This window comes from Prevotella sp. AGR2160 (assembly GCF_000424185.1).
Taxonomy (GTDB): domain Bacteria; phylum Bacteroidota; class Bacteroidia; order Bacteroidales; family Bacteroidaceae; genus Prevotella.
In genome coordinates this window covers 115,343-197,522 of record NZ_AUJK01000004.1, presented here as the reverse complement: position 1 = coordinate 197,522, position 82,180 = coordinate 115,343, and the positions used below count along the sequence as shown (strand labels likewise).

The 82,180-nt window shown below is 50.8% G+C and carries 88 protein-coding genes and 5 tRNA genes (1 of these 93 only partly in view); 76 read left to right on the top strand and 17 right to left on the bottom strand.

The window, feature by feature from the left end:
* A partial coding sequence (locus G604_RS0104805; RefSeq protein ID WP_028909565.1) for an IS30 family transposase occupies window positions 1–315 on the top strand: 315 nt, incomplete at its 5' end.
* 21 nt (window positions 316–336) lie between these two features.
* Here G604_RS0104805 and G604_RS14975 read toward each other — a convergent pair.
* The 4 genes from G604_RS14975 to gltX all read right to left on the bottom strand — a co-directional run bounded on the left by G604_RS14975 (window position 337) and on the right by gltX (window position 4,338).
* Window positions 337–876 (bottom strand): TonB-dependent receptor plug domain-containing protein, encoded by a 540-nt coding sequence (locus G604_RS14975; RefSeq protein ID WP_155941855.1) that lies wholly within the window; start codon window positions 874–876, stop codon window positions 337–339.
* 122 nt (window positions 877–998) lie between these two features.
* Window positions 999–1,226: a hypothetical protein gene (locus tag G604_RS15165; protein WP_155941854.1), complete on the bottom strand. Its 228-nt coding sequence runs from the start codon at window positions 1,224–1,226 to the stop codon at window positions 999–1,001.
* A gap of 355 nt (window positions 1,227–1,581) precedes the next feature.
* Window positions 1,582–2,817: a 3-deoxy-D-manno-octulosonic acid transferase gene (locus G604_RS0104790; protein ID WP_028909562.1), complete on the bottom strand. Its 1,236-nt coding sequence runs from the start codon at window positions 2,815–2,817 to the stop codon at window positions 1,582–1,584.
* Between the two features lie 3 nt (window positions 2,818–2,820).
* Window positions 2,821–4,338 carry a glutamate--tRNA ligase gene (gltX, locus tag G604_RS0104785; protein ID WP_028909561.1) on the bottom strand — a complete coding sequence of 506 codons (1,518 nt, stop codon included), beginning with the start codon at window positions 4,336–4,338 and terminating at the stop codon, window positions 2,821–2,823.
* Between the two features lie 110 nt (window positions 4,339–4,448).
* On the opposite strand from gltX, the gene G604_RS0104780 reads away from it, so the two are divergent.
* A complete protein-coding gene (locus tag G604_RS0104780; protein WP_028909560.1) occupies window positions 4,449–6,500 on the top strand; it encodes an HD family phosphohydrolase in 2,052 nt (683 codons plus the stop codon).
* Window positions 6,501–6,590: 90 nt separating this feature from the next.
* Here G604_RS0104780 and G604_RS0104775 read toward each other — a convergent pair whose 3' ends face one another.
* From G604_RS0104775 to G604_RS0104760, 4 genes are all read right to left on the bottom strand, one after another.
* Window positions 6,591–7,115 (bottom strand): nitroreductase, encoded by a 525-nt coding sequence (locus G604_RS0104775; protein WP_028909559.1) that lies wholly within the window; start codon window positions 7,113–7,115, stop codon window positions 6,591–6,593.
* 102 nt (window positions 7,116–7,217) lie between these two features.
* Window positions 7,218–8,417 (bottom strand): MalY/PatB family protein, encoded by a 1,200-nt coding sequence (locus tag G604_RS0104770; RefSeq protein ID WP_028909558.1) that lies wholly within the window; start codon window positions 8,415–8,417, stop codon window positions 7,218–7,220.
* A gap of 10 nt (window positions 8,418–8,427) precedes the next feature.
* Window positions 8,428–9,276 (bottom strand): DUF3737 family protein, encoded by an 849-nt coding sequence (locus G604_RS0104765; protein ID WP_028909557.1) that lies wholly within the window; start codon window positions 9,274–9,276, stop codon window positions 8,428–8,430.
* A gap of 195 nt (window positions 9,277–9,471) precedes the next feature.
* Complete coding sequence (locus tag G604_RS0104760; protein WP_028909556.1) at window positions 9,472–10,506, bottom strand: malate dehydrogenase; 1,035 nt, start codon at window positions 10,504–10,506, stop codon at window positions 9,472–9,474.
* A 217-nt stretch (window positions 10,507–10,723) separates the two neighbouring features.
* On the opposite strand from G604_RS0104760, the gene G604_RS0104755 reads away from it, so the two are divergent.
* The 24 genes from G604_RS0104755 to G604_RS0104625 all read left to right on the top strand — a co-directional run bounded on the left by G604_RS0104755 (window position 10,724) and on the right by G604_RS0104625 (window position 36,681).
* Window positions 10,724–12,520, top strand: coding sequence for an aminopeptidase P family protein (locus G604_RS0104755; protein WP_028909555.1), 1,797 nt, complete (start codon window positions 10,724–10,726; stop codon window positions 12,518–12,520).
* 298 nt (window positions 12,521–12,818) lie between these two features.
* Window positions 12,819–13,010 (top strand): 30S ribosomal protein S21, encoded by a 192-nt coding sequence (gene rpsU / locus G604_RS0104750; protein ID WP_028909554.1) that lies wholly within the window; start codon window positions 12,819–12,821, stop codon window positions 13,008–13,010.
* Window positions 13,011–13,103: 93 nt separating this feature from the next.
* Entirely contained in the window at window positions 13,104–13,985 is an 882-nt protein-coding gene (locus tag G604_RS0104745) for a tyrosine-type recombinase/integrase (protein WP_028909553.1), read from the top strand.
* Between the two features lie 26 nt (window positions 13,986–14,011).
* The gene (gene hpf / locus G604_RS0104740) at window positions 14,012–14,311 is read left to right on the top strand and encodes a ribosome hibernation-promoting factor, HPF/YfiA family (protein ID WP_028909552.1); all 300 of its coding nucleotides are present in this window, start codon (window positions 14,012–14,014) and stop codon (window positions 14,309–14,311) included.
* Between the two features lie 104 nt (window positions 14,312–14,415).
* Window positions 14,416–14,489, top strand: a tRNA-Thr gene (locus tag G604_RS0104735).
* 90 nt (window positions 14,490–14,579) lie between these two features.
* Window positions 14,580–14,664, top strand: a tRNA-Tyr gene (locus G604_RS0104730).
* 17 nt (window positions 14,665–14,681) lie between these two features.
* Window positions 14,682–14,754, top strand: a tRNA-Gly gene (locus G604_RS0104725).
* 13 nt (window positions 14,755–14,767) lie between these two features.
* Window positions 14,768–14,842 (top strand) — tRNA-Thr (locus G604_RS0104720).
* 96 nt (window positions 14,843–14,938) lie between these two features.
* Window positions 14,939–16,159: an elongation factor Tu gene (tuf, locus tag G604_RS0104715; RefSeq protein WP_028909551.1), complete on the top strand. Its 1,221-nt coding sequence runs from the start codon at window positions 14,939–14,941 to the stop codon at window positions 16,157–16,159.
* Window positions 16,160–16,213: 54 nt separating this feature from the next.
* Window positions 16,214–16,286, top strand: a tRNA-Trp gene (locus G604_RS0104710).
* Window positions 16,287–16,301: 15 nt separating this feature from the next.
* Window positions 16,302–16,502, top strand: a complete 201-nt coding sequence (gene secE, locus G604_RS13560; protein WP_036904594.1) for a preprotein translocase subunit SecE — start codon at window positions 16,302–16,304, stop codon at window positions 16,500–16,502.
* A gap of 11 nt (window positions 16,503–16,513) precedes the next feature.
* Entirely contained in the window at window positions 16,514–17,065 is a 552-nt protein-coding gene (gene nusG / locus G604_RS0104705) for a transcription termination/antitermination protein NusG (RefSeq protein ID WP_028909550.1), read from the top strand.
* A gap of 94 nt (window positions 17,066–17,159) precedes the next feature.
* A complete protein-coding gene (gene rplK / locus G604_RS0104700) occupies window positions 17,160–17,600 on the top strand; it encodes a 50S ribosomal protein L11 (protein WP_028909549.1) in 441 nt (146 codons plus the stop codon).
* 20 nt (window positions 17,601–17,620) lie between these two features.
* On the top strand, window positions 17,621–18,319 hold the full coding sequence (rplA, locus tag G604_RS0104695) for a 50S ribosomal protein L1 (protein WP_028909548.1): 699 nt from the start codon (window positions 17,621–17,623) through the stop codon (window positions 18,317–18,319).
* A gap of 12 nt (window positions 18,320–18,331) precedes the next feature.
* Complete coding sequence (rplJ, locus tag G604_RS0104690) at window positions 18,332–18,850, top strand: 50S ribosomal protein L10 (RefSeq protein WP_028909547.1); 519 nt, start codon at window positions 18,332–18,334, stop codon at window positions 18,848–18,850.
* A gap of 54 nt (window positions 18,851–18,904) precedes the next feature.
* Entirely contained in the window at window positions 18,905–19,282 is a 378-nt protein-coding gene (gene rplL / locus G604_RS0104685; protein WP_028909546.1) for a 50S ribosomal protein L7/L12, read from the top strand.
* A 142-nt stretch (window positions 19,283–19,424) separates the two neighbouring features.
* Window positions 19,425–23,234, top strand: a complete 3,810-nt coding sequence (gene rpoB / locus G604_RS0104680; protein ID WP_028909545.1) for a DNA-directed RNA polymerase subunit beta — start codon at window positions 19,425–19,427, stop codon at window positions 23,232–23,234.
* Between the two features lie 31 nt (window positions 23,235–23,265).
* The gene (gene rpoC / locus G604_RS0104675) at window positions 23,266–27,621 is read left to right on the top strand and encodes a DNA-directed RNA polymerase subunit beta' (protein ID WP_028909544.1); all 4,356 of its coding nucleotides are present in this window, start codon (window positions 23,266–23,268) and stop codon (window positions 27,619–27,621) included.
* Between the two features lie 144 nt (window positions 27,622–27,765).
* Window positions 27,766–29,352, top strand: a complete 1,587-nt coding sequence (locus G604_RS0104670) for an ATP-binding protein (protein WP_028909543.1) — start codon at window positions 27,766–27,768, stop codon at window positions 29,350–29,352.
* A 980-nt stretch (window positions 29,353–30,332) separates the two neighbouring features.
* On the top strand, window positions 30,333–31,388 hold the full coding sequence (locus tag G604_RS0104655; RefSeq protein WP_028909541.1) for an acyltransferase family protein: 1,056 nt from the start codon (window positions 30,333–30,335) through the stop codon (window positions 31,386–31,388).
* Between the two features lie 477 nt (window positions 31,389–31,865).
* Window positions 31,866–32,117, top strand: coding sequence for a hypothetical protein (locus tag G604_RS0104645; protein ID WP_028909540.1), 252 nt, complete (start codon window positions 31,866–31,868; stop codon window positions 32,115–32,117).
* Window positions 32,107–32,466, top strand: a complete 360-nt coding sequence (locus tag G604_RS0104640; RefSeq protein WP_028909539.1) for a type II toxin-antitoxin system RelE family toxin — start codon at window positions 32,107–32,109, stop codon at window positions 32,464–32,466. Before G604_RS0104645 ends, G604_RS0104640 begins: the two co-directional genes overlap by 11 nt.
* A 1,449-nt stretch (window positions 32,467–33,915) precedes the next feature.
* Entirely contained in the window at window positions 33,916–36,231 is a 2,316-nt protein-coding gene (locus G604_RS13555; protein WP_231376041.1) for a DUF3987 domain-containing protein, read from the top strand.
* A 111-nt stretch (window positions 36,232–36,342) separates the two neighbouring features.
* The gene (locus G604_RS0104625; RefSeq protein ID WP_028909538.1) at window positions 36,343–36,681 is read left to right on the top strand and encodes a DUF3467 domain-containing protein; all 339 of its coding nucleotides are present in this window, start codon (window positions 36,343–36,345) and stop codon (window positions 36,679–36,681) included.
* Between the two features lie 146 nt (window positions 36,682–36,827).
* Here G604_RS0104625 and G604_RS0104620 read toward each other — a convergent pair whose 3' ends face one another.
* Window positions 36,828–37,139: an MGMT family protein gene (locus tag G604_RS0104620; RefSeq protein ID WP_028909537.1), complete on the bottom strand. Its 312-nt coding sequence runs from the start codon at window positions 37,137–37,139 to the stop codon at window positions 36,828–36,830.
* A 245-nt stretch (window positions 37,140–37,384) separates the two neighbouring features.
* On the opposite strand from G604_RS0104620, the gene rpsL reads away from it, so the two are divergent.
* From rpsL to G604_RS0104455, 34 genes are all read left to right on the top strand, one after another.
* On the top strand, window positions 37,385–37,762 hold the full coding sequence (gene rpsL, locus G604_RS0104615; RefSeq protein ID WP_028909536.1) for a 30S ribosomal protein S12: 378 nt from the start codon (window positions 37,385–37,387) through the stop codon (window positions 37,760–37,762).
* Between the two features lie 211 nt (window positions 37,763–37,973).
* Complete coding sequence (gene rpsG / locus G604_RS0104610; protein ID WP_028909535.1) at window positions 37,974–38,450, top strand: 30S ribosomal protein S7; 477 nt, start codon at window positions 37,974–37,976, stop codon at window positions 38,448–38,450.
* Between the two features lie 25 nt (window positions 38,451–38,475).
* Window positions 38,476–40,590: an elongation factor G gene (gene fusA, locus G604_RS0104605; protein WP_028909534.1), complete on the top strand. Its 2,115-nt coding sequence runs from the start codon at window positions 38,476–38,478 to the stop codon at window positions 40,588–40,590.
* Window positions 40,591–40,702: 112 nt separating this feature from the next.
* A complete protein-coding gene (gene rpsJ / locus G604_RS0104600) occupies window positions 40,703–41,008 on the top strand; it encodes a 30S ribosomal protein S10 (protein ID WP_028909533.1) in 306 nt (101 codons plus the stop codon).
* A gap of 55 nt (window positions 41,009–41,063) precedes the next feature.
* A complete protein-coding gene (gene rplC / locus G604_RS0104595; protein WP_028909532.1) occupies window positions 41,064–41,678 on the top strand; it encodes a 50S ribosomal protein L3 in 615 nt (204 codons plus the stop codon).
* A complete protein-coding gene (gene rplD / locus G604_RS0104590) occupies window positions 41,678–42,307 on the top strand; it encodes a 50S ribosomal protein L4 (RefSeq protein ID WP_028909531.1) in 630 nt (209 codons plus the stop codon). The genes rplC and rplD overlap by 1 nt, the downstream gene beginning before the upstream one ends.
* 15 nt (window positions 42,308–42,322) lie before the next feature.
* Window positions 42,323–42,616: a 50S ribosomal protein L23 gene (gene rplW, locus G604_RS0104585; RefSeq protein ID WP_028909530.1), complete on the top strand. Its 294-nt coding sequence runs from the start codon at window positions 42,323–42,325 to the stop codon at window positions 42,614–42,616.
* 7 nt (window positions 42,617–42,623) lie between these two features.
* Window positions 42,624–43,451 carry a 50S ribosomal protein L2 gene (gene rplB / locus G604_RS0104580; RefSeq protein WP_028909529.1) on the top strand — a complete coding sequence of 276 codons (828 nt, stop codon included), beginning with the start codon at window positions 42,624–42,626 and terminating at the stop codon, window positions 43,449–43,451.
* Window positions 43,452–43,461: 10 nt separating this feature from the next.
* Window positions 43,462–43,731 carry a 30S ribosomal protein S19 gene (gene rpsS / locus G604_RS0104575; RefSeq protein ID WP_028909528.1) on the top strand — a complete coding sequence of 90 codons (270 nt, stop codon included), beginning with the start codon at window positions 43,462–43,464 and terminating at the stop codon, window positions 43,729–43,731.
* Between the two features lie 33 nt (window positions 43,732–43,764).
* Window positions 43,765–44,169 carry a 50S ribosomal protein L22 gene (rplV, locus tag G604_RS0104570; protein ID WP_028909527.1) on the top strand — a complete coding sequence of 135 codons (405 nt, stop codon included), beginning with the start codon at window positions 43,765–43,767 and terminating at the stop codon, window positions 44,167–44,169.
* An 8-nt stretch (window positions 44,170–44,177) separates the two neighbouring features.
* A complete protein-coding gene (gene rpsC / locus G604_RS0104565; protein WP_028909526.1) occupies window positions 44,178–44,903 on the top strand; it encodes a 30S ribosomal protein S3 in 726 nt (241 codons plus the stop codon).
* A 16-nt stretch (window positions 44,904–44,919) separates the two neighbouring features.
* A complete protein-coding gene (rplP, locus tag G604_RS0104560; protein ID WP_028909525.1) occupies window positions 44,920–45,348 on the top strand; it encodes a 50S ribosomal protein L16 in 429 nt (142 codons plus the stop codon).
* A gap of 3 nt (window positions 45,349–45,351) precedes the next feature.
* On the top strand, window positions 45,352–45,546 hold the full coding sequence (gene rpmC / locus G604_RS0104555; protein ID WP_028909524.1) for a 50S ribosomal protein L29: 195 nt from the start codon (window positions 45,352–45,354) through the stop codon (window positions 45,544–45,546).
* Window positions 45,547–45,548: 2 nt separating this feature from the next.
* Window positions 45,549–45,815 (top strand): 30S ribosomal protein S17, encoded by a 267-nt coding sequence (gene rpsQ, locus G604_RS0104550; protein WP_081657651.1) that lies wholly within the window; start codon window positions 45,549–45,551, stop codon window positions 45,813–45,815.
* A 3-nt stretch (window positions 45,816–45,818) separates the two neighbouring features.
* Complete coding sequence (gene rplN, locus G604_RS0104545) at window positions 45,819–46,184, top strand: 50S ribosomal protein L14 (RefSeq protein WP_028909522.1); 366 nt, start codon at window positions 45,819–45,821, stop codon at window positions 46,182–46,184.
* 20 nt (window positions 46,185–46,204) lie between these two features.
* A complete protein-coding gene (gene rplX / locus G604_RS0104540) occupies window positions 46,205–46,522 on the top strand; it encodes a 50S ribosomal protein L24 (RefSeq protein WP_028909521.1) in 318 nt (105 codons plus the stop codon).
* The gene (gene rplE, locus G604_RS0104535; RefSeq protein ID WP_028909520.1) at window positions 46,522–47,076 is read left to right on the top strand and encodes a 50S ribosomal protein L5; all 555 of its coding nucleotides are present in this window, start codon (window positions 46,522–46,524) and stop codon (window positions 47,074–47,076) included. The genes rplX and rplE overlap by 1 nt, the downstream gene beginning before the upstream one ends.
* Before the next feature lie 6 nt (window positions 47,077–47,082).
* Entirely contained in the window at window positions 47,083–47,385 is a 303-nt protein-coding gene (gene rpsN / locus G604_RS0104530; RefSeq protein WP_028909519.1) for a 30S ribosomal protein S14, read from the top strand.
* Window positions 47,386–47,536: 151 nt separating this feature from the next.
* A complete protein-coding gene (rpsH, locus tag G604_RS0104525) occupies window positions 47,537–47,932 on the top strand; it encodes a 30S ribosomal protein S8 (RefSeq protein ID WP_028909518.1) in 396 nt (131 codons plus the stop codon).
* Window positions 47,933–47,946: 14 nt separating this feature from the next.
* Window positions 47,947–48,519 carry a 50S ribosomal protein L6 gene (gene rplF, locus G604_RS0104520; RefSeq protein WP_028909517.1) on the top strand — a complete coding sequence of 191 codons (573 nt, stop codon included), beginning with the start codon at window positions 47,947–47,949 and terminating at the stop codon, window positions 48,517–48,519.
* A 24-nt stretch (window positions 48,520–48,543) separates the two neighbouring features.
* Window positions 48,544–48,888: a 50S ribosomal protein L18 gene (gene rplR, locus G604_RS0104515; RefSeq protein ID WP_028909516.1), complete on the top strand. Its 345-nt coding sequence runs from the start codon at window positions 48,544–48,546 to the stop codon at window positions 48,886–48,888.
* A gap of 6 nt (window positions 48,889–48,894) precedes the next feature.
* Window positions 48,895–49,407 (top strand): 30S ribosomal protein S5, encoded by a 513-nt coding sequence (gene rpsE, locus G604_RS0104510; RefSeq protein ID WP_028909515.1) that lies wholly within the window; start codon window positions 48,895–48,897, stop codon window positions 49,405–49,407.
* Between the two features lie 21 nt (window positions 49,408–49,428).
* A complete protein-coding gene (gene rpmD / locus G604_RS0104505; protein ID WP_028909514.1) occupies window positions 49,429–49,605 on the top strand; it encodes a 50S ribosomal protein L30 in 177 nt (58 codons plus the stop codon).
* Window positions 49,606–49,628: 23 nt separating this feature from the next.
* Complete coding sequence (gene rplO / locus G604_RS0104500) at window positions 49,629–50,075, top strand: 50S ribosomal protein L15 (RefSeq protein ID WP_028909513.1); 447 nt, start codon at window positions 49,629–49,631, stop codon at window positions 50,073–50,075.
* 3 nt (window positions 50,076–50,078) lie between these two features.
* Window positions 50,079–51,416: a preprotein translocase subunit SecY gene (gene secY / locus G604_RS0104495; protein ID WP_028909512.1), complete on the top strand. Its 1,338-nt coding sequence runs from the start codon at window positions 50,079–50,081 to the stop codon at window positions 51,414–51,416.
* 11 nt (window positions 51,417–51,427) lie between these two features.
* The gene (gene map / locus G604_RS0104490) at window positions 51,428–52,237 is read left to right on the top strand and encodes a type I methionyl aminopeptidase (RefSeq protein WP_028909511.1); all 810 of its coding nucleotides are present in this window, start codon (window positions 51,428–51,430) and stop codon (window positions 52,235–52,237) included.
* A gap of 28 nt (window positions 52,238–52,265) precedes the next feature.
* Window positions 52,266–52,484, top strand: a complete 219-nt coding sequence (gene infA / locus G604_RS0104485; protein WP_028909510.1) for a translation initiation factor IF-1 — start codon at window positions 52,266–52,268, stop codon at window positions 52,482–52,484.
* Window positions 52,485–52,497: 13 nt separating this feature from the next.
* Window positions 52,498–52,614 carry a type B 50S ribosomal protein L36 gene (ykgO, locus tag G604_RS13550; protein ID WP_007899708.1) on the top strand — a complete coding sequence of 39 codons (117 nt, stop codon included), beginning with the start codon at window positions 52,498–52,500 and terminating at the stop codon, window positions 52,612–52,614.
* A 97-nt stretch (window positions 52,615–52,711) separates the two neighbouring features.
* The gene (gene rpsM / locus G604_RS0104480; RefSeq protein WP_028909509.1) at window positions 52,712–53,092 is read left to right on the top strand and encodes a 30S ribosomal protein S13; all 381 of its coding nucleotides are present in this window, start codon (window positions 52,712–52,714) and stop codon (window positions 53,090–53,092) included.
* Window positions 53,093–53,110: 18 nt separating this feature from the next.
* Window positions 53,111–53,500: a 30S ribosomal protein S11 gene (gene rpsK, locus G604_RS0104475; protein ID WP_028909508.1), complete on the top strand. Its 390-nt coding sequence runs from the start codon at window positions 53,111–53,113 to the stop codon at window positions 53,498–53,500.
* Window positions 53,501–53,540: 40 nt separating this feature from the next.
* Entirely contained in the window at window positions 53,541–54,149 is a 609-nt protein-coding gene (gene rpsD / locus G604_RS0104470) for a 30S ribosomal protein S4 (protein ID WP_028909507.1), read from the top strand.
* A gap of 14 nt (window positions 54,150–54,163) precedes the next feature.
* Complete coding sequence (locus G604_RS0104465; RefSeq protein WP_028909506.1) at window positions 54,164–55,156, top strand: DNA-directed RNA polymerase subunit alpha; 993 nt, start codon at window positions 54,164–54,166, stop codon at window positions 55,154–55,156.
* A 101-nt stretch (window positions 55,157–55,257) separates the two neighbouring features.
* Window positions 55,258–55,782 carry a 50S ribosomal protein L17 gene (gene rplQ / locus G604_RS0104460; protein ID WP_028909505.1) on the top strand — a complete coding sequence of 175 codons (525 nt, stop codon included), beginning with the start codon at window positions 55,258–55,260 and terminating at the stop codon, window positions 55,780–55,782.
* A gap of 242 nt (window positions 55,783–56,024) precedes the next feature.
* Window positions 56,025–56,882, top strand: coding sequence for a hypothetical protein (locus G604_RS0104455; RefSeq protein WP_028909504.1), 858 nt, complete (start codon window positions 56,025–56,027; stop codon window positions 56,880–56,882).
* 2 nt (window positions 56,883–56,884) lie between these two features.
* Here the strand turns inward: G604_RS0104455 and G604_RS13545 are convergent, their stop codons facing one another.
* From G604_RS13545 to G604_RS0104435, 4 genes are all read right to left on the bottom strand, one after another.
* Complete coding sequence (locus G604_RS13545) at window positions 56,885–57,361, bottom strand: septal ring lytic transglycosylase RlpA family protein (protein ID WP_051220225.1); 477 nt, start codon at window positions 57,359–57,361, stop codon at window positions 56,885–56,887.
* A 56-nt stretch (window positions 57,362–57,417) separates the two neighbouring features.
* Entirely contained in the window at window positions 57,418–58,755 is a 1,338-nt protein-coding gene (gene gdhA, locus G604_RS0104445; protein ID WP_028909503.1) for an NADP-specific glutamate dehydrogenase, read from the bottom strand.
* 135 nt (window positions 58,756–58,890) lie between these two features.
* Complete coding sequence (locus G604_RS13540) at window positions 58,891–59,523, bottom strand: phosphatase PAP2 family protein (RefSeq protein WP_051220224.1); 633 nt, start codon at window positions 59,521–59,523, stop codon at window positions 58,891–58,893.
* Window positions 59,524–59,559: 36 nt separating this feature from the next.
* Window positions 59,560–61,479, bottom strand: coding sequence for an LTA synthase family protein (locus tag G604_RS0104435; protein WP_028909502.1), 1,920 nt, complete (start codon window positions 61,477–61,479; stop codon window positions 59,560–59,562).
* Window positions 61,480–61,585: 106 nt separating this feature from the next.
* On the opposite strand from G604_RS0104435, the gene G604_RS0104430 reads away from it, so the two are divergent.
* The 10 genes from G604_RS0104430 to G604_RS0104385 all read left to right on the top strand — a co-directional run bounded on the left by G604_RS0104430 (window position 61,586) and on the right by G604_RS0104385 (window position 74,881).
* Window positions 61,586–64,600: a PEP/pyruvate-binding domain-containing protein gene (locus G604_RS0104430; RefSeq protein WP_028909501.1), complete on the top strand. Its 3,015-nt coding sequence runs from the start codon at window positions 61,586–61,588 to the stop codon at window positions 64,598–64,600.
* 110 nt (window positions 64,601–64,710) lie between these two features.
* The gene (locus tag G604_RS0104425) at window positions 64,711–66,630 is read left to right on the top strand and encodes an LptF/LptG family permease (RefSeq protein ID WP_028909500.1); all 1,920 of its coding nucleotides are present in this window, start codon (window positions 64,711–64,713) and stop codon (window positions 66,628–66,630) included.
* A 54-nt stretch (window positions 66,631–66,684) separates the two neighbouring features.
* Window positions 66,685–67,896: a bifunctional 3,4-dihydroxy-2-butanone-4-phosphate synthase/GTP cyclohydrolase II gene (locus tag G604_RS0104420; RefSeq protein ID WP_028909499.1), complete on the top strand. Its 1,212-nt coding sequence runs from the start codon at window positions 66,685–66,687 to the stop codon at window positions 67,894–67,896.
* A 109-nt stretch (window positions 67,897–68,005) separates the two neighbouring features.
* Window positions 68,006–69,199 (top strand): pyridoxal phosphate-dependent aminotransferase, encoded by a 1,194-nt coding sequence (locus G604_RS0104415; protein ID WP_028909498.1) that lies wholly within the window; start codon window positions 68,006–68,008, stop codon window positions 69,197–69,199.
* Between the two features lie 155 nt (window positions 69,200–69,354).
* Entirely contained in the window at window positions 69,355–70,200 is an 846-nt protein-coding gene (locus G604_RS0104410; protein ID WP_028909497.1) for a MotA/TolQ/ExbB proton channel family protein, read from the top strand.
* Between the two features lie 30 nt (window positions 70,201–70,230).
* The gene (locus G604_RS0104405) at window positions 70,231–70,851 is read left to right on the top strand and encodes an ExbD/TolR family protein (RefSeq protein ID WP_028909496.1); all 621 of its coding nucleotides are present in this window, start codon (window positions 70,231–70,233) and stop codon (window positions 70,849–70,851) included.
* A 3-nt stretch (window positions 70,852–70,854) separates the two neighbouring features.
* Window positions 70,855–71,508: an ExbD/TolR family protein gene (locus G604_RS0104400; RefSeq protein WP_028909495.1), complete on the top strand. Its 654-nt coding sequence runs from the start codon at window positions 70,855–70,857 to the stop codon at window positions 71,506–71,508.
* A gap of 39 nt (window positions 71,509–71,547) precedes the next feature.
* A complete protein-coding gene (locus G604_RS0104395) occupies window positions 71,548–72,396 on the top strand; it encodes an energy transducer TonB (protein WP_028909494.1) in 849 nt (282 codons plus the stop codon).
* 10 nt (window positions 72,397–72,406) lie between these two features.
* Window positions 72,407–73,378: a PstS family phosphate ABC transporter substrate-binding protein gene (locus G604_RS0104390; RefSeq protein ID WP_028909493.1), complete on the top strand. Its 972-nt coding sequence runs from the start codon at window positions 72,407–72,409 to the stop codon at window positions 73,376–73,378.
* Between the two features lie 87 nt (window positions 73,379–73,465).
* Window positions 73,466–74,881 carry a tetratricopeptide repeat protein gene (locus G604_RS0104385; RefSeq protein WP_028909492.1) on the top strand — a complete coding sequence of 472 codons (1,416 nt, stop codon included), beginning with the start codon at window positions 73,466–73,468 and terminating at the stop codon, window positions 74,879–74,881.
* 205 nt (window positions 74,882–75,086) lie between these two features.
* On the opposite strand, the gene G604_RS13535 is transcribed toward G604_RS0104385, so the two are convergent.
* Window positions 75,087–75,257: a 4Fe-4S binding protein gene (locus tag G604_RS13535; RefSeq protein WP_036904583.1), complete on the bottom strand. Its 171-nt coding sequence runs from the start codon at window positions 75,255–75,257 to the stop codon at window positions 75,087–75,089.
* A 186-nt stretch (window positions 75,258–75,443) separates the two neighbouring features.
* Between G604_RS13535 and G604_RS0104375 the strand changes: the two genes are divergently transcribed.
* A complete protein-coding gene (locus G604_RS0104375) occupies window positions 75,444–76,187 on the top strand; it encodes a porin family protein (RefSeq protein ID WP_028909491.1) in 744 nt (247 codons plus the stop codon).
* Here G604_RS0104375 and G604_RS0104370 read toward each other — a convergent pair.
* The gene (locus tag G604_RS0104370) at window positions 76,175–77,014 is read right to left on the bottom strand and encodes a bifunctional metallophosphatase/5'-nucleotidase (protein ID WP_028909490.1); all 840 of its coding nucleotides are present in this window, start codon (window positions 77,012–77,014) and stop codon (window positions 76,175–76,177) included. The genes G604_RS0104375 and G604_RS0104370 overlap by 13 nt on opposite strands.
* Window positions 77,015–77,058: 44 nt before the next feature.
* On the bottom strand, window positions 77,059–77,853 hold the full coding sequence (locus G604_RS0104365) for a 5'-nucleotidase C-terminal domain-containing protein (RefSeq protein ID WP_028909489.1): 795 nt from the start codon (window positions 77,851–77,853) through the stop codon (window positions 77,059–77,061).
* Between the two features lie 214 nt (window positions 77,854–78,067).
* Between G604_RS0104365 and rplS the strand changes: the two genes are divergently transcribed.
* Both rplS and G604_RS13530 read left to right on the top strand, forming a co-directional pair.
* The gene (gene rplS / locus G604_RS0104360) at window positions 78,068–78,433 is read left to right on the top strand and encodes a 50S ribosomal protein L19 (protein ID WP_028909488.1); all 366 of its coding nucleotides are present in this window, start codon (window positions 78,068–78,070) and stop codon (window positions 78,431–78,433) included.
* A 70-nt stretch (window positions 78,434–78,503) separates the two neighbouring features.
* Window positions 78,504–79,145, top strand: a complete 642-nt coding sequence (locus G604_RS13530; RefSeq protein ID WP_051220223.1) for an AzlC family ABC transporter permease — start codon at window positions 78,504–78,506, stop codon at window positions 79,143–79,145.
* Here G604_RS13530 and G604_RS0104350 read toward each other — a convergent pair.
* Entirely contained in the window at window positions 79,142–79,381 is a 240-nt protein-coding gene (locus G604_RS0104350; protein ID WP_028909487.1) for a hypothetical protein, read from the bottom strand. The genes G604_RS13530 and G604_RS0104350 overlap by 4 nt on opposite strands.
* 118 nt (window positions 79,382–79,499) lie before the next feature.
* Between G604_RS0104350 and G604_RS0104345 the strand changes: the two genes are divergently transcribed.
* The 3 genes from G604_RS0104345 to G604_RS0104335 all read left to right on the top strand — a co-directional run.
* Window positions 79,500–80,681 (top strand): phosphoribosylaminoimidazolecarboxamide formyltransferase, encoded by a 1,182-nt coding sequence (locus tag G604_RS0104345; protein ID WP_028909486.1) that lies wholly within the window; start codon window positions 79,500–79,502, stop codon window positions 80,679–80,681.
* A 34-nt stretch (window positions 80,682–80,715) separates the two neighbouring features.
* Window positions 80,716–80,913 (top strand): hypothetical protein, encoded by a 198-nt coding sequence (locus G604_RS0104340; protein ID WP_028909485.1) that lies wholly within the window; start codon window positions 80,716–80,718, stop codon window positions 80,911–80,913.
* Between the two features lie 795 nt (window positions 80,914–81,708).
* Window positions 81,709–82,180: the 5' portion of a hypothetical protein gene (locus G604_RS0104335; protein WP_155941853.1), read on the top strand. 149 nt of this gene lie beyond the right edge of the window; only the first 472 of its 621 coding nucleotides appear in the window; the start codon lies at window positions 81,709–81,711; its stop codon lies beyond the right edge, outside the window.

Genomic DNA, 82,180 nt, shown 5'->3' with positions numbered 1-82,180 from the left:
GTACACCTGCTTGAACCCTATAAATATTTGATCAAAACCATTACCACTGATAATGGCTCAGAGTTCTTCTGTCATGAGTATATTACCAAGAAACTTGGTGCCAAGGTATACTTCGCTGATCCTCATGCTCCATGGCAAAAGGGACTCATTGAAAACACAAACGGACTCATCAGACAGTATATCCCCAAGGGGACCGATTTTGACAATGTCAGCCAACAAAAAATCAAGGAAATACAACGGCAAATTAACACAAGACCAAGAGCTAAATTGAAATTTCTCTCGCCTGATGAAGCCTTTGTCAAAAATATTGCTTAAATTTGCACTTGCTAGTTGAATTCACCTGATACCTATGCGGGTATAAGGGTTAACGTTTGTGAAATACTGATTTTCATCCGTTGTTTGTTTCCATGTATCCGCCAGATAGGAATACTGATTGATCTGTTTGTTGTCCGGTGTATGCGTATAGTCTCCATACAGGAAGCCGTTAATATCCAGGCCGCCCTTACGATAGTTACCTTGAAAGGATTCATAGGAGCTCAGACGCCCATCCTCATTGACACAGAAAGAAGTGTTGTTATCAAAGCTGAAGCCTTCGCCCTGTATTTTTTTTGTGGTGATGCGGATGACGCTCTTCACGCTGGCATCATAACGGGCACCGGGATTAGTAATGACCTCGATCTTCTGAATATCACTTGGCTGTAGGCGTTCCAACTCCATATTGTCCTGCATCTTGCGTCCATTAATGTAAATAACGGGTGTGCCTCTTCCAAAGACTTCTATCTGTCCGTCTTGGGCAGACACTGCGGGGATACGAGAAAGCAACTGCCCCATGTTGGCAGTCTTCTCCAGTATACTGCCGGCCACAATCGTTGACATTCCTTCTCCATTCAGCCTTGTTTGCGGTAAGTGGCTTTTGACATATTTCACTTAGATATTTTCAGAAAACATATCCGGGCTTCGGCGGAGCATGATGAATCATGTCCCAACAGCAATTCTGTTTAAAAGCGGATACCAAACACGCCCGTTATTCCACGATAGTCCGGGATACCGGAAGTATGCGAATTACTATATTCATACCCCAGGCCGAGATACGGGACAATGCGGTGGTTGGGCTTGTTCTGCGAGAGGATCAAGTCGGTGTCGTAGGTCGTGTTTTTCCAGTCAGCATGGCCTACACTGTTGGTAACCCGTCTCCCAACCTTTGTTCTTTGTTGTTGCCATACCACCTATAGATAACACGTAATTGTTTTTAAACGACTTGCTCTCCAGACTGGTGTTCTGGGAGAAAGCGGGCATTGATAAAGTCAATGCCAGCGCAAACAGTACCAACTTACTTTTCATACCTTTTCCTTTAAAAGTTAGATGAATACTGCAAAGGTATATAAAAATTACGAAATAGGAGTAAACTGTCCAAAAAAACGAAATTTCTTCGAAAATTGGCGATTGTATTGACAAAATTAGAAGAAAAAGACAGAGTAACAGATCAGACATATATTTAGCGCAGTATATGTAAAATCTGTTACTCTGTCTTTATTGCGGTTAGGACGGCCACAAGGGCCGCCCCTACGGTGAATCATGCGATTAGAATTTTACGTTGTCGAGCACCCGTTGTGTCGCGCCGCAGAGGCTGGCCACAAAAGTGCCGGCTTTCTTTCCGGCCTGTTCCGCCTGAACAGGATCAGCGATGAAAGCATCCATGATGCGGGAGAAATCGGCATCGTTTTGTATCTCGAAGCCGCCGCCACTCTTCAGCAGTCCCTGTGCTTCCTGGAACCGCTTGTTGTTAGGACCGAAGATCACGGGGATGTCCCATACGGCAGCCTCGAGGGTGTTGTGGATACCCACGCCGAAACCACCGCCGACATAACTCACGGTGCCATAGTTGTAGACACTGCTGAGCAGACCGAAGCAGTCGATGATGAGACAGTCGGCTGCAGCGGCCTCCTCCGGTGTCGTCTGCGTATAGCGTACGACCTTTCTGTCCAGTAAGGCGAGAATCTGTTTCAGGTGATCCTCACCGATGACATGGGGCGCGATGATCAGTTTCCAGTCCTTATGACGATTGAAATACTTGATGAAGATCTCCTCATCGGGCGGCCACGAGCTGCCGGCGACAAAGACGGGCGGTTGTTCCTTGGTTCCCTTTCCTACGAAAGCCTCTACGATCGGCAACTGTTTCGCTGCCGCCTTGATCTGCATGACACGGTCGAAGCGTGTGTCGCCGACGACCTCCGCATTTGTGATACCGATAGAGGCCAGCAACTGGCGGCTCTCCTCGTTCTGCACGAAGAACTCCGTGAAGCATTTTAACACACGGCCGTAGCCGAGCTTGCCATACCATTTGAAGAACACCTGTTCGGGCCGGAAGATACTGCTCACGCTGTAGGTCGGCACGCCGCGGTGCTTGAGAATATGCAGGTAGTTGTACCAGAACTCATACTTGATGAAGAAGGCCATGACGGGCCGCACGAGGCGCAGGAAGCGGATGGCGTTCAGGCGCGTGTCGATGGGCATATAGCAGATGATGTCGGCACCCTGATAGTTCTTCCTCACCTCATAGCCGGAGGGAGAGAAGAAAGTCAGGAGAATCTTGTATTCCGGATGGTCCCGACGGATCTGTTCCATCAGCGGGCGTCCTTGCTCAAACTCTCCCAGCGAGGCGGCGTGAAACCAGATGTAACGGGCGTGGGGATCGACCTTCTTCTTCAGTACACGGAAGGCGTCGCGCTCGCCCCGCCACATCAGCCTGACCTTCTTGCTGAAGAGGCTCGCCACGGCGACGCCCATCAGCATGAAATAGGTGATCAGATCGTACATAGCCTATCCTAATACGTCTATAGCCCGCTGGAGGCGCTTCAGCGTCTCCTCCTTGCCGAGGAACGCGGAGATGTCAAACATGCCAGGGCCTTTGCCGATACCGACGAGGGCGAGACGGAAGGCGTTCATCACGTCGCCGAGCTTATAGCCTTTATCCTCCACCCATTTCATCACGACGGGCTCCTGGCCTTCCACAGTAAAGTCATCGATGCCTTCAAGGACGGTCTTCAGCTCCGTCATCTGTTGCTTGCTGTAGTCTTTCCAGCGTTTCTTCACCGTCTTCTCGTCATACTCCGTAGGCGCGATGAAGAAGAAGGAGCAGAGGGGCCAGAGCTCCTTGACGAAGTTCACGCGGTCCTTCATCATGTGGACGACCTCAGTGATGCGCTCCATAGACGCATCAACACCATTATTGGCGACAATGGGGGCAAAGAGCTTAGCAATCTCCTCGTCGCTCTTGCGGAGAATATACTCGTGGTTGAACCAGATGCCTTTCTTATAGTCGAACTTCGCACCGCTCTTCGAACACTTTGTGATGTCGAAAGCCTTCACGAGCTCGTCGAGGCTGAAGATCTCTTGGTCGGTACCTGGGTTCCAGCCGAGCAGGGCGAGGAAGTTGATGACGGCCTCGGGGAAATAGCCGCTCTCACGGTAGCCCGTAGAGACCTCGCCGGTCTTCGGATCATGCCATTCCAGGGGGAAGACAGGGAAGCCGAGACGGTCACCGTCACGCTTGCTGAGCTTGCCCTTGCCTTCCGGCTTCAGCAACAACGGAAGATGGGCGAAGCGCGGCATCGTATCCTCCCAGCCGAAAGCACGGTAGAGGAGAACATGCAGCGGAGCACTCGGCAGCCACTCCTCACCACGGATGACGTGGGTGACTTCCATGAGGTGATCGTCGACGATGTTGGCCAAATGATAGGTTGGCAGCTCGTCAGCACTCTTGTAGAGGACTTTATCATCGATGATGTCACTCTTGATCTTGACATCACCGCGGATCATATCGTGGACATGGACTTCCTCTCCGGGCTCGATCTTAAAGCGGACGGTATACTGCTTGCCGTCATTGATCAGTTGTTCAACCTCTTCCTTCGGCAGGGTCAGTGAGTTGCGCATCTGCATACGCGTGTGGGCGTCATACTGGAAGTTCTTGATCTCCTCGTGCTTCTTTTCCAGCTCCTCAGGAGTATCGAAGGCGATATAGGCCTTGCCGGCATCAAGGAGCTGCTTGACATATTTCTTATAGATGTCACGGCGCTCGCTCTGGCGGTAGGGACCATGGTCACCGCCAATGCCGACACCCTCATCGAACTTGATGCCGAGCCATTTGAATGACTCGATGATATAGTCTTCGGCGCCGGGGACGAAACGGTGACTGTCGGTATCCTCGATACGGAAGATCAGATCACCGCCATGCTGACGGGCAAAGAGATAATTATACAATGCTGTACGGACGCCGCCGATATGCAGAGCACCCGTAGGACTTGGCGCAAAACGCACCCTAACTTTTCTTTCTGACATAGCTTATATAAATAGCTTAAATATAATTTTCTGCAAAATTAATCCTTTTTTTCGAGTTTTGGATATTTTTTTTGTACTTTCGCAACATCAAATGTAGAATAGGACGTTTTATGAATATTTTCAAGCACCAGAAGTCCTTCTCGTGGCAGAATTTCTTCTCCCGCATCGGACTCGTCTTCGTCACCGTCGCTGTCATTGTATGGTTCCTGCCCCGCAACGAGGGCCGGCAGTTCCGCTATGATATCGGCAAGCCGTGGATGTATAACTCCTTCATCGCTAAGTTTGATTTCCCCGTCTACAAGACTGATGAGGCCATCAAGCATGAGCGTGACTCCATCCTGCAGACCTTTCAGCCTTATTTCAACTATGACCCGAGAGTGGAGCAGCAGCAGATCAGCCGATTCCTCAATGACTATAAGGATGGTGTCGCCGGACTGCCCGACGGTTATATGAATGCGATCGTCGACCGTCTCCACCGTCTCTATCAGGCTGGTATCATGAGTACGCCGGAGTATAATATGAATTTTCGAGATACGATGAGCATGATCCGTATCGTTGTGGGCAATAAGGCTCAGCCGACGATGGTGAGCTGCGTCTATTCCACCCTCAACGCCTACGAGAAACTCTACCGCGATGAGTTACTGTCGAAAGAGCGGCCCATCATCCAGCGCATGAATCTCAATGATTATCTCCAGCCGAACCTGATCTTCGACCAGAAACGAAGTGACACGGAGCGGAATGATTTGTTGAGTTCCATACCGATCGCTTCGGGAATGGTGCTGAGCGGTCAGAAGATTATCGACCGTGGTGAGATCGTCAACGATTATGATTACCGTGTCCTCAATTCTTTTGAGAAGGAGATGAAGCGGCGCAGCGCTACGAAACCCGAGATTACATCGACGGTCATCGGCCAGTGTCTCTTTGTGGCAATGCTCGTCATCCTCCTTACGGCCTATCTCGCCCTCTTTCGGAAGGACTATTTTGAGAAGTCAAGGAAAATCGCCATGCTCTATCTGCTTATCACGATCTTCCCGATCTGTGTGTCGCTGATGATGTCTCATAACTTCTTCAGTGTCTATATTCTTCCCTTTGCTATGGCACCGATGTTCATCCGTATCTTTATGGATTCCCGTACGGCTTTTATCGGACACGTCACGATGGTCCTCATCTGTGCCGCTGCCGTAAAATACCAGTATGAGTTCATTATCGTACAGCTCGTTGCCGGTCTCGTGGCCATCTACTCCTTGAGGGAACTCACAAACCGAGCGCAGGTCTTCAAGACGGCGATCTGGGTGACCATCGCCAGTGCTGCCGTCTATTTCGCTATGCAGCTGATGCAGAACAGCAATATGATTCTCTTGGACAGTAACATGTATGTTCACTTCCTTGTCAATGGCGTGTTCCTGCTCCTCTCCTACCCGTTGATGTACCTTATCGAAAAGGTCTTCGGCTTCACCTCTTCCGTGACCTATTTCGAGTTGTCTAATACGAATCGCGGTGTGCTGCGCAGTCTCTCGGAGATTGCTCCGGGAACTTTCCAGCATTCTGTTACCGTTGGTAACCTTGCTGCCGAAGTGGCCAGTCGTATCGGGGCCAAGAGTCTTCTCGTTCGTACCGGTGCCCTTTATCATGATATCGGTAAGATGATTAATCCGGTCTATTTCACGGAGAATCAGGCAGGTGTTAACCCTCATGATAACCTGACGTGTCTGCAGAGTGCAAAGATCATTATCAGTCATGTCACGGAAGGCGTGAAACTCGCAGATCAATATAATATTCCAACTATCATCAAGGACTTTATCCTCACCCACCATGGCAAGGGCGTCTGCAAGTATTTCTATATAAAATATAAAAATGAGCATCCTGATGAGGAGGTTGATCCCACACCGTTTACCTATCCTGGCCCGAACCCGTCAACGAAGGAACAGGCTATTCTGATGATGGCAGATGCGGTGGAAGCCTCCTCTCGTTCCCTTTCCGAATATACGGAGGAGAGCATCAGCAGTCTTGTCAACAAGATTATTGATGGCCAGGTCGCCGACGGTTTCTTCCGTGAGGCCCCCATCACTTTCCGTGATATCGCCATGGCAAAGGAGGTGCTTATCGAGCGCCTTAAAGCTATCTATCACACACGAATTCAGTACCCGGAATTAAAGAAATGACTTCAAAAAAATAGGGGCGACCAAAATGGCCGCCCCTATCTGTAGCGTGTGATGATCCTATCTCGTTGCGGATCATGATGAATCATGTCCCTACTTGATGATGCGGTAATAGTCCTCTTTGCGCGGCTTGACGGTGTGGGGGTGTGAGGATGCATAGCCGAGGGCGAGGCTTCCGACACCGATGAGGCCGTCGGGAAGTCCCCACTGTTTCATGAACTGCTGCATCTCTGGGTAGTTGACCATTTGGTCGACGCGGTTGATCCAGCAGGAGGCGAGGCCCGTGGCATGAGCGGCGAGCATCATCGTCCCGAGGATGAGACTACCATCCTTGACATTGTTGTCACAGTCTTTCTCGGCGAAGACATAGACTTGTGTCGGTGCGCCATAGAAAGGATCAGAGGTGACACCCATGATCTCGGCATTAATCTTCGAGAGGGTAGCACGCTGGTCGGCATTCTGTACGGCGACGATAAATGGTTCCTGGGAGCCATGGCCTGTGGGAGCCCATGTACCGGCCTCAAGGATAGTCTTCAGTTCTTCGTCCGTGATCTGCTCGGGTTTGAAGCGCCGGATGGAGCGGCGCTCACGGATGGCTTTTAATACTTCGTTTTCCATATTGTTCGTTTCTTTTTGCGTTCATACTGGGGGAACTTGCGCTTGCAAAGCGCAAGCACATGACGGCATGCCCATTGTGGCGGAACATGATGAATCAAGTCCCTACATGGGGCAGCCGAGGTCTTCCTGATCCTGAGAATATTGGCTGAGGATACGGCCCATGCGGATGAGGCCTTTCTTCAGCGTCTCGCGCGGACAGGCGAGATTGATGCGCAGATAGCCCTCGCCACTCTTGCGGCCGTAGAGGGTGCCACTGCTGAGGAATACCTTTCCGTCGTGGAGGAGTTTCTCGTAGGCCTCGTCACTCGTGAGCTCATAGCCCATGATGTCGAGCCAGGCGAGATAGGTGCCTTCGAGGCGTACGACTTCTATCTGTGGCAGTTCCTCATAGATGAATTTCTTCAGATACTGGTAGTTCTCCCAGATATACTCGTTGAGCTGGTCGAGCCACTCGTCACCATTATTGTAGGCGGCCTGTAGGGCAATGACGCCGAAGGGGTTGACATCGCAGACTTCATAGATATTGATGACGCGGTCGATGCGGCGACGAATATCCCGGTCCTTGCAGATGATGTTGGCAATCTGCAGTCCGGCGATGTTGAAGGCCTTCGACGGGGAGTTGAGAATAATGGCCTCGTCCTGCGCTTCCTTGCTGATGGTGGCGAAGGGTGTGAAATGGTTGCCGGGCATGATGATCTCGCCGTGAATCTCATCACTGATCACCCTCACGTGGTGCTTGCGGCAGATATTGAACATCCATGTCAGTTCTTCCTGTGTCCAAACGCGGCCGCAAGGGTTGTGAGGGTTACAGAGCAGAAAGACGGTGACCTTGTCATCAGCTGCCTTCCGCTCGAAGTCCTCAAAGTCAATCTTATAGGTGTCACCATCACGTTTCAGCTCGTTCTCTACGACCTCACAGCCTTGGTTGCGGATACTGGAGAAGAAACAGTTGTAGGCAGGAGTCTGCAACAGAACTTTCTCGCCGGGGAGGGTGAGGGCCTTGATGGCGCAACTCACGGCGGGGACGACACCGGAGGTATAGAGAATCCAGTCGCGCTGGACCTTCCAGTCATGGCGCCGTTTAAACCACGCGATGACCGACTCGTAGTAGCTGTCGGGCACGAGGGTATATCCGAAGACGGGGTGGTCGATGCGGGCGCGGAGGGCCTCGGTGATGGCGGGACATACCTCAAAGTCCATGTCGGCGACCCAGAGGGGGATGACATCGTCGTCTTTTGCCAAATCCCATTTGTAGGAGTTGGTGCCCCGGCGGTTGATGATCTTATCGAAGTTATATTTCATTTTTACTTCTTTACTTTTTTACTTCTTCTATCTTGCAGTCGTGACCTTTGGCGAACTCGGTGTAGGTGACGCTGCCGATATGGTCGGCGACGATACGGCCGCTGATGGGGTTCTTGATATTCGTGATGGAGCCCTTGATCTGCGCGTCGATGTTCGAGCAGTCCTCAAAGGCGCGGTCACAGGCCTCGTCAAACGTGCAGTCTACGAGGGTGACATGATCCATATAACATAATGGCTGCTCACCGGAGATATGGCAGCGTACGAACTTGATGTTCTTGCTGTGCCAGGCGAGGTACTCACCGTTGAGCTCCGAGTCGTAGACAACGACATTGTCACACTCCCAGAAACTGTCCTTCGTGGTGATCTTCGCGTGGTGCACCTCGACATTCTGGCAGTACTGGAAGACGTACTTGGCATCGCTCTTCAGTCCGTCGACATAGATGTTCTTACTGAACATGAAAGGGTATGTGCCCTGATGGAGCTCTACATTCTTAATCTTCAGTCCGTCGACACGCCAGAATGTCTCATCGGCGTCATTGATCTTGACATTCTCCAGAGCGAGGTTCTTCATCTCGCGGAAGAATTTCGGTCCGTCGATGACAGAGTCCTTCATTACCATGTCATTGCTGTACCAGATGGCAGAGCGTGACTCCGGCGCAAAATAACAGTTGGAGATTCGACTGCGGTCAACATGCCACCATGGATATTTGCCGTAGAATTTAGAGTCCTCGCATTCGAGGTCGTGACAACATTTAATACCCGACTCACCATCGGTGATCGTGATATTTCTCAGTTTGAGATCGTGGGCGCCGAAGAGAGGGCGCTCACCGCCATAAGTTTTTCCTTGAATAGTTTCCATTGTCAAATATGTAAAATTACGGCTGCAAAGGTACAAACATTATGCCAAAGGGACAAACCCGAGTTGCGGATTGATTTACCCGAATTGAGAGAAATAGAAAACCCCTCTGTCGCAATACTTGTCATATTGATGACAGCCTCGCAAACAGAGGGGATAAGTGTTATTCAGACAACCCCTTACGGGGCAGGAATCTCATTACAGGTTCTTGTTGTCCTCACCCCACTTGTCTACCGGGGGAACGATGCCGAGGTCGATGACTTCCTGACGCATGTCGCAGAGGTGCTTGTAAGACTTCTGCAGGTCAGCCATCTCCTCTTCAGTACCTGTCGGCGTAGTGTAGTGAACACCCGTCTTGTCGATCGTTGTAGGCAGAGCCATCATGACATTCTTGATGCCGAGCTCAGGCAGGTTGGCATAGCAGCCAGCGGGGAGTGTGAAGGGCTCGCCACCCATAGCAGCCTCGATCATCTTCACAGCGTTGTAAGCCGGGCTCTGGAAAGAGCTACGGCCACGGAGTTTGATGATACGGCTACCACCCTGTGTGGTGATCTGCTTGATCTCTTCCCAGCGGTCCTTGCTCAGACCCATCTCAGACAGCGGCTTGCCGTCGATCTTTACCTGAGAAGCGAAGACAGCCATCTGCTCGCCGTGGCCACCATAGGTGTGAGCGCCGGTGACCTTGTCCTGCTGAACGCCGAACTCGTGAGCCAGGGCCTGCTGCAGACGAGTAGAGTCGAGGGCAGCGAGAGAGGTCAGCTGGTTGGGCTTCAGACCGGAGTGAATCAGTGTTGTCAGAGCGGTGACATCAGCAGGGTTGAAGATGACAACGACGTGCTCAACATCGGGGCAGTACTTCTTGATGTTCTCACCGAAGTCAGCAGCGATCTTGCAGTTACCCTTGAGGAGGTCCTCACGGGTCATGCCAGCCTTACGGGGAGCACCACCAGAAGAGATGATGTACTTAGCGCCGGTGAAGGCCTTCTTGGCAGCTTCTGCCACCTTCTCGGGGTTGTTCATATCCTCCACGGCAGGAGCATAGTAAGAGAGGTTAGCGCCAGGGAAAGCGCACTGCTCCATCTCGTCGAAGACACCGTGTACACCCGGCTCATAGATATCATAGAGGCAGATGTTCGGAGTCAGACCGAGCGTAAGGGCTGTCTGTACCATGTTGGAACCAATCATACCGCCGGCACCGACGATAAGGAGCTTGTCATTTGTTAACCATTTCATAACTACGTATATTTTAAAATTGTGAATAACTTCCTTTTCAAACGCACCGCAAAGTTAGCAAAAAGTTTTTGCTTTTCATCTTAATAATGTTCAATGTAATGTTATTTTTTCTGAAAAATCCCGTTGTTTGATAGATACAGATGACAAAAGCTGAGGTCCGATTTGCTTGTTTCATTTTTATTGATTACTTTCGTTTCGAAAATAAAGCGAATAGCAGATGAAAGAGATACAAGAAAGACTTGAAAAGTTACGTGAGGTGATGCGTCGTGAAGGTCTCTTTGCCTTTATCTTCCCGAGTACGGACCCGCATCGGAGTGAGTATGTCGCCGACCGTTGGAAGGGCCGTGAGTGGATCAGTGGTTTCGATGGCAGTGCCGGTACGGCTGTCGTGACCCTTCACCATGCCGCCGTGTGGACAGACTCCCGCTATTTCCTCGCTGCCGCTGAGGAGTTGAAGGATACGGAATATGAGTTGATGAAGCTGAAGGTTGTCGGCACGCCGACGATTGCGGAGTGGCTTGGCCGGATGGCTCAAGAGGAGAATGCGGGCACGGAGGTTGCTATCGACGGCCGTTGTGCTTCGGAGCGTCTTGTGGAAGGACTGACGAAAGACCTGCGCGCCCATGGCGGTCTGACCCTTCGGTTGAACCTCGATCCTTTGGAACAGATCTGGACGGATCGTCCTGCCGTACCCCGTGAACCAGTATCCATTCATCCATTGCGATATGCTGGTGAAAGCACGGCTGATAAGCTCCGGCGTATCCGCCAGGCCCTTCGTGAGCAACATTGTGACGGTATGCTGATGTCGGCTCTCGATGATATCGCATGGACGTTGAATCTCCGTGGGCATGATGTCCATTGCAATCCTGTCTTCATCGCTTATCTCATCGTTGAACCTGATTCTACCACCTTATTTATATATAAGGACAAGATCACGGAGGAAGTGAGTCGATATCTGAAGGAGCAGCAGATCACGGTACGAGATTATGATGCGGTAGGTGATTATCTTCGGAAAGATTACTTTCATTATAATATTCTTATGGATCCGGATGAGACCAACAGCTATCTCGTTGCTGCCACGAGGAAGGGCAGGGCAGAAGTAGAACTGTTGCCGTCTCCCGTCCCGGCAATGAAGGCCGTGAAAAATGCCACGGAGATAGAAGGCTATCATCAGGCCATGCTCCGTGATGGTGTTGCCATGGTACAATTCCTCCGTTGGCTCCGTCCCGCTGTCGCCAAAGGAGATCAGACCGAGCTGTCCGTGAGTCGGAAACTTGATAGTCTTCGTGCCCGTCAGGATCTGTATCAGGATATCTCTTTCGATACCATTGCCGGCTATGCTGCCCATGGCGCGATTGTCCATTATGAGCCGACGGAGGAGAGTGATGTTGCTCTGAAACCGAAAGGCTTTCTGCTCCTTGACAGTGGCGCGCAGTATCTTGACGGAACAACGGATATCACGAGAACGATACCCCTTGGACCATTGACCGATGAGGAGCGCCGTGTCTATACCTATGTATTAAAGGCACATATCCAACTCGAACTTGCCGTCTTCCCCGACGGAGCCTGTGGTACGCAGATTGATGCCCTTGCCCGTGAGCCGCTGTGGCGTGTGGGACTGAACTTCCTCCATGGAACGGGCCATGGTGTCGGCAGTTATCTTAATGTTCATGAAGGTCCTCATCAGATCCGTATGGAATATATGCCCGCTCCGCTCCATGCCGGTATGACCGTCACTGACGAGCCCGGTATCTATGTCGACGGACAGTTCGGCGTGCGTATAGAGAACACGTTGCTCATCGTCCCCGATAAGACGACGGCCTTCGGCAGTTTCCTGAAGATGGAACCGCTGACGCTCTGTCCCATCGATACAGAGCCTGTTATCCTCACTTTGCTCACGGAGGAGGAGCGGATGTGGCTCAACGCTTATCATCGACTGGTCCTTGAGGTGCTGGCGCCATACGTGGAGGGAGAAGATCTGCAGTGGCTGAAGACTGCGACGAGGGAGATCTGAACGGCGTCTGGTGCTTCCTTGCGCTTGCAAAGCGCAAGCACATGACGGCAAGCCGTGATGAGCGGCGGCCTGCCGCTAGGACGGCCACAAGGGCCGCCCCTACGAGTGGAGACGGGGAAATTTGCTCAAAAAAGATAAAAAACGGCGTAAAAAGTTGGTAGTTTGACAAATAAGTCGTAATTTTGCAACCCAAATCGGAGTGTGCCCATACGTGAGCGGTCTCACTGATCGTGATAAACCCACAAAAAGGAAGACTCCGAGGAATGTTTAACAATTAAAAAATAAAAAACAAAAAGCAATGATTATTGTACCTGTAAAAGATGGTGAGAACATCGAGAGAGCTCTCAAGAAGTTCAAGAGAAAATTCGAGAAGACTGGTGTCGTGAAGGAGCTTCGCGCTCGTCAGCAGTTCGACAAGCCGTCTGTCAAGAAGCGTCTCAAGATGGAGCATGCTGTCTATGTACAGAAGCTGCGCGCTGAGGAAGAGTAAAAAAACTCGTTAAAAATTTGGTAGTTCCAAATAATTTCCGTATTTTCGTACCCGAAAACAAGTAGTACAGTTTAAAACCTTTCGGTACGCATGATGCAGACAGACGATTTTCTGAAGTATCTTCAGTATGAGCGGAACCGCAGTCCGAGAACGATCACGTCCTATGGAGATGCCCTTCACGCCTTTGAGAAGTATTTCCGGAATCTCGATGCCGGGCTTACCTGGGAAACGGTAGACAGCGATATCATCCGCGACTGGATGGAGAGTCTGATGGATGGCGGCATGAAAGCCTCGTCGGTCAACCAACGAATGAGTGCCGTGCGGTCCTTCTATCGTTACGCGTTATCACATGGCTTGGTGGAGCATGATCCCTCCTATGCCGTGAAAGGCCCAAAGAAACAGCGTCCGCTACCACAGTTCTTAAAAGAGAACGAGATGGACCGTCTTCTCAATCCAAAGATGTGGGGAGACAGTTATCAGGATCTGTTGGAGCGTACGATCATCATGACGTTCTACGAGACGGGGATCCGCCGCAGTGAGTTGCTCTCGCTGACCTTGGAGCGGGTGGACTTCAATCATCATGCGTTGAAGATCCACGGCAAGCGCGACAAGGAACGTATCATTCCGATGGGAGAAGAACTGGAGGCTCAGCTTTCCCGCTATGTGACGGAGAGAGACAAACTGGAAGAGCACAGCTCGGACAGTTTCTTTCTTACTTCAAAAGGACGCCCGGTATCCAGTCCGGAAGTCTATATCTGGGTAAAGAAAAATCTCTCGAAGGTATGCACGCTGAAGAAGCGCTCGCCGCATGTATTGCGACATACGTTTGCCACAGCGATGCTGAATCACAATGCGGACCTGGAAAGTGTAAAGCAGCTGTTGGGGCATGTATCCCTGTCAACGACGGAGATCTACACGCATACAACCTTTGAGCAGCTGAAACGTGAATACATTGAAGCCCATCCAAGGGCATAACCTTTAAACTAAAACAGGAGGTCATTATGGAAATTATGATCAAGTCGATTCATTTCGACGCTACCGAGCAGTTACAGGCGTTCATCGAGAAGAAAGTCGCCAAGTTGGAGAAAACTTACGAAGATATTCAGAAAGTAGAGGTGCAACTGAAGGTCGTCAAGCCTGCCACCGTCCAGAATAAGGAGGTGGACCTGAACGTGAGTGTTCCGGGTCAGGTGCTCCACGCAGAGAAAGTGTGCAACTCCTTTGAGGAGGCCACAGATCTGAGTGTGGACACGATGCGGGTACAGCTGACCAAATACAAAGAAAAATTGCGTAACAGATAAAAAAAACGCCTAAAAGTTTTGGCGTTTCAAAAAATAGTCGTATCTTTGCAGCCGTTTTACGACAAGTCCTCGAAACGATGGTCTGTAAAGGGCTGTGAGGATACGCCTCTTTAGCTCAGTTGGCCAGAGCACGTGATTTGTAATCTCGGGGTCGTTGGTTCGAATCCGACAAGAGGCTCGTCTGAGCATGGAGTTGAGAGATAGGAGTGAGGAGTTCTCCATCTCGTCCATCAACTTCTATCTCCTAACTGATAACTCCTAATTATATGGGTGGTTTCCAGAGTGGCCAAATGGGGCAGACTGTAAATCTGCTGCTTCTAGCTTCGGTGGTTCGAATCCATCACCACCCACCACTTCAATAAGAAGTCCTGCGGAAATAGCTCAGTTGATAGAGCACTAGCCTTCCAAGCTGGGGGTCGCGGGTTTGAGCCCCGTTTTCCGCTCAAAAGTTCTTATGCTGTAATAGCTCAGTGGTAGAGCACTTCCTTGGTAAGGAAGAGGTCCTGAGTTCAACTCTCAGTTACAGCTCCATTCTCGGTCAGGACATTCATGGTTCGGACAGGATAGGAAAACAAGACTTAAACAAAACGTTAGATTATTCATTTATATAAATAAAAAAACAAAGCTATGGCTAAGGAAGAATTCGTACGTACCAAACCGCACGTAAATATTGGTACAATCGGTCACGTAGACCACGGTAAGACTACTCTGACAGCTGCCATCTCCAAGGTGCTCCACGATGAGGGCTTCGGTAAGGAAGATGTCAAGTCTTTCGATCAGATTGATAATGCTCCTGAGGAGAAAGAGCGTGGTATTACCATTAACTCCGCTCATATCGAGTATGAGACCGCTAAGCGTCACTACGCTCACGTCGACTGCCCGGGACACGCCGATTATGTGAAGAACATGGTAACTGGTGCTGCTCAGATGGATGGTGCCATCCTGGTAGTTGCTGCTACTGATGGTCCTATGCCTCAGACACGTGAGCACGTCCTTCTGGCTCGTCAGGTCAACGTTCCCCGTCTGGTCGTATTCCTGAACAAGTGCGATATGGTCGACGATGAGGAGATGCTCGAACTCGTTGAGATGGAGGTTCGTGAGATCCTCGAGCAGTACGGCTATGAGGAGGATACTCCTATCATCCGCGGTTCTGCTCTCGGTGCCCTGAATGGCGTTGAGAAGTGGGTTGACTCTGTTAAGAAGCTCATGGACACTGTCGATGAGTGGATCCAGGAGCCTGTCCGTGAGGTTGATAAGCCGTTCTTGATGCCTGTAGAGGATGTCTTCTCTATCACTGGTCGTGGTACTGTTGCTACTGGTCGTATCGAGACTGGTAAGTGCAAGGTCGGTGATGAGGTTCAGCTCCTCGGTCTTGGTGAGGACAAGAAGTCTACCATCACTGGTGTTGAGATGTTCCGTAAGACCCTGGCTGAGGGTGAGGCTGGTGATAACGTCGGTCTGCTCCTCCGTGGTATCGATAAGGACGAAGTTAAGCGTGGTATGGTAGTTGTCCATCCGGGTGCTATCACTCCTCACGATCACTTCAAGGCTTCCATCTACGTTTTGAAGAAGGAAGAGGGTGGCCGTCACACTCCGTTCGGTAACAAGTATCGTCCTCAGTTCTATCTCCGTACGATGGACTGCACGGGTGAGATCAAACTCCCCGAGGGTGTTGAGATGGTAATGCCTGGTGATAACGTAGAGATCGAGGTTAACCTGATCTACCGCGTCGCTCTGAACGTCGGTCTGCGTTTCGCTATCCGTGAAGGTGGCCGTACCGTTGGTTCTGGCCAGATCACTGAGATCCTTGAGGACCTCCCCGAGGGTTGGCAGCAGGAGAAGAAGTAATATTCTATCCGATATAATAAAAGTCTCCGCGTCTGCGGATGCGGAGACTTATTTACGGGTTTAGCTCAGTTGGTAGAGCACTGGTCTCCAAAACCAGGTGTCGGGAGTTCGAGCCTTCCAACCCGTGCTAATTAAAGAAGTAATGAATCAATTTATCCACAAGGCAATCAATTATTGCAAGGCATGTTATGATGAGCTTGCGCATAAGACGACATGGCCGTCGGCAGGAGAACTGACGCACAGTGCTATGGTTGTCCTTTCTGCGTCTCTTGTCATCGCATTGATTGTGTTCGCAATGGACTCTTTGTTTAGTTGGATCATGGGTGTTATTTATCCCGGTTAAAGGTGAAGAAAATGGCTGAGACAAATAATTACAAATGGTACGTGATGAAGGCCGTCAGCGGCAAGGAGATGAAAGTAAAGGAGTACATTGAAGCTGAGATGAAGCACAATGAGCTCCTTTCGCGTCATGTCTCCCAGATTCTCATTCCTATGGAGAAGCATGCCGTGATGCATGGCAATAAACGAGTGATCAAGGAGAAGGTTGCTCTTCCCGGATATGTCTTTGTAGAGGCTAACCTCGGTAACGGCGATATTGCTTCGAAGTTACGCTTCATGCCTAATGTGCTGGGATTCTTAGGAGGTCTTGTTGATCCTACACCCGTTCCGCAGAGCGAGATTAATCGTATGCTCGGACAGGCTACGGAATCTGAGATTGATGAGACCGTTGAGATTCCTTATGTTGTTGATGAAACGGTGAAAGTTACGGATGGTCCGTTCAGCGGATTTACCGGTGTCATCGAGGACGTCAATGAAGAGAAGCACAAGTTGAAGGTGATGGTCAAGATCTTTGGCCGCAAGACCCCGCTGGAGCTCAATTATAATCAAGTAGAAAAAGAAGGATAATTCTTATATGTTACGGTAAGTTTATCCGCAATATGGTTGTAGAGGCTTCCACTCTTACGACTTATATTCACAACAATTCAATTATTCACAAACAATGGCAAAAGAAGTTGCTGGATTAATCAAGTTACAGATTAAGGGAGGCGCTGCGAATCCTTCACCACCCGTTGGTCCTGCTTTGGGTTCCAAGGGTATCAATATCATGGGATTCTGCAAAGCATTCAATGCCCGTACCCAGGATAAGGCAGGTAAGGTATTACCGGTCGTTATCACTTACTACACTGATAAGTCCTTTGATTTCGTCATCAAGACTCCGCCTGCAGCCGTACAGCTGAAGGAGGCCGCCAAGGTTAAGAGTGGTTCCGGTCAGCCCAACCGTCAGAAGGTTGCTTCTGTCACGTGGGATCAGATCAAGGTTATCGCAGAAGATAAGCTGAAGGATCTGAACTGCTTCACTGTTGAGTCTGCGATGCGTCTGATCGCTGGTACTGCACGTAGTATGGGTATTACCGTCAAAGGGGACTTCCCTGAAAAATAATTTTAACTTCAATTAGAAAAATGAGTAAACTGACAAAAAATCAAAAATCAGTAGCTGATAAGGTTGAAGCAGGGAAGGCATACACATTGAAGGAGGCATCTGAGCTCGTTAAGGAGATTACCACGACGAAGTTCGACGCATCTCTGGATATTGATGTACGCTTAGGCGTGGATCCTCGTAAGGCAAACCAGATGGTCCGTGGCGTTGTGTCACTGCCTAATGGTACCGGTAAGGTAACACGTGTCCTCGCTCTCTGCACACCCGATCAGGAAGAGGCTGCGAAGGCCGCTGGCGCTGATTATGTTGGTCTCGATGAATATATCGACAAGATCAAGGGTGGTTGGACGGATGTTGACGTCATCATCACCATGCCCTCTTGCATGGGTAAAGTAGGTCCTCTGGGTCGTGTTCTCGGTCCCCGTGGTTTGATGCCTAACCCAAAGAGTGGTACTGTCACTATGGATGTAGCAAAAGCAGTCAAGGAAGTCAAGCAGGGTAAGATTGACTTCAAGGTTGACAAGGCCGGCATTATCCACACCTCTATCGGCAAGATCTCTATGACTGCCGATCAGATCTATGGTAATGCGAAGGAGTTTATCTCCACGGTCATCAAGCTGAAGCCCGCTGCTGCTAAGGGTACGTATATCAAGAGTATCTTCCTTTCTAGCACTATGAGTAAGGGTATCAAGATTGATCCTAAATCAGTTGAATCACTCTAAAAGTAAAGTACAATGAAGAAAGAAGTAAAAGATACTATTATCGCCGATCTTGGCAAGAAGCTGTCTGAGTATCCTCATTTCTATCTCGTCGATGTGACGGGTCTGGATGCAGAGAAGACTTCCGACCTTCGTCGTAAGTGCTTCAAGAATGAGATCAAGATGGTCGTTGTGAAGAACACGCTTCTTCACAAGGCTTTTGAGGCTTCTGATGTTGACTTCACTCCTGTTTATGAGTCTCTGAAGGGTACTACCGCCGTGATGTTCACTTCTACGGCAAATGTCCCGGCAAAGATGCTGAAGGAGTACAAGAAGGAAGGCATCCCCGCTCTGAAGGCTGCTTATGCAGAAGAGAGTTTCTACGTAGGCGCTGACAAGTTGGACGAGCTGGCAGCATTGAAGAGCAAGAACGAGGTTATCGCCGAGATCGTTGCCCTGCTGCAGTCTCCCGCACAGAACGTTGTATCTGCCCTCCAGTCTGGTGGTCAGACCATCCATGGTGTGCTTAAGACCCTGGGTGAGCGTGCTGAGTAATCAAACAATTAAGCATTCATACAAAAGTATAAACAAATTAAATTAAGAATAAAAATGGCAGACGTTAAAGCTATTGCAGAAGAGTTAGTAAATCTTACTGTAAAGGAAGTAAATGAGTTGGCACAGGTCCTGAAGGACGAGTATGGTATTGAGCCCGCAGCAGCCGCTGTTGCAGTTGCAGCAGGTCCCGCAGCTGGTGGTGCAGCAGCCGCAGAGGAGAAGACATCTTTCGATGTTGTCCTCGCTGAGGTTGGCGCAAGCAAGCTGAAGGTCGTCAAGGCTGTCAAGGAGGCTTGTGGTCTTGGTCTGAAAGAGGCTAAGGATCTCGTAGACGCTGCTCCTTCTACGCTGAAGGAGGGTGTTGCCAAGGACGAGGCTGAGAACCTGAAGAAGGCTATCGAGGCTGAGGGTGCTAAGGTTGAGCTGAAGTAATCCTGAGATTACCATCTTCCGCACAGCCAAGGGGGTGAGGCTCATGAGTCCATCCCCCTGCTAAAACTCAAAAATATTTGGTTAGGATTTACCCAGTCGGTAAGTCCTAACCTTTTTGTGTCTTTTTATTCATCATTATTCAATGACAAAAGTTATCAACAACAGAATCAACTTCGCCAGCGTGCACAATCCGTATCCCTATCCGGATTTCCTTGACGTTCAGTTGAAGTCATTCAAGGATTTCCTGCAGTTGGATACCCCTCCCGAGGAGCGCAAGAACGATGGTCTGTACAAGGTGTTTTCGGAGAACTTCCCGATCACGGACACCCGTAACAACTTCGTGCTGGAATTCCTCGACTACTATATCGATCCGCCCCGTTACTCCATCGATGAGTGCTTGGAGCGTGGCCTGACCTATTCGGTGCCTTTGAAGGCGAAGATGAAGCTCTATTGCACCGATCCCGATCATGAGGACTTCGGCACGTTCATTCAGGATGTCTTCCTGGGTACGATTCCTTACATGACGGCCAATGGTACTTTTGTCATCAATGGCGCCGAGCGTGTCGTCGTAGCCCAGTTGCACCGTTCTCCGGGCGTGTTCTTCGGTCAGGGTGTTCATGCCAATGGTACCGTACTCTATTCAGCTCGTATCATCCCCTTCAAGGGTAGTTGGATAGAGTTCGCTACTGACATCAATAATGTCATGTACGCCTACATCGACCGTAAGAAGAAGTTACCCGTCACTACGATGCTTCGTGCCATCGGTTACGAGACAGATAAGGACATCCTTCAGATCTTCGACCTCGCTGAGGAGGTGAAGGTCAACAAGAAGAACCTCCACGACGCCATCGGCCGCAAGCTCGCTGCCCGTGTCCTGAAGAGCTGGAATGAGGACTTCGTCGATGAGGATACCGGTGAGGTTGTATCCATCGAGCGTAACGAGGTCATCATGGAGCGTGAGACGGAGCTGACGGAGGAAAACATCGAGGACATCCTCGACTCCGGCGCTCAGACGATCCTGCTCCACAAGGATGAGGAGGCTGCCAACAAGTATGCCATCATCTTCAACACGTTGGCCAAGGACCCGAGCAACAGTGAGAAAGAGGCTGTCAACTATATTTACCGTCAGCTGCGCAACGCAGACCCTGCTGATGATGCCAGTGCTCATGAGGTGTTCCAGAACCTCTTCTTCTCCGACAAGCGTTATGACCTCGGAGAAGTCGGCCGTTACCGTATCAACAAGAAGCTCGGTCTCGACATCGACATGGATACGCGTGTGCTGACGAAGGAGGATATCATCGCCATCATCAAGTATCTCATCCAGCTCATCAACAGCAATGCCACGGTGGATGATATCGACCACCTGAGCAACCGTCGTGTACGTACCGTCGGTGAGCAGCTGGCCAACCAGTTCTCCATCGGTCTGGCCCGTATGAGCCGTACCATCCGTGAGCGTATGAATGTCCGCGACAATGAGGTCTTCACGCCGACGGACCTGATCAACGCCAAGACGATCTCCTCGGTCATCAACTCCTTCTTCGGTACTAACCCGTTGAGTCAGTTTATGGATCAGACGAACCCGCTGGCCGAGGTCACCCACAAGCGTCGTCTCTCCGCCCTCGGTCCTGGCGGTCTGAGTCGTGAGCGTGCCGGTTTCGAGGTCCGTGATGTCCACTATACCCATTACGGCCGTCTCTGTCCTATTGAGTCGCCTGAAGGTCCTAACATCGGTCTGATCTCCTCACTGTGCGTCTTCGCCACCATCAACGAGCTCGGATTCATCGAGACTCCTTACCGTGTCGTGAAGGATGGTAAGGTCGATATGAACAACGACGATGTCGTCTACCTCACCGCCGAGGCAGAGGAGGACAAGCTCATCGCCCAGGGTAATGCCCCGCTGACCGAGGATGGCGACTTCATCAAGGATACCGTCCACTGCCGTGAGGATGCCGACTTCCCTGTTGTCACACCGGATCAGGTGGACTACATGGATGTCTCTCCGCAGCAGATTGCCTCTGTCAGTGCCTGTCTCATTCCTTTCTTGGAGCATGATGATGGTCACCGTGCCCTGATGGGTTGTAACATGATGCGCCAGGCCGTACCTCTGCTTCATAATGACGCGCCGATCGTCGGCACAGGCCTTGAGAAGCAGGTCTGTGAGGACTCCCGAACGATGATCACCGCCGAAGGTCCCGGTGTCATCGAGTATGTCGACGCCACGACCATTCGAATTCTTTATGACCGTACGGAAGAGGAGGAGTTTGTCTCCTTCGAGCCGGCACTGAAGGAATACCGCATTCCGAAGTTCCGCCGTACGAACCAGAATATGACTATCGACCTGCGCCCGATCTGCAATAAGGGTCAGCGCGTGAAGAAGGGCGATATCCTCACCGAGGGCTATGCCACGGAGAATGGTGAGCTCGCCCTGGGCCGTAACCTCCTCGTCGCTTACATTCCTTGGAAGGGTTACAACTATGAGGATGCCGTCGTGATCTCCGAGCGTATGGTCCGTGAGGATATCCTCACCTCCGTACATGTCGATGAGTACTCCCTCGATGTCCGTGAGACGAAGCGTGGCGTAGAGGAGTTCACCGCTGATATCCCCAATGTCTCCGAGGAGGCTACGAAGGATCTCGACGACAACGGCATCATCCGTGTCGGTGCCCGTGTGGAGCCCGGTGACATCATGATCGGTAAGATCAGTCCTAAGGGCGAGAGCGATCCCTCACCTGAGGAGAAGTTGCTGCGCGCCATCTTCGGTGACAAGGCCGGTGACGTGAAGGACTCTTCCCTGAAGGCCAACCCGAGCTTGAGTGGTGTCGTCATCGACAAGAAGCTCTTCGCCCGTGCCGTCAAGACCCGTGAGTCGAAGAAGCAGGATAAGATCACGCTGCAGAAGATCGATGAGGAGTATGAGGCTAAGGACAACGACCTGAAGGATATCCTCGTCGACAAGCTCCTCACGCTCACCGAGGGCAAGACTTGCCAGGGCGTGAAGGACTACAGTGGTGCTGAGATCATCACTAAGGGCTCCAAGTTCACCGTCGCCGCCCTGAAGAACCTCGACTACGAGAGCATTCAGAGCAACGCGTGGACGGACGATGAGCATGCCAACAAGCTCATCCAGAAGCTCATCATGAACTATATCCGCAAGTACAAGCAGCTCGATGCCCAGCTGAAGCGCCGCAAGTTCGCCATCACCATCGGTGATGAGCTGCCGAGTGGCATTCTGCAGATGGCCAAGGTCTACATCGCCAAGAAGCGTAAGATCCAGGTGGGTGATAAGCTCGCCGGTCGCCATGGTAACAAGGGTATCGTCTCCAAGGTTGTCCGTATGGAGGATATGCCGTTCCTCGAGGACGGTCGTCCCGTAGACCTCGTGCTGAACCCGATGGGTGTGCCTTCCCGTATGAACCTCGGACAGATCTTCGAGGCCATCCTCGGTCTCGCCGGCAGCAAGCTCGGCGTTAAGTTCGCTACGCCGATCTTCGATGGTGCCAAGCTCGACGACCTCTCCGAGTGGACCGACAAGGCCGGTCTGCCGCGCCTCTGCTCCACCTATATCTATGATGGTGAGACGGGTGAGAAGTTCGACCAGCCGGCTACGATCGGTATGACCTACTTCCTCAAGCTCGGCCACATGGTGGAGGACAAGATGCACGCCCGTTCCATCGGCCCGTACTCCCTCATCACGCAGCAGCCGCTCGGTGGTAAGGCCCAGTTCGGTGGCCAGCGTTTCGGAGAGATGGAGGTCTGGGCCCTTGAGGGCTTTGGTGCCGCCCATGTCCTTCAGGAGGTGCTGACGATCAAGAGTGATGATGTCACGGGCCGTTCTAAGGCTTACGAGGCCATCGTCAAGGGTGATCCGATGCCTACGCCGGGTATCCCCGAGTCGCTGAACGTGCTGCTCCATGAGCTCCGCGGTCTTGGTCTGAGCATTAAACTGGAATAATAATAAACACTCCTAAAGTACAAGATACAACATGGCTTTTAAGAAAGATACAAAGGTAAAGAACAATTTTACGAAGATTACCATCGGTCTCGCTTCTCCAGAGGAGATCCTGGAAAATTCGTATGGTGAGGTGACAAAGCCGGAAACCATCAACTACCGTACCTACAAGCCGGAGCGTGACGGTCTCTTCTGCGAGCGTATCTTCGGTCCTACGAAGGACTATGAGTGCGCCTGCGGAAAGTACAAGCGCATCCGTTACAAGGGTATCGTCTGCGACCGTTGTGGTGTGGAGGTGACGGAGAAGAAGGTACGTCGTGAGCGTGCCGGACATATCGAGCTCGTCGTCCCCGTGGCTCATATCTGGTATTTCCGTTCTCTGCCGAACAAGATCGGTTATCTTCTCGGTCTGCCGACGAAGAAGCTCGACCAGGTGATCTATTATGAGAAATATATCGTCGTCAAGCCGGGTGCCCTCGAGGGCCGCAAGGATGCCGACGGTATGGAGCTCAACGGCTCCCATAAGCTCGACCTGTTGAGTGAGGAAGAGTATATCGACATCATTGACAACAAGCTCGACGAGAACAACGACCGTCTGGACGACAGCGATCCCAACAAGTTCATCGCCAAGATGGGTGCTGAGGGTATCTACGACCTCCTCTGCGAGCTCTCCGTCGTCGACGAGCACGGCCAGAGCGGCCTTGACAAGCTCTCCTACGAGCTCCGCGACCGCGCCAACAACGACTCCAGCCAGCAGCGCAAGACAGAGGCGCTGAAGCGTCTGCAGGTCGTCGAGGCCTTCCGCAGCTCCAAGGGCGTGAACCGTCCGGAGTGGATGATCATGAAGATCATTCCCGTCATCCCGCCTGAGCTCCGTCCCCTCGTGCCGTTGGATGGTGGCCGTTTCGCCACGTCCGACCTCAATGACCTCTACCGCCGCGTCATCATTCGTAACAACCGTCTGAAGCGCCTCGTAGAGATCAAGGCTCCTGAGGTTATCCTCCGCAACGAGAAGCGTATGCTCCAGGAGGCTGTCGACTCCCTCTTCGACAACAGCCGTAAGTCGTCTGCCGTGAAGAGCGAGAGCAACCGTCCGCTGAAGTCCCTCTCCGACTCCCTGAAGGGTAAGCAGGGCCGCTTCCGTCAGAACCTCCTCGGTAAGCGTGTCGACTATTCCGCTCGTTCCGTCATCGTCGTCGGTCCTGAGCTGAAGATGGGTGAGTGCGGTCTGCCGAAGCTCATGGCTGCCGAGCTCTATAAGCCGTTCATCATCCGCAAGCTCATCGAGCGCGGCATCGTGAAGACGGTGAAGAGTGCCAAGCGTATCGTCGACCGTCGTGAGCCCGTCATCTGGGATATCCTGGAGAATGTCATGAAGGGTCATCCCGTACTGCTGAACCGTGCCCCGACGCTCCACCGTCTCGGTATCCAGGCTTTCCAGCCGAAGATGATCGAGGGAAAGGCTATCCAGCTGCACCCGTTGGCATGTACGGCCTTCAACGCCGACTTCGATGGTGACCAGATGGCTGTCCACCTCCCGCTGAGCAATGAGGCCGTCCTCGAGGCGCAGATCCTCATGCTCGAGAGCCACAACATCCTCAACCCGGCCAACGGCGCTCCTATCACCGTGCCGTCACAGGATATGGTGCTCGGTCTTTACTATATCACGAAATATCGTCCCGGTGCCAAGGGTGAGGGCCTGACCTTCTACGGTCCTGAAGAGGCCATCATCGCCCACAACGAGGGCCGCTGCGATCTCCACGCCATGGTGAAGGTCGTCGTGAAGGACCTCGATGAGAAGGGTCAGTATATCCACCACCTTGTGGAGACCTCTGTCGGTCGTGTCATCGTCAACCAGATCATTCCGGATGAGGTCGGTTACTTCAACGATATCATCTCGAAGAAGACGCTGCGTGGCATCATCGCCGACGTGATCAAGGCCGTTGGTATGGCGCGTGCCTGCTCCTTCCTCGACGGTATCAAGAACTTGGGTTACCACATGTCGTATGTGGCCGGTCTGTCCTTCAACCTTGATGATATCATCGTTCCTGACGAGAAGAAAGAGATCGTCCAGAAGGGCCAGGATGACGTCGACGACATCACGGCAAACTATGATAACGGTTTGATCACCGACAAGGAGCGTTACAACCAGGTTATCGATGCCTGGACGCATGTCAACGCCAATCTGAAGAAGGCCGTCATGAAGCACATGACGGAGGCCGACCAGGGCTTCAACGCCGTCTTCATGATGCTTGACTCCGGTGCCCGTGGTTCTGCCGACCAGATTGCCCAGCTCGCCGGTATGCGTGGTCTGATGGCCAAGCCGCAGAAGGCTGGTGCCGAGGGCGCGCAGATCATTGAGAACCCGATTATCTCCAACTTCAAGGAGGGTATGTCGGTGCAGGAGTACTTCATCGCTTCCCACGGTGCCCGTAAGGGTCTTGCCGATACGGCTATGAAGACGGCCGATGCCGGATACCTGACGCGTCGACTCGTCGATGTCAGCCATGACGTCATCATCACCGAGGAAGACTGTGGTACCCTCCGTGGCCTTGAGTGCCGTGCACTGAAGAATGGTGATGAGGTCATCGCCACCCTTTATGAGCGTATCCTCGGCCGTGTGTCCGTACATGATGTCATCGATCCGCGTACCGGTGAGATCATCGTTAAGGCCGGTGAGGAGATCAACGAGGCCAAGGCCCAGGCCATTGAGGATAGCCCGATCGACATGGTCGAGATCCGCAGTGTGCTGACCTGTGAGAGCAAGCACGGCGTCTGCCGTAAGTGCTACGGCCGCAACCTTGCCACGGCCCGTATGGTCCAGATCGGTGAGGCTGTCGGTGTCATCGCCGCCCAGGCTATTGGTGAGCCGGGTACACAGCTGACGCTCCGTACGTTCCACGCCGGTGGTGTCGCCGGTAACGCTGCCGCCAATGCCGGTATCACGGCGAAGAACGACGCCAAGCTGCAGTTCGACGAGCTCCGTACCGTTCCTTTCGAGGAACAGGATGAGGAGGGCAATACGGTGAAGTGTCAGATGGTCGTCAGCCGTCTGGCCGAGGTCCGTTTCGTCGATCCGAATACCGATATCGTATTGAGTAATATCCAGCTGCCTTACGGCTCCTCCCTGTATTTCAAGGAGGGTGACATGGTGAAGAAGGGCGACCGCATCGCCCGTTGGGACCCGTTCAATGCCGTCATCGTCAGTGAGTATGCCGGTACGCTTCAGTTCCACGATGTCATCGAGGGTGTCACCTACCATGGTGAGACCGATGAGACGACGGGTATGACGGAGCGTATCATCACGGAGTCAAAGGATAAGAGTAAGGTGCCGACCGTCGATGTCATCGGCGACAATGGTGAGATCCTCGGAAGCTACAACTTCCCGGTGGGTGGTCACCTGGCTGTCGAGGACGGCGACAAGATCACGACGGGTACGACACTCGTGAAGATCCCGCGTGCCGTCGGTGGTGCCGGTGATATCACCGGTGGTCTGCCGCGTGTCACGGAGCTCTTCGAGGCCCGCAACCCGTCCAACCCCGCTGTCGTCTCCGAGATCGATGGTGAGGTCACCATGGGTAAGGTCAAGCGTGGTAACCGTGAGATCATCATCACCTCGAAGACCGGCGACCAGAAGAAGTATCTCGTATCGCTGTCGAAGCAGATCCTCGTTCAGGAGCATGATGCCGTGCGTGCCGGTACGCCGCTGTCTGACGGTTCCATCACGCCGAGCGATATCCTGGCCATCAAGGGTCCCACGGCCGTACAGGAATATATCGTCAATGAGGTTCAGGATGTGTACCGTCTGCAGGGTGTGAAGATCAACGACAAGCACTTCGAGATCATCGTCCGTCAGATGATGCGCAAGGTCCGCATCGACGATCCGGGTGACACGACGTTCCTGGAGCAGGAGCTCGTCGACAAGCTCGACTTCGCCGCTGAGAACGACCGTATCTGGGGAAAGAAGGTCGTCACCGATGCCGGTGACTCCGAGAACTTCAAGAAGGGTCAGATCATCACGCTGCGCAAGCTCCGTGACGAGAACTCGAGCCTGAAGCGCCATGACCTCAAGCCCGTCGTTGTCCGCGATGCCATCCCCGCAACGTCTACGCAGATCCTGCAGGGTATCACGCGTGCCGCCCTCGGTACGAAGAGCTTCATGAGTGCCGCCTCCTTCCAGGAGACCACGAAGGTCCTCAACGAGGCTGCCATCCGTGGTAAGACGGACTACCTCGAGGGTATGAAGGAGAACGTGATTTGTGGTCACCTCATCCCCGCCGGTACCGGTCTGCGCCAGTGGCAGAAGATCATCGTCGGCAGCCGTGAGGAGTACGACCGCATGCAGGCAAACAAGAAGAACGTCATCGACTACGCGGAGAAAGAACAGTAATATGTAGGGACATGATTCATCATGTTCCGCCAATATAACAAAAGACAGAGTAACAGATGATCCAGATGATCTGTTGCTCTGTTTTTTTTGTATATTCCAAAATAAAACCGTATATTTGCAACACGAATTATTGAATAAACGACTATGGAACAGCAAGTAAGGAGATATCCCGTTGGCATACAGACTTTTTCGCGGATCATCCGGGAGGGATATGTTTATGTGGACAAGACAGACCTTGTCTGGCAACTGGCCCATTTCACTACATTTGTCTTTCTGAGCCGTCCCCGTCGTTTTGGCAAGTCATTGCTCACCTCTACCCTTGATGCTTATTGGAGAGGGGAGAAGGATCTTTTTCAGGGATTAAAGATGATGGACCTTGAGACAACTTGGGCACAGTATCCCGTGATTCATCTCGATCTCAGCATCGTCAAGGGGAAGACGGATGCTGACGATCTCCAAAGGGGATTACTATGGCTGTTGACCAATATGGACGGTTACGAGCCCGAGGAGTTGCAGGAGACTCCGGGAGAAATCCTTAACGGCATGATCAACCGGCTTTATAAGCGGACAGGGAAACAGGTCGTCGTCATTATCGATGAGTATGATGCCCCGCTCCTCGATGTCCTCCACAAACCGGAGGCGCTGGACGGAATGCGTGCCGTCATGCAGGAGTTCTATCTGCCGTTGAAATTCAATGAGCCGCTGATCAAGTTCTGTTTCATTACGGGTATCACCAAGTTCTCCCAACTGAGTATCTTCTCTACGCTCAACAATCTGACGAATGTCACCCTCGATCCGCGCTTCTCAGCGATCTGTGGCATCACGGAGGAGGAGTTGGCTTCCACGTTGAAGCAGGATGTTGAGTCGCTTGCCGGTGTGTATGGCATTACTCCGGATGAGATGCATCGGCGTTTGAAAACGCGTTATGATGGCTATCATTTCTCGGAGAACTCCCCCGAGGTGTATAACCCTTTCAGTCTGCTGAAAGCTTTTCTTCGCCGGAAGGTCGCCAACTACTGGTTTGAGAGTGGCACACCGACGTTTCTTATCCGTCAACTTCAGCATTTCCATACCGATATTACGGCTCTGGACCGTTTGGAAGTCCCCGCTTCGTCTTTTGACCAGCCGACGGAGAATATGCATGATGCCCTTCCGCTACTATATCAAACGGGTTATTTGACGATCAAGGATTATGACCCCGAGGGTGAGCTCTATACCCTCTCCATCCCTAACCAGGAAGTTCGTATCGGCTATACGGAGGGACTGCTGCCGGCATTCACGGGTTTGAACAGTGGGGATGTACAGGCAGGGTTCGCCCTGAGGTTTTGGCGGGCTTTAAAAGAGGGTGATATTGATTTGGCATTGCGTCACATGCAGGCTTACCTGGCTGGACTGCCCTATGTGGAGGGCTTCAAAAAGAAGCTGCAAGAGGCGGCCACGGCAGAGGGGTTCTACGAGTATACATTTTATCTCATCTTCTCTATGCTTAACGTCTATGTCCGCACGCAGGTGAAGGTCGCTCAAGGTCGAGCGGATGTGGTTGTTTTCATGTCTGATGCCATTTATGTCTTTGAATTAAAGGTTGTCGGTAGTGCCGAGATGGCTCTCTCGCAGATCAACGCCCGTGGCTATGCCGATCCTTACCGGACCGATGGCCGTCGGGTGGTGAAGGTCGGGGTGAAGATCAACAAGGAAACACGGACGATAGAGGATTGGGCGGTGGAGGCTTGATTTGGATCCACTGTTGGAATTGTAGGTGGCCGCCATGTTGCGGCCACGCACCCGCATTATTCGGAACAAATGTAATTATACCCCATCTTCCTTGCGTGGCCGCAACATGGCGGCCACCTGCAATTGGATCTGTGAATAATTCAGGTTTGGGCTCCATCAATCATCATCAATATTTCATCAATATCATCAGCGCAGAAAAGATATTCATCTATGGATGCCAAGGCATCACATCAATATTCATCAATATTCCCCATCCGTCTGATGTGTTCATCCGCTTCATGTCTTCGTTTCTGTTTCTCGTCTCCATTAATGGTCATTAATGGTTCATTAATGGAGATTAATTTTATGTTGTAATTGCGGTAAACCATTAATAATCAATCGAGAAGCCCATTACGGGCCTCCCGAAGAAATATTCTGGTCTCTTGCAGTGTGAGGGTCCTTGTGGCCGCCGCCATCCCTCCGTAGGGTGCGGCCCTTGTGGCCGTCCGCCGAGCAACGGTCGGATATATAGAGTTACATTATCAGGTTTTTATATATCCTCTTATAAAAAATGATATACAAATTTTCAAATTCGCCATAATTTTCGTAATTTTTCATCGTCTCCTCATGAGGATTTGCTTCGGTACTTCCTCTGTAATGGAGATACATATATGATAAGGCGTTTACTAACGCTTTGTTCTTGACGCTTCGAAACTTCGCAAATTTCAATCACGGTCAAGAATAGAGTGACGGTAGATGCCCACTAGTGTGTATGCATAGAACCGATGTATGCCCGGATAGGGTATGCACCGACGATATCTACATATCTTGCGTGGGCTTCTGCGTTACTCATTCTTACCGTGATGGGCAATGCGAAGGCCTCGAAGCGTGGGAATGAGCTAATGTCAGTCGCCCACGCTTTTTCGTATGATGTTATACCACAGAGTTAATAGTCCCTGTTGGAGCGGCTGCAGGTTTGAATATTAACTAGTGTTGGAGTAATGGTGAAGAAAGAGAGAGCCGTCTATTTGGATACGATTTGTGGTATCCTCATCATCCACATGATTTATACTTGTCATTTGCCAAGTTTTGCAGCGGGGTTGGATACGGCAAGACAATGGCCGATTTTTATCATTCCGGGTTTGGTCTTGGGCTTTTTTATGAGTTGGTTCTTTTTCAAAAGCGGGATGTTCTACAAAGAAAAGCCTTTCAGAGAAGTGCTTAGAAGTAGTGCAAAGCGCTTACTCGTTCCCTACATTGTATTCACTATTATTGGTGCTATCTGCGAAATTCTATTTAGAATAGGAGACCCTTCATTGTCGACTTTTGGACTTATAACAAGACCATTGTATGAAACTTTGTACGATGAGTCACCATCGTGGAGCTTGGCAAACTGGTTCCTGCTATCTTTGTTTATAGTAAGGATAGCCTTTGCAGCCTTGAAGAAAATGAAGGTTAATACGATAGTGATCTTTACAGTATCATTACTCTTAGCATACGCAGTAAACAAGTTGTATTACGTTATCCAGCCGGCACCCTATGTTATCATGATAGGGGGCAAACATCTATTGTTATACATTCCGTATTATTGGGGAAACATTTTCTATGGCTTGGTCTTTTATAGCTTAGGCCTTTTGCTTAAAGATCTTCAGTTCAACAAATATGCTTTCGTGATAGCTGCTGCATTATACATCATTCATTTCTTTTATAAGAGTGGGATTGATGTTAGGGCAGATGATGTTCACGGGATGTTTCCGGCATATCCTCTTGCCGTTGTATATAGCATTGCTGGTATCATCGTGTTCAACAACATATTCAAGCGATTTATCAACAAGAAAATTCCGTTGCTAACCTATGTTGGTAAGAATTCGATGATCTATTATGTTACGCATTATATCACTCTTTCAGTAATGTTTAATGTTTTTGTAGGTGATGTGTCAAAGAGAACAGACAAGCCCCTGCTTTATATAGAGGGTGCAATCATATTGACGATTGCCTTGTTTATATATGACCGGATCTTTACAAAGACAAAAGCGAAACGGATTATACAAGGTTAGCAATACTACTGATTTGTCAGAAAATAGCCTTGCAACCCCGTATTCCCATTGTTAATCAGCCATCGTGTCCATTTCATACACGCTGGTAATGTCGGCATTTCTCTCGGCGTTCCCGAAATGGGAACGCCGAGGATTCTCCCAGGTACCTGTTTTGAGTACCTGGGGTGTAAGGTCAGTCGGGAAGGCCGTACCCACTACGTGCCGCCGTAAGTTTCGTCTCCATTCATGTTTCATTAATGATCATTCATGGAGACGATTCCGGGATGGGAATATTGATGATAATTGATGTGATGCCTTGGCATCAATGGATGGGTATCGTGGCGGCAATGGATTGATGAAAGGATTGATGATGATTGATGGGGCAAATGGGGGTGGATCATGATGAATCATGTCCCTATGGTAAAAATTGGTTACCATTTTGGTTGCGAAAATGAAAAATAATGCTTATCTTTGCAGCGAAACAAATAGAAAACGACTATGATGATTGTAAGTACAAGAGATTTCAGAACCAATCAGACAAAATATCTGAATATGGCAAAAGCCGGTGTTGACGTGATACTGCGTTCCAGGGCCGGGAGTTTTAAGATTAGTCCTGTAACGGAAGACGACCATCTTGCTAACAAGGCAGAATTTAAGTCTCAACTCCATCATGCTTTGCAGGAGGTTATTGATGCTCGTAAAGGGAATGTGCAACTTCAATCGGCAGAGGATTTGATCAATGAGTTATAAGGTTGTTGTTACTTCTGACTTTAAAAGGGCTGCCAAACGTTTGAATAAGAAATATCCCAGTTTTAAACAAGATTTCAGTGATTTTATTAAATCCTTGGAGGAAAATCCTCTTCAGGGCGCCGAACTTTATCCTGGTATTCGGAAAATAAGGATGCGGGTTAAATCAAAGGGAAAGGGTAGTTCTGGTGGCGCTAGAATCATTACTTATAATGTTTTGGTTAACGAAGAAGAAGGCGAGATTTACCTGATCATGGTTTATGACAAGGAAGATTTTTCTTCTGTTGAAACTAAAATTATTCGTGAGATGATCCATGAAATGGGGTTTGATGGGGGTGATCCGGTTATTTGATGGTAGAGACTTGATAATCAAACGTAAGTGCCAAATCGGCACTCTCGGAGGGATTTGAAAAACAGCCGAGAGTAGGTGGCCGTCCTAATGGGGAAAGATCCTCTTGTAGGTGGCCGCAATAGGACGATACCTACAAAGGAATCTATAAATAGGACGTAACCCATTGATAATCAATGACCGTTCCCAAAACGGGAACGGTCAGGGTAGCGTAATTTATTGATATTCAATGTTGAGTCCCAATTTGGGATTCAACTGAGGAGGCGTAAAGTGTTGATAATGAATGTTGATACCTAAAATGAGTATCAACAGAGATTCGCTTTGTTCTTCCGCTTTTCAGGTTGGTAAACTTTTTGAAATGGCGTAATGCCTCCATCAATCATCATCAATATTTCATCAATATCATCAGCGCCTCAAAAAGATTACTCATCCATGGATGGCAAGCCATCGCGTCAATTGACATCAATTGTGGCAGTTTTGATGTCTCCATTAATGATCATTAATGGAGACGATTCCGGGATGGGAATATTGATGATAATTGACGCGATGCCTTGGCATCAATGGATGGGTATCGTGGTGGCAATGGATTGATGAAATATTGATGATGATTGAAGGGGCGGCCCTTTCACTGAAAAATATCGGATGTGTGTTGTTAATCCATTGAAAAGCAGTTCTCTTTCCCAAATTGGGAAGATGGTGGTATCAATCATTCCTGGTCGTTCCCGTTTTGAGAACGACCAGCCCATCCCATGTGTGGTTAGGACGGCCACAAGGCTGCGCCCTACGAGCGGCAGAGCGTATCCATTTTGGATACTATAATTGATTTTCAGCGGCTTATCAATCTATGTGAGATAATTTTCTGTGCTTCGGAGATAAAAAATTATCTTTGTTGTTTATCCGGTTGAAATGTGATCGATAGGCTTCCGTCGCAAGTCGCAAATCGCAATTTCAACCATTCCGTTGTGCTGTGGGGGGATGCGGAACATGATGAATCAAAAACCAGTGTTATGGCGGAATATGATGAATCATGTCCCTACAAGATTATGATAAATAGATTATATATTATATTATATTATATTATTAATAATATAATATATCCCTATAGGATGGGGGAGTGATAACATTGAAATTGCGATTTGCGATTTGCGACTTGCGACGGATGATGTCGATTGACGGCATATTAGGGGGTGATTTAAGCTTCTGTAATACAGTTGCTTATAAAGATATTAAGATTCTTTAACTAAAATACGTGCGTAAAATGAGGAGTTATGGAGTGCCAAGATTTGGAAGCTATGGAATAATTTACTAACTTTGCGGTCGAATTCATCGAAAATTCTATTCGGAACCTTTTGCCAAAAGAATAGAAAAGCAGATCGAAATCAAAATCGGAATTACAATCGGGAATACAGTCGGATAACGATCGTAATTATCAACACTAAATTCTTTTAGCTTATGCATTTAATAGCATTCAATCCCCAGCGGTCCGGTAACATGGGCCGCATCTCAACCCTCACGCTCGCAGACTATGACCGACTGATCCGCGAGAACTGGCTTCGAGAACTGGTCTCGGAGATCCGACAGGGCAACAAACTCCTGAAGAAGCAGTTGCCCTTCCGTTCACCTCATTACTACGCCTTCAAGGATGGCCGCCGCTGCCAGTCGGCCATTTTGACCGAGTCGTTCCTCTTTCAGACCTGTGTGGACATTGATGATGCCGGCAAAGTCCCCGCAGCCATTGACCGGGCGCGGGAACTCAATGAGCAGCCGGGTAAATGGCGCGACAAACTCCTCCACATGGAGTATAGCGCCTCGAAGAAACTGCACATCGACCTCCGCCTTCCCTTGGGAATGAACATCGAACAGACCCAGAAAGAGTACAGCGAGCTCATGGGCATTGACTATGACCACAGCTGTATCACTCCCGAGCGCATCATCTTCATCACGCCGATAGAGGACGAGATTTATCGTTCCGAGCATTGGTACGAAAAGATGAGTGACGATGATCTTCAGATGTACCGCGATGCTTTCCCCTCATCAGAACAGCATCCCGTCTTTTCCTTTGCTCCTGCAGCAGCTAAGGTTGCAGACAAGGCTCCTGCAGAGGTGTCGGAGAAGGCTGCGGTAACCGAAAAGGTTCCGGAGCAATATCCGGACCGTTGTATGCGCAAGGATCTCCTGATCTTCGATCTTTGTCGCCAGGAAGCCGGGTTGGAGCATGTGGATATCAATGCCATTGGTTCCCGACATACCTGTCTGCAGTCCATCATGAGTGTCGGTGCCGCCCGTCTGATGTCGTGTCAGGAGTTGGAGGCTGTCGTGGCCAAGAAGATGCCGGAGTATTACGCTCAGGATGATGATTGCCGGAGATTGATCAAGGACTTCTACAATCGTTATCACGACGAGAGTAAGTTGATGTCAACGGCTTGTCAGCGCATGCTGGCCCTTGCGGAACAGAAAGTCAGTGACAATGGTCAACTCTCAGAAAGTCAGCAAACTGCGTCGAAACCGGCGAAGAAGGCCTGGGAGAAAATCAATGCCCGCCGACTGCCGATGGGGTTGAAGGAAAGTCTGGTGGGTGTCCCTGAGAACATGTATATGCCCGTCCTTTGCAGCGTCCTCACGATCGCGGGGGCCCTTGCCGACCAGGTCGAGGTGAAATATTGCAATGGCAACTACCAGCGCCTGGGACTGATGTCGATCATCGTCGGTGAACAGGCCAGTGGCAAGAGCGTCTGTAAGGAAGTCATTGATGTCTGGAAGAAACCGCTCGAGGACGAGGATGCCGCCAACCGCAAGATTGAGGAAGACTGGCGGCATAAGAAATACGGTAGAAAAGCCAGTGAGCGTGCCCCTGAGGATCCCAAGACCATCATCCGCATCGTTCCCCCGACCGTCAGTAACTCTACTCTCCTGAGGCGTCTGAAGAACTCACAGGGACATTGCCTCTATTCTTTTGGTGAGGAGCTCGACACGTTGCGCAAGAGCAATGGCGCCGGCAGCTGGTCCAACAAATACGATATCTATCGTGTGGCCTTCGACAATGGCGAGTGGGGCCAGGACTATAATGGTGAGATGGCGGAGAGCGGTGTCGTCAAAGTGGCGTACAACTGGACGATGCTCGGAACCTATGGGGCCTTGCGGAAATGTTTCAGGATAGATAATGTGGAGAACGGCCTCTCATCCCGAATGATCATCGCTGAGATGCCCAACAATGATTTTGCCAAGATGCCGGTCTATGGCCATCGGAGCGAGGCCGACAACAAGAATATCCTCACTGCCGTGGCCAAGCTGAGGGCTCAGTCGGGCTACCTCGATACGCCTCGCCTACGGAAGGCCATCGCTAAATGGGTGGAAGGGAAGCGCATCCAGGCCATGAAGAATGATGACAAGGTGATGGATGTCTATCGTAAGCGTTCCGCCGTCATCGGATTCCGCGCCGGATGTATTTACCGCCTGCTCAACGATAAGGAGGACAAGAAGTGCATCGATTTCGCCTTGATGATGGCCGAGTATGTGCTGTATGAGCAGATGAGAATCTTTGGTAACCTCCTTCAGCAGAGTTGGGATGATTTCACGCCGACTACCGGAATCTACAAGTCGGCCAACAACCGTCTCTTCGACCAGTTGCCGATGACTTTCACCTTGGACGATGTGATGAGGCTGAAAGGAGAGGGATGCAAGGAGCACAGCGTCCGTACCGTCATCAGCCGATGGAAGCGCAACAAACTCATTAACCCTGATGGGAAAGATTCCTGGGTGAAAATCTAACGGATATACATCGTAACAGAAAAATAATCCCCCAACTGCTTGGTCAGTTGGGGGGATTTTATTACCTTTGCAAGAGTTAAACTAAAAAGAAACAATTAAAAACAAGCTAAAATGGCAGACAACAACAACAATCAGCCGGAGAACCAGCTCCAGATTGAGCTCTCTCCCGAAGTAGCCAAGGGCGTTTACGCTAACCTGGCCATCATCACACACTCCTCCAGTGACTTCATCCTCGACTTCTGCACCGTTCTTCCGGGCATGCCGAAGTCTCCCGTCTCCAGCCGTATCGTCATGGCTCCCGAGCACGCTAAGCGCCTGCTCCAGGCTCTCCAGGGCAACGTCATGAAGTATGAGCAGGAGTTTGGCAAGATCAAGCTCCCCGAGGAGGCTCAGCAGGGTCCCCGTACCATCGCTCCCTTCGGCACGGGCGTCAACAATAAGGAAAACTAATCCCGCAGGGACATGATTGATCATGTTCCGCCCAAGATAAGACAGAGTAACAGATGAAAACAAAATCATTTGTTACTCTGTTTTTTTATGTCTGTAGGTGGCCGCCATGTTGCGGCCACGCATCCGTATTGGCGGACCATGATAAATCATGTCCCTACGATGTCCCACAGGTATTTCTTCATGTCCACGCAGCCATTGGCCTTGAACCGCACGCCCTCAGCCTCAAGGAGCGCCCGCTGTTCGGGAAAGGTAGGGGAGGGACGGCCGTTGGCGGCAAGGACGCGGTGACAGGGTATTTCGGCGGAGGAGGCTCCCTTCATGATCCGCCCAACGAGCCGGGCATGATTCGGCCAACCGGCCAAGCGGGCAATCTGTCCGTAGGTCAGCACACGGCCCGTCGGAATGGCGCGGACAATCTCATATACATCTTTAATAAGGAGTTCTTGAGTCGGTCTCATAGCAATCTCGGAACATGATGAATCATGTCCCTACAACGTTGCCTGATGGACGCTTATTGCCATCAATGGAATTTAAAACGTTAATAAAATATAAATCTTTCTTTTCGACTGAAAATTGTCACGGCAACAGAAAGATATTCCAAAAAAAGTCCGTACCTTTGCACCCCGAAACGGGCATGCTATACCCGTTTGCATAAACTGTTGATAATAAATAAAATAAATATATAAATTAAAAAAATCAAATCATGCCTACTATTTCACAGTTAGTAAGAAAAGGCAGAAAGGTGATTGTAGACAAGAGTAAGTCACCGGCTCTGGACAACTGTCCGCAGCGTCGTGGTGTCTGCGTCCGTGTCTATACAACCACTCCGAAGAAGCCTAACTCCGCCATGCGTAAGGTGGCTCGTGTGCGTCTGACGAACCAGAAGGAGGTCAACTCCTACATCCCCGGTGAGGGTCACAACCTTCAGGAGCACAGCATCGTCCTCGTCCGTGGCGGTCGTGTGAAGGACCTTCCTGGTGTACGTTATCACATCGTTCGTGGTACCCTTGATACCGCCGGTGTTGCCAACCGTACCCAGCGCCGTTCCAAATACGGAGCTAAGCGTCCTAAGAAGAAGTAATCCGAAACAGGACATTCATGCCGAGGGCTCACAGGCGGAGATGCCTGAGAGCCTGAGGCTTCACCCCCTCCCCTAAACAAGGAATTTTATTTTTAAAACAACAGTTTTGCTGGAGTAAGACTAATCAGGTTGAGTAAATGCCCGGGTGCGGGCGTTGAAGACAAATAATGAAAAAGTACAACCTCCGCAGAATGATATTTTTAAATAAACAATGAGAAAAGCAAAACCCAAGAAGCGCGTGATCATTCCGGATCCCGTCTTCAATGACCAGATGGTCGCCAAGTTCGTTAATCACTTGATGTATGATGGTAAGAAGAATACTTCCTACCGTATTTTCTATTCCGCTTTGGATACTGTCAAGGCTAAGGCTCAGAACGAGGAGAAGAGTCCTCTGGAGATCTGGAAGCAGGCCCTCGACAACATCACTCCTCAGGTAGAGGTTAAGAGCCGCCGTATCGGTGGTGCTACCTTCCAGGTACCTACGGAGATCCGTGCTGACCGCAAGATGAGTATCGCTATGAAAAACCTCATCGCCTTCGCACGCAAGCGTAGCGGTAAGTCCATGGCTGAGAAGCTCGCCGCAGAGATCCTCGATGCCTTCAACAACCAGGGTGGTGCCTTCAAGCGTAAGGAGGATATGCACCGTATGGCTGAGGCTAACCGTGCTTTCGCTCACTTCAGATTCTAATCAATATTTTCAGGATTAAAAAACAATGGCTAATCGCGATTTACATTTGACTCGTAATATCGGTATCATGGCCCACATCGATGCCGGTAAGACAACAACGTCTGAGCGTATCCTGTACTACACAGGTAAGACGCACAAGATCGGTGAGGTTCATGATGGTGCCGCTACCATGGACTGGATGGCTCAGGAGCAGGAGCGTGGTATCACCATCACCTCTGCTGCTACCACCTGTAACTGGGAGTACGCTGGCAAGAAGTACAAGATCAACCTGATCGATACTCCGGGACACGTCGACTTCACCGCTGAGGTTGAGCGTTCCCTCCGCGTCCTCGATGGCGCTATCGCTACCTATTCCGCTGCCGACGGTGTTCAGCCGCAGAGCGAGACGGTATGGCGTCAGGCTGACAAGTACAACGTTCCCCGTATCGGTTATGTCAACAAGATGGACCGTTCCGGCGCTGACTTCTTCGAGACTGTTCAGCAGATGAAGGACATCCTGGGCGCTAACCCGATCCCCGTACAGATTCCTATCGGCGCTGAGGAGAACTTCAAGGGTGTCGTAGACCTCATCAAGATGAAGGCTATCCTGTGGCACGATGAGACGATGGGCGCTGAGTATGAGGTTGACGATATCCCCGCTGATCTCGTTGACGAGGCAAACGAATGGCGTGACAAGATGCTCGAGGGCGCTGCCAACTACGATGATGAGCTCATGGAGCTCTACCTCGATGGCAAGGACATCCCCGAGGATATGATTATCCGCGCACTGCGCAAGGGCTGTGTCTCCATGGAGTGCTGCCCGATGACCCTCGGTTCTTCTTATAAGAACAAGGGTGTACAGCCGCTGCTCGACTATACCTGTGCTTTCCTGCCCTCTCCGCTTGATACCCCGAACATCAAGGGTACGAACCCCGAGACCGGTGAGGAAGAGGACCGCAAGCCGGACGAGAACGAGCCGACAGCCGCTCTGGCCTTCAAGATCGCTACCGATCCGTTCATGGGCCGTTTGGTATTCTTCCGCGTTTACTCCGGTAAGGTTGCCGCTGGTTCTTATGTCTACAACCCCCGTTCCGGTAAGAAGGAGCGTATCAGCCGTCTGTTCCAGATGAACTCCAACAAGGAGATTCCTATGGAGACCATCGACGCCGGTGATATCGGCGCAGGTGTCGGCTTCAAGGATATCCGTACCGGTGATACTCTCTGTGATGAGGATCACCCCATTGTACTCGAGTCCATGACCTTCCCTGATCCTGTGATCTCTGTTGCCGTTGAGCCGAAGAGCCAGGCTGACGTTGCCAAGATGGACAACGGTCTCGCTAAGCTCGCTGAGGAGGATCCTACGTTCACCGTTCGTACCGACGAGCAGAGTGGCCAGACCATTATCTCCGGTATGGGTGAGCTTCACCTCGACATCATCATCGACCGTCTGAAGCGTGAGTTCAAGGTTGAGTGTAACGAGGGTAAGCCTCAGGTGAACTACAAGGAGGCTATCACCAAGAGCGCTCAGAGCCGTGAGACCTATAAGAAGCAGTCTGGTGGTCGTGGTAAGTTCGCTTGCATCGACGTCACCATCGCTCCTAAGGATGAGGACTACGAGGAGGGCGACCTGCAGTTCATCAATAATGTCAAGGGTGGTAACGTGCCTAAGGAGTTCATTCCTTCCGTAGAGAAGGGATTCAAGGACTGCCTCTCCAGTGGTGTCCTCGGCGGATTCCCGATGACCGGCCTGAAGGTTACCCTCAACGATGGTAGCTTCCACCCCGTCGACTCCGATCAGCTCTCCTTCGAGCTCGTCGCTCACCAGGCTTTCAAGGTGCTCTGCCCGAAGGCAGGCCCCGTGCTCATGGAGCCGATCATGAAGGTCGAGGTCGTTACGCCGGAAGAGAACATGGGTGATGTCATCGGCGACTTGAACAAGCGTCGTGGCTTGGTCCAGGGTATGGACGAGGCTCGCAGTGGCGCCCGTATCGTCAAGGCTATGGTTCCGCTGGCAGAGATGTTCGGTTATGTCACCGCTCTGCGTACCATCACCTCCGGTCGTGCTACCTCTTCTATGGAGTATGATCACCACGCTCCTGTCTCCACCAGCATCGCCAAGGCTGTGCTCGAGGAGGTTCACGGACACGCTGAGCTGCTGTAATACTGCACCAACGCAAAAATAAATATGGTCCGGGGCGCTGCCCTTAGCAAATGACTCTTAAGGGTCGGCGTCACCGGTACCACTTTCAATAATCAATAATCAAAACAAAACAATGAGTCAGAAAATCAGAATTAAGCTGAAGTCTTACGACCACCAGTTGGTTGATAAGTCAGCCGAGAAGATTGTGAAGGCTGTCAAGGCTACAGGCGCTATCGTCAGCGGTCCTATTCCATTGCCTACTCACAAGCGTATCTACACCGTCAACCGCTCTACCTTCGTCAACAAGAAGGCTCGTGAGCAGTTCCAGTTGAGCGACTACAAGCGTCTCATCGACATCTACTCCTCTACCGCAAAGACCGTGGATGCCCTCATGAAGCTCGAGCTCCCCTCTGGTGTGGAAGTAGAGATCAAGGTCTAATCAGACATTCAGCTGAAAATTCAAAAAGTTTTATCTATCAAACATTTTATTTGAAATGCCAGGATTATTAGGAAAGAAAATCGGAATGACATCCGTTTTCAGTGCCGACGGTAAGAATATTCCGTGCACTGTTATCGAAGCTGGTCCTTGTGTTGTAACGCAGGTCAAGACTGTTGAGACCGACGGTTACAAAGCCTATCAGTTGGCTTTCGGCGAGGCTAAGGAGAGCAGAACCTCCAAGCCTATGCAGGGAGTCTTCAAGAAGGCAGGCACAACACCGAAGAAGCACTTGGCCGAGTTCAAGTTTGACGAGGAGTATAACCTCGGTGACACGATTACAGTAGACATCTTCAACGACACAAAGTATGTTGATATCGTCGGTACCTCCAAGGGCCACGGTTTCCAGGGTGTCGTGAAGCGTCACGGTTTCGGTGGTGTCGGCCAGAGCACTCACGGTCAGGACGACCGCGCTCGTAAGCCGGGATCTATCGGTGCTTGTTCTTACCCCGCTATTGTCTTCAAGGGCATGCGCATGGGTGGCCAGATGGGTGGTGACCGGGTGACAACCCAGAACCTCCAGGTATTAAAGGTTATCCCCGAGCAGAACCTCCTCGTTGTGAAGGGCTCTGTCGCAGGATGCAAAGGTTCAACTGTAATCATAGAAAAGTAATGGAAGTAAGTGTTTTAAATATCAACGGTCAGGACACCGGCAAGAAGGTTACCCTGAACGACAGCGTTTTCGGCATTGAGCCTAACGAGCACGTACTTTGGCTTTCTGTCAAGGCTTACCTCGCCGCACAGCGTCAGGGCACAGCCAAGTCTAAGGAGAGAAGTGAGCACGCCGGTTCTACCCGCAAGCTCATCCGCCAGAAGGGCGGCGGCGGTGCACGTCGTGGTGATATCAACTCTCCGGTCCTCGTCGGTGGTGGTCGCGTCTTCGGTCCGAAGCCCCGCGATTATCAGCAGAAGATCAACAAGAAGACCAACGTCCTCGCCCGCAAGTCTGCCCTCTCTCAGGCAGCCAAGAACGGTGAGATCATTGTCGTCGAAGACTTCGCTTTGGACGCTCCTAAGACAAAAGATTTCGTAAACATTGTTAAAAATCTGAAAGTTGAGGGCCAAAAAGCACTCGTCGTTTTGCCGGAAGCAAATAAAAACGTATATTTGTCCGCTCGAAACCTGCCGAAGGCAGATGTCATCGAGGCTCGCAACATCAATACCTACAAGGTGCTGAATGCTGACAAGCTCGTCATGACGGAGTCTGCTCTGAAGGCTATTGAGGAGCTCTTAACAAAATAATTGGAGATATTAGATATGGCATTTGTTATTAAACCATTGGTAACTGAGAAGTTCACCAAGATCACAGAGAAGTTCCCTAACCGCTTCGCTTTCGTCGTGAAGCCGGAGGCTAATAAGCTCCAGATTAAGAACGAGATCGAGAAGCTCTACAATGTCACTGTAGAGGACGTCAACACGGTCCGCTATGCCGGCAAGCGCTCCTCCCGTTACACCAAGGCAGGTCTCGTGAAGGGACAGAAGAATGCTTATAAGAAAGCAATCGTCACTCTCAAAGAGGGCGACACAATTGATTTTTACAGCAATATTTAAATAAAAAATGGCAGTACGTAAGTTAAACCCGGTTACTCCGGGACAAAGACACAAGGTTATTGGCACGTTCGAGGATATTACTGCATCCGTGCCAGAGAAGTCTCTCGTTTACGGTAAGCGTTCTACCGGTGGTCGAAACAACACCGGTAAGATGACCGTACGCTACAAGGGCGGTGGCCACAAGCGTAAATTTCGTCTCATCGACTTCAAGCGAGAGAAAGATGGTGTGCCTGCTGTCGTAAAGAGCATCGAGTACGATCCGAACCGCAGCGCTCGCATCGCTCTGCTCTACTACGCAGATGGTGAAAAACGTTACATTATTGCTCCTAATGGATTGGAGGTAGGCGCTCAGCTCATGAGTGGTGCAGAGGCTGCACCTGAGGTCGGTAACGCGCTTCCTCTGGCAAACATTCCTGTGGGTACGGTGATTCACAACATTGAGTTGCGTCCCGGTCAGGGTGCTCTGCTCGTCCGTTCGGCTGGTAACTTCGCTCAGTTGACTTCTCGTGAGGGCAGTTATTGTGTGATTAAGCTCCCTTCTGGTGAAACACGCCAGATTCTGAGTGCTTGCAAAGCTACTATCGGTTCCGTCGGTAACTCCGACCACGCTCTCGAACAGTCTGGTAAGGCTGGTCGCAGCCGCTGGCTCGGTCGTCGTCCGCACAACCGTGGTGTCGTTATGAACCCTGTTGATCACCCGATGGGTGGTGGTGAAGGCCGTCAGAGTGGTGGTCATCCGCGCTCTCGTAAGGGTCTCTACGCTAAGGGTCTGAAGACACGCGCACCGAAGAAGCTTTCCAACAAGTACATTATCGAAAGAGCTAACAATAAATAAAGAGTAAGTTATGAGTCGTTCACTTAAGAAAGGTCCTTATATCAACGTATCACTCGAGAAGAAAATTCTCGCTATGAACGAGAGTGGTAAGAAGAATGTCGTCAAGACATGGGCCAGGGCTTGCATGATCTCTCCTGACTTTGTAGGTCACACGATCGCAGTCCACAACGGTAACAAATTCATTCCTGTTTACGTGACAGAGAATATGGTTGGTCATAAGCTCGGTGAGTTCGCGCTTACCCGTCGCTTCGGTGGCCACTCTGGCAACAACAAGAAGTAATCAGGTTCAATCCATTAAAAATAGACAATAATAATGGGAGCAAGAAAACATATTGCAGCTGAACAGCTGAAAGAAGCTCGTAAAAATCTGTTCTTCGCCAAGCTCAAGGGTTGTCCCTCCTCTCCCCGCAAAATGCGTTATGTCGTTGACATGATCCGCGGTATGGAAGTCAACCGTGCACTCGGCGTACTGAAGTTCTCCAACAAGCAGGCTGCCAAGGACGTAGAGAAACTGCTGCGTTCCGCTATTGCCAACTGGGAACAGAAAAACGACCGCAAGGCCGAGGACGGTGAGCTCTACGTGAGCCGCGTCTTCGTTGACCCGGGCGTAACAATGAAACGTATGAGACCGGCACCGCAGGGCCGTGGCTACCGCATTCGCAAGCGCAGCAATCACGTGACCCTCTTTGTTGATGCAAAAAACAATGACGAAAAATAATAGATAGAATGGGACAGAAAGTTAATCCAATTAGCAACCGTTTAGGTATTATCCGTGGTTGGGATTCCAATTGGTTCGGTGGTAAGGACTTCGGTGACAACCTCGTAGAGGACCAGAAAATCCGTAAGTACCTCAACGAGCGCCTGGCTAAGGCCAGTGTTTCTCGCATCGTCATCGAGCGTACGCTGAAACTCATCACTATTACCATCTGCACGGCTCGTCCGGGTATCGTCATTGGTAAAGGTGGACAGGATGTTGACAAGCTCAAGGAAGAGCTGAAGAACATCTTCCACAAGGACATCCAGATCAACATCTTCGAGGTGAAGAAGCCGGACCTCGATGCTACGATCGTTGCCAACAATATCGCTCGCCAGGTAGAGGGCAAGATCGCTTACCGCCGCGCCATCAAGATGGCTATCGCCAACACCATGCGCGCCGGTGCTGAGGGCATCAAGGTACAGGTCACCGGTCGTCTCAACGGTGCAGAAATGGCCCGTAAGGAAATGCTCAAGGAGGGTCGTACTCCCCTGCATACCTTCCGTGCCGATATCGACTACTGCTCTGCTACCGCTATCACGAAGGTGGGTACCATCGGCGTGAAGGTGTGGATCTGCCGCGGTGAGGTTTACGGCAAGCGCGAGCTCGCTCCGAACTTCCAGCAGGAGAAGCAGAACAACGGACGTGGCGATCGTCGCAACGGCCGTCGCGGTGGTAAGAGAAATAATAACCGTTAAAAAGTAGAAAGCTATCATGTTACAGCCAAAAAGAGTAAAATATAGAAGACCGCAGGACGGACGTGGTAATAAGGGTAACGCCCACCGCGGTACGACACTGGCATTCGGTACCTTTGGCATCAAGACCCTTGAGGCCAAATGGCTCGACAGCCGTCAGATTGAGGCCGCTCGTGTAGCCCTGAACCGCTACATGAACCGTGAGGGCCAGGTCTGGATCCGTATCTTCCCTGATAAGCCTATCACCCGCAAGCCTGCCGATGTCCGAATGGGTAAAGGTAAAGGTGATCCCGCAGGATGGGTTGCTCCCGTTACACCGGGACGTATCCTCTTCGAGGTAGAGGGTGTCAGCTTCGACACTGCTAAGGAGGCCCTCCGCCTCGCTGCGCAGAAGCTGCCCGTAAAGACGAAGTTTGTTGTACGTCGTGATTACGATAAAAACGCTTAAACTATGAAGCAGAAAGAAGTAAAGGCGCTTGAGACCAAGGAATTGGCCGAAAAGCTGGAGGCTACAAAGGCTTCCCTTCATCAGATGAAGATCAACCATCAGGTTACTCCTCTGGAGAATCCATCACAGATTAAGAGTACTCGTCGTGACATCGCACGTATGGAGACTGAGCTCCGCCAGAGAGAACTTAACAAATAATAATGGTCCAGATGGAAACAAGAAATTTAAGAAAGGTAAGACAGGGTGTTGTCATCAGCAACAAAATGGATAAAACCATTGTTATTGCCGCTAAGTTCAAGGAGAAGCACCCTATTTACGGTAAGTTTGTCCAGAAGACAAAGAAGTACCACGTCCATGACGAGAACAATGAGGCACAGGTCGGTGATACCGTCCAGATCATGGAGACTCGTCCTCTGTCGAAGACTAAGCGATGGAGATTAGTACAAATCATTGAAAAGGCTAAGTAAAAAATGATACAAGTAGAATCAAGACTGACCGTAGCTGACAACAGCGGTGCCCGTGAGGCCAAGTGCATTCGTGTGCTCGGTGGTACCGGCCGTCGTTATGCCAGCGTGGGCGACGTTATCGTCGTAGCCGTTCAGAATGTCATTCCTTCCAGTGATCTGAAGAAGGGTGCAGTGAGCAAGGCCCTTGTGGTCCGTACGAAGAAGGAGATCCGTCGTGCTGACGGTTCCTATATCCGTTTCGACGACAACGCCTGTGTATTGTTGAACAACGCCGGTGAGCTCCGCGGCAGCCGTATCTTCGGCCCCGTAGCCCGTGAGCTCCGTGCCGTCAACATGAAGGTGGTGTCTCTCGCACCTGAGGTTCTCTAATCAATAAACAGAAAAGTAGAATGGCAAAATTTCATATTAAGAAAGACGACCAGGTCATTGTCCTCGCCGGTGCCGACAAGGGCAAGACTGGTAAGGTGCTGCAGGTGCTCCGTGATAAGGAGCGCGTGCTGGTAGAGGGTATCAACATGGTATCCAAGAGCACCAAGCCTTCGGCTAAGAATCCTCAGGGAGGCATCGTCAAGCAGGAGGCTCCTATTCATATTTCTAACGTAAGTCTGATCGATCCGAAGAGCGGTAAGGCTACGCGCATCAAGATTGAGCGCGAGGGCAAGACCGTGAAGCGTATCGCCAAAAAATCCGGGGAGGAAATCAAGTAATGGATACAGCACAGTTAAAGAAAGAGTATAAGGAGAAGATTGCTCCGGCTCTGCAGAAGCAGTTCAACTATTCTTCCTCTATGCAGATCCCTGTACTGAAGAAGATTGTTATCAACCAGGGTCTCGGCGATGCTACTCAGGACAAGAAGATCATCGACGTCGCTATCAACGAGCTCACCGCTATCACCGGTCAGAAGGCCGTAGCCACTTATTCCAAGAAGGATATCGCCAACTTCAAGCTTCGTAAGAAGATGCCGATTGGCGTGATGGTTACCCTCCGCCGTGAGCGCATGTATGAGTTCCTGGAGCGTCTCGTCCGCGTCGCCCTTCCTCGTATCCGTGACTTCAAGGGTATCGAGAGCAAGCTCGACGGCCGTGGCAACTATACCCTCGGCGTAACGGAGCAGATCATCTTCCCGGAGATCAACATCGACCAGATCGACCGCATCCAGGGTATGAACATCACCTTCGTCACCTCCGCCAAGACGGACGAGGAGGGCTATGCTCTGCTCAAGGCCTTCGGTCTTCCTTTCAAGAACGCTAAAAACGATTAAAGAGATATGGCAAAAGAATCAATGAAGGCACGCGAGGTAAAGCGTGCTAAGCTTGTAGCCCGCTATGCTGAGAAGCGCGCCGCACTGAAGAAGATCATTGCAACGACTCAGGATCCCGCCGAGGCTTACGAGGCTGCCCGCAAGCTCCAGAGCATTCCTAAGAACGCCAATCCTATCCGTCTTCACAACCGCTGCAAGATCACGGGTCGTCCCAAGGGCTATATGCGCCAGTTCGGTCTCTCCCGTATCCAGTTCCGTGAGATGGCCTCTCAGGGTCTCATCCCCGGCGTGAAGAAAGCAAGCTGGTAATAGTTAGTAATTAGGAGATAGAAGTTAGAAGTTATAAGAGCTGAATGAAGACTCAGAAACTCCTATCTTCTAACTCCTAACTCCTAACTCAAGAAACGACTCATATTTAATATTGTCGGGGGAGTCCCGATTAATTAAACATTTATATTTTATGACAGATCCAATAGCAGATTATCTGACTCGACTCAGAAACGCGATCATGGCTCATCACCGTGTTGTCGAAGTTCCTGCGTCCAACATGAAGAAGTCTATCACTCAGATTCTCTTCGAAAAGGGCTACATCCTGAACTACAAGTTCATCGAGGATGGTCCCCAGGGCACGATCAAAGTTGCTCTGAAGTATGATCCTAAGACCAAGCAGAGCGCTATCAAGAAACTTGAGCGCGTCTCTACCCCGGGTCTTCGCCGCTATACCGGCTATAAGGACATGCCGCGCGTGATCAACGGATTGGGTATCGCTATCTTATCCACATCCAAAGGTGTAATGACAAACAAAGAGGCTTCCGACCTCAAAATCGGTGGTGAAGTGCTCTGCTACGTTTATTAATTGGAGGATTGAATATGTCAAGAATAGGAAAATTGCCAATTAGCATCCCCGCCGGAGTAACGGTTACTTTCGACGAGAAGACAAATGTAGTCAATGTCAAGGGCCCCAAGGGTGAACTCTCCCAGTGGATTGATCCCTCCATCAAGGTCGCTATCGCTGACGGTCAGGTTGAATTTACTGTTGATGAGAATAATGCCACGGACGAGAAGCAGAAGCATGCTTTCCACGGCCTCTATCGCGCTCTGGTCAACAACATGGTTGTTGGTGTCAGCGAGGGTTATAAGAAGGTTATGGAGCTCGTCGGTGTCGGTTATCGTGTAAGCAACCAGGGCAACCTCATTGAGTTCTCCCTCGGTTACACGCACCCCATCTTTATCCAGCTTCCTAAGGAAGTGAAGGTAGAGACTAAGTCTGAGCGTAACCAGAACCCCGTCATCACCCTCGAGAGCTGTGATAAGCAGCTGCTGGGTATGATCTGCGCTAAGATTCGTTCTTTCCGTATGCCTGAGCCTTATAAGGGTAAGGGTATCCTCTTCAAGGGTGAGGTCATCCGCCGCAAGTCTGGTAAGACCGCTGCAGCTAAGTAATTTTAATTTTTAAAACTTACGATTATGACAGTTAAGAAAGTAGAAAGACGAATCAAGATAAAATTCCGTATCCGCAAGAGCGTGAACGGTACTGCTGAGCGCCCCCGTCTGACGGTGTTCCGCTCCAATAAGCAGATTTATGCACAGGTGATCAATGACCTTGAGGGCAAGACCCTCGCCAGCGCTTCTTCACTCGGCTTGGAGAAACTGCCGAAGATGGAGCAGGCCAAGAAGGTCGGCGCACTCGTCGCTGAGAAGGCCAAGGCCGCAGGCGTGGAGTCTGTTGTCTTCGACCGTAATGGTTATCTCTATCATGGCCGTGTACAGGCACTTGCTGATGCAGCACGTGAGGGCGGTCTCAAATTCTAAACGATTATGGCAATGAATAAAGTTAAAGCAAATACTGAAACAGAACTGAAGGATCGCCTGGTTGCCATCAACCGCGTAACGAAGGTTACAAAGGGTGGTCGTACTTTCACATTCGCTGCTATCGTCGTTGTTGGTGACGGCAAGGGCGTGATCGGCTATGGCCTCGGTAAGGCCGGTGAGGTCACCGCAGCTATCGCCAAGGGTACTGAGGCAGCTAAGAAGAATCTGGTGAAGGTTCCCGTGCTCAAAGGCACTGTTCCTCACGAGGTAGAGGTGAAATTCGGCGGCGCCCGCGTGCTCCTCAAGCCGGCTGCAGCCGGTACCGGTCTGAAGGCCGGTGGTGCTATGCGTGCCGTCCTCGAGAGCGCAGGCATCAAGGATGTCATCGCCAAGTCTAAGGGTTCTTCCAACCCCCACTCTCTGGTGAAGGCTACTGTAGAGGCTCTCTCTGAGATGCGTGATGCTTACCAGGTTGCTGGTGAGCGTGGCATCGCTATGGACAAAGTGTTTAACGGTTAATATAATAGGAGAATAATCACAATGGCAACAATTAAGGTCAAGCAAATCAAGAGCCGCATCGGCGCTCCTGTCGATCAGAAGAAGACGCTCATCGCTCTTGGTCTTCACAAGATTTCACAGGTTGTTGAAGTTGAAGACACTCCTAGCAACCTGGGTATGATCCGCAAGGTTCATCACCTCGTTGAAGTAATCAAATAACAACTTTAAAAAGTCAACGCAAGATGAAATTAAATAATTTGAAGCCTGCTGAGGGCGCTACCCATTCCCGTCGTCGTATCGGCCGTGGTCCTGGTTCGGGCCTCGGTGGTACTTCTACCCGTGGTCATAAGGGTGCCAAAGCCCGCTCTGGCTACAAGCGTAAGATTGGTTTCGAAGGTGGTCAGATGCCTCTGCAGCGTCGTGTGCCGAAGTTCGGCTTCCAGAATATCAATCATAAGGAATATTTCGCAGTAAACCTCTCTACTCTTCAGTCCCTTGCTGAGAGTAAGAACCTGGAGAAGATCACCATCGCTGATCTCGTTGCCGCTGGTCTGACCAATGGCAAGAAGCTTGTGAAGATTCTCGGTAACGGTGAACTGAAAGCAAAAGTTGAAGTAGAAGCAAATGCCTTCTCCAAGACTGCTGAGGAAGCTATCGTCGCAGCAGGTGGCAAGGCAACCAAAATCTAAGGGATGAAAAAGTTTATTGAGACACTAAAGAACTGTTGGAAACTCGAGGACCTGCGTCAGCGCCTCCTCATCACGTTTCTATTTGTGGCTATCTATCGTTTCGGATCTTACGTTGTCCTCCCGGGCATCGATCCGACACAGTTGGCAAAACTTCAGTCACAGACCGCCGGTGGCCTGATGTCACTCTTGGACATGTTCTCTGGTGGAGCATTTTCCAATGCGTCTATCTTCGCACTCGGTATCATGCCCTATATCTCAGCTTCCATCGTCATGCAGCTCCTCGCCGTCGCTGTACCTTACTTTCAGAAGATGCAGCGCGAGGGCGAGAGTGGTCGTAAGAAGATCAACTGGTACACTCGCTGGCTCACGGTAGCTATCCTGCTGTTCCAGGCTCCGTCCTACCTCATCAACCTGAAGATGCAGGCCTCTCAGGCCCTCGCTTCAGGTATTGACTGGACGGCCTTCATGATCCCCGCTACGATTATCCTTGCTGCAGGTTCGATGTTCATCCTTTGGCTTGGTGAGCGTATCACGGATAAAGGCGTCGGCAATGGTATCTCCCTGATCATTATGATCGGTATCATCGCCCGCCTTCCGCAGGCTTTCATTCAGGAGCTCTCCTCCCGTCTGACAGCCGTCACCGGTGGTGGTCTGATGATGTTCATCGTTGAGCTCATCGTCCTCTATGCCGTCGTGCTGGCTTCCATCCTGCTCGTTCAGGGCACGCGCAAGGTCCCCGTACAGTATGCCAAGCGCGTGGTCGGCAACAAGCAGTTCGGTGGTGCCCGTCAGTACATCCCGTTGAAGCTCTTCGCTGCCAACGTGATGCCGATCATCTTTGCTCAGGCATTGATGTTCATTCCGCTGGCGATCGTGCGCTACAACTCTGAGACGGCTGCTTGGTGGGTCCGTGATCTTATGGACAACCGTTCTGTGCTGTATAATGTCATCTATGTGATTCTCGTGATTGCATTTACGTACTTCTATACAGCTATCACGCTGAACCCGACGCAGATGGCAGAGGATATGAAGCGTAACAACGGTTTCATCCCCGGTGTCAAGCCTGGTAAGGAAACAGCTGAGTATATTGATACAGTCATGTCTCGTATTACTTTCCCTGGTTCTCTTTTCATCGCTTTCATCGCTATCATGCCGGCACTTACAGGATTCCTCAACGTTCAGCAGGGCTTCGCCCAGTTCTTCGGAGGAACTTCACTGCTGATCCTTGTTGGTGTGGTCATCGACACTCTTCAGCAGATTGAGAGCCATCTGATGATGCGTCATTACGACGGTCTTCTCAATGCCGGTCACACTCGTCAGGGTGGCGTATCCGCATACTAAGTCTACAGCGAATGAAGATTTTTCTGAAGACGGAAGATGAAATAGACCTGATGCGCAAGGCCAACCGCCTCGTCGGCGCTACCCTTGCGGAATTGGGAAAACATATCCAAGCAGGTGTTACGACCCTCCAATTGGACAAAATAGCTGAGGAGTTCATCCGAGACCATGGGGCTGTCCCCACGTTCAAGAACTTCCCCAATCCATTTGGAGGGCCTTTCCCAGCTTCAATCTGTACCTCTGTCAATGATGTCGTCGTCCACGGAATACCGTCGGATAAGCAGGTTCTCAAGGATGGTGACATCATTAGCATTGACTGCGGGACGCTCCTCGACGGATTCAACGGTGACAGTTGTTATACGTTTTGTGTCGGTGAGGTCCGCCCCGAGGTCATGAAACTCCTCCGTACAACGCGGGCTTCTCTTTACAAGGGTATAGCCGAAGCAGTTGCTGGCAATCATCTCGGTGATATCGGCAATGCCGTACAAGCTACCGCCGAGGCTGAAGGTTATGGAGTGGTCCGAGAGCTCACTGGGCATGGCATTGGCAAGGAGATGCATGAGGCGCCACAGGTACCCAACTATGGAAGCCGTGGCAACGGCGTGATGCTGAAAGCCGGCATGTGTATCGCTATCGAGCCGATGATCACGATGGGAGACCGCAAGATCTGGCTGCTCCCCGACAAGTGGGGCATCATCACCCGCGATCACCTGCCCGCCGCTCATTTCGAGCACACCATCGCTATCCGCAGGGGAAAGGCAGAGATTTTATCTACGTTCGAAGATATCGATCAAGAGCGCTATTACAATCAGACAGTTAATTGATTAAATAAGAAAGGTTAATTTAAGATTTATGGCAAAACAGTCCGCTATAGAACAAGACGGAACCATCACTGAAAGTCTCTCCAACGCTATGTTCCGTGTAGAGCTGGAGAACGGCGTGCAGATCATTGCCCATATTTCCGGCAAGATGCGCATGCACTATATCAAGATTCTGCCCGGTGACAAGGTCAAGGTGGAGATGAGTCCCTATGACCTGACAAAGGGAAGAATCGTATTCCGATACAAATAATTCATCAACTGATATGAAGACAAGAGCATCATTAAAGAAACGTACGCCCGACTGCAAGATCGTTCGCAGAAAGGGTCGTCTGTTCGTTATCAACAAGAAGAACCCGAAGTTCAAAATGCGTCAGGGTTAATGTTAAAGATTTGTAAATGTGCGGCTATTTGAAAAAATAGTCGTAATTTTGCACGCTCTTTAGCAAGAAAAAGTATTTATCACATTATTATCAAACAATGGCAATAAGAATTGTTGGAGTAGATTTGCCCCAGAATAAGGCAGGCGAAATCGCATTGACCTATATCTATGGTATTGGTCGAAGTAGTTCAGCAAAGATATTGGATAAGGCAGGCGTAGACCGCAGCCTGAAGGTCAGCGAATGGTCTGACGAGCAGGCAGCCGCTATCCGTCAAATTATCGGCGCTGAGTTCAAGGTAGAAGGTGATCTCCGTAGTGAGATCCAGATGAACATCAAGCGCTTGATGGACATCGGTTGCTACCGTGGTGTCAGACATCGTAATGGTCTTCCCGTTCGTGGTCAGAGTACAAAGAACAATGCTCGTACTCGCAAGGGAAAGAAGAAGACTGTTGCTAACAAGAAGAAGGCTACTAAGTAATTGAAAGGACAGTAAATTATGGCAAAGACAAAAGCAACAAGCAGAAAGAGAAATGTTCGCGTTGACGCTGTTGGTCAGCTTCACGTTCACAGTTCTTTCAACAACATCATCGTATCTCTTGCAAACTCTGAGGGTCAGGTTATCTCCTGGTCTTCCGCTGGTAAGATGGGTTTCCGTGGCAGTAAGAAGAACACGCCGTACGCAGCGCAGATGGCTGCTGAGGATTGCGCAAAGATCGCTTACGACCTCGGTCTCCGTAAGGTAAAGGCTTATGTGAAGGGTCCGGGTAATGGTCGTGAGAGCGCTATCCGTGCCGTCCATGGCGCAGGTATCGAGGTAACTGAGATTATCGACGTCACTCCGCTGCCGCACAATGGCTGCCGTCCTCCTAAGCGTCGTCGTGTATAATCACATCTTATCAACTATATAAAAAAGCATATTATTCATTATGGCAAGATACATAGGTCCTAAATCAAGAATTGCACGCCGTTTCGGAGAGGCTATCTTCGGCGCTGATAAGGTACTCGCTAAGCGCAACTATGCTCCTGGACAGCACGGTAACAACCGTCGTCGTAAGGTGTCTGAGTATGGTGCTCAGCTTGCTGAGAAGCAGAAGGCAAAGTATACTTATGGCGTTCTCGAGCGTCAGTTCCGCAATTTGTTCGATAAGGCTGCCAAGGCTGACGGTATTACCGGTGAGGTTTTGCTGCAGAGCCTCGAGAGCCGTCTGGACAATGTCGTGTTCCGTTTGGGTATCGCTCCTACCCGTGCCGCTGCTCGTCAGCTTGTTTCTCACAAGCATATCGTAGTTGATGGCCAGGTTGTTAACATTCCTTCTTACTCCGTCAAGCCGGGTCAGATCGTTGGCGTCCGCGAAAAGGCAAAGTCTCTTGAAGTCATTGAGGCTGCTTTGGCTGGTTTCAACCACAGCAAGTATCCTTGGCTCGAATGGGACGAGAATACCAAGAGCGGTAAGTTCCTTCATAAGCCCGAGCGTGCTGACATCCCGGAGAACATCAAGGAGCAGTTAATCGTTGAGCTTTACTCTAAACAATAAAATTCATTAAATCAATGGCGATATTAGCATTTCAAAAACCTGACAAAGTCGTAATGTTGGAGGCCAATGACCATTTCGGCAAGTTCGAATTCCGTCCTCTTGAGCCTGGCTTCGGTATTACCATCGGTAATGCCCTGCGCCGCATTCTTCTTTCGTCACTCGAGGGCTATGCCATCAACACCATCCGTATCGCTGGTGTTGAGCATGAGTTTAGCTCCGTACCGGGTGTGAAGGAGGACGTCACCAACATTATCTTGAATCTCAAGCAAGTTCGATTCAAGCAAGTAGTAGAAGAATTCGAGAACGAGAAAGTTAGTATCACCGTCGAGAATTCCACCGAATTCAAAGCAGGTGATATCAGTAAGTATCTGACTGGATTTGAAGTGTTAAACCCTGATTTAGTGATTTGTCATTTAGATGCCAAAGCTACTATGCAGATTGACCTGACCATCAACAAGGGCCGTGGCTACGTCCCCGCCGATGAGAACCGTCAGTTCTGCACAGATGTTAACGTACTCCCTATCGATTCCATCTACACCCCGATCCGTAACGTGAAATACAGTGTCGAGCCCTATCGTGTCGAGCAGAAGACCGACTACGACAAGCTTGTCATCGAAGTCACCACGGATGGTTCCATTCACCCGAAGGACGCCCTGAAGGAGGCTGCGAAGATCCTGATCTATCACTTCATGCTCTTCTCTGATGAAAAGATCTCTCTGGAGAATCCTGACAAGGAGAATAATGAGGAGTTTGACGAGGAGATCCTCCACATGCGTCAGTTGCTGAAGACGAAGCTCACCGATATGAACCTCTCCGTCCGTGCCCTCAACTGCTTGAAGGCCGCCGACGTCGAGACCCTCGGCGATCTCGTTCAGTACAACAAGACCGACCTCCTGAAGTTCCGCAACTTCGGTAAGAAATCGCTTTCAGAGCTTGATGATTTGCTCGAGAGTCTGAATCTGTCGTTTGGAACTGATATTTCAAAGTATAAACTGGACAAAGAATAGTTAGGTTAGTTAGGAGTTAGGAGATAGGAGTTGGAAGTTAATTCTAAACTCCATCTCTGAACTTCTAACTACTATCTTCTGACTCCTAATTTAGATTAAAAATGAGACATAATAAGAAATTCAACCATCTGGGCCGTACTGCATCTCACCGCGGTGCCATGCTTGCAAACATGGCAGTGTCCCTGATCATGCACAAAAGAATCACTACGACCCTCGCCAAGGCAAAGGCTCTGAAGAAGTATGTTGAGCCCCTGATCACCCGTTCTAAGAACGACACCACAACGTCCCGTCGTGTCGTCTTCCGTTACCTCCAGGACAAGGAGGCTGTGAAGACTCTCTTCGGTGAGGTCGCTGCTAAGGTTGCCAACCGTCCCGGTGGCTACACCCGTGTGATCAAGCTGGGTATCCGTCAGGGCGATGCCGCTGAGCTGGCTTTCATCGAGCTCGTAGACTTCGATGAGAACATGGCTAAGGCTCCCGCTGCCAAGAAGACCCGTCGTAGCCGTCGTAGCAACAAGTCTGCAGAGGCTGCTGCTCCCGCTGCAGAGGCTCCGAAGGCTGAGGAGGCCGCTCCTGCTGCTGATGCTGCTGAGGCAAAGGCTGAGGAGGCTCCTAAGGCTGAATAATTCACTATTCATAACTCTACTCATTCATCACCTAAGAGGGGTGCAGGTTTCTTATCTGCACCCCTTTTTCGATGATTTTTGCGGAAACGGACAATGATTTAAGATGTACCTACGGCCATCATTTTCCATTCTCCATTATGCTTCTGCTTCATAGGGTTTCCCCTATGTTAAATTAGGGAAAATGGCTGTGAAGTATGGAAAATAATGATTATTTTTGCAATCAGATAAAAGGAAATTGGCTTATGAAAAAGTTCATGATCACAATGGTTGTCTCTGCTCTTTTGTTGAGCAGCTGTGACAGCTATACAGGAGCCGGAGCCTATTCCGGCGCTATGCTTGGAGGTATGCTTGGGTCCGCTATCGGTGACATCTCCGGTGGCTGGCGTGGCTCCGATATCGGACAGATTGTAGGTACTGTCGGAGGCGCCGTCGCTGGAGCCGCCATCGGTGCCCAGGCTGACCGTCGTCAGGCCGCTGCCGTCGATGATGCTGTCCGTGAGCGTTCAGCGGAGATGGGTTCCCGTCGCTATTCCGGTGATGACGGCGTCTATGAGAACCGCGGAAATGGCAGTCGCTACCAGGCTCAGAGTGATGCTACGCCCATCGATACGACGCGTAATGATGCTGAGGACTGGCGCGAGCAGAGTGGTTTCAATGCCAATAATACGGGCGATGACCGTATCACTCTTGGTAAGGGGCAGCAGTCAGATATGATGAAATCGACGGGTAGGACTTACACGGTGACGGCCCTGCCGAGTCTGGAGATCCGTAATGCACGTTTTCTCGATAGTAATGGCGACGGAGCCTTGGAGCGCGGTGAGGATGCCCGTATGGTCTTTGAGATCTGGAATACAGGTACGAAAACCGTCTATGGTGCTATCCCGTCAGTTGTGGAGTTCTATAAGAACAGGCATATCTATATATCCCCGAGCGTAAGAGTGGAGAGCATAGGTGCCGGTCAGGGCATCCGTTATACCGCCGTTATTCAAGCTGACAGTCGGCTGAAGGACGGTTATGCGAAGTTCTGTGTCAGTGTCCTGGCAAATGGCAAGACCTGCACAAAAGTCTCAGAGTTTAATATTCCCACTAAGAAGGAATAATATTATTTGTGTAATGGTTTCCGGGGAACCTTGATATTCTCCGGTTTGAAGTCAGCCAGTCCAAATTCATATTTTGGCAGGCTGACTTCTTCGTTTGGACGGTAGGGGATACCCTTCTCCTTTTCTTTCTCCACGACTTCCACACGAACGGTGGCGATACCACTGGAGAGCATGCCGATCTCACGGGCGGCCCGGTAACTCAGGTCGATGACCTTTCCGTGACCATAGGGCCCACGGTCGGTGACGCGTACGATCGTGCTCTTGCCGTTCTTCATATTCGTCACGCGGAGGAGGGTGCCGAAGGGATGACTTTTATGTGCGCAGGTCAAAGAGTCGTGATGCAGCTGTTCGCCACTCGCCGTACGGGCGCCCGTGGAACGGCGGGAGTAATAGGTCGCCTGCCCCCGCTGCACCTTCCGTTGGGCGGAGGTGGTAAGCGAGAGCAGTGCAAAGAGAATGAATATCAGCTTTTTGACCATAAACATATTTTTTGCAAAATTACAAAAAATAGTTCAAACGGACAAAGATTTGGGCCTTAAACGATACCTTGAGCCATCATCGCGTTGGCGACCTTCATAAAGCCGGCGATATTGGCACCCTTGACATAATTGACATATCCGTCGGGCTCCTTACCATAACGCACGCACTGCTCATGGATGGAGTGCATGATCTTATGGAGTTCCTTGTCGACCTCCTCAGCGCTCCAGTGAAGACGGATGGAGTTCTGCGTCATCTCCAGACCACTCGTGGCGACACCGCCGGCATTGACGGCCTTGCCGGGAGCGAAGAGCTGACGGGCGGCGATGAAGGCCTTCGTGGCCTCCTCCGTACAGCCCATGTTGCTGACTTCGGCGACACAGAGTGGATGACGGGCGAGAATCTTCGCGGCATCGTCACCGTTGAGCTCATTCTGCGTAGCACAGGTGAGATAGACATCGGCCTTCTGCTCCCACGGCTTCTTACCCGGGAAGAACTGGCTGCCGGGGAACTCGTCGGCATAGGGCTGGCAGACATCATTACCACTGGAGCGGAGCTCGAGCATATAGTCGATCTTCTCACCACTGATACCCTCGGAATCGTAGATATAGCCGTCGGGACCACTGATGGTGATGACCTTTGCGCCGAGTTGAGTGGCTTTCGTGGCGGCGCCCCAGGCGACATTACCGAAGCCGGAGAGGGCAACGGTCTTTCCCTTCAGGTCGAGGTCGTGGGTCGCCATCATCTGACTGACGAAATAGAGGGCACCGAAGCCCGTTGCCTCGGGACGGATGCGGCTGCCGCCCCATTCGAGGCCCTTGCCCGTGATGACGCCGTTCCATTGGTGTGTCAGCTTCTTATAAGCCCCGAAGAGATAGCCGATCTCACGTCCGCCGACACCGATGTCGCCGGCCGGCACATCCTCGTCGGGACCGATATAGTGGTAGAGCTCCGCCATGAAGGCCTGGCAGAAGCGCATGACCTCAGCATCGGAGCGGCCACGGATAGAGAAGTCGCTGCCACCTTTGGCACCGCCCATAGGCAGTGTGGTGAGGGCGTTCTTAAAGGTCTGTTCGAAGCCGAGGAACTTCAGAATGGAGAGGTTGACGGAGGAGTGGAAACGTAGTCCACCTTTATAGGGACCGATGGCGGAGTTGAACTGTACGCGGTAACCTAGGTTGACATGCACCTCACCCTTGTCGTCAACCCAGGGTACGCGGAACGTGATGATGCGCTCGGGCTCGATGAGCCGCTCAATGAGTTTGGCACGTTCAAACTCTGGATGCTGGTTATAGACATCCTGTACACTGATGAGCACTTCCCGCACGGCCTGGAGGTATTCTGACTCTCCGGGGTGCTTGCGCTCCAATTCCTGCATGATCTGTTGTACGTTCATAGTTGTTTAGTTTTATAGGATCTTAGTTTTCTATTTGTTTCTTGCTAAGGGCAAATATACGCCGTTTTTGGAATACGGCCAAGGATTTTGTGTTAAATTTCCTATAAAACAGTGACAGTTTGATGGCTTATCGCATCAAGCCATCATGGCGATGAGGGTGATGAAAAAGGCGGTCCATGGTACTGCCGTCCATCGGTCACGCGGACTGACGGGGAGGACATGGGGGCGGAGAATGCGATAGACCACCGTAGCCCACAGCAAGGCCACGAGCGTCGCGGCGAGGAGATCCCCTGGATAGTGGACACCGAGGTAAATACGACTGTAACAGATGATAATCGTCCAGATGACCATTAGGGTGTTCATCCACCGGTCACGGAGCAGATACATCAGGAAAATGGTCAGTCCCCAGCTGTTGGCACTATGGCAGCTCGGGAAGCCGAAGCGTCCGCCACGTTCGCCGTTGACGATGTGTACCATCGTATGCAGGGGATTCTCGAGGTTGGCCGGGCGCAGCCGTTCCACGAACGGCCGGATGAGATGCGCGCAGGTCTGGTCGGTGAGGGTGATGAGGATAGCGATGGCGATCGCCGTCCACAGAATCCGCTTCCAGTCCTTGATCCTCATGCAGATGACGAAGAAGAGTGAAGCATAGAACGGTATCCATACCCATTTCTCGGAGTACAGATCCATGAAGTGATCCATGAATGGCGTGTGGAGCCTATTGATGGCCAGGAACACCTGTGTGTCCCAATCGATAATTGTGTTCATAAGTATTTTATAGCATCAGTATCATAGATTTTTCGTTTATCTTTGGTCGATATCGTCAAACAGAACCTGCAAATAGGCCTTCAAACGGGGCAGCAGTGCCTTGGCGCGCTCTTTCTCCCGTGCAGATCGTGGCGCCGGTACGAGAGCTCTTTTGCTGTTGTCGTAGAGGATGTTGCCCTCTTCCGTGACCAGTCCCATGGCATCGGGGAAGTCGTAGAAGGCGAAGTGAGGACCGCTGGCCAGCAGGTCCTTGGAGAACCGCAGGTCATCATGACGGATCCCGAGTTGTCCGAGGACGGTGGCCGCGATATCCTGTTGACTGCCGAGGGTATGGACCTGCTGAGGACCACGGATGGCACCGCCCGTGAAGATTAGGGGAATCTGGAAATGGCGGAGGTCGTACATGCTCAGGTCCTCGGGATAGCAGCCGAGGTGATCAGGACAGAGGATGACGAGGCTGTGGTCCCACCGGCCCGTTGCCTTCAGCCATTGGATGAACTGCGCGATGCAGTGGTCGGTATAATTGAAGGCATTCAGCCGCGGGTTCTTCAGATTGTGCCAGGGCACGTCGAAAGGCTCGTGACTGCTGCTCGTCTGTACGACGGTGAAGCGTGGCGCCCGCTGCAAACCTTCCTTCGGATAGTGCTCCTGCATGCACTCGATGACGGGTCCGTCTGGAACGCCCCATTTGCTCAGCCGCTCCTTGATGGGGAAGTCAGTATCACTCGTCAGGTCCGTGAAGCCCATGGAGGTAACATAAGCCCGCATATTCGTGAAGTCGGCATCACCACCATAATAATAATGTAAGGTGTAGCCGGCATCATGGAGGTGGGCGGCGAGCGACGGCAGATGGGTCGCCTTCTGCGAGTATTTCATGATACTCATGTTCGGCTGGGCCGGATAACCACTGAGGATGGATACCAAACCACGGTCCGTCCGCCAGCTGTTGGCATAGAAACGGTCGAAGAAGATACCCTCCCGGGCCAGACGGTTCATCGTCGGTACTGCCGCCGTCTTCATCAGTTCCCGGGAGAAAGACTCGAGGATGAAGAGGTAGATATCCGGGCGTCCGCCTTTCTTCGTGCCGTTGGAGAACCAGCGGTCCTTGAGGACGGGCATGACGGAGTCAGAGCGCGTGTTGAGCATCGGGCGGACGAGGGCCTGTGCCGTCTGGTCATCCATGAAGCGGTACTGGCTCTTGAAATTCTCCTGATGGGAGAGACTCTCCAGAAGGGAGAAGGCAGGGTTGACGGCGGCATGGTTCAGTGGTGCCTCGTCGCTGAAATAGGCATAGCCCATGTTCATCGTCGAGACGGTGACACCGCCACGGATCGGCAGGAAGAGCAACACCGTCAGTACGAGCATCATCACGGCCCTTTTGACACGGTGCTTCAGCGCATAATAGTCGGGATGTGCCGATTGGCTGTTTCCGTCTTTCTCCAGGGAAGTATAAACGCGTCCCCCTCCGGGCAGGAGGAAGAGGGCGCTGATGGCTGCCGTACACAGAGCAATGGCGAGGATACCTCCGATGAGCATGGGAATGGTGATACTCGCGAAGGCATCTTTCGGAGAAGAGAGGAAATAGAAGAATGGCGTGTTGTCGAGTGGAAACTGCCAATACTCATACAGTCCGATATTCAGACAGAAAATGAGTGCGATGAGGAAGGCCGTAAGCAGAAAATAACCTTTGAAAATACTACGAAAGAACTTCTCTGCCTTTTCCTTGAGTGGCGCAACGATGCTGATGGCCGTGAGGAGAAGTCCCGGTATCACGGTGAGATAGCCGGCCACGCTGAGGTCCAGCGACAGGCCGTGCCAGATGACGCGCAGCCAGTCGATGGCCGTATCCTTCTCATAGAGCGTATGATACCAGAGCATGAAGAGTGGTTTCTGGAGGATGAATATAAGCAGCCAAGAGAGGTATATTCTAAAAAAGACTTTGAATCCTTTAATCATATTTTTCTCGTTTTGCGTGCAAAGGTAATGAATATTCTTGGATAAAGTTTGGAAAATATAGAAAATAGTATTACTTTTGTCTCCGTAAGAAAACTTTTGACAGCCCATGGAAGAAAAGATCCCCCAGCAGTGGACACGGTTCCTGCTCAAGGATGTGACCTTTGTCAATCTGATGATGCGTCGCATCTATAATGTCCTCATCGTCGCCAACCCCTATGATGCCTTCATGCTTGAGGATGACGGCAGGGTAGAGGAGAAGATCTATAATGAGTATATGGAGCTTGGACTGCGCTATCCCCCGACGTTCACTCAGGTATCGACGACAGAGGAGGCACAGAAAGTCCTGGCGTCCACACATGTTGACCTCGTCATCTGTATGCCTGGTAATGCCGATAATGATGCCTTCACGGTGGCGCGGGCGATCAAGGGGACCTTCCCCCATATACCCTGTGTTGTCCTCACCCCGTTCTCCCATGGTATCACGCGCCGCATGCAGAATGAAGACCTGAGTATCTTCGACTATGTCTTCTGTTGGCTCGGCAATACGAATCTGATCCTCTCCATCATCAAACTCATCGAGGACAAGATGAATATGGAGCATGATGTCAAGGAGGGTGGGGTACAGATGATCCTCCTCGTCGAGGACTCCATCCGTTTCTACAGTTCCATCCTGCCCAATCTCTACAATTATATCCTTGTACAGAGTAAGAATTTCTCCCGGGAGGCTCTCAACCGCCATGCCGCTACCCTGCGCATGCGCGGCCGTCCGAAAGTTATCCTCGCCCGTACCTATGATGAGGCTCTCGCCGTCTATGAACAATATAAGGACAACTGTCTCGGCGTGATCTCCGATGCCCGTTTTCCCCTCCATCCCGTGAAAGCCGACGGCACGCCGTCACCCCTTGGCGACAAGGACAACAAGGATCCCGAGGCCGGATTGAAACTGCTCAGGCAGATCCGTAAGGAGGATGAGTATCTCCCGCTGATCCTCGAGAGCGCGGAGAGCGAGAACAGGAAGAAGGCGGAGGCAGAGGGGTTCCGCTTCGTCGACAAGAACTCGAAGAAGCTCAGTGTCGACCTTCGGCATATCATGGAGGAGCATATGGGCTTCGGCGACTTCATCTTCCGGGACCCGAAGACCCATGAGGAGGTCATGCGCATACACAGTCTGAAAGAACTGCAGGATCATATCTTCGACATCCCCAACGATTCCATGCTCTATCATATCAGCCGTAACCACATGAGCCGCTGGCTCTGTGCCCGTGCCATCTTCCCTGTAAGCAACTTCCTCAAACAGGTGACATGGCATAAACTCCAGGATGTCGACGCCCACCGGCAGATCATCTTCGACGCCATCGTGCAGTACCGACACATGAAGAATATCGGTATCGTAGCTGACTTCGACCGCATGAAGTTCGACCAATATGCCCATTTCGCACGCATCGGCGACGGCTCCCTCGGCGGCAAGGGGCGTGGCCTGGCCTATCTCGACCATGTCATCAAACTCCATCCCGAGATCAACAACTTCCCCAATGCCACGGTGCAGATCCCAAAGACCGTCGTCCTCTGTACCGATATCTTCGATCGGTTCATGGAGGACAATAATCTCTATCCTGTGGCCCTGAGTGACCTCCCTGATGATGAGATCCTCCGCCATTTCCTCCATGCCCAGTTGCCCGACTCGCTGATTGCCGACTTCTTCACTTTCTTCGAGGCGACGAAACGTCCCGTGGCCATCCGCTCGAGCTCTCTCCTGGAGGATGCCCACTACCAGCCCTTCGCGGGAATCTATTCCACGTATATGATTCCTTATCTCGATGACAAATATGAGATGCTGCGCATGCTCGCCTGTGCTATCAAGGGCGTCTATGCCTCTGTGTTCTACCATGATTCGAAGGCCTATATGCAGGCCACGTCGAATGTCATTGATCAGGAAAAAATGGCCGTCATCCTCCAGGAGGTTGTCGGACAACAGTATGCCGACTATTATTATCCCAATGTAAGCGGTGTCCTGCGCTCGCTCAACTATTACCCCATCGGAGAGGAGAAGAGTGAGGAGGGGATCGCCTCCCTGGCCCTCGGACTCGGGAAATATATCGTCGATGGCGGACAGACGCTGCGCGTGAGTCCTTATCATCCCGACCAAGTGCTGCAGATGAGTGAGATGGATATCGCCCTGAAGGAGACGCAGACACAGTTTTATGCCCTCGACATGAAGCGCGTTACTGATGACTTTCGTGTCGACGACGGTTTCAACATTGCCAAGTTGCGTGTCAAGGAGGCCGACAAGCAGGGCGCACTGCCGTTTATCGCCTCCACGTTCGATCCCCTTGACCAGGTCATCCGTCCCGGCCTCTATGAGGGTGGCCGCAAGATTATCTCTTTCGACGGCATCCTCTCTCAGCATGTCTTCCCGTTGCCGGAGATCATGCAACTGTCGATGAAGCTCGGCGCCGATGCCATGCGCCGTCCCGTGGAGATTGAGTTCGCCTGTAATATCCATCCCGACCGGACGGGAGATTTCTATCTCTTGCAGATCCGCCCCATCGTCGACAGCAAACAGATGCTTGACGAGGATGTCCGGGCCATCCCCGACAGCCAGTGCTTGCTCCGCTCTCACCGCTCCCTTGGACACGGTATCTCGGAGGATGTCACCGATGTGGTATACGTGAAGTATGATGACGATTTCTCCGCGATGAACAATTACTATGTGGCCGATGACATTGAGCGCATCAACCGGCAGTTCCTGGCAGAGAAGAAGAACTATGTCCTCATCGGGCCCGGCCGCTGGGGCTCCAGTGACCATTATCTCGGCGTACCCGTGAAATGGCCGCATATCTCCGCTGCACGCGTCATCGTGGAAGTGGCGCTGAAAAACTACCGTGTCGACCCGAGCCAGGGTACCCATTTCTTCCAAAACCTCACGAGCTTCGGCGTGGGCTATTTCACCATCGATACGAATAATCCCGAGGAGGGCGGCATGATCCGCAAGGATATCCTCGATGCTCTCCCCGCCGTGGAGGAGACAGAATATGTGCGTCATGTCCGCTTCCCCCATCCCTTGAGGATCCTCATGGACGGTATGCGGCAGGAAGGAGCGGTATTAATGGAGAATGGATAATAGAGAATAGATAATGGATAATGATGGAAAAAGTAGTGGAAAAATAGTGGATTTTGATTTTTTATTCTTAATTTTGCAACTTGATAGGCGGTAGAAGCCATCAGCAGATTATGATTCGAATCAAAAAACTCGATATATTTATTGCCAAGCAGTTTGGCATGCTCTTCCTGGGGACCTTCTTCATCTGCCAGTTTGTGCTGATGATGCAGTTCCTCTGGCGCTATGTCGACGACCTCATCGGCAAAGGCCTGTCACTGGAGATCCTCGCCCAGTTCTTCTGGTATATGGGCCTGATGCTGATCCCGCAGGCGCTGCCCTTGGCCATTTTGCTGTCTTCTCTGATCACTTTCGGTAATCTTGGTGAGTCATCGGAGCTCACGGCTATCAAGGCCGCGGGTATCTCACTTCTGCAGTCTTTCCGTGGTCTGATCGCCATCGTCTGCATCATTACCCTCGGCTCTTTCTATTTCCAGAATACCATAGGACCGGAGTCGAACACGAAACTCATCCAGCTTCTTGTCTCCATGAAACAGAAATCTCCGGAACTGGAGATCCCTGAGGGCGTGTTCTATGACGGTATCCCGAACACGAATATCTATGTACAGAAGAAAGACCTCAACACGGGTCATCTCTATGGCATCATGATCTACCGGATGACGGGCAGCTATGAGGATGCCGCTATCATCCTCGCCGACTCGGGCATGCTGCAGTCGACGGCGGAGAAGAAGCACCTCGTCATGCGGCTGTGGAGTGGGGAGTGGTTTGAGAACATGAACTCCTCCGATTTCGGCAACAGTGCCGCCGTCCCTTACCGCCGTGAGACATTCGTGGCGAAGCGCATTGTCCTTGACTTCGATGGTGACTTCAACCTCGCCGATGCCGCCGGTATCGCGCAGAATGCCCGTACGAAGAGTCTGGCGAAGATCAGTCAGGGTATCGACTCCCTGAAGGAGAGCTACGACAGTATCGGCCGGTCCTATTACGACCAGGCCCGGATGATGTACTACTCCGTACCCCATCTGTCGCGCCGTGACTCTCTCGGTGCTCTCCGCATCGCTGCTGCCGACAACTATAACATCGACACCATCTTCGCCCATCTCCCTGCTGACCGTCGGCAGATGGCCGTGAGCTCCGCTCTCTCCACGATACAGAATGAGAAGATGGACCTCGACTTCAAGGCGCAGGTGACCGCCGATGGTGATAAGATGATTCGGGAGCATTATATCTGGGGCATTGATAAGTTCACGCTGTCCCTTTCTTGTCTGATCTTCTTTTTTATCGGTGCTCCATTGGGTGCCATCATACGTAAGGGTGGCCTTGGCGTCCCTGTCATCGTCTCCGTCCTCGTCTTTATCGTCTATTATATCCTTGACAACACGGGCTATCGAATGGCACGCGGCGGTATGTGGTCAGTGTGGTTCGGTAAGCTCATGGCCCCGGCAGTTCTCATCCCGTTGGCCGTTTTCGTCACCTATAAGGCAAACAACGACTCTGTCGTCTTTAATATGGATGCTTACCGCCTCTTCTTCCGTAAAGTCTTCGGCCTGCGCGTCAAGCGTCATGTCTTCGGTAAGGAGGTAATCATTGAGGAGCCCCAGTATGCTGTTGACGCACAGCTCCTGGAGAAGATGAGTATGAATATCATGAATTATAACCGTCTTCACCATCTGAAGCGATTGCCGAATGTTATCCGTACGTTCTTTAAATATCGTCCGGACCATGTCATCGAAGAGGTCAGCGCTCAGCTGGAGAAGGTCATCGAGGACCTCGGCAATACGCGTGACAAGATCGTACTCAACGATATCAACCAATATCCGGTGTTGATCACAAAATCTCATACCCGTCCTTTCGAACATCGCTGGATGAATATTATGGCGGCTATCATTATCCCCGCCGGTCTGTTCTTCTATTTCCGTATGTTCCGTTTCCGGCTCCGACTCTATCGTGACCTGCGGATGATCATGGGTGTCAACGACCGGCTTATCCCACGTCTGAAGGAGCTCGCTGCCTTGCAAGAAGGAGAAGAATGACCATTGTCAGAAAAAAATATCAACCCCTATTATATATTAAGGTATAAGTCAACTATGGAAGAAAATAAATTAAGCAGCATCGAAGATGCACTGAAAGATTTCAAGGAAGGCAAGTTTGTCATCGTCGTCGATGATGAGGACCGTGAGAATGAGGGTGATCTGATCACGGCTGCAGAAATGATCACCCCGGAGAAGGTGAACTTCATGCTGAAGCATGCCCGTGGCGTCCTCTGCGCTCCGATCACCATCTCCCGTGCCGATGAGCTTGATCTCCCCCATCAGGTGGAGGAGAACACGTCCATGCTCGGCACGCCGTTCACCATCACCGTCGATAAACTCGAGGGATGTACCACGGGAGTCTCCGCCCATGACCGTGCAGAGACCATCAAGGCCCTCGCCGATCCCAACGCCACGCCGCAGACCTTCGGCCGTCCCGGACATATCAATCCCCTCTATGCACAGGACAATGGCGTCTTGCGCCGCAGTGGACATACTGAGGCTGCCGTCGATCTCTGTAAGCTCTGTGGACTCTATCCTGCCGGTGCCCTCATGGAGATTATGAATGAGGATGGTACGATGGCCCGTCTGCCCCAACTCCTGGAGTATGCCAAACAATGGGACATGAAGGTCATCTCTATCAAGGACCTCATCGCTTACCGTCTGAAGAAAGAGAGTAGCATCGAGGTGGGTGACGAGGTCGATCTGCCTACGGTCTACGGCCATTTCCACCTGATTCCCTTCCGTCAGACGAGTAACGGTCTCGAGCATATGGCCCTTATCAAGGGTACGTGGGAAGAGAATGAGCCCGTCCTCGTGCGTGTCCATTCTTCCTGCGCCACCGGTGATATCCTTGGCAGTATGCGTTGTGACTGTGGTGAACAGCTCCACAAGGCTATGCAGATGATCGAGAAGGAGGGCAAGGGTGTCGTTATTTATATGCAGCAGGAAGGTCGCGGCATCGGTCTGATGAACAAGATCCGTGCCTATAAACTTCAGGAGGAAGGTTTCGATACGGTCGATGCTAACATTCATCTCGGCTTCAAACCCGATGAGCGTGACTATGGTTGTGGCGCCCAGATGCTCCGTCATCTGGGTATCCATAAGATGCGCTTAATGACGAATAACCCAGTGAAACGTGTAGGCCTTGAGGCTTATGGGTTGGAGATCAGCGAGATCGTACCCATTGAGATAAAGCCCAATCCTTACGACAAACGGTACCTCGAGACAAAGCGTGACCGTATGGGACATCTCCTCCATCTGAAATAGGAAAAATTGTTAACGAAATGTTGCATTTCGATGAAATAATGCACCGTTTATTTCGTTGTACAAAATAAAATGATTAATTTTGCAGTTAGTTTCATAGTAAGAATAGAATATGGCACAGTTATCTGATCGTTTACAAAGACTTGCACCGTCAGCAACTCTGGCGATGTCCCAGAAAAGCAATGAGATGAAGGCCCAGGGCGTCGACGTCATCAATATGAGCGTTGGTGAGCCTGACTTTATGACCCCTGACCACATCAAGGCTGCCGGTAAGAAGGCTATCGATGACAACTACTCTAAGTATTCTCCTGTTCCCGGTTATAAAGACCTGCGGGGGGCTATCGCCGAGAAGTTGAAGAAAGAGAATCAGCTCGATTATACCTTCAATGAGATCATCGTCGGTACGGGTGGCAAACAGGGCGTGTGCAATACGATCCTTGCCCTTGTAAACCCTGATGACGAAGTCATTATTCCCGCTCCTTACTGGGTGAGCTATCCGCAGATGGTGAAGCTCGCCGGTGGTAAGCCCGTTATTGTACGGGCCGGTTTCGAGCAAAACTTCCGTATGACGGCCGCACAACTCGAAGCTGCCATCACGCCGAAGACGAAGATGGTCATCCTTTGTTCGCCGAGCAATCCTACAGGAAGTGTCTACTCTCAAGAAGAGCTGAACAGTCTTGCTGAGGTCATTCTGAAGCACGATGATATCTTTGTGCTCTCTGATGAGATTTACGAGCATATCAACTATATCGGTAAGCATGCTTCCATCGCTTCCTATCCTGGCATGAAAGAGCGTACGATCATCTGTAATGGTGTCAGTAAGGCCTATGCCATGACCGGTTGGCGTCTTGGATGGGTGGCCGCACCGGAGTGGATCGTCAAGGGCATGAACAAACTGCAGGGCCAGTATACCAGTGGTACCTGCGATGTCAGTCAGCGGGCTGCCCTCGCTGCCTATATCAGTTCTCAGAACTGCGTGGAGGAGATGCGCAAGGCCTTTGAACGCCGTCGTGACCTCATCGTCAAACTCGCTAAGGAGATCCCAGGCCTTGAAGTCAATGTCCCCGAAGGTGCTTTCTACCTCTTCCCGAAATGCTCCAACTTCTTTGGAAAAAGTGATGGTGAGCGAAAGATTAACAACTCGACCGATTTCGCCTTCTACCTCCTTGATGTCGCCCATGTGGCTACCGTTGGCGGTGATGCGTTTGGTGATCCGGACTGTTTCCGTATGAGCTATGCCACAAGTGATGAGAATATCGTTGAGGCTATGCGCCGTATCAAGGAAGCTCTCGGCAGACTGAAGTAAGGCGAAAAATATTGAGTTAAATGTTCTTAAACAGGGGCCTCGTTCATTTGATTTTGCTATCTTTGCATCTGATTTGATCAAGAACCACTGATCTGGAACAATTGAACAAAGAAAATATAAATATTAAATTCACTAATAACTTAAGTAATTAAATTATGGCAACTACAAATCAAAAGGTAAGCCCTAAGAAGAAATCTGAGGGCTTCACAGGTATCCGTGCAGCATTCTGGATCATCGTTGTATGTTTCATCATCGCTGTCTGCAACTTTAAGTTCTTCCTCGGCTCTCCGGCCCACTTCGTCAATGGCGATCCTACCGGTGCCGTGCTGAACTCCAACATCTGGGGAACCATCTACAAAGGTGGCGTCGTGGTGCCTGTCATCCACACGCTCTTGCTTACCGTCATCGCGCTCTCCATCGAGCGTATCCTCGCCCTCCGTACCGCTTTCGGTAAGGGCTCTCTGCCTAAGTTCGTCCAGAACATCAAGGCTGCTCTGAATGCTAACGACTTCGCTAAGGCTCATCAGCTCTGCGACAAGCAGCGCGGTTCTGTCGCTAACGTCGTCCTGGCTTCCCTCAACGCTTACGCTGACATGGAGTCTGGTGCCAACGCTTCTCTGAAGAAGGCTCAGAAGGTCGCTAAGATCCAGCAGGCTCACGAGGAGGCTACTCAGCTTGAGATGCCTACCCTGACGATGAACCTCCCGATCATCGCTACGATCGTTACACTGGGTACGTTGACCGGTCTGCTTGGTACCGTTACCGGTATGATCCGTTCCTTCGCCGCTCTGGCCGCTGGTGGTGGTGGTGACTCTCTGGCTCTGTCCACTGGTATTTCTGAGGCCTTGATCAACACCGCTTTCGGTATCGCAACTTCTTGGTGCGCTGTTATCTCTTATAACTACTTCACCAACAAGATCGATAAGTTGACATACGCACTCGACGAGGTAGGTTACTCAATCGCTCAGACATACGAAGCAAACCACACGGAAGAGGCTTAATTTTTGCTAACCCTTTAAAATTTTATCGCTATGGGTAAAGTAAAAATTAAGAAGAATGACGTCTGGATCGATATGACCCCTATGTCCGATGTCATGGTCCTTCTGTTGACGTTCTTCATGTTGACGTCTACGTTCGTTAAGAACGAGCCCGTGAAGGTCGTTACTCCTGGATCAGTATCGGAAATTAAGGTCCCCGAGAAAGACGTGCTCGAGATTCTTGTCAACAAAGACGGCAAGGTCTTTATGGGCATGGATAAGACGACGGATCTTGAAGCTACGCTTCAGGAGGTCGCCGGTAACAATAATATCCAGCTCACGGGCGAACAGATTAAGAAGTTCAAGGATGACGCCATGTTCGGTGCCCCTTTGGATAAGCTCTCTCAGTATCTGAGTCAGTCGAAGAGCGATATGGCAGCTTTGCTGCCTACCATGGGCATCCCTATGGACTCTATCCAGAACTCCTCTGATAAGAAGAGTGAATTCCAGCAGTGGGTCACTGCTGCGAAGGACGTCAATCCTGACATGAAGCTCTGCATCAAGGCCGACGAGCACACTCCTTATAAGATTGTGAAGCGCGTCATGGATGAGCTCCGTGATATGGATGAGAACCGTTACTATCTGATGACATCATATAAGAAGGTGGAGGACTAAAAAATGGCAAAACAGAACAAAAGCAAACAGAAGAAGATGAATGTCCGTGTGGACTTCACTCCTATGGTTGATATGATGATGCTGTTGATTACGTTCTTCATGCTCTGTACTTCTCTGAGCAAGCCTCAGACGATGCAGTTAACGATGCCTACCAAGGATCAGAACGTAAACAAACAGGATCAGTCAGAGACGAAAGCTTCTCATACGATTACCGTCTTCATTGGCGCCAACAACGCCATCTGGTATGGCGAGGGCGTTCCTCAGTATGACAGTAAGACGTGGTTGAAGCAGACGACATGGGGCAAGAATGGTCTCCGTAAGGTGCTCATCAATCACAAGACTGAGGAAGGTGAGGCTCCTGTCGCTGAGATCCTTCTCGCTAAGAACAAGCTCGATCAGGAGAAGTTGAAACATCCTGCTCAGTATCCCGACTCTGTCTATCAGCGGGAACTGAACAAGTTGAAGGACGGCTATTACGACGGAACGGGCCAGCGAAAGGCTACCCTTACCGTTGTCATCAAACCGTTGTTGACTGCTTCTTACAAGAATCTGATTGACGTACTCGATGAGATGCAGATCTGCTGTATTGGTACTTATGTCATTGATAAGATTACCCCGGATGATCAGAAACTGATCAACAACATGGGTATCAAGTAATCGAGTCAACGGACATATTAACTAAAAAGTAAAAGAACAATGGCAAAAATAGATCTATACGATCCGAAATGGATCGAAATGGTGTTCGCCAATCGTAACAAGGAGTACGGGGCCTACAAGCTTCGTCGCGGCGTTACGAAGCGTAACATCCTCGCGATCATTATCATGCTCGTTGCTGCTGCAATCATCGCTTCTATCATCGGTATCCAGGCCATCGTCGAAGCCAACAAGCAGAAGGTTGCCGTTACTTCAGGTGTCACCCTGCAGGAACTCAACCAGGCTAAGAAGAAGGCTAAGGTAGAGCGTAAGGCTCCGGTACAGAAAGAAGAGAAGAAAGAGGTCGTCAAGCAGGTTAAGAGCTCTATCAAGTTTACCGCTCCTGTGATTAAGAAAGACTCCGAGGTAAAGAAGGAGATTGTATCACAGAACGATCTGAACAATAGTAAGACTGCCGTCGGTGCTTTCGATGTCAAGGGTAACAGCGATGAGGGTACTGTCCTCAAGGCTACCCAGGAGATCGTCACCGAGGAGGCTCCGAAGCCCCAGGCTGCTGCTGCTCCGGCAGTGGAGAACAAGGTCTTCGATGTCGTGGAGCAGATGCCGTCCTTCCCGGGTGGTAATGGTGCTCTGATGTCTTACCTGAGCAGTAATGTGAAGTATCCTGTCGTCGCACAGGAGAATGGTGTACAGGGACGTGTCGTCGTTTCCTTCGTCGTTGAGAAAGATGGTTCTATCACGGATGTACAGGTTGTACGTTCCGTAGACCCCTCTCTTGACCGTGAGGCTGCCCGTGTCGTCCGTAGCATGCCGCGTTGGAACCCTGGTAAGCAGAATGGTTCCGCCGTACGTGTGAAGTACAACGTTCCGGTTTCTTTCCGTCTGCAGTAAACAATGATTTATGCTGAATAAACATTCTTACATTTTTGTAGGACTCTTTACTGTCGCCCTTATGGCTGTTTTCCTGACTTCCTGTCAGGAGAAGAAGCATAAGGGCGGCAGAACAGATACGCCGACATCGGGAGTGGTCAAGATCGCTTCCGATGAAAGTTTTAGTCCCATTGTCGAAGAAGAGCGTGAGGTCTTCGAGGGTATCTACCCACAGGCACGCATCGTGCCCGTGTATACCAATGAGACGGATGCGATGAACGACCTTCTGAAAGGAAAGATTTGTTTGGTCATCACATCGCGTGATTTCTCTGCTAAGGAGAGAAAAAATCTGCAGGATCGTAAGTTTATGCCGGTATCTATCAAACTGGCTTATGATGGTCTTGCCCTCATCGTGAATAGGGCGAATACGGATACGTGTCTCAGCGTGAATGACTTCAAGAAGATCCTTCTCGGTCAGATCACATCCTGGAGACAGATTAACCCTGCCTCTAACAAGGGAACGATGCAGGTGGTCTTCGATACGAATAAGTCGAGTGCTATCGACTGGTGCGTGGACTCCCTGTTGAAAGGAAAGGCTATTGCCAATCCTAATGTCTTCGCCGCCAAGACTTCCAAGGAAGTCGTCAACTTTGTGCAGAAAACTCCTAACGCCATCGGTATCATCGGGTCTAACTGGCTCAATGACGAGGGCGATTCTACGAATACAACCTTCAAGAAGAATGTCACCGTAGTCTCTGTCAGTAAGGCTGACAAAGCGACGCCGATGAACAGTTTCAAGCCGTATCAGTACTATCTCTGGACTGGAGCCTATCCGATGATCCGTACGATCTACGCGCTCCTCAACGATCCTATCAACGGTCTACCCTATGGATTCGGTCATTTTCTGGAGATGCCGATCGGTCAGAAGGTTATCTATAAGACGGGCCTCCTCCCTTACCGCGGTGATGTCGTCATCCGTGATGTGCAGGTCAACGACCAGTAAGTGTAGTTTTTTTTGAAGTTGAGTAAACGTTTGTTTTCGGACAACGTCCAAACGAAAAAGAATATTCATTTTTTAATCACACAGAATATGAAAGCGATTAAATATGTTGTTATGGCTGCCTTGCTGACAGGGTTCAGCAGCAGTATGATGGCCCAGTCCATCGATCAGCAGATTGAGCCGGTGGCGAAGACCATTTTGGCCAACAAGAACAATCCTGATGCTTATAAGGATGCCGTCAAGGCTTTCTATAAGGCTAACAAAAAGAATCCTAAAGCCCTCGTCGCCCTGGGCAATGTATTTCTGAACGCCAGTGATACGGCTCAGGCCAAGCATTATGCTGAGGAAGCTATCAAGCGTGACGCCCACTGTGGTGCCGGTTATATCCTCCTCGGTGATATCGAGGCGTTGAAGGATGATGGTGGTGAGGCCGCCATGTGGTATCAGAATGCCAAGACCATGGATCCTCAGAATCCTGACGGTTACATCCGCTATGCCAGTGTCTATCGTGGCCGTAGCCCGGAAGAGGCTTTCGCCTCTCTTGAGGAACTGCGTAAGATCCGCCCCGACTTCCCCGTAGATGCTACTGGCGCTCATTTCTTCTATAAATCTAATCAGTTTGAGAAGGCTGCTACCCTCTATGGTCGTGTAGCTCCTGAGAAACTCGACAAGTCTCAGCTCCATGAGTATGCCGGCGCTTGCTATTTCTCCGGTCAGAACGACAAGTCGCTCGAGGTCGCTACATTCGGTCATAACAAGTATCCGAAGGATGCTGTCTTCAGCCGTCTGATGATGTACAACCAGCTGGTGAAGAAGGATTATGCTGATGCAGAGAAGTCTGCTGACGCCCTCTTCAATGGTTCTGACAGCGCGAAATATTCCGCCCGTGACTATATCATGGCTGGTCATGTCTTCTATGGCGCACAGAACTATGACAAGGCTGTGGAGATGTTCAAGAAGTCTCTTGAGTATGAGAACAACAATGATACCCATAAGCTTATTTCTGATGTCTACAGTGCTGCCGGTAAGGTTGACGATGCTCTGAATGAGTATAACACCTATATTAATGGCAAGCCCAACAAGAGTGCCAACGACCTCATCTCTCTGGCTGAGATCTATACCAATGCCGCAGAGAAGGATGCCGCTAAGCGTAGCGACTACTATCGTAAGGCTGATAAGGTCTATGGTGACCTCGCTGAGCAGTTCCCCACGCAGAAAGGTTATGCCCTCTACTATCGTGGTATGTTGAACTCCACCCTTGACCCCGAGATGAAAACGGGTGCTGCTAAACCGTATTTCGAAGAACTCATCAAGACGGTGAAGGATAATGAGGCTGCCGGTAAGACGGGTGTCAACGACAAGGCATTCCTCAAGCAGGCCTATACTTACCTCGGTACCTATTATTTCAAGAAGGGTAACAAGGCTGAGGGTGACGCTCAGTGGGAGGCTCTCCTTGAGGTAGACCCCGAGAACGCAACAGCAAAGGCTGCACTGGGTAGAAAGTAAAAAACAGACTCTATATAAAAGACAGAGTAACAGATGAATGCATATACAGCGTTGCATATGTGTTCATCTGTTACTCTGTCTTTTTTTGTTGAATTGATCGGAACATAATCAATTATGTCCCTACATGATATGTACGAAAAAGGCCTGGGGAAAATCCCCAGGCCTGATATCTTTCTGTTCGCCAAAGGCGAAGAGCAGTAACTCCTTACTCGGGCAGGCTGATTGCCTCATTCGGGCAGACAGAAGCGCAAGTGCCGCACTCTGTGCACATATCCGGGTTGATAGAGTACTTCTCGCCCTCGGAGATAGCTCCTACCGGGCACTCATCGATACATGTACCGCAAGCGATACAGTTGTCACCAATTACGTAAGCCATAATAATCTTTGTTTAATAAATTAATATAATGTTTTCGTTGTATCTCAACAATCACAAGATCTGCTATTTGCTATCTTGTGGTTGCAAAGATACGAATTAATTTTGAAATATACCTACATTTAGGTATGTTTTTTTCGATTTTTTTTGGATGCAATATCTCCCTTTTATTTTCGTTATCTCCATAGCATGCGACAATTATTGATCATAACCCTTCTCGTCTTGTTGGCCCTTCCTGTAGGGGCACAGGACCGTACTGTACAGAACCGCCCGTATACGGATCTGCGGAAACTGCATTTCGGTGTCCTCGTGGGTGCCCATCTGCAGGATCTTGAACTCGTCAATGTCGGGCCGCAGACCGTGACGACGGAGGATGGCGGCACGCAGACGATGGAGATTGCCTGTGACCAGAATTCGTGGGATCCCGCCTTCCAGGTCGGCGTCCTTGCGGAGCTCCGCCTGAATGAGACGTTCCAGTTCCGTGTGGCTCCCGCCATGTATTTCGGTTCTCGTCATATCACGTTCAAGAACTATTCCGTGGCCGATGAGCGGAAGAGTTATATGGAGAAGAACCAGCAACTGAAGTCTGCCTATATCTCCTGTGCCTTTGACCTCATTGCTGCCGCCCCGCGTTTCAATAACCATCGGCCGTATTTCATGATCGGACTGAACCCGACGATGAATCTCATGGGAAAGGACCAGGACTATCTGAAACTCAACCGTAGTGATGTGTTCCTCGAGGCCGGTTTGGGTTGTGACTTCTATCTGCCTTTCTTCAAACTCCGTCCCGAGTTGAAGTTCATGTATGGGCTGACGAACAGTCTCGACACCAGCCATCCCGCCACGCTCCGCGACGAGGCTATGCGCCCCTATGCCACGTCAGTGAGCAAGGCCCGCAGCAAAATGATCTGTCTGACGTTCTACTTCGAATAAAGCTTTACACAGATGTCTCCAATATATATTCCGCTTTTGCCATTCTGATCTATGGGCACGAGTTTGCCGTCGAGGTTCTTCTCCCAGGCCATTTGCTTGAGGAAGGTATGGCTGTGACCACCGAGGACGAGGTCTATATCCCGGGAGCCACGGACCATTTCGACATCATCGATACCGTTGATATTGTATCCGAGGTGGGAGATACAGATTACCATGTCACATTTCTTCTTCTGCTTCAGGAAGGTTGCTGTCTCCAAAGCCGTCTTCACGGGATCAATATATTTGATCGGGAGATAGTTCTTTTCTGAGATCAGGCCCTTAGGCTGCGGAGAGAGTCCGAAGATACCGATCTTGACACCGTCACGGCGAATGATGATCCACGGTTTCACGAGACTTTTTAATGGTGTCCCCGTGAAGTCATAGTTGGTACAGACAAAGGGAAATTTCGCCATTTTGATAATCCTTGCGAGGTTGTCAATGCCGAAGTCAAACTCATGGTTGCCGATGGTGGCGGCATCATAGCACATCTCGTTCATCAGTCCAATCTCCACATCCCCTTTGAAGAGCGTGTAGTAGGGCGAGCCTTGGGAGAAGTCACCACTGTCGAAGAGCAACAAGTCTGGATGCGCTTTCCGCTGTTCCTTGATCATCGCAACCCGGCGGAGGAAGCCGCCACGTCCGGCGAAGAGGGTGTCGGCGAGGGTCTTGCCAAGGGGCATGATACAGCTATGAGTATCATTGGTATGTAGGATCGTCAGCTCCTTCTGTGCCGCCACGGGCAGCAGTCCTATCATACAGACAATCGCTAAAATCAGTATCCTTTTCATATTCATTTTCTATTTTCCATTATCTATTTTCTATTCTCCATTCTCTATTGTCTATTGTCCGTCAGGACCACTCGTCCTTCTTTCTTGGCGTCGATGAGCTTCCCTTCTTTCGTGAGTTCGCGGAAGTAGCGGAGGATGATGGCGCGCATGCTGTCCTGCGGCTTCTGGTAGAGTTTCACGTCGGTACCGCTCTTGAAGGCCACCATATCGTCAGTGCCCCCGGCGAGATAGTCGATCGTTGCCACGCGGTATTCCCGTGTCGGGTTGATGGGCTGGCCGAAGAGTGTCACTGAGTCGAGGGTGCAGGCGGTGCGGGCACTGTTAGGCGTGATGACGAGGTGTATGCCGTGGCTGAGTCCCTCACCGCCGCGGAAGGCGATCTGCCGGAAGAGCTCAAGGACCTTGTCACCGCGCAGCGTCATGAAGCACACGAAATTCTCAAACGGGGCCACATCGACGACATCCCCCACGGTGACGGGGCCTTTCGCCAGGGCGGCACGCATGCCTCCGATATTATATACGGCGAAGTCAGGCTTCTCGCCATAGTCCTTCGCGCACCACATGAGGATGTCGGGCAGAAGGTTACTCAGTTCTCCCTCGGGACGGTAGGCGGCGAGATAACGGGCCGTTGTACCGACGACGGGGCCCATGATACTGTCCACATGGGCTTTGTACGGACGGATGAAGGCCTCGGCGGCAGCATCGGGATGGGCATCATAACGGCTGTCGATGAGGATACGCTGTTGGCTGACACCGGCCACCTCGTAGTGGCTCCTACACCCTGTGAGAGCGAGGGCTGCGGCGAGGGCGGTGATGAGGGTTATTCGTTTCTTATTCATACAGTTTAATGTTTCAAGACGTTGTATTTCCTTTGCAAAATTACGATTTTTCGCTGAATGTGACAAATAAAACTCAGAAAAGTGGATTTCCGTTTGGTGGGTTCGTGGAAAAGTCGTAACTTTGCAGCGCTTTTCGGCCTAACCGCTGGCAGTCAATGCAGTCTGCGGATGTTGGGTTGGAACGACAAACAAATTTAATTATAAAAATTACATCATGGATTTAATTAAAGTTGCTGAAGAAGCATTTGCAACCGGCAAGCAGTTCCCGGAGTTCAACCCCGGTGACACGATCACTGTCGCTTACAAAATTGTCGAGGGAAACAAACAGCGTATCCAGCTGTACCGCGGTGTCGTCATCAAGATCAGTGGTGAGGGCACGAAGAAGCGTTTCACCGTTCGTAAGATGTCCGGAACGGTAGGCGTAGAGCGTATCTTCCCTATGGAGTCTCCGAACATCGATTCTATCGAGGTTAACAAGCGTGGTAAGGTACGTCGCGCTAAGCTGTACTACCTGCGTAACCTCACTGGTAAGAAGGCTCGTATCCAGGAGAAGAAGAATACGGTCGTCAACAAGGACTAATGTCCGTTCCCCTAGAAAAGAAATTAGAGGTCTCTTCCCGTGTGGAGGAGACCTTTTTTTATTTTTGCTTATGAAGAGAGAGAGTTTATGGCGGCCGGCGCTGAAGGCCGCGTTTCCTTACACGATACCCATTTTCGCCGGGTTCTGGTTCCTCGGTCTGGCCTATGGCCTGCTGATGAATAAGTCCGGCTTCTCCTTCTGGTGGCCGATGATCATGGCCATGACGATCTTCTCCGGATCGGTGGAGTTTGTTGCCGTAGGCATGCTGAAGGGTGCCTTCCATCCCCTGCAGTCGTTTGTAATCGCCCTGCTCATCTGTGCCCGTCATCTCTTCTACGGCATCTCCATGCTCGACCGTTTCAAGGGCATGGGGTGGAAGAAGTTCCCACTCATCTACGGCATGTGCGACGAGACCTTCTCCATCAACTATACGGCGAAGATCCCCGAGGGTGTCGACAAGGGCTGGTTCATGCTCTGGGTGACAGTCCTCGACTACAGCTATTGGGTGACGGGGGCGACGATGGGTGCCGTCTTCGGCATGCTCGTGGTCTACTGTCTGCGCAATGTGGATGTCATGGCAGCGCCCTTCGGTGTCCCCGAGGCCATCGGTGTCCTCGTCACGGCTCTCCTGCATGTCTGGAAGCGTCAGATGATGATCTCAATTCTCGGCGGCACGCTGACGTATATGCTCATCGTGCAAAACATCCCTTAACCTTCGTAGTTCACTTCCCCGTCGGCATCGCCGTGGAGGGCCTCGTCGAAGTCCTTCCAGCTCTGGAAGCCGGCGAGAAGGGCCAGACGGTCCTTGGCCTGCGGGGAGAGGTCATGGAGATGAAAGTGATGTTCCGCGAAGATTTTCCGTAATTTTCCAATATCCTTACGGAGATGGACTCCGTCCCCAATCTTTTTTTCGACATCCTCGATGAGATGTTGCCATTCTTTTTTCATAACTAACGTAAAAAAATAATATTTTCACGGCAAAGTTACTCAAAAAACGAGAAAGGAAGCATTGAAATGCAGATTTTTTGTTATCTTTGCAACAAAGTTTTAACATTAATCAAGCGCAATGAAAGAATTAGCATTAAAGTACGGCTGCAATCCCAATCAGAAGCCGGCCCGTATCTTCATGGAGAAGGGGGAACTGCCCATCGAGGTCCTCAACGGACGCCCGGGATACATCAACTTCCTGGATGCCTTCAACAGTTGGCAACTCGTCAAGGAACTCAAGGCTGCTACGGGAATGCCGTCGGCTGCCAGTTTCAAGCATGTCTCTCCCGCCGGCGCCGCCATCGGCCTGCCGCTGAGTGACACGCTGAAGAAGATCTATTTCGTGGATGACATCGACTTCGAGCTCACGCCTCTGGCCAATGCCTATGCCCGTGCCCGTGGTGCCGACCGTATGTGTTCCTACGGTGACTTCTGCGCGCTCAGCGACACCTGTGACGAGGCCACGGCGAAGCTCATCCACCGTGAGGTCAGTGATGGTGTCATCGCTCCTGACTATACTCCCGAAGCTCTCGCCATCTTGAAAACGAAGCGCAAGGGTAACTATACCATCATTAAGATCGATCCAGACTATAAGCCCGAGCCCATCGAGCGCAAACAGGTCTTCGGCATCTGGTTTGAGCAGTTGCGCAACGAGGTGAACCTCGCCGATCCGAAGCTCTTCGAGGATATCCCGACGAAGAACAAGACTTTCTCTGCTGAGGCCAAGCGTGACCTGATCATCTCCCTCATCACGCTGAAGTATACACAGTCGAACAGTGTCTGCTATGTCAAGGACGGCCAGGCCATCGGCATCGGTGCCGGTCAGCAGAGCCGTATCCACTGTACGCGCCTCGCCGGTCAGAAAGCCGATGAGTGGTGGCTGCGCCAGTGTCCGAAAGTCATGAGTCTCCCCTTCAAGCCGGGGATCCGTCGTGCCGACCGTGACAACACCATCAATGTCTATATCGGTGACGAGTATGAGGATGTGCTGCGTGACGGTGAGTGGCAGAAGGTCTTCACTGAGAAGCCCGAGCCGCTGACGCGTGAGGAGCGCAAGGCATGGATCGCGAAGAATACCGGCGTCGCCCTCGGCTCCGATGCCTTCTTCCCCTTCGGCGACAACATCGAGCGGGCTCATAAGAGTGGCGTGGAGTATATCGCCCAGGCCGGTGGCTCCATCCGTGACGACAATGTCATCGAGACCTGCGATAAGTACGATATCGCTATGGCCTTCACGCACGTGAGACTGTTCCACCATTAATATCCCCCTGCAGGAGGGTTATTTTTTACGAATTATGAGCGACATCGAAGAAATCATTGAGAACGGGATGGTCTTCAAAGGGGCGCCGAAGGGTGGTCCGAAAGAAGAGAAGGTGAAGACCAAAGCCCGGAAGAAGAAATATATCACCGGTGCCCATGGCAGCGGTTCCGCACGCCAAAAGGCTAAATACCGCGAGCAGCGCGCCAACCGAAAGAGCCAGCACAGGAAATAAATCCATAATGGATAATGGACAATAGATAATGGATAATTGTGGGCGTGTCCCATGGTTATCCATCATCACTCCCTCTTTTTTGACCTTCTAATCATGTTCAGAATTCGCGTGGAAATCAACAAACGGACAATTGGCGACATATACGCGATTTATGGGGCTTTTTAGTAAGTTGCAGATTATCAACAAGATACAAATAATATCGTGAATAATAGAAATTTCTGTTGCATATTTATCCGGGAAAACAGGCAATATTGCGGTTGTTTTTCAATGATTATGCATGATATTGCATAAAGACTCACACGAAAACAAGGCATTTACGGCTCGTAAACATCGTGCAGAATTTTCTAAACACGATGTTTACAAAATTCTGCACGAAAGATATTCAGTCAGACCTCGTAGTTTGCCATCTCGGGTTAACATTTCCGCCCTCCGTTTCTCTAGAACCGAAATCCGAAAGCACCAAAAATGACGTGCAATAATCAGTCAGTCGGATAAATTCTATGCGTTTTACCTCCTACAAAAGGATTCATGCGGCCACACAAGGAAAATGAGCGGAATATAATATATTATGCCCTTATGGCGGATCATCATGTATCATTTCCCTACGAAATGCGAAAAAAACGTTCAATTGTTTTGTATATATAGAAAGAAAACTGTAATTTTGTTGAGGGAATAAAAAATGATACGAAAACAAATTCAAAGCATATGAAAAGAATACTACATCTAAGAGGGATACTGGGAGCAATTGCTCTTTTGTTGCTCTGTTTGCCGATGCATGCGGCGAATGAAGTTCCTGTGGGTACAACGTTTAAAATCACGACGGGGACCTATACGATATCTTATGAAGTTACGGCCTCCGGAGGAACGACCGAGACCAACCTCGTGAAGGTGACGGGTATCAGCGGCAGCGGTGAGGTGACGATACCCTCTACTGTGCCTTATAACGAGTATAAGCTTACTGTCAACGAGATGGGAACGGTAGGATGGGCGGTGATCAAGAATATCACGAAGCTGGTGCTTCCCGAGACCCTCACGAAGATGGATGCCAACTGTATTGCTGATCTCGGTGTCACGGAGCTCACCATTCCTAAAAATGTCGTCTCCATCAGCGACCAGGCTTTTCTATATCTCATCCATCCCAAGTTCACGGTGGATACGGAAAATAAGGTCTATGCCAATGATGCGAACGGCAATCTGGTATCGAAGAGTGGAAAGACGATTTACGCACTCAATTCCTATCAGGATTTTACCGATGGCGTTGGGAAGA

Coding starts and splice junctions, on each gene's coding strand:
- G604_RS0104410 (WP_028909497.1), top strand. CDS start 69,355: ATGGCAACTACAAATCAAAAGGTAAGCCCTAAGAAGAAATCTGAGGGC.
- rplX (WP_028909521.1), top strand. CDS start 46,205: ATGGCAAAATTTCATATTAAGAAAGACGACCAGGTCATTGTCCTCGCC.
- fusA (WP_028909534.1), top strand. CDS start 38,476: ATGGCTAATCGCGATTTACATTTGACTCGTAATATCGGTATCATGGCC.
- rpsC (WP_028909526.1), top strand. CDS start 44,178: ATGGGACAGAAAGTTAATCCAATTAGCAACCGTTTAGGTATTATCCGT.
- G604_RS0104655 (WP_028909541.1), top strand. CDS start 30,333: ATGGTGAAGAAAGAGAGAGCCGTCTATTTGGATACGATTTGTGGTATC.
- rpsD (WP_028909507.1), top strand. CDS start 53,541: ATGGCAAGATACATAGGTCCTAAATCAAGAATTGCACGCCGTTTCGGA.
- rpsJ (WP_028909533.1), top strand. CDS start 40,703: ATGAGTCAGAAAATCAGAATTAAGCTGAAGTCTTACGACCACCAGTTG.
- G604_RS14975 (WP_155941855.1), bottom strand. CDS start 876: ATGTCAACGATTGTGGCCGGCAGTATACTGGAGAAGACTGCCAACATG.
- rpsS (WP_028909528.1), top strand. CDS start 43,462: ATGAGTCGTTCACTTAAGAAAGGTCCTTATATCAACGTATCACTCGAG.
- rpsM (WP_028909509.1), top strand. CDS start 52,712: ATGGCAATAAGAATTGTTGGAGTAGATTTGCCCCAGAATAAGGCAGGC.
- G604_RS0104670 (WP_028909543.1), top strand. CDS start 27,766: ATGGAACAGCAAGTAAGGAGATATCCCGTTGGCATACAGACTTTTTCG.
- G604_RS0104465 (WP_028909506.1), top strand. CDS start 54,164: ATGGCGATATTAGCATTTCAAAAACCTGACAAAGTCGTAATGTTGGAG.
- rpsG (WP_028909535.1), top strand. CDS start 37,974: ATGAGAAAAGCAAAACCCAAGAAGCGCGTGATCATTCCGGATCCCGTC.
- rplK (WP_028909549.1), top strand. CDS start 17,160: ATGGCAAAAGAAGTTGCTGGATTAATCAAGTTACAGATTAAGGGAGGC.
- G604_RS0104415 (WP_028909498.1), top strand. CDS start 68,006: ATGGCACAGTTATCTGATCGTTTACAAAGACTTGCACCGTCAGCAACT.
- G604_RS13545 (WP_051220225.1), bottom strand. CDS start 57,361: ATGGTCAAAAAGCTGATATTCATTCTCTTTGCACTGCTCTCGCTTACC.
- rplA (WP_028909548.1), top strand. CDS start 17,621: ATGAGTAAACTGACAAAAAATCAAAAATCAGTAGCTGATAAGGTTGAA.
- G604_RS0104745 (WP_028909553.1), top strand. CDS start 13,104: ATGCAGACAGACGATTTTCTGAAGTATCTTCAGTATGAGCGGAACCGC.
- secY (WP_028909512.1), top strand. CDS start 50,079: ATGAAAAAGTTTATTGAGACACTAAAGAACTGTTGGAAACTCGAGGAC.
- rplR (WP_028909516.1), top strand. CDS start 48,544: ATGACAGTTAAGAAAGTAGAAAGACGAATCAAGATAAAATTCCGTATC.
- rplN (WP_028909522.1), top strand. CDS start 45,819: ATGATACAAGTAGAATCAAGACTGACCGTAGCTGACAACAGCGGTGCC.
- gdhA (WP_028909503.1), bottom strand. CDS start 58,755: ATGAACGTACAACAGATCATGCAGGAATTGGAGCGCAAGCACCCCGGA.
- nusG (WP_028909550.1), top strand. CDS start 16,514: ATGGCTGAGACAAATAATTACAAATGGTACGTGATGAAGGCCGTCAGC.
- tuf (WP_028909551.1), top strand. CDS start 14,939: ATGGCTAAGGAAGAATTCGTACGTACCAAACCGCACGTAAATATTGGT.
- infA (WP_028909510.1), top strand. CDS start 52,266: ATGGCAAAACAGTCCGCTATAGAACAAGACGGAACCATCACTGAAAGT.
- rpsQ (WP_081657651.1), top strand. CDS start 45,549: ATGGTCCAGATGGAAACAAGAAATTTAAGAAAGGTAAGACAGGGTGTT.
- map (WP_028909511.1), top strand. CDS start 51,428: ATGAAGATTTTTCTGAAGACGGAAGATGAAATAGACCTGATGCGCAAG.
- rplC (WP_028909532.1), top strand. CDS start 41,064: ATGCCAGGATTATTAGGAAAGAAAATCGGAATGACATCCGTTTTCAGT.
- secE (WP_036904594.1), top strand. CDS start 16,302: ATGAATCAATTTATCCACAAGGCAATCAATTATTGCAAGGCATGTTAT.
- G604_RS0104350 (WP_028909487.1), bottom strand. CDS start 79,381: ATGAAAAAAGAATGGCAACATCTCATCGAGGATGTCGAAAAAAAGATT.
- G604_RS0104760 (WP_028909556.1), bottom strand. CDS start 10,506: ATGAAATGGTTAACAAATGACAAGCTCCTTATCGTCGGTGCCGGCGGT.
- rplQ (WP_028909505.1), top strand. CDS start 55,258: ATGAGACATAATAAGAAATTCAACCATCTGGGCCGTACTGCATCTCAC.
- G604_RS0104365 (WP_028909489.1), bottom strand. CDS start 77,853: ATGAATAAGAAACGAATAACCCTCATCACCGCCCTCGCCGCAGCCCTC.
- rpoC (WP_028909544.1), top strand. CDS start 23,266: ATGGCTTTTAAGAAAGATACAAAGGTAAAGAACAATTTTACGAAGATT.
- rplF (WP_028909517.1), top strand. CDS start 47,947: ATGTCAAGAATAGGAAAATTGCCAATTAGCATCCCCGCCGGAGTAACG.
- G604_RS0104780 (WP_028909560.1), top strand. CDS start 4,449: ATGAATATTTTCAAGCACCAGAAGTCCTTCTCGTGGCAGAATTTCTTC.
- G604_RS0104790 (WP_028909562.1), bottom strand. CDS start 2,817: ATGTACGATCTGATCACCTATTTCATGCTGATGGGCGTCGCCGTGGCG.
- rplV (WP_028909527.1), top strand. CDS start 43,765: ATGGGAGCAAGAAAACATATTGCAGCTGAACAGCTGAAAGAAGCTCGT.
- rpsN (WP_028909519.1), top strand. CDS start 47,083: ATGGCAAAAGAATCAATGAAGGCACGCGAGGTAAAGCGTGCTAAGCTT.
- G604_RS0104420 (WP_028909499.1), top strand. CDS start 66,685: ATGGAAGAAAATAAATTAAGCAGCATCGAAGATGCACTGAAAGATTTC.
- G604_RS0104370 (WP_028909490.1), bottom strand. CDS start 77,014: ATGAAAAGGATACTGATTTTAGCGATTGTCTGTATGATAGGACTGCTG.
- G604_RS13535 (WP_036904583.1), bottom strand. CDS start 75,257: ATGGCTTACGTAATTGGTGACAACTGTATCGCTTGCGGTACATGTATC.
- G604_RS0104390 (WP_028909493.1), top strand. CDS start 72,407: ATGCTGAATAAACATTCTTACATTTTTGTAGGACTCTTTACTGTCGCC.
- G604_RS0104405 (WP_028909496.1), top strand. CDS start 70,231: ATGGGTAAAGTAAAAATTAAGAAGAATGACGTCTGGATCGATATGACC.
- G604_RS0104400 (WP_028909495.1), top strand. CDS start 70,855: ATGGCAAAACAGAACAAAAGCAAACAGAAGAAGATGAATGTCCGTGTG.
- rpmD (WP_028909514.1), top strand. CDS start 49,429: ATGGCAACAATTAAGGTCAAGCAAATCAAGAGCCGCATCGGCGCTCCT.
- G604_RS0104645 (WP_028909540.1), top strand. CDS start 31,866: ATGATGATTGTAAGTACAAGAGATTTCAGAACCAATCAGACAAAATAT.
- rplJ (WP_028909547.1), top strand. CDS start 18,332: ATGAAGAAAGAAGTAAAAGATACTATTATCGCCGATCTTGGCAAGAAG.
- G604_RS0104340 (WP_028909485.1), top strand. CDS start 80,716: ATGAGCGACATCGAAGAAATCATTGAGAACGGGATGGTCTTCAAAGGG.
- G604_RS0104455 (WP_028909504.1), top strand. CDS start 56,025: ATGAAAAAGTTCATGATCACAATGGTTGTCTCTGCTCTTTTGTTGAGC.
- gltX (WP_028909561.1), bottom strand. CDS start 4,338: ATGTCAGAAAGAAAAGTTAGGGTGCGTTTTGCGCCAAGTCCTACGGGT.
- G604_RS0104775 (WP_028909559.1), bottom strand. CDS start 7,115: ATGGAAAACGAAGTATTAAAAGCCATCCGTGAGCGCCGCTCCATCCGG.
- ykgO (WP_007899708.1), top strand. CDS start 52,498: ATGAAGACAAGAGCATCATTAAAGAAACGTACGCCCGACTGCAAGATC.
- G604_RS13555 (WP_231376041.1), top strand. CDS start 33,916: ATGCATTTAATAGCATTCAATCCCCAGCGGTCCGGTAACATGGGCCGC.
- rplO (WP_028909513.1), top strand. CDS start 49,629: ATGAAATTAAATAATTTGAAGCCTGCTGAGGGCGCTACCCATTCCCGT.
- G604_RS0104430 (WP_028909501.1), top strand. CDS start 61,586: ATGGAAGAAAAGATCCCCCAGCAGTGGACACGGTTCCTGCTCAAGGAT.
- G604_RS0104375 (WP_028909491.1), top strand. CDS start 75,444: ATGCGACAATTATTGATCATAACCCTTCTCGTCTTGTTGGCCCTTCCT.
- G604_RS0104345 (WP_028909486.1), top strand. CDS start 79,500: ATGAAAGAATTAGCATTAAAGTACGGCTGCAATCCCAATCAGAAGCCG.
- rpmC (WP_028909524.1), top strand. CDS start 45,352: ATGAAGCAGAAAGAAGTAAAGGCGCTTGAGACCAAGGAATTGGCCGAA.
- rpsU (WP_028909554.1), top strand. CDS start 12,819: ATGATTATTGTACCTGTAAAAGATGGTGAGAACATCGAGAGAGCTCTC.
- G604_RS0104385 (WP_028909492.1), top strand. CDS start 73,466: ATGAAAGCGATTAAATATGTTGTTATGGCTGCCTTGCTGACAGGGTTC.
- rplS (WP_028909488.1), top strand. CDS start 78,068: ATGGATTTAATTAAAGTTGCTGAAGAAGCATTTGCAACCGGCAAGCAG.
- G604_RS0104425 (WP_028909500.1), top strand. CDS start 64,711: ATGATTCGAATCAAAAAACTCGATATATTTATTGCCAAGCAGTTTGGC.
- G604_RS0104620 (WP_028909537.1), bottom strand. CDS start 37,139: ATGAGACCGACTCAAGAACTCCTTATTAAAGATGTATATGAGATTGTC.
- G604_RS0104765 (WP_028909557.1), bottom strand. CDS start 9,276: ATGGAAACTATTCAAGGAAAAACTTATGGCGGTGAGCGCCCTCTCTTC.
- rplB (WP_028909529.1), top strand. CDS start 42,624: ATGGCAGTACGTAAGTTAAACCCGGTTACTCCGGGACAAAGACACAAG.
- G604_RS0104395 (WP_028909494.1), top strand. CDS start 71,548: ATGGCAAAAATAGATCTATACGATCCGAAATGGATCGAAATGGTGTTC.
- rpsL (WP_028909536.1), top strand. CDS start 37,385: ATGCCTACTATTTCACAGTTAGTAAGAAAAGGCAGAAAGGTGATTGTA.
- G604_RS0104435 (WP_028909502.1), bottom strand. CDS start 61,479: ATGATTAAAGGATTCAAAGTCTTTTTTAGAATATACCTCTCTTGGCTG.
- rplW (WP_028909530.1), top strand. CDS start 42,323: ATGGCATTTGTTATTAAACCATTGGTAACTGAGAAGTTCACCAAGATC.
- G604_RS0104770 (WP_028909558.1), bottom strand. CDS start 8,417: ATGAAATATAACTTCGATAAGATCATCAACCGCCGGGGCACCAACTCC.
- G604_RS0104755 (WP_028909555.1), top strand. CDS start 10,724: ATGAAAGAGATACAAGAAAGACTTGAAAAGTTACGTGAGGTGATGCGT.
- rpsE (WP_028909515.1), top strand. CDS start 48,895: ATGGCAATGAATAAAGTTAAAGCAAATACTGAAACAGAACTGAAGGAT.
- rplL (WP_028909546.1), top strand. CDS start 18,905: ATGGCAGACGTTAAAGCTATTGCAGAAGAGTTAGTAAATCTTACTGTA.
- G604_RS13540 (WP_051220224.1), bottom strand. CDS start 59,523: ATGAACACAATTATCGATTGGGACACACAGGTGTTCCTGGCCATCAAT.
- G604_RS0104640 (WP_028909539.1), top strand. CDS start 32,107: ATGAGTTATAAGGTTGTTGTTACTTCTGACTTTAAAAGGGCTGCCAAA.
- rpoB (WP_028909545.1), top strand. CDS start 19,425: ATGACAAAAGTTATCAACAACAGAATCAACTTCGCCAGCGTGCACAAT.
- G604_RS0104625 (WP_028909538.1), top strand. CDS start 36,343: ATGGCAGACAACAACAACAATCAGCCGGAGAACCAGCTCCAGATTGAG.
- hpf (WP_028909552.1), top strand. CDS start 14,012: ATGGAAATTATGATCAAGTCGATTCATTTCGACGCTACCGAGCAGTTA.
- rplE (WP_028909520.1), top strand. CDS start 46,522: ATGGATACAGCACAGTTAAAGAAAGAGTATAAGGAGAAGATTGCTCCG.
- rplD (WP_028909531.1), top strand. CDS start 41,678: ATGGAAGTAAGTGTTTTAAATATCAACGGTCAGGACACCGGCAAGAAG.
- rpsH (WP_028909518.1), top strand. CDS start 47,537: ATGACAGATCCAATAGCAGATTATCTGACTCGACTCAGAAACGCGATC.
- G604_RS13530 (WP_051220223.1), top strand. CDS start 78,504: ATGAAGAGAGAGAGTTTATGGCGGCCGGCGCTGAAGGCCGCGTTTCCT.
- rplP (WP_028909525.1), top strand. CDS start 44,920: ATGTTACAGCCAAAAAGAGTAAAATATAGAAGACCGCAGGACGGACGT.
- rpsK (WP_028909508.1), top strand. CDS start 53,111: ATGGCAAAGACAAAAGCAACAAGCAGAAAGAGAAATGTTCGCGTTGAC.